Genomic DNA, 115,343 nt, shown 5'->3' on the forward strand with positions numbered 1-115,343 from the left:
ATTCAGTGTTTACTCCAAAGCTGAAAAAGTATTTATTGATGGCGCACTTATGTATGACCGTCATGATGAAAAATATCAACCTGTCAGCGACTTCCAGTTAGGTCAGTACGATTTAGAAGTTGATGCACAAGAGGAGGGCGCACTATGAACTCATTACTGATGAAATCTCTAGTTAAGCCCGTTGCTGCAACACTCAGTGTTGTCAGTTTGATGGCAAGTGTATGCAGTGCCGATACCACTCTAATTAAAGACGCCAAAGTTCATACATTATCATCGCAGGGTGTTCTGCAATATGGTGACGTCTTAATTGAAGATGGTGTAATCAAATCAGTTGCTGAAGATATTTCAGTTGATGCGGATACTGTGATTGACGGCAAAGGCAAGGTAGTCACTCCAGGTATTTTTGCCCTGATTAATCAGATTGGTTTAGTTGAGCTTGGATCTCAGGATCAAACGGCCGACGGCCAAACCGAACATGAAGAGCAAGGTGCTTCGTTCAGTATCGATAAGGTTTACAATCATAATTCAACTCTGGTCGCCATTAACCGATCTAATGGAGTGACTCGTACATTAGTCGCACCTCAGATCGGAGCAAATGTTTTTGCTGGGCAAGGCGCGATCATGTCTTTGAAAGACCAGTACCACCCTTTAATTGCTAAAGATGTTGCTATTTTTACAGCTTTTGGGGAATGGCCCGCAGAAATGACTGGCGGTTCTCGTGCCAGCGTCTTGTTCGAACTCAATAAGGCTTTTGATGAAGCAAGAGCATATCAAAAGAACCGTTCTGCCATTGAGCAGGGTGACTTTAGAGAGTTGAGCTACAGCACTAATGATCTTGAAGCGCTACAAGCAGTTCTTGATCGTGACATTCCTTTATTGGTTAATACTGAGCGGGAAAGTGACATTTTAACTATGCTTGATTTTGCAAAAGAGCAAAACATACGTATTGGTTTTATCGGTGCAGCGGAAGCCTGGAAAGTTGCAGAGAAGCTAGCTGAAGCAGAGGCCTCAGTCTTTGTTGATCCAATGGATAATATTCCCGATAGCTTCGAGTCTTTAGGCAAACGTTACGAAAACGCAGCCATTCTCTCGAAAGCCGGCGTTAATGTTATGTTTCTTGGGCAAGGCTTCTTAGCCAGCCATAATGCATATACCGTTCGCCTTTCAGCAGGCAATGCCGTTGCATATGGTATGGATTATGACAAAGCTTTGGCAGCAATGATTTCAACTCCAGCTGAATACTTTGGTGGCAGTGATGCTTATGGTCAAATTGCTGAAGGTTACAAAGCTGAGCTGGTACTTTGGAATGGCGATCCGCTTGAGGTCACAACGCTTCCTCAACAGGTTTGGATAGACGGTGAAGCAGTCAATATGGAAAACCGTTCAACCAAGTTACGTGATCGTTACAAAGCTTTAGACACGGATAAAAATACTGGTTACAGAAAGTAACTTAATAACAGTTCTTAAGTTAGACATATAAGTAGGAATAAACATGGTTGATTCATCGGATAGACAGCCGAGTATGCTACAGGCCCTGGTGCCTGTAGTTTTTTTAATTGTACTGTTGTTTTTCTCAGTAAAGTTATTCGGTAGTGACTCATCATACGGAGCTAATCAAATTGCTCTGATTTTAAGTGCAGCGATTGCTATTTTAATTGGCTTGTTTAATGGACAAACCTGGAAGGAACTAGAAGCAGGTATTGTCGATGGCATTAGCCTTGCGATGGGAGCCATGTTGATCCTTTTGATGGTAGGTTCATTAATCGGTACCTGGATTCTCGCTGGTACAGTGCCGACCATGATTTATTATGGTTTGCAGATTTTGTCTCCTGACTTTTTCTATGTTGCTAGCTGTATTATCTGTGCCATTGTTGCCGTAAGTATTGGTAGTTCCTGGACCACTGCAGGCACCGTTGGTATTGGTCTGATCGGTATTTCTCAGGGGCTTGGTCTAGATCCAGCCATAACTGCCGGCGCCATCATTTCCGGTGCTTATTTTGGTGACAAGATGTCGCCTTTATCGGACACCACTAACCTGGCTCCAGCTGTTACCGGTACCGATTTATTTACTCATATCCGTCATATGGTTTGGACCACCACACCTTCTTTAATTATTGCATTGGTACTGTTTACTTATTTTGGTTTAGCCAGTGATGTTCCAGCGGAAAATCTGGAGCTTGAGTCCACTTTGGCTTTATTGGATGCTAATTTTAATATTACTCTTTGGTCGTTGGTTCCATTGGTGGCAGTTTTTGCCATGGCCATCAAGAAAGTACCAGCAGTAGCAACGATTTTGATTGGTGCTTTATTGGGTGGGCTGTTTGCTATCTTGACTCAGGGCGAGGTCATCACCAAATTTGTAAATAACGGCGAATTGTCAGTGACCATGCAATACGTTACTGCTGTTTGGACTGCTTTGTTTAATGGCTTTTCAATCAGTACCGGCGATGAAATATTTGATGGGCTTTTGAGCCGCGGTGGTATGACTAGCATGCTTAATACTGTCTGGCTCATTATCTGTGCCATGAGTTTCGGTGCAGCAATGGAAAAAACTGGCTTATTGCATAAACTGGTTTACTCAATTATTGGCATGGCCAAGTCCACTGGCTCTCTAATAGGCTCTGTTCTCCTAACCTGTATTGGCATGAATGTTATCGCCGCGGATCAGTATATCGCCATTGTGCTTCCGGGCCGTATGTATCGTGCTGAGTTTAAGCGTCGTGGACTGGATGCGAAGAACCTGTCGAGAACGCTGGAAGATGCTGGAACCATCACCTCACCATTGATCCCATGGAATACCTGCGGTGCTTATATGGCGGCAACGTTAGGCGTTGCTACAGGTGCTTACTGGATATATGCCTTCTTTAATCTGGCAAATCCGATAGTTTCCTTTATTTATGGTCTGTTGAACTTTAAAATAGCCAAGCATGACGAGGCCAACGACGCTATTTAAACGCTATTTTCTATTCTGTGCATTAATACTCGCAGTTGTTGCCCTATTGTGGCTGGGACTGCGAGAGTCCTCTCCCCAATATCGCTGGGACGCCGCCAGCATCAAACCATTCAAGCAGTGGTATCAAATTAACTGGCACAACCAGGCTGTCGGACGAGCCAGTGTTGAGCTTGAAAGAACTCATGACCAAGTTTCTGTTATAGAAAGCGATTACCTTGAAGGTCGAGTCCAGGGCCGTCGTTTCCATTTTCGTTATATACGTGAGCTCAACTTTTCAAATCAGCCGCCATATCAATTAATTAGCGGAAAACTTTACACAGAAGAGCCGAAACTAGAGGTTGAAGCAAAATTTATAAATGATGGGCAGCTACGGCTTGAGGAATGGCGCAATGGCAAACACTATCAAAAATCTCTTGCCGCTGTAGATTACACCCTGAGCGACTACTTTTACGTTTCAAGTTATCTTGAAAGAACTCCACAACCAGCAAAAAGTTTCCAGGCTAAGACCCTCAATACACAGGATTTTCTGGTTGAAACCACTGATTATGAATTGATTGCAGTAAAATCAGATCCGTCCAGCGTTACCTTGCAACAGCACCATCCCAATGAAGAGGTCAGTTGGCATCAAGTATCTGGGGATGGTAGCTTTAAGCTTCATTCTTTCGCCAACGGCATGGAATATGTTGCCAGTTCGCGTCGTGTAACCCTCAATCCCGAAATGCAAGATGATCTGTATCTGAATAGTGGTGTTGTGGTTGATAAACCCTTAGGCGCTGCTAATCAGATTCAATCAATGACATTAAGCCTGCTAAACGGCGAGTTAGACTGGTTCAGACACCATCCATCGGTTTCAGTCAATCGTGAGAATGAGACCATTAAATTATCTACAGGCAGTCAATATAAAGCTTCTGTTGATGAGATAGAGCATATAGCCTCAATAGAAACCAAACTTAATCCCATCGCCAAAACACTGGCTTTGGAAGCTACAGCCAATATGGACAATGATTGGTTGAAGGTGCAGAAGCTGGTTGGCTTCGTTTATGATTACCTCAATTACCAGCCAGTTCCTGCTGGTTTTAATGTCGATGATATTCTGCGTAGCAGGGTCGGTGACTGTACCGAATACAGTCAGCTGTTAATAGAAATGTTGGCTGCCGCAAATATACCGGCCCGAGAGGTTAATGGTTTGGTTTATCTGGGCGATCATGAAAAGCGTTTCGGTGGCCATGTCTGGGTTGAAGCGTTAGTTGACGGCTACTGGGTCGCAGTTGATCCCACCTGGAATCTGGTTGAAGTCACCAGCACTCATATACCCGCAGCAATGAACTTTGACAGTAGAGACAATGAAGGTCATTCACGATTTGCTTTCAAGCTCGAAGAAATTCACTATAAAGATGAAAACAGCAAAGAATCTAAAAGGTTATAAGATGTCAAAACAGTTTTACTCAATTCTAGGTAACTCACAGAAACTGGATGGCGGGGCCATGTTTGGCAACGCTCCTAAGGCTTTATGGCAGCGCTGGGTCGATGTGGATGAACAGAATCGCATTGACCTGGTGTGTCGAGCTCTTTTGGTCAAGGATGGTGACAAAAATATACTTTTCGAAACTGGTATTGGTGCATTCTTTGAACCTAAATTTAAAGACCGCTATGGAGTGCAGGAAGATGAGCACGTGCTCTTAAAGTCACTGAAAGATGCGGGTTTGAGTCATGAAGATATTGATTTATTGGTATTGTCTCATTTGCACTTTGACCACGCTGGTGGTCTGCTTAGTCAGTGGCAGGAAGGAAAGCAGGCTGAGCTGTTGTTCCCTAATGCTGAATTTATTATTGGAAAAGAAGCCTGGGAACGAGCTAAGAATCCACATCCTCGTGACAGGGCTTCCTTTATTCCGGGGCTTACTGACTTAATCGAGCAAACGGGGCGTTTGCATTTGATTGAAGGTGAATCTTGCGACTTGCTTGGTGAAGATTATCATTTCTTCGTCTCAAACGGTCATACGCCTGGCATGTTGCTTACTGAAATAGAAACAGGGCAGGGGCCAGTAGTGTTTGCCGCGGACTTGATTCCTGGGGTTCCATGGGTTCATCTTCCAATTACCATGGGTTATGACCGTTTCCCAGAAAATCTGATTGAAGAGAAGAAGGTTTTGCTTGACCGTTTAATTGAGGAAGAGGGCTATCTGTACTTTACTCATGATCCAGATACTTGCCTTGGTCAGGTTACAAAGGATGAAAAAGGTCGCTTTACGACTAAAGATAATTTAAAGCATCTTGTTAAAAAAATGATGTAACTTATTGTTAAGAAAATATAGTTTACTAAATTAGAATAACTGCATAAAAAATTGTCAATTTGGTTGAACTTTATTCATGACAACTGTTCAAAATATATACGAAAAGCAATGAAGCAGTCTTGGCTAGATGCAAAATTGTGGATTTGTTTTTCTGGTTGTCATTGTCACTTCTCTTTTTATGAGTAATTATTTCCTCATAAGGGCCATGTAAATGGCCCTTTTTTTATGGGCTATGGTATTCTGTGCAACAGATAAATAATGAAGAGTTAATCAAATATGCACGTCAAATTTGATCAGGAATACCACTTCCAGATTCATCATAATAAGGTTGCCGTTCTAGAGTGGGGAGATCCACAAGCTGAGCCCATTCTCTGTTTACATGGCTGGCTCGATAATGCAGCCACTTTCCATTATTTAGCACCATTTCTTGCTGATAAGTATCGCCTTATTGCCATTGAGTTTCCTGGTCATGGTCAATCCGAGCATTTATCAGAAGATGCCGATTATCAGTTTGTTTCAGGTATATCAATTATTGATGGAGCACTTGACGTTCTTAAGATAGAAAAATGCCATATCTTAGGACATTCAATGGGAGCTGCACTTGCCATGATTTATGCTGGTGCTGCCCCACATCGTGTTAAAAGTCTGATTTCAATCGATGCGCTTGGACCTTTTATTTCGACACCGGAGCAGACCATTGAGCAGCTGGCTCAGGCCATTGAACAGCGTAAGGCGAAGCGTAGTCAGAAACGTTATTTCAATTCGATTGAAGATGCAGCGAACGCCAGGGCTCAAGTCAGCGAGCTTAGTGCTGAAACCTTATTGCCACTCATTGAACGAGGCGTTACTTTGTGTGACCGCGGATATCAATGGTCAAGCGATGCCAGGCTAAAGAATGCCTCCTGGATTCGAATGACTGAACCGCAACTTGAGGCCTTGATGAATAATGTAACGGCTGAGGTGTTATTTATTCGCGGTAAGCAGGGTATGTTGCAGGAAAAGGCAGCCATCGAAAAAAGACTATCTTTTTTAAATAGCTCGGAATGGATTGATCTTGATGGTGGCCATCATTTGCACATGCAATACCCAGAAGAAGTGTCACAAGCAATTTTGAAGTTCTGGGCAAAATTTAATCAAGACTGAAACCTAATAATAAAAGTTACAGCTAAAATAACTTAACTGGCCGTTAAAAGTTGCCTTATTCGATACAATCGGTTACTTTTCTTGGCCATAAATTTTATTAATCTTAGCTATAAACAGGAAGCTACATGGAAAAAATCTGGTTAAAGCAATATCCAAAAGCGGTTCAGGAAACCATCAACCCTGATCAGTACTCAAGTCTATTGGCCATGTTCGACGAAAGTGTCGAAAAGTTTGGTGATAGGCCAGCTGTAACCAATTTGGGTGTCACCTTAACCTACCGCGAGCTTGATCAGAAAGCCCGTGATTTTGCTTCCTATTTGCAACATGAACTGGGTTTACAGAAAGGGGATAAGCTGGCACTAATGATGCCAAACCTTCTGCAATATCCTGTTTGTCTCTTTGGTGCATTCCGTGCAGGGCTTGCTGTAGTTAATGTTAATCCACTTTATACACCTCGCGAGCTCGAGCATCAGTTGAATGACAGCGAAGCCAATGCCATTGTCATATTGGCCAATTTTGGTGATACGCTGGAAAAAGTAGCAGATAAAACTAATCTAAAACACATTATCGTTACTCAGGTTGGCGATATGTGCGCACAACCTAAACGCTTTATCGTTAATTTTGTTGTAAAGCATTTTAAGAAGATGGTTCCCAGCTTTAATCTTGAGCAGTCGCACAACTTTGTGGATGCCATGCAAAAAGGTGCTGCCAAGGAACCAAGTCCAGTTGAGCTGACTTCAGACGACACCGCTTTTTTACAGTACACCGGTGGTACTACAGGGGTTTCTAAAGGCGCAGTTCTTACTCATCGCAATATGGTTGCTAACGTGCTGCAAACTCACGCCTGGATGGGGCCGTTTCTAAACGAAGGAAAGGAAACCATCATAACGGCACTTCCTCTGTATCATATTTTTTCATTGTGCGTTAACTGCTTGCTGTTCGCAAAGGCGGGTGGCCATAACATCTATATCACCAATCCACGTGATATGAAGGATTTTTGTAAGACTCTGAAAAAATATCCATTTACTGCCATGACTGGTGTTAATACTTTATTTAATGGCCTGCTCAATACGCCTGCGTTCCGTGAGCTGGATTTCAGTAAGTTGAAACTATCGGTTGGCGGCGGTATGGCAGTGCAAAAGTCTGTTGCTGAAAGGTGGCAGGAGCTAACGAAAACCCCACTTCTTGAAGGTTATGGTCTTACAGAAACATCGCCCGTTGTTAGTATGAATCCGTTAGATCTTGAATCTTACAACGGTACTATTGGTCTTCCGATTCCTTCAACAGATATCGAAATTCGTGACGAAGAGGGTAATCAAGTTGAAATTGGCCAGCCAGGCGAGCTTTGGGTCAAAGGCCCACAGGTCATGAAAGGTTACTTAAACCGCCCAAAAGAAACCGCTGAAGTATTAAAGGATGACGGTTGGTTGGCTACCGGTGATATGGCCACAATTGACGAAAAGGGCTATTTGCGGATAGTTGACCGCAAGAAAGATATGATTCTGGTGTCGGGCTTTAATGTCTACCCTAATGAAATTGAAGATGTTGTTGCATTGCATCCAGGCGTCCTCGAAGTTGCTGCCATTGGTGAACCAGATGATGTTAAAGGTGAGGTTGTTAAAGTTGTTGTGGTTAAAAAAGACAGCACTCTCACTGAAGATGATGTTATCAAACATACCCGTGAGCATTTAACGGGTTACAAAATTCCTAAAGTTGTTGAATTCCGCGAGGAGTTGCCGAAAAGTAATGTTGGCAAAATTCTTCGTAAAGAACTCCGTAAATAATCCTATCCCATGGCGCTCATAGATGAGCGCCAGGAGCACATTAATTGGCACGATTTCATTTAGATCAGCATCAAGATTCAGTTCATGTAGAAACTGTGCTTTCTACTGAGCGTTTAGAAGAACTTTGTCAGACCTGGCGTAAACTTGATGTCCTCTCCGTAGACACTGAGTTTGATCGTACCAATACCTATTTTCATCGACTGGCGCTAATTCAAATTTATGATGGACAGGAAATCTATTTGATTGATCCATTAGCATTTGAAGATATTTCCGCATTAGAAGAAATATTCAAATCAACGTCGATTGTGAAAGCCTTTCATAGTTGCAGTGAAGATTTGGAAGCGCTTTATCATCAATATGGCTTTGAGTTTAATCAAGTCTTTGATACTCAGATCGCAGCTTCAATTGATGGCATTGGGCTTAGCGTTGGTTACGGTAATATCGTAGAACACTTCCTAAGCATTGTGCTGGATAAAGAGCACACTAAAACTGACTGGTTACAACGACCACTCTCTCAAGAACAAAAAGTTTACGCTGCACAGGATGTTCAATATTTATTGCCGGTTTATTATCGATTACGCGATAGTCTGTTGGAGAAAGGCTTGTTTGAGTGCGTGATTGAGGATGTTAACAGTATGTTTGCAGCCATCATTCAAGCCGACGATTATTCAGAAACTTACTTAAAAGTGAAGGGTGCTTTCAGACTTAATCGGTTCCAACTCAACCGTTTGCAAAGGTTGGCTCAATGGCGTGAGACGGTAGCCCGCGACAATAATATCCCTAAAACTTTTGTTTTCAGAGATCACCATTTAATTGAAGTCTGCCAGAAGGAAAAGACTAATATCAGTGATCTACTTTCAATGGGGTGTAACCGGGGAAGTATCAGACGATATGGTGCAGAATTAATACGTCAAATTGAACTCGCGGATCAGATTGATGAATCCAAATGGCCTGAATCGCTGCAGCCGTTCCATAAGATACCCAAGAGTAAAAAAATGTTTGCTGCATTAAAGGCTGAAGTGGAGAACGTCAGTAAAGACCATAATATTCCAACCGAGGCTTTATGTAATCGTCGATTGATCGAGTATTATATCAAGATGACCTTAGGCTATAAGGGCCGGCCCAATCGATTCTGGAATAGCTGGCGTCAGAACCTGCTTGAGAAGCCATTTAAACAGGCAATGCAGGAATTTATTTAAAAAGTAATAGTTTGTGAGAACCCGATTATGATGTGCAGTATTTATAAAAGTGCCAAGAAGCCAGAGACCTACCTTTATATTCCCTATGACAGTAAATTTGAAGACTTACCAGAAGGATTAATCCAGGTCTGGGGGACCCCTGAGCTAGTGATGCACCTAGATTTAGAGAAGCGTCAAACGCTTGCCCTTTGCGACATTAGTGAAGTTAAAGCCAAGCTAGAAGAAGAGGGGTATTTCTTACAAATGCCTCCCAGCGAAGAAGAAATCGCACGGCTTATTGCTGGAAAAAAGTAACTATGACCGATAAATTTTGGCTTACTACATCGTTAAAAGATATGACCCATGAACAATGGGAGTCATTGTGCGATGGTTGTGCCAAATGCTGCTGTGTTCAGTTTATCGATGATGACGATAACCTGCTGATGCAAACTGATGTTTCATGTCGCCTCTTGGACACAGATACTCTTTACTGTAAAGACTATCAAAATAGAACCTCGAAAATACCTGACTGCGTACAGCTGACTCCAGAAACTATTGAAGAGTATTTCTGGTTGCCAGACACCTGTGCTTATCGATTGGTAGCGGAGGGTAAGGATCTTCCCAGCTGGCATTACTTAATCTCTGGTGATAAGGAATTGGTGCATAAAAAAGGGCATAGCATTCAAGGTAAAGTGATTTCTGAAACCAAGTTAACGGCAGAGGAAGTTGAGGATCGAATCATCTCCTGGATCCCGCTATCCGACTGAAATATAACCAATTTGCACAGCATTTAATCGGATTTTTAAAAAGTTAAATATTTTTATAAAAAAGTTGTTGACCTACCCTAAGAACGAAAGTAATATGCGCTCCGTCGACCGATGAGGTCACCAGCGAAACACCTGTTAATACTCTTCAGAGAATTAACAAATACTGCGGAGCGGTAGTTCAGCTGGTTAGAATACCGGCCTGTCACGCCGGGGGTCGCGGGTTCGAGTCCCGTCCGCTCCGCCACTATATCAAAAGCCTGCTTTCGAGCAGGCTTTTTTTTTATCTAAATTTAACAGGGACGAAGAACCCGCGAAGCGTGGTTCGACAAGCTTCATGGATGAAGTGAATGCTTGGAATGCAGGAGCAATTCCAAGTGAAAATTGCAGGAGCGATTTTATGGATTACATCCCTGTAATCCACCTGCAAGCAGGCCGGCTAAAGCCGTTTCAGTTTGTTCCTACAAACTGATGAAGATTGGAACGAAGTGACGACGGCCACGAAGTGGTCAATTACAGGGATGTAATTGATAGTCCCGTCCGCTCCGCCACTATATTAAAAAGCAGCCTTTGGCTGCTTTTTTTATGCCTATTGTATTTGGGCAAGTAAAAAAAGGCGCTAATCAATAGCGCCTTTTTTATTTGCTAACCGAGTAGGTTATTCGCCAACGCACATACAGTGTGCATAGACGTGGTTTGGATCATTGAAGTTGTTGAAGATATTGACGATCTTTTGGGCGCGTCCTAGAACGTGACCAATGATGTCTGTCTCGCCATTGTTTAGCTGAGCAATAACTGCATCAAGCTTACCTTCAGCTTTCGCATTCTCGAGCAAGTTGCGGATAAAGACTTCTTCGGCACTCAACTCACGCTTGATGAATTTTACTGCATAGTCATCACCAATGTTTGCAAGCTTAGCTGCTGATTCAATTGCATCCTCAAGATCACCGAGCTGATCTACTAGACCTAAGCGGTGCGCATCTTCACCTGACCAGACACGGCCCTGTGCGATTTGATCCACTTCTTCTTTGGTCATGTTACGACCCTCTGCAACCAGGCTAAGGAAGCGGTCATAACCACGCTCAATACTGCGTTGTATTAGCTGAGCAAACTCAGGTGAAATTCCATCCATCGGATCGAAGGCTAAAGTCCACTTGGTTGTACCAACGCCATCGCGGTGAACGCCTAGCTTGTTTAATGGTTCTTCAAAGGTTGGAACCATACCGAAGATACCAATTGAGCCAGTAATCGTAGTAGGGTGTGCCCAGATTTCATCGGAAGTAGCTGAAATCCAGTAGCCACCAGATGCTGCGACACCGCCCATTGAAGCAACTACAACTTTGCCTTCATTCTGTGCGCGCTCAAGCTCGCTACGAATCACTTCTGAAGCAAAGGCGCTGCCTCCTGGGCTATCAACACGAAGTACGATAGCTTTTACTTTGTCGTCAAGGCGTGCTTTCTGGATCAAGCGAGCGGTACTGTCACCACCGATAACACCTTCTTTACGACTACCATCAACAATTTCACCTTTAGCAACAATTACCGCAACGGTGTCTTTGTTGCTTGGTAATTCTACTAATGGGCGGACAGCCTTCAGGTAGTTTTTATGACCGATTGCTTTATAAGAGTCTTTTTTCTCATTCAGACCAACCATGTCGATCATATACTGGCGGAATTCACCACGAGTCATTAGCTTATCGATAAAGCCTTCCTGAACCGCTAATTCACCACTATCGCCATTGACTGCTTCAAACTTGACCAGATAGTTCTCTACAAAGTCATCAAACTCTTCTACAGACATGTCGCGTGATGCAGCAAGATCTTGCTTCATATGTGTCCACAAGTCGCCCATCCACTCACGGTTAGCTTCTTTGGCAGCTTCAGACATATCGTCACGGATGAAAGGTTCTACCGCTGATTTAAAGGTGCCGACACGGAACACGTGAACATTAACACCGAGATTGTCTAATGCTGACTTGAAATAGGTATTGTTGCCGCCTAGACCTTCAAACATCAACATACCAAATGGATTCATATAGACTTCATCAGCAGCAGAAGCAAGATAGAACTGACCTTGCATGTAGTAATCACCAACGGCGATAACTTTTTTGCCGCTTTCTTTGAATTCATTAATAGCTTCACGCAAATCCTGATATTTGCTGATGCCAGCATAAACGCCTTGTAAGCTATTTACGTTAATGACCATAACACTGATGCGATCATCATTTTTTGCATACTCAATAGCATCGAGCAGGTCATAGATAGAGGTTTCATTAGGAGCTATACCTTGAGCTTCCTGCATGGCGCGCTCGATAGGGTCAAGATAGGTTTCCTGTTCAACGATAACGCCTTTTGGAGCCAGGATAAGCGCAGCACCGTCGTCAACCCTTGGTAGGTCAGGGCCGCTGGTGCAGCTGCGAACGAACAATATGAAAATGGTTAATGCGATAAGACCAATCATTAGTCGGCCTGCCACATCGATAGTCTTCCATATACGGTAAAAGAATTTACCGATCATTGAGTTTGGTTGTGACACGTGAAAATACCTTTTCTAGTTAAAATAATTTGGAACGAACACATTCTATACAAATAGCCTGTTTTATGACTAGTGCGGAATTTAATTATTTTTCTTAACTCATTGTTTTAGCAAGCTTTCTGGATTCTTTCATTTTGTAATTAAATATGTACTTTACCAAATGCTGCGAGGGATTGCCTTGATCTGGTTATACCAGTAGACTTAAGACCATCTCTAATCACAAAAAAAGACGCTATCGTGAAATACTCAAATCTTCTTGAACCGCTCGATTTAGGATTTACAACACTTAAAAACCGGGTGCTTATGGGTTCCATGCACACCGGCCTTGAGGAAGAAAAAGGTGGCTTTGAGAAGATGGCGGCTTTTTATGCGGAGCGTGCCCGCGGTGGCGTGGCTTTAATGGTTACCGGCGGCATTTCGCCCAATTTTCGTGGACGCCTGGCTCCCCATTCTTCACAGCTCAGTTTTGGCTGGCAGGTCAAGAAACATAAAATTGTTACCGAAGCCGTGCATGAAGCTGGTGGCAAAATTGCACTTCAGATTCTACATGCCGGTCGCTATGCCTATCACCCATTCTCGGTATCAGCCTCCAAGCTAAAAGCCCCAATCACACCATTTACTCCCAAAGCCTTGTCGAAGCGTGGTATTCGAAAAACCATCGAGCAATATGCTAATTGCGCCAAGCTGGCTAAAAAGGCTGGTTATGATGGCGTTGAAATCATGGGCTCGGAAGGATATCTGATTAATCAGTTTATCGTTAAACGTACTAACCATCGAACTGATGAGTGGGGTGGCAGTTATGAAAACCGTATTCGTTTTCCACTAGAAATCATCAAAGCTGTCAAAGAAGCTGTTGGCGATGACTTTATCGTGATTTATCGCCTATCTATGCTGGATCTTGTTGAAGGCGGTAGTTCATGGGATGAAGTTGTGCAACTGGCAAAAGCAGTAGAAAATGCTGGCGCAACCATTATCAACACCGGTATTGGTTGGCATGAAGCTCGAATTCCAACTATTTCTACATCGGTTCCTCGCGCAGCCTTTGCCTGGGTCACGAAAAAATTACGTAACGAAGTATCAGTACCGTTAATTACTTCCAATCGAATCAACATGCCGCACGTTGCTGAAGAGATTATCAGTAGTGGTACTGCAGACATGGTATCCATGGCTCGACCGCTGCTTGCTGATGCTGAGTTTGTCATTAAAGCTGAGCAGGATCGTGCCGATGAAATTAATACCTGCATTGCCTGTAATCAGGCTTGTCTCGATCATGTCTTCAAGAATAAGCGCGCTACCTGCTTGGTTAATCCTCGTGCCTGCTATGAAACAGAGCTGGTTGCTCAGCCTCTCGATAAAAAGAAACGCGTAGCAGTGGTTGGTGCGGGGCCCGCTGGCCTTGCTTTTGCAACCGAAGCCAGTAAGCGTGGCCATGAAATTCATTTATTTGATAAGCGTGAAGAAATTGGTGGTCAGCTAAATATTGCCAAGCAGATCCCAGGTAAGGAAGAGTTTTACGAAACATTACGCTACTTTAAAAAGCAGCTCGAACTAACTGGTGTTCATTTACACCTTGCTACTACCATCAAAACAGAAGACTTGGTTGGGCAATACGATGAAGTGGTATTGGCGAGCGGTGTTTTGCCAAGAACACCTGATATTCCCGGGATTGAAAGTCCGAAAGTGATGAGTTACATCGATGTTTTGTGGCATAAAAAACCAGTCGGGCAGAAAGTTGCTGTAATTGGTGCGGGTGGCATTGGCTTTGATGTTTCAGAGTTCTTGGTTCATGAAGGTGAATCACCTACCTTGAATCTTGATGAATGGTTGAAAGAGTGGGGCATTGATGCACTGTATCAATTGCCGGGCGGTTTACTGAAAGCACCTGAGTTTGATCCTGCTGCAAGAGAAGTCGTCATGTTGCAGCGTAAGTCCACCAAAATGGGCAAGGGACTTGGCAAAACTACAGGTTGGATTCATCGCGCCAGTTTGAAGCATAAAAATGTTCGTATGGTAACCGGTGTTCAATACAAACAAATCAATGATGAAGGGTTGTTAATAGAACATGACAACGGCCAACAAGAATTATTGGCGGTTGATAACGTTATTATTTGTGCCGGCCAGGTTCCCTTGCGAGCTATGTATGATGAGCTTGCCGACAAAGGGGTTCCAGTTCATCTTATCGGTGGAGCAGACGTGGCAGCAGAGCTGGATGCAAAGCGAGCTATTCGTCAGGGCACGGAGCTTGCATTCCAAATATAACCGCATTTCTATGCAAATATGCATTAAAAGTGTACCAAAAATTAAACAGTTAGGTGTTTCAGCTAAATTGACAATGCAAATATGAAGTGGTAGAACTAACCTTAAGAAGGACAAATTTAGGGTTAGTTCATGGCTTGGATTATGGAACTTTTGCCACATTCGATTTTAGCCACTTTTACAGTGGTTACTTTTACCTTTGCATTTTTACGCTCTCAGTTACTTTCCTACAGAAATCAATCAGTCAAAACAATTGCCCGTTCACGCAACACAAATGGACGGTAATCATGCACAAATTATTGAACCGTCAAATCAAAAATTACCTGAATGGTGATAGCGAACAGCTACCCGATGAATTTCTTAATGCCATTGACCAAGCCTATCAGCGAGCGGAAGAGGAGCGTCATTGGTATGAGCAATCATTGTCCTCTAGTAACGGTGAATCGAGAAGTCGGTTTAATCAATTGCAAGGTAAGTTATCGGAGCTCGAACAAGCCAAAGTTGAACTGGAACAAAGTATCCGTAAATTAAGAGCCACAATGGACGCAGGATACGATGGTATTATCCAGATAAACTCACATGGTTTTCCCACAGCATATAATGATACCGCTCTTAAAATGCTGAATATGACATCCACAGAAATCCAATCCCTGAGCTTTGAAAAAATTTGCCGTCGATTTTTAAAAAATATTCAAAATCCACAAATTGCTTTTAATCAGATCCGAAAAGCTATCGTTAACCAGGAAGATAGTAATAGCATTCTGATTGAACACAATGACGGATGCTTTTATGAATGTAAGGCGAAGGCTTTAGAGCTTGATGGGCAAGTTCAGGGCATGGTATGGACCATCAAAGACATTACCGAATTAAAACTCAAAGAAAAAGAAGCAAGATACCTTGCCTATCATGACGAATTAACTAATCTACCAAACCGAACTTTATTTTCCGAGCGCCTTGAGCATGCCCTGGAGTTGGCAAAGCGAAAAGAAGACTTTTTGGCCGTTATATTTCTTGATTTGGATGAGTTTAAAACCGTTAACGATAGCTTTGGTCATGCCCAGGGTGACTTGCTGTTAAAGAAGGTTTCTCAAAGAATATTAGTGGCTTTACGAGAGCATGATACATTCGCCAGGCTTGGAGGAGACGAGTTTGTCATCATGTTAGAGGATGTGGAAGACCGCGAAGCAATAGTGGATGTGTTGGATAGAATTAAACATGCTCTTGATACGCCGATAATGCTGGGAGCTAACCAAATTTATATTACACCTTCGCTTGGAGTGGCCCTCTATCCCGATGATGGCTCTGAAGCAGGTGAGCTACTTAAAAAAGCTGACATGGCCATGTACAACTCCAAAAAGCATGGCAAAAACACCTACAGTTTTTACTCAACTCACTTTGATAGTTACTCAAAGTTTCGATTATCAATGCGCACATCGCTACGTAGGGCGCTACGCAACCAAGAGTTCTATCTCGAATATCAGCCAAAATTTTCTCTTGCTGATAAAAAGATGGTGGGTGTTGAAGCTCTTATTCGTTGGAATAACAATGACCAACCGATGAGTCCAGCAGAGTTTATTGCAGAAGCAGAATCCAATGGCATGATCATACCAATCAGTCAGTGGGTACTAGAGCAGGTATGTCGTGATATTGCACAATGGAAGTGTGATGGTAACTGCTGTTGCCCAGTTAGCATTAATGTGACACCACGGTATTTCCAACATGGTAACCTGGTTGATGATTTACAAAGCCTAATTGATAAATATGGTATTTGTTCAAGCTGCATCGAAATTGAAATAACAGAGCAGGCATTCATATCGGACATTGATAATGCAGTTGCTCGCTTACAGGTCATTAGCGATATGGGAGTTAACATTTCTATTGATGACTTTGGTACCGGTTATTCTTCTTTTAATTACCTAATGAAACTCCCCATTCAAAAACTAAAAATTGATAATAGTTTCATCCGTTCTTTGGAGGAGTCAGAAATTCAACACTCTCTGGTGGCTGAAATTATTAAAATTGCTCATCTATTCGGACTCTCGGTTATTGCCGAAGGGGTAGAGCATGAGCATACTCTAGATCTCCTAACCACTTATGAGTGTGACCAGGCACAGGGTTTCTGGCTCAGCAAACCGGTTCCATCAAATCAATTCTTCCAGCAGTACCTTGCCGCCTGATTCAACCTTTCTCACATTTCAACTAACAAGTGTACGCTGAACTATTGACCTGAAGCTCAATGTCAGCGAAGATGGCGGCATCTGGTCGGATCTGAACAAAGGCAGGCTATGTCAAACCATTTAGAGAACACTGAAGAGCATAATTATGCTCATCTTGATGTCGAATTAACCGAACATACCTACAGTATTGGCGAAGAAGTTGCCAATGCCTTAACCCATGGTATAGGGGCATTGCTAAGCGTTGCCGCCATGACCATGATGATCATGACATCTGTGCAACTAGGTGATGGCTGGAAGCTTGCAAGCTCGATAGTTTATGGCATCAGCCTGGTCATTTTATTTACTTCATCAACGCTTTATCACAGCTTTCAGCCTGAGTCGATTAAAAAGGTTTTCCAAACCTTTGATCATTGTGCCATCTATTTCTTAATTGCCGGTACCTATACGCCATTTGTTCTGGTTAGCTTAAACGGTGTCTGGGGATGGGTGTTATTTGGTATTATCTGGGGGCTGGCATTCTTTGGTGTCATATTTAAGGTTGCTTTCAAGCAGAGATTTCCCAGAGTATCGTTAATCACTTATATCCTTATGGGTTGGGTCATAGTTGTTGCTGCAGAAGAAATGCTGGAGAAGGTTCCAGCTCCGGCATTGTGGTTATTATTTGCCGGAGGTTTGTCCTATACACTAGGCACAATTTTCTATGCAGCTGATAAGAAAATCCCCTTTAACCATGCAATCTGGCATCTATTTGTTCTTGGCGGAGCTGTTTGTCACTTCCTGGCTGTTTATCTTTATGTGATATAACAGCTAAAAATTGTGTAAAAAATATACATTCATAATTGCCTATCCATGCCTGATCAAGTAAATTGAGCGGTGCATGGACGGGGAATTATGCTAATAAGATCATATCTAACTCAAATACATCAAAAGGGTCACAAGGAATTTAGAGTAGGGAAACGCAGTACCAGCCTCTATTCAATTATATTTCTTCTGTTGTCTGCTGTTGCTTATTATGCCAGCGCCCGCTTTGGCATGAGCCTATTTACCTTATTCCCCAGCAATATCAGTCTGCTTTGGTTACCCTCCGGCATCGGTTTTTTAATGTGCCTGCGCTGGGGCTGGAAAGCCGTTCCGTTCATCATTATCGCTGCCTATTACGTAAACTTGCCCGGAATGAGTGTCAGTACGGTAGAGGCCGCAAAGTTACACACACTGATATCTGCAATAGCCGATGGGCTTGAAAGCTATATCGCTATGTTGTTATTTGCAAAATATCTACCACGAGGAGTCATAAACCCCAAAACCCTATCTAAATTCATCTGGTGGGTTTGTATTATTCCCCCGCTAATGACCGCCACCGTAATAACGGCTAATTTATGGGTTGGTGGTTACCTGGTAAGCCATCAACTGGAAGAGTTTTTCGTTAGTCTGCTTCTGGCAAATTCATTGGGGATGTTGATGGTCTATCAGCTGTATAACAGCCTGAAACTTGATCCCATACAATTTAAAAAGCCTTCAATTGGGCTTTGTTTATCAATGGTTTTGATAGGTTTTATTTTTCTTCTTGGCATTTGGCGTTATCCAGCCATCATCTACTTAATTCTTCCGGTACTGGTTATTATGAGCTTTGAGCTGAGATTATTGACCGTTGCCAGTATCAGTACTTTAACCTTTATCAGCTTAATCACTGCAACCCATTTTGATTTGGGGCCTTTTGTTGCCATGACTGACCAAGCTACGGCCTTTGAACTGATGGCTTTCACATTCGCTTGTGCGATTACCGTTTTTGGGCTTTCACTACAGCAATACCAGATGAGGTTAGCAAAAGAATCGGGGGAGCGTTGGAAGCTGGCTGCCGAACATGATGTATTGACCGGCCTTCCAAATAGGCGCGCTTTCATGCCAGCACTGACCAAAGAGCATCATCGCTCGGTGCGACTTGGTCATACTTATTGTGCTGTGATCTGGGATATTGATGATTTTAAAAATATTAACGATACCTACGGCCATGATTTTGGCGATTATGTTCTGGTCAGGCTGGCACAAGTTATGCGGTCGAGCTGTCGAGATATTGATTATTACGCTCGAATCGGAGGCGAGGAGTTTGCGGTTTTATTACCTGAAACCGATATGGAATCGGGTAAGAATGCGATGGAACGTTTCAGAAATGAAGTCGCTGAAGAAGTTTTTACAGCCCCCGATGGAACGAGACACTCAGTGACAATCAGCATAGGCATTGCCTGTCTGGCTAGCCGAGGAATCACCGAAACTGAGTTGTTGGCAGAAGCTGACAAGGCTCTTTATAAATCAAAAGAGCAAGGTAAAAATCGAACCACTGCTTATTGTCATCCGAACAAAAATTGAGACTAATACTTCGCGAATACATGCATAAAAAAAGACGCCCGCAGGCGTCTTTTTTCTTACTGAAGCAAGCTATCGTAATCAGTGCTATTACCAACCACAGTTACGATCTTTATTTTGCTCATCTAACCAGGTTTTCAATGGCGCATAGTACTCAAGTACTGCAGTTGCATCCATTTCACGCTGGCCAGTCATGGCTTCTAACGCATCCTGCCAAGGACGGCTAGCACCCATTTCAAGCATAGCATTCAACTTAGCACCAACTTCTTTGTTGCCGTAGAACGAACAACGGTGAAGTGGACCTTCATTGCCAGCCATCTCACACATATCGCGGAAGAACTGGAATTGCAGGATGTGAGCAAGGAAGTAACGTGAGTAAGGCGTGTTACCTGGGATGTGGTATTTTGCACCCGGATCAAAGTCGGCTTCAGTACGCTCAACAGCAGGCATGATACCTTGGTATTGAGTACGTAGATTCCACCAGCCTTGATTGTATTCAGCAGCAGAAACTTCGCCGTTGAATACCTGCCAACGCCATTTATCAACCATTAAGCCGAATGGAAGGAAAGCAACTTTATCCAATGCTGAGCGCATCAATAGAGCGATATCAGCACTTGCGTCTGGCTCTTCTTCAATCAATCCGATCTGCTTCAAGTAAGCTGGAGTGATAGAAAGCGCAACCGTGTCGCCAATGGCTTCATGGAAACCATCATTGGCGCTACCTTTATAAAGGATTGGTTGATCCTTATAGGCGCGCTGATAGTAGTTATGGCCAAGTTCATGGTGAACGGTCTGGAAGTCTTCTGAATTGATTTCCGTACACATCTTGATACGGATATCTTCCTGATTGTCCAGGTTCCATGCGCTTGCGTGACACTGAACTTCGCGGTCACGAGGTTTTACGAATAATGAACGCTCCCAGAATGTTTCTGGAAGAGGTGCGAAACCTAATGAAGAGAAGAAGTTTTCTGCAGTTTTAACTAACTCTTTAACTGCTTTTTCTTTCTCGTTGTAGGTTACAACTTCGTGATCAACACCATAGTGTTTACGTAAGATAGGATCTAAATCAACGCCTTTGCCAGCGCCTTCTGGAGCAACCAGGTCATAGATGTTACCCCATTGTTGAGCCCACATATTACCTAGCAAATGTGCTGGAATAGGCTGGTCCAATGGAACCACTTCATCGCCATACTCTTCATTCAGCTCAGCGCGAACATGGCAGTGTAAGGCTTCGTATAGTGGCTCGACCTGACCCCATAGACGATCCATTTCATTGGCAAAGTCATCTGCTGGCATGTCGTACTTGGAACGCCACATGGCACCAGTGTCTTTATAACCAAGCTCTTTTGAACCTTCATTGGCAATTTGAACCATCTCTTCGTAAAGAGGACGCATTTCAGGAGAAACGGTGCGCCAACCAAGCCATGCTTCAAGTTGTTCTTGCGGATCGCGAGAAGTTCGTAATACTTCGCTTAACTGGCCTAAACTACGGCCATCAGGACTTTTACCAGTAGCGTAGATGCTATCGAGTTTAGACGTGATTTCAGCAAGCTTTTTAGTTTTTGCTTCATCGGATGGTGCTGGAAGCGTTAAACCAAGCTTGATCATTTCAAGCTTACGATTCAAGTCGTAAGGCAAGTCAAGGTCGTTGAATTTCTTGGCTTCGTTCGCTAATTCAACACCAAGTTTAGTGTATTCTTCACCAACTTTAGCGTTTAACTGAGTAGTATCGTAAGTCACAAAGTTAGCATTAACCCATGCTACTCGGGCCCCATACTCAGAAATTTCTTCAAGACGCTTTTCCGAGTCTGCAACGAACTTTTCCGCATCGGCAACAGTGACCTGTGCTTCAGCCGGTTTAACTTCGGTAGTTTGTTGCTTGTCAGCGCTTTCATCGCCACAAGCCGACAAACCTAGCAGTGCGCTGAAAAGCACGGCACTACTGACGGCAGTTCTAATTTTCATCATAAGCTATACCTTTAACTCCACAGTGTGTTTATTGGTAATCATGGTTCTAATATGACTTTATTTTGAATAAAAAATGTTCTAACAGCGCAACATTATATCGGTTTTCGCTAATTTTAGAAGCAAGCAGTGATTTTGTGACCCGCAATCGGTTACCATTACACACAATATTTAGGCATAACAGCTAACCAGGAACAGATATTCATGAGTATTGGCCCATTGATGCTTGATGTTGAGGGTTTAGAAGTTAACTCTCGCGAGCGCGACTTGTTACAGAACCCTTTGCTCGGTGGCATCATTTTATTCAGCCGCAATTATGCATCACCTCAGCAAGTTGCAGAGCTGTCGCAATCCATCCGAGAAATCGCGAATCGAGATATATTGATCGCGGTCGACCATGAGGGTGGTCGCGTACAACGCTTTCGTGAGGGTTTTACTGCCGTTCCAGCGATGGGCAACATTCTGCTCGAGAACTCAGATCATGAGCAGGCAAAACGCAAAGCCTATCAATGGGGTGCCATGATTGCGATTGAAGTGCAGGCGGTGGGAATCGACTTTAGCTTTGCCCCTGTGTTGGATCTGAATAAAAACATCAGTCAGGTCATTGGTGATCGAGCTTTTTCTGGCAAAGTTGATGAAGTCATTGAGCTTGGCCGTGAGTTTATTCGCGGCATGAATGATTACGGAATGGCCACAACGGCTAAGCATTTCCCGGGCCATGGCTCGGTAGAGGCTGATTCACATATCGATATTCCCGTTGACGAACGTCCACGTGAACAGATTATCAGCGAAGATATGCGTGTATTCGCAGAGCTAGCTCAAGACTACCAGGCGGTCATGCCTGCACACGTCATCTATCCGGCCTTTGACAAGCAGCCAGCTGGATTTTCAAGTATATGGCTACAAGATATACTTCGAAGTCAGCTCGGCTTCGATGGCGTTATTTTTAGTGATGATTTGAGTATGAAAGGTGCTGAGGTGGTTGGCGGCTATTACCAGCGAGCAGAAGCTGCCATTAAAGCGGGTTGCGATATGGTGCTGGTTTGTAATCACCCCAAAGAAGGTCAGGAACTCGCTAAACAGTTTGATTTTGACTGTGACCCTAAATCAGCTGAGCGGCTGTTAACCATGAAAGGCAAAGCTCTGAATTACTCACTGACCAAAGTGCAGGGTAGTGACCAATGGTTAGAGTTGAAAGATAATTTACTGGCGTAATACTTAATTTAAGAGATCATTAAAAGGTTAGACATGAGCGAGTCGGATAAGATTGAACAGTTGAAGAAAGAACAACAAACAGACAGTTTTACTGAGCTGACACCTCGAGAAGAACTGATCATGAAACTCAATGGTGAAACAGCTTTAGTCGCCTGGAAAGAGATAGAGCGCTTCTTTGCTAAAGGGAATTTGTTGCTAATAGAGCAGGGTGTGGATCTGATTAATTGCGCAACAGACTTATCATTGGACAATGCCGAAGCAATAAAACCTCTGATTGATTCTGAAAAAATTCAGCGTATGCCAATAGAATTCGTGAAATCCAACTGCCAGCCGGAAACTGAGTTCTGGTCAGTGGTTGTCGCGCCTTATGTATTGGCGCAGTTGAAGTAATAAAAAAGCCACTCGATGAGTGGCTTTGATATTTTAATGTGCAGGAGTCGTTGTTCAATCGACTATAGAACTGTCCTACTGGTGATGAATAACTGTGTGGATCACACGGTCATATTCAAAATAAACGGTAAAACCTGAATATATCCATTTGGTGATAGGTGGATCACCTACAGGGCCTTGAATTGATTGCGGAGCCCCAAACTTTTGTTCAACGGATGCTTGGGTGACGCCACTTTTAGGGACTTCAATACCAGCATTTTGACCTTGTTCAGAAACTGGAACGCGAACTTCGTCTGCGTTTGCTACCCCAAAAGCCATGGTGACAGCTAATGATACGCTGATGGCTAACCCCTTTAATGCTTTCATCTTACGACTCCTTAATCGTTATTTTCTTTAGAATATCAAAAAAATAGGTTGCTGTGTCAATAATTTAGCGCACTAACTTAATAATTTTAACCGATAACTTGACTCCAAATTGTGATCCATTCAATATGACGCCAACTTTGTTTGACCAGATAAGCTAATGCGACTGCCATTCTCGTTATTTGTAGGGTTGCGCTACACCCGTGCTAAACGCCGTAACCACTTCATTTCTTTCATATCACTCATCTCCATGATCGGGATTGCCCTCGGTGTTATGGTGTTAATAACCGTGATGTCCGTCATGAATGGCTTTGAGCGTGAGCTTAGAGACCGTATTCTTGGTATGGCGCCGCATGTTCTGGTTCAAGGATTGGGTGGGCCGCTGGAAGATTGGCAATCACTGGAAAAGACCGTAAAACAACACCCTGAGGTTGTTGGGGTTTCTCCGTATATTCAGACTGAAACCATGTTCCGCTTCCAGGGACGCGAGCGTTTTGGCATGGTGCAGGGCATTTTGCCAGAGAAGATTGGCGAGGTATCTATCGTCAAAGATAATATGAGCATGGGCTCATTCGACGACATTAAAGCTGGTGAATACAACATTGTTCTGGGGGCGTCAGTTGCTCGAGGATTGGGGATTAATCTTGGAGACAAGGTTTCGTTATTAATTCTCAGTGAAACTCGTATTTCGTTGGCTGGCGTTAGTATGCGCACCAAGCGTTTTACTGTAACCGGTATTTTCGAAACCCGTTCAGAAGCTGATAAAAGTCTTGCCTTTATACATATGGATGATGCAGCTCAGTTGCTACGCCAAGAAGGTGTTACCGCACTACAGTTAAAAACTAACAATGTCATGAATGTTTATGACACTAACTATCAGGTCAGTGAATTACTAGAGCATCAATATTTCGTCACTGACTGGACACGTCAGCACGAAACATTATTCAACGCTATTGATATGGAAAAGAAGATTATGTTCATTCTTCTGACCTTCATCATTGCTGTAGCCGCATTTAATATCGTGACGTCTCTGGTTATGTTGGTTACTGAAAAGCAAGCGGACATTGCTATTTTAAGAACGTTAGGTGCAAGCCCTGGCTCCATTCTGCGAATCTTCATGACCAGCGGCATTATCAATGGCCTTATAGGTACCTTAGCTGGAGTAATTCTTGGCGTTTTATTGGCGTTGAATCTTCCAGATATCGTGAGTTGGGTAGAAACGACTTTTGGTGTTAGCGTATTCCCACAAGATGTTTACTTTGTAAACTTCCTGCCTACAGAATTGATTGTTGATGACGTGGTCAAAATAGGTCTTTCAGCATTTGCCATCAGCGTATTGGCAACCCTATATCCTTCCTGGAAAGCATCGAAAACCCAACCTGCGGAGGCTCTTCGTTATGAATAATGATCGTTTAATTGAAGTAACGAAATTGAGTCGTGTTTATGAGGATGGTGCCAGCAAGGTTACGGTTCTTGAGTCTCTAAATCTATCCGTTGAGAGAGGCGAACAGTTGGCAATCGTTGGAGCTTCCGGTTCTGGTAAAAGTACCTTGTTGCATCTTATTGGCGCACTGGATAAACCCACCGAAGGTACGGTTCTTATCAATGATAAGGATGTACACAAACTCAAGCCGAAAGCACAGGGTGAATTCCGCAATATGAATATCGGCTTTGTGTATCAGTTCCATCATCTATTGCCTGAATTCACGGCGCTGGAAAATGTTGCCATGCCATTAATTATTCGTGGTACAAATCGAGACCAGGCCTACCGCAAAGCAGCAGCTTTGATAGAACGAGTAGGATTGACCGATCGAGGAACTCATAAGCCCTCAGAACTTTCAGGTGGCGAACGTCAGCGAATAGCCTTTGCACGTGCTCTAGCGAACGAGCCAGTGTGCGTACTTGCTGATGAACCAACCGGTAACCTCGACCACGCAACCGCACTAAAAGTCTATGATTTAATGTGTGAAATCAACCAAGAAATGGGCACAACCTTTATCACAGTCACCCACGACCTTGAACTGGCCTCAAAAATGCAGCGCCAGTTGAAGCTTGAAGATGGACACTTGATGGCGATTGAATAAACCTGAATTGCAGAAATACAACCATAACTTGCTAGATTATCAGTAAAATCGCTCGGTTCAGTTGTCTGAAACTTCTAACCACTAGCACCAAATACCCCATTAAAAGTTAGCCTCATTATTCAATAATCATAGTGTAAATTGGGCAGGAAAGCCCAATTTAGCAAATTCGAAACAAGGATGTTTCGTTTTGCGGCACGTTAAGTGATTTTGAATGATGAGGGAAGCGCGCAGCGCCTAACTTTTAGGGCGAGTTTTTTGGTTCGTTTTTTGCTCGTCCAAAAAATGAACATTAGAAACATCGATAATTTTTACAGTCTTATTTGCCCAGTCAAAGCAATTAACTCAAAAGTGTAATTAAACTCTAACCTAATCCGAAATCTCTCAACTCAACCCTAGCTAATCTCGTACAGAGTCTAACCACCCGATTTGTCATAATCCCACTCAATCGTTGCGATGATCGTTATGACTTTCGCGATAGGTTTCGTTTTCGTTTTCGGATCCGGATTCAGACTCATCAGCTTCTTCTACATCTTTTTTATTCAATTGATCGAGATGAAGAGTATGCAGCAATTTTTCTTTCCATCGAGCCTGACGTGCACGCCATGCACGAACCACATGATAACGCCAGAACAGGCTAATGGTGTGGTAGCCGATTAAAGAAAGAACACTGCCGCAGATTAAGCAGCCCAGCAGGAAAGGTTTCCAGATATGAATCAATTCATACTGAAGCCAGTCGAAGCTGAGTTCAAAGGAGAATTCGCTAGGTGGTACACCCAGTATCCAGGCGCCAAGCTTATAGGCAAAGTAGAACATGGGCACCATCGTGATCGGGTTGGTAATCCAACAAAGCACGACAGAAATTGGCAGGTTAACGCGGAAATAAATGGCAAGGCCTGCCGCAATAACCATTTGGAAAGGAATCGGCAAGAAGCCGCAAAACAGGCCCACCGCAAACGCCCCCGACGCACTGTAGCGGTTAAGGTGCCATAAGCCAGGATCGTGAATCAAGTTACCGAAAACCTTCATGTAACGGTTTTCTTTAATTTTCTTATGATCAGGCAAATATTTTTTAAACAGTTTGCGGGGCATTAATAATCACTTAACACTTTAAAACAATCAGGATAAGGACTATCCATCATGTTTGCATGGACGCTGGCATTTCTGGCAGGCTGTTGCTCGATACTGTTCATTCCAAGTTTGTCGTTTGATGTCATCATCTTTTCAACGCTAATTGTGGTGCTGGCAGTTCTAGGGTTATCAATAACTGTATTCAGCATCCTATCAGACCGACCATCCGCATTTAAAACAAAGCTGTTAACGCTTGGTGGTCTTTGCCTTGGAATTGTATGGACTAGCAGCAACGCATATTGGCAATTACAGCGCCAAATACCGGAGCCCTTAAACAATCAGGCGCACATTATAGATGCCGAGGTTGTTGGATTACCAGCGATTTATCCCGAGTATTGTCAGTTTACGGCCCAAATCCAGCAGGCCAATGAAGTTACTTTGTTAGGCAGGGTTCTTCGCCTAAAGTTCTATCAATCTGAATGTCCTTTCGAATTAGGTGAAGTATGGCAAATGCAGGTTAAGCTCAAGCCAATACATGGTCCAGTCAACATGGCTGGCTTTGATCTCGAGCGATTTTACTTTGAGCAGGGCATTGATGGGCGCGGTTATGTCCGAGAGGATTTTCTTGAATTAAAGTCACAAGCTTCTAATCCGATCCATCAATTCCGACAAACGACACATGACCGCTTAAGTCACTTAAACAATGCCGGAATCTTTCAAGCATTGCTGATTGGTGAAAAATCATCCATCACACATTCACAACAGGAACTCCTGCAAAAACTTGGCCTGAGCCATCTTATCGCTATTTCCGGTCTTCATATCTCAATTATCGCTGGCGTCAGTTTCTGGCTCATAAATTTACTATGGGGCAGGGTAAGTATTTTGCATCTTGCTATAAAGTGGCCTCCATTTCAGGTTAGTCTCATCGGTAGCTGCCTGGTTGCATTGCTTTACTGTGCCATGGCCGACTTTGCGATTCCCACCGTCCGCGCTTTAATCATGTGGTGCGCAGTCGTATTTGCCTTGCTAATGCAAAGACGCGGTGCATTTTATGATGGTCTTATCTGGTCACTAGCTTTAACCCTACTGTTATTTCCATTAAGCGTCTTATCCGCTAGCTTCTGGATGACCTTTATCGCAATAGTTGTTATCAGCTTATTATTGATGGGTCGGAGCCAGCAGGCAAACAACTGGCGACACAAATTGCAGTTACTGTTCAAGCTACAAGTGGCCATCACTTTAACACTCGCCATTCCATCGCTAATCTATTTTCAGCAGGCCAGTTTTCTGGGTATGGCTGTTAATATCATCATGATTCCGCTGTTCAGTATTATCTTGCTTCCAGCAATATTCCTGAGTTTTATTCTTAGTTTAATTGGAGCAGCTTGGCCACTTGAGCAATTGGATACACTAATCAGTTTATTCTTTACCCACGCTGAGCAGCTAATGAACGCCAGTTATTTTGATGCTTCATTTGCAATAGTTAATGCAACCATACCAAAACTCACAGCCATCGTTCTGTTTGCTGCATTGCTAATATGCTGGTTACCACTTTCCAGTATCAAAAGGCCTTTGGTAATTTCTGCGTTAGTATTAAGTTCCATAATGATGTTAGGGCAGAAACTAGACCAGCATTTATCAGATAACCGATGGTCTATCGAAATCTTTGATGTGGGACATGGTTTATCAGTGCTGTTGCACAATAACCAGCAAGCGATTTTGTACGACACAGGTTACGCCAGCCCAGGTTCGAGCGCCGTATCCAGCTATATTCTTCCAAGCCTCAAAGCATTGGGGATTACAGAAATAAACACCTTGGTACTCAGCCACAAAGATAATGACCATGCAGGTGGCGTTAACGAATTGCTAGACAATATTCCAATCAATAAAATCATCGCTGATTCTTGGTATGACAATCCCAGTCAGCCATGCAAAGTTTGGCAGGTGATAGAGCTGGAGGGTGCCACGCTTGAATTCTTTTATGGCGAAGATAATGCCGTATCCGACAAACCCAACAATCAATCCTGCGTCGTAAAAATAACCATCGATGATTTCAGTATCCTAATCCCTGGTGACATCGAAAAAGACGCAGAATACCTGCTAGCAAGTAGCGAAGACTATGAAAAACTTAAAGCGGATATATTGATAGCCCCACATCATGGTAGCAAAACCTCATCAATCTATCCCTTTATCAAACGAGTCGATCCCGACATCGTCATCTACACCAGCGAACTCTACAGCCGCTATCCCATCCCACATCCCAGCGTCTACAAACGCTATCAAGAATTCAACATTAAAGCCGAACACTCAGGCTGCGCAGGCCAGATCACCATTAATCCCTATGAGAGAATTATAAAACGCTGGAGGGAAGAGCAGAGGGTTTGGAGGAAAGAGGTTTGTGAGGTTTGATAAAGGCTGGACTGAAGAAAATGAAAAATGTACTCTGACCCCATTAATTATATGATGTTATATTGATTTAATCAGTAAAGAGTACTTTTCAATATGTTTGAATTTTGTCCGAAAGTTTCTAAAGATCTTAAGAAGCCTAATTTTCGGGAATATATGATTGAAACTGCGTGGGATTACTATGAAGTTGCACATCATGGTGTTTCAAACAAAGGTTACATACAAGCGAGCTTAAGCTGTCTCGCAATTGAAATTATCTTGAAGAGTTTTAACTCAGAAGTTTCAAATAACGAAGGAAAAATTAACGAAAATTACAAACCTAACAAGCACATAAGAAGCTTAGGCGGAAAAAAATCACATGATTTAATAGAGCTTCTAAACCTTGTAGATTCTGAGTACATAGAGTATTTGTTCAGCGTAAGTGATATCCAAACGCTAGAAAAAAACAGGAATTTCTTTGTATCTACGAGGTATGGGTATGAAAAAGATGTACCTTCAGTTTTCTATGACTCGATTTCCAAATTAGCAGCTGCAACCATCTGCAAGATGGTTTACTTATATAAGAAAATGGGAAGTGACGACCCTTTCATTAATAATTTTGATGTAAATGAAGTATATTTTAACAACGTGCAAAAGGTGTTTTTGTATAGTGGGTAAACAATATAACAACTAAGGGCAGCCGACGCCAAACAGCACGCGCGGCTGCTTTGAGCGTTAGGCTGATATATGCCACTTGACGATATCTACAATAATTTCAGGGCTGAGTTTCCCGAAATAACAAGATTAACTGATCTCGAGCATATGCAGGAGTGGGATTCAGTCGATCCTGAAATGGCATTTAGTTGGTTCGAAAGTTTAGCGAGAGTTATAAACCGAGAAATGAGCAAGGGGGCCTCTGTAAAGCCGTACATTCCGGTTTTCGAGTTCTTCCGCAGAGGCTTTATGCTTGGGAATGACGAAGAGATGTATTGATGCTTCTTTTGTCGAGAACCTATTCTGGGGGATTGATAAAGGGAAGGCTGCTAGTTACTGGCGGGCTTTTCCTGATGTACTAAAGAAGCTGTATGTTTCTTTTCACGGTAGAGAGCCAGCCTAAGTTATGGGCTCAGAAGTAATTTATAACCAGTTTTGGCAAGTGGTACTTTTCAACGACTGTATTTACCCTGCCAAGAAGTCGGGTTAATTTAGCTGAAATGGAGTTTTTGTGGACATCGATATTTATCAATTAATGGCAATAGTTTTAATTATTTTGGTAGTTGCTGCTCCTTGTGTATTACCTTTCACTAAAAGTGTAAGTTTTGAACACAAAGTAGCATGGTTTTTTGCATCTTTTATACTAAGCTGGGTAGGCTATTTCATTTATTTATCTGTTGTAAAAAAAGAACTAAAAGATAATGGAGGCTTGATGGAATCAGATTAAATTAAAACCACTTTATACTTTATCCGGTTAAACCGAGAACGGCATAAAATTAATACTATTCAATATTAGTAACATATCGGTGTTACTCGTTTATTAAATAAGGATATCAATTGAAAACTAAAAATTTATCAATAATATTCACAATTGTTTTTATTTTAATGGGTTGTGATAACAACAAAGAGACAGACGCAGATAAAGAAATCGAAGCTATACAGAGAGAATTGAGTCAAATTGAATCTGAACTCAAGGAGCTAGAAGAAATGAATCCAGATAAAATTGATCGCAATGGTGATGGTCAGGCGGACTTATTCATAGAGTTTGAGGGTGAATTTGTATACGAGCTAATTGATAGAGATTTTGATGGTCAGGTTGATGAAAGTTGGAAGTATGACTCTAATGCTAACTTGGTTTCTGGGAAAGTTGATGAGAACCTGGATGGAATCTTAGAAACACAATATATATCTAAGGATCACTCGATAGATAAAATTTTCTCAGATTCAGATGGTAATGGGGTGTTTGATGTCTATACAAAGCTTGATCGTGGCGTGTTGGTTTTTTCCGAAAGGTATTATAGCTCGGAGCAGCAAGCTAAAATTGGTAAAGTAGAATATGAATATGGTTACCCAAAAGGACCAGAAATACTTACAAGTACACCCATCTCTGAAGAAGAATTTCAAGAAAAAAGAAAATAATGTATTTTCTTACAAAATTAAAGGATCAGAGTAATTTATAAGCCGTATATTAATCCTCACCATAAAGCCATTATAAGAAAAACCGGTGCGTCACGACGCACCCTACCTAAAATGCTAGCCTTTTATTCCCCCTAACCACGTCACAGTTGGGCTTAATTAGCTCTTGCTCTTACTGGGCGTCTACTGCAAAATGGTTCGGTTCCTAATTTTAGAATTGTTTGTTTTTCAAACAATTAGGCCAGTTGGCCAAAGTAAACTATAAGCTGGCAATAAGATGATGATAAGCCATTGATTTATCAGTCTTTTTCGAATATAGAGGGGAAATATGCCTTTATTTGCTACCTCAAGCGGCATGTTGTTTGATCTGCTTAAAACGGGTGGTTGGACGATGGTGCCAATCATGCTGTGTTCCTTGATTGCTATGGGTATTATCGTTGAGCGCTTCTGGAGCTTGCAACGTAACCGTATTTTGCCAAAACACCTGGTTGCTCAGGTATGGACCTGGATTAAGAATGGTCAGTTTGATAAGACCAAGATGCGCGATCTGAAAAATAGCTCGGCGTTGGGTGAGGTTTTGACAGCGGGTCTTTTGAACCATCAGCACGGTCGTGCGGCGATGAAAGCCAGTATTAATGAAGCGGGGCGCGCGGTTGTGGTGCGTCTGGAGCGTTTCCTGAATACTTTGGGTTCGATTGCGCTGGTTACTCCTTTATTAGGTCTTTTAGGGACTGTTATCGGTATGATCCGTGTATTTACCGTGATTCGTGTGCAGGGCGTGGGTAATGCTGACGCTTTGGCGGGCGGCATCTCGGAAGCTTTGATTACGACTGCTGCCGGCATGGCAGTGGCGATTCCTACCTTGGTCATGCACCGTCATTTTTCGCGTCGCGTTGAAGAACTGGTCAGCGAAATGGAGCAGGAAGCTTTGAAGATGGTTGATGTGCTGCATGGCGAACGTGAAATTTTCACGGGTAACTAATCCTTTTTTACGGATAACAGGCCTTAATCGAATATGTGGCAAAACAAGAAAAAAGAAGAGTTACAGCTTAATCTGACACCACTGATTGATGTGGTGTTTTTGCTGCTGATTTTCTTCATGGTTTCGACCAGTTTCAAGAAAGAAAGCAAAATCAGTCTGGATTTGCCGGAAGCCAGCGGCGAAATTGCCGAGAAGCTGCCGGAAGTGATAGAAATTAGTATTAACAAGGATGGCGAGGTGTTTGTTAATGGCGAAGGCTTGATTAATCGTCAACTAGAGACTATAAAGGACGCCATTAAGCAGGTAGCTAACGATCCTGCTACGCCGCTAGTCATAAACGCAGACGCCCAGGCGCCTTATCAGTCGGTGATTAGCGTGATGGACGCAGCGGGTCAAGTAGGTTTTAATAACCTGACACTAGCTACGCAACAACCTAAATCGGATACTCAAGACTAGTCGACTCATGACTGAACCAAAAAACTATACAGGCTGGGAAATCTATAAGCGCCTGTTAGGCTTCACCAAAAAATACAAATCGGTATTTATCGTTGGTGTGGTCGCGAACATTCTCTTTGCGCTGGTAGAAACCTATTTCGTTAACTCAATTAAGTACCTGATTGATGATGGTATCAAGGCGCGAGATAGCTATTTCCTTCTAGTCAAAACGCCGCTCTTTATCATGGGCGCAATTATGCTGCGCGGGGTTTTCAACTTCGTGTCGGTTTACTGTATGGGTTGGGTTGGCCGAAAAGTCGTACAAACCCTGCGTGAACAGCTTTATGAGCATTTTGTTCGTCAGCCGACTGAATTTTTCTCCAAGCGCGCACCGGGTAATCTTTTATCGACTCTTACCTTTAATACCGAACAGGTAGCTGTGGCAAGTTCCGATGCGATCACATCAGCATTACGTGCTGGTGGCACTATCATCTTTATTATCACTTTTATGGCGCTCACCAGTTGGCGTCTAACCTTGTTCCTCTTCATTCTGGTTCCTGTCGTTGGTTGGGTCATCAAAGTCAGTGCACGCCGCTTAAAGAAAGTCAGTAGCAGTATCCAAAATGTTGTTGGTGATGTAACTCGCGCTGCGGAAGAATCCATTAAAGCCAATCAGGTTATCAAAATCTTTGGTGGCACCGAGCGCGAAATTAAGAACTTCAATAAGCAGGCTAATCGTAACCGTCAGCAGGATATGAAGCTGATTGCGACTAAAGGTCTGGCATCTCCTGTGATTCAATTTATCGCGGGTATTGGTTTTGCCGCCATTATGTACTTCGGTAGCCAGGAAATGCTTAATGATCGTATTTCTGAAGGTGAGTTGATTTCCTTTATTACTCTAATGGCTATGATTCTGCGTCCATTAAAAGAAGTCAGTAACGTTAATACCCACCTGCAACGCGGTATTGCGGGCGCGCAAAGTGTGTTTGATATTCTTGATCTGCCTAATGAGCCGGACGAAGGTACCAATGTCATTGATAAGGCTGAGGGTTCCATTGAATTTAAACACGTCAGTTTTGGTTATAAGCCCGACGAAAAAGTGCTCAATGATATTTCCTTCAATGTTCCGGCAGGCCAATCGATTGCATTAGTAGGTAAGTCGGGCAGCGGTAAAAGTACAATCGCCAGTCTGTTACAGCGTCTGTACAACATTAATCAAGGCGACTTATTAATTGATGGAATACCGATTCAGGATCTGACCCTCGATTCATTGCGTAAACAGATTGCTACCGTGTCGCAAAGCGTGGTGCTGTTTAACGATACCATTCGTCACAATATCGCTTATGGACGCATGGATGAGGTTTCAGACGAAGACATTATCAGCGCCGCGAAGAACGCTCATGCATGGGAATTCATTGAGAAGCTTCCGCAAGGCCTCGATACCATCGTTGGTGACAATGGGGTGATGTTGTCAGGTGGTCAAAGACAGCGTATTGCGATTGCGCGAGCAATGTTGAAAGATGCGCCAATTTTGATTCTGGACGAAGCAACTTCAGCACTGGATACTGAATCTGAGCGTCATATTCAGGAAGCTCTCGAAGAGTTGATGAAAGATCGCACGACCGTTGTTGTCGCTCACCGTTTATCAACTATCGAAAATGCCGATAGAATCTTAGTGCTAAAAGATGGTGTGATTATCGAATCAGGAAGCCATCAGGAACTGCTTGATAAAAATGGTGAGTATACTCGTCTCTATCAAATGCAGTTTAGCGAATAAGCAAACCGGCAATTAACCAGCAGGATAGGGCATGGCCATTTCCAGAAGCCAACAGTTTTTTGAGTCATTGTGGTACCGCAAAACTGTCTGGTGGCTTTGGTTGTTATGGCCTTTGCATCTGATACTTAAACTACTGGTTTTTCTTCGTCGAACTTTTTACCGCGTAGGCCTTTTCAAATCAACTAAACTCAATGTGCCTGTCATTGTCATTGGCAATATCACCGTTGGTGGTACCGGAAAAACGCCTTTAGCCATTTATCTCATCGAACTACTCAAAAGCCAGGGGTTTAAACCCGGCCTTATCAGCCGTGGTTATGGCGGCCAGTCTGAGCATTATCCATTAACGGTTACCGAATCTACCTCAGTTGCTGAATCAGGTGATGAGCCATTCTTGATCCGACGCAGAACTCAGGTGCCGGTTGTGGTTGATCCGATTCGTGCGCGTGGTGCTAAAGAACTTGAGAGTCTAGGTTGTGACATCATCATTTGTGACGATGGGTTACAACATTATGCCTTACAGCGCGATATTGAGATTGTAGTAATTGACGGTAAGCGAAAGTTGGGCAATGGTTGGCTGATGCCTTTCGGGCCTTTGCGTGAACCAAAATCACGCCTAAAACAAGCAGACCATATTGTGGTCAATGGTAAAGATATGGTGCTTGAGCCAGAAGCTATTCAAGCCATCAATGGCCAAAATAGCGAGTTCACAGTACCTTTCACGGCGGTTGCTGCGATTGGTAATCCAGAACGTTTTTACAGAACGCTTGAGGAATTAGGTTATCAATTTAAGAGCCAGCCGTTCCCGGATCATTATCAATTTAAAAAGCAGGACTTTGAATCATTTCAATCCAATATTGTCATGACTGAAAAGGATGCTGTGAAATGCCTGTCTTTTGCCGACGAGCGTTTTTATTTTTTACCCGTTAGCGCTAAACTGTCCAAACAGTTTCTACAGTCGTTAATGGAACAGATTAAGGCTATAACGCATGAATCATAAACTTTTAGATGTTCTGGTATGTCCCATTTGCAAGGGCGACCTGGTGTATAAAAAAGATAGCGATGAGCTGGTTTGTCGCTTTGATAAATTGGCATATCCCATTCGAGACGATATTCCAGTGATGCTGGAAAATGAAGCGAGAAATGTCTCAAGCGAGGAATTGGATGCACTTTAAGGATTTTATTGTCGTCATTCCTGCTCGATATGCATCGAGCCGACTACCCGGCAAGCCGCTGGCCATGATTGGTGGCAAGCCCATGATTCAACATGTGTACGAAAGAGCCATGATGGCGGATGCTAAACAGGTGGTAGTGGCGACTGATGATAAGCGTATTGAAGAGGCCGTTAAACTGTTTGGTGGCGATGTTTGTATGACCCGCGAAGATCATGTTTCTGGCAGTGACCGTCTGGCTGAAGTCTGCGAAACATTATTGTTGAAAGACGATACTATCGTGGTCAATGTGCAGGGAGATGAGCCATTCATTTCTCCAGAGAATATTCGTCAGGTTGCCGAAAATCTTCATCAACATACAGCATTTCCGATGGCAACCTTGTCTACGCCTATCACTGATGCCGAAGAAGTGTTTAATTCTAATGTGGTTAAAGTTGTGGCTGATGGGCATGGCAAAGCACTGTATTTTTCCCGTGCACCAATCCCATGGCAGCGTGGTGCTTTTGAAGAGCAACGCGTTCAGGAAATCGAACACTGCCAACGTCACATTGGTATCTATGCCTATCGAGCTGGTTTTCTGGCCGACTACGTAAAGATGGCTCCTGCCATGATTGAACGTATGGAATCTCTGGAGCAGCTTCGTGTATTAGCGCACGGTTATTCGATTCATGTCGAGCAGGCCAGCGAAGCGCCTGGTCTGGGTGTGGACACTCAAGAAGATCTCGAAGCTGCGGAACAATTCTACCGCATGCACCGTCTGTAATTTATATTTATTAAGGAAAGAGTCTTAGCCATGCCAAGATTTTCAGTGTTATTTGTGTGCCTGGGTAATATCTGCCGTTCACCCACTGCAGAAGGTATTTTCAAGCATAAGCTCGACCAAACTGAATTAAGCGACTTAGTGTTCGTTGATTCTGCAGGAACCAGTGCTCATCACGTTGGTGAATCCCCCGATCCAAGGGCGCAGGAAGAAGCCAAGAGAGCAGGGTATGACTTATCATTTATCCGCTCAAGACAGGTGCGAGATGTGGACTTTCATGAGTTTGATCTGATTGTAGCGATGGATGACTCTAATTATTACAACTTGCAAGACCTGGCTCCTGAGCCAGACTATCATGAAAAAATTAAGCTGTTCCTCGCTGATTTTGCGCCACAGTTGCCGAAACGAGAAGTTCCAGACCCATATTACGGTGGCAAGCAAGGCTTCGTCGAGGTTATTGAACTGATTGAAGCAGCCAGCGATGGCTTGATTGAGCATTTACGGAAATTGCATCAATAATTCCCTCAAGCCGTGGCATGCAAAGCTCAAGCAGGTATAATAGCGCCAATTTTTCGCATTCTTTTTTCAACGTTCTGGATCTGTAACCGACATGCTTGTATCAATCGAACAACAACTCAGCCAATTATTTGCCGATGCATTTGAAAGCCTTGAATTGCCACGTAACCTTGGTGACGTTCAGCGCTCAAATCGCCCTGATTTGGGGCATTATCAATGTAATGGTGCCATGGCTGCAGCTAAGCTTGGTGCGGGCAACCCTTTTGTAACTGCTGAAAAGGTCGTTGCAGCACTATCCGAAAATACTCTGATTGAGAAAGTAGATGTTGTACGCCCAGGCTTTATTAACGTTTTTGTGAATGCCGAATCGTTAGCCAAAACTTTGGAAAGATTTGGTTCAGATCAAACCTTCGGCTGTCACGAAGACAAATCTGATTCTAAAGTGATGATCGACTTTGGTGGGCCAAATGTTGCCAAATCCATGCACGTTGGCCATTTGCGCACAGCGATCATTGGTGATTCCTTACAGCGTATCTTCCGCTTCAAAGGCTATAACGTCGTTTCCGATGCGCATTTAGGCGATTGGGGCACGCAAATGGGTATGCTGATCGAGGGTCTAAAAAAGCGTCAACCAGACTTAGTATATTTTGATGCAGATTTTACTGGCCCTTATCCAGAAGAGTCACCAGTAACCATTCAAGATTTAGAAGAAATTTATCCGCAGGAATCTGGCTTGTGTAAGTCTGATGAAGCAGCGGCAGAAAAAGCACGTCAGGCGACACTTGAGTTGCAAAACGGTCGTGCTGGCTATAGAGCATTGTGGCAGCACTTCGTGAATGTCTCTGTGGCAACTTTAAAGCGTGATTACGGCGAACTGGGTGTTAGCTTTGATTTGTGGAAAGGCGAAAGTGATGCCGATCCTTTCATTCCTAAAGTGATTCAGGAATTGGAGGATAAAGGTCTAGCAGTTCGCGACCAGGGCGCATTAATTGTTCCATTTAAGGATGAGCAAGGCGAAGCAGTGATGCCTCCGCTGATCTTGCGTAAGTCTGATGGCGCTGTCATGTACGGTACAACAGATTTAGCAACGCTATATGAGCGTGTTTATGACGATCATGCCAATCTTGTTCTTTATGTGGTTGACGGTCGTCAGCAGCAGCATTTCAAACAGGTCTTTGCTGCAGCAGATCTGATGGGCATGAATGCCAATACCCAATACGAACATACTTATTTTGGTACGGTAAACGGTAAGGACGGAAAGCCCTTCAAAACACGTTCTGGCGGTGTCATGAAATTGCATGACCTGATTCAGATGGCAAAAGATGAAGCGCGTAAAAAGCTAGCCGAAAGTAACTTTGGTGCCGATTTTGATGAAGACGAAAAAGAAGAGATTGCGCATAAGGTTGCCATTTCGACTTTGAAGTTTGCTGACTTGAGAAACTACCGAATCAAAGACTATATTTTTGATTTGGAAAAGTTCAGTGAGTTTGAAGGTAAGACCGGTCCTTACCTTCTTATGCAGGTGGCGCGTATTAAGTCCATCTTGCGTAAGGCTGAAGAGGCGGGCGCAAAGCCAGGTGAGCTACAACCAACGACGGAAAACGAATTCGATTTAACCTTCGGACTGCTGGATTTCCCTTCAGCGCTAGATAAAACGGTCGACAAGCGTGCGCCACATTATCTGTGCGAGCACCTGTATAATTTGGCACAACAGTTCAGTTCTTTCTATCAGAAGCAACACATTATGAATGAGCCGGACAAACTCCGTCAGGCCAGCCTATTGCGCTTAAGCCAGATTTGTCTGGCGCAGCTTGAAATGGGACTGGCTTTATTGGGCATTGAAACCCTAGAACGTATGTAATGGTATTCAAATTAATTGCATAAACCTCGAACTCTTCACGCTGTTATGCAGTGTCACTTTGATTAATCAATCAGCTTCGCTAAGATGGCTCCATATGGAGCCATTTTTTTAGGAGTTTTATGAACGAATCATTAGTTAAATCCAGAGCCTTTATTAATGGAGAGTGGGTTACAACCGATAAACGTTTTCGTGTTGATGATCCTTTTTCTCAAGAGCTGATTGTCGAAGTTTCTGATTGTGGCGAAAAGGAAGTAAATCAAGCGATTGATGCTGCCCACAATGCTTTTCAAACATGGAGTAAAACAACTGCGCAGGAACGCTCCGATAAGCTCTTAGCCTGGTATGATTTAATTATTGATAATATTGATGACCTTGCTGAATTATTGACGACGGAGCAGGGCAAGCCTCTCAAAGAAGCAAAAGGCGAAATTCAGTATGGTGCTAACTACATTAAGTGGTTTGCCGAAGAAGCCTTGCGTATTGATGGCGATATTATTCCTTCCCCCGATGGGCAAAAGCAAATTCATGTCATAAAGCAGCCGGTTGGCGTTGTCGGCATTATCACGCCCTGGAACTTTCCACAGGCAATGATTGCGCGCAAAGTTGCACCTGCTCTTGCTGCAGGTTGTACCGTTGTGATTAAACCTGCTGCCGAAACACCTTTATCAGCATTGGCTATGGCAGAACTGGCGCAACAGGCTGGCATTCCAGATGGTGTAATCAATCTGGTTCCCACTAGTGAGGCGAGCGTAATAGGCGAGGCTTTAACTTCCAGCTCTAAGGTTCGCAAGATTTCTTTCACTGGCTCAACCAAAGTTGGCAAGATTCTGATGAGTCAGGCTGCTGAGAATGTACAGCATGTGACCATGGAGCTTGGTGGAAATGCGCCATTTATTGTATTTGACGATGCTGATATTGACGATGCAGTTGAAGGCATTATGGCCAGCAAGTTTAGAAACTCAGGGCAAACCTGCGTCTGTGCGAATCGAGTTTTTATCCATGAAAACATCTACCAAAACATTGTCGAAAAGCTGACTGAAAAAGTAGCGTCGCTGAAAACTGGTTCAGGTCTTGAGGATGATGTTGCCATAACGCCACTGATTAACCAGGCCGGAATTGACAAGGTTAAACGTCTGGTTCAGTCAGCCAAAGATAGCGGTGCAAAAGTTATAGTCGGTGGTAACGTTTCTGATAAGCACAACCAAATTTACGAGCCGACTCTATTAACTGAGGTCAGTTTCGATATGGATATCGCATGCGAAGAAATATTTGGCCCCGTACTGACATTAATTCCATTCAGTAATGAAGAGTCGGTTGTTGAGCAGGCGAATGCCACCAAAGCTGGTTTGGCTGCCTATGTCTACACTGATGATCGCCATCGAATCAAGCGTCTCAGTGAGCAAATAGAGTCAGGCATGATTGGGTTTAATGAAGGTATTATTTCCAATCATATGGCGCCATTTGGCGGCGTTAAGGAGTCCGGAATGGGCAGGGAAGGCTCAAAATACGGTATCAGTGATTATTTAGACATCAAGTATTTGTGCATAAAATAATCAAAAACTGGGTGAAGTACACTAGCTAACTTATTGAAAATGTAGTACAAAGAGGTATGGGTATTGCATCCATACCTCATTTTTAAATAAGGAGTCAGCTATGAATTTTCAAGAAGTTGAATCCGTAAAACAATCTCTAGAGTTAACCAGTCACAGACTGATTGACTTCCTACCATTTCTCTATCAGGACTTTAAAGAGTTGGGTAGCAATACTGGCTACATGATAGAGCTCATTGATGAATTACAAAAAACGACGCCTGATAAACGTGTTCTCGACCTCTGCTGTGGCAAAGGTGTAACCCTTATAACGCTCGCTAAGCATTTTAATTGGCGTGGTACTGGTGTGGATGTGGTCAGTGATTTTGTGCAGCAGGCAACCATGGATGCCTTTAGTCAAAGGCTCAGAGGGCAAGTGGAGTTTGTGCGAGAGGATATTGCAAAATTCCTAGATCGTAATACAGAGCTGTTCGATGTAATCGTTTTTCCAGCCTGTACTGATGTTCTAGGTGATAGAGTGGAGTCACTCGATATTCTCGCCCAACATATTAAGGATGATGGTTTTGTATTAGTTGAGAGCGACTATAAAAGTCACAGCTTTAATATTGGTAGTGGCCTAGAGTTAACCAAAAACATGGATGATGTTATAGCTGAATCAAAATTAACTACTGCTCGTAAGATTATCTGGGATCAACGAGTTCTGATCGACATATATCAGCGAGATACCATACGCTTAAACACTCGGGTGAATGAACTTAAAGCCAGACAGCCCGAAATCAAAAGAGAACTCGAGCAGTTTATTGAGCATCGCAATCAGCACCTGAAAAATTACCAGGACAATGAAGTTGCTCGAGCTAGCTGGTTGCTAGTTAAACAGAAATTAATCTAGCTAGGAATCTAAACCCTAATGACTTCACCATGCTTGGCGATAGTGATTTCGCTATCTACATTTTGAGTCATGAAATCATGGAACTCCTGAATGGTAGTTTGAGCTCCATGCACAAGCACCAAACGAGGAGAGTTCTCAAACTTCTGATACCATTTCAGCAGATCTTTCTGACCCGCATGAGCTGAGAATCCACCGATGGTGTGCACTTTGGCGGCAACCTTAACCGTCTCACCCCATAATTTAATATATTTCGCACCTTCAACAATTCGATTACCCAGCGTTCCTTCAGGTTGGAATCCAGCAACAATCAGAGAGCATTGAGGACGCCAGATATTGTGCTTTAAATGTTGCTTTATACGACCACCATTCATCATGCCGCTACCGGCAATGATAATAGCTCCTTGGTGGACACTATTCAGCTCAATAGACTGCTCAGTATCGGGTGTAAATTTTAAGTTGGGTAGCTTTTGATGCAGGGTCTCGCCTGACCAGAGATATTGGCTTTCTTTTTTATAAAGTTGCCAATACTTTCCATAAGTATTAGTTACTTTGATTGCCATTGGTGAGTCGAGGTAAATATCCCAGTCTCTCAGATGCCACTCGTTGTAATATTTAGCAAAATAGTAAAGCAGGACCTGAGTTCGACCAACGGCAAAGGAGGGTATCAAAACGTTACCACCGTGCTGGCGGGCTTCATCAAGCGCAGTTTTTAATTCTACAATTGAAGTATCCCAACTTTGGTGGTTCCGGTTTCCGTAGGTTGACTCCATGATGACTAAATCAGCTTTGCCGTATATATTCGAGTCTTCCTGAATAGGCGAGCCTGGATTGCCAATATCACCACTTAGAATGATTCGTTTGGTATGGCTGCTCTCCTTGATCAAAAGTTCGACATGCGCAGAGCCCAAGATATGTCCTGCATTATGCAGAACCATAGTTATATCTTCTGTAATCTCGATGGGTTGCTTATAAGGGTGAAGGTTCAACAAAGACAGAACCGGCGGTACATCATCTTGCGTATAAAGTGGCTCAAGTAATTTAAGGCCTTTGCGACTACGTTTGGTATTGGCCCATTCCGCTTCTTTTTCCTGAAGGAATGCACTATCCATCAAAAGAATATCCAGCAAATCAGCATTGGCTTCATGGGTATGAATGGGACCTTGATAACCCTGGCCGACCAGTACTGGTAGTCGGCCACTATGATCAATGTGAGCATGCGTCAGGATAACAGCATCAAGCTCACGTAGTGAAAAAGGGAAGGGGGCACGATTACGTTCTTCTTTTTTAGGAGCGCCCTGAATAAGGCCGCAATCAACGATGATGTTACTGTGTTCAGTGGTAATCTGTATGCAGGAACCGGTGACTTCTTCCGCTGCACCATGGACTTTAATTTTCATGGTTGGTTTCCTTTATGGTTTTATCAATTGATTCTAAAGCCTGCATATAATATTTGCAGGATTTATACAGTGATTTGTTTAAATTCAACAATGTAGAAATAATATCGACAGAAATATTCTGGCTAATTTGTGAGGACAAGAGATTCGCTTCACTGGTTTTGAATTCGTGATAAAGCTTTTCGTACCAATTCTTAGTGAAGTCTTTGAAGCTTAAATCAACTTTTTGATCGAAAAGATGTCTGGAGTCTTCGTAGAATGCCTTTGATTGATTAAAAATAGGGAACATTGATTTGTCATGATACGACTCGGATAAATCGGGTTGCTCCAGATCCGCTAGAAGATCTTTCAGAAGTTTTGCCGAATAGATACCGTCCCTAATCGCTGCCAGCAGATTATAGAGTGCCTGCGTTTGTTCTTGGGTAAGTGGTCGTTCTGACAACTGACGAGAAAACTTAATAAATAAGCCTTCCATTTTTTTTAGCTCGAAATAGTGCTCAGGATTAACATAGTCAGTTGAGAGACATTTTTGATTGAACTGACTCACTTTATTAATAAAAGAGACAGTTTCTGAACGAAAGCGCTCAATGGCAACCGGAGGCATATTAACCGGGATCAACGACAGTCTACTCTCAATAGGACTGAGGCTGTCTGAAAAACGCAATGATAGGAAGCTTACAAAGTAATTAAATAGTGTCAGGTAAACTAGAATTCCAATCAGATTGATGATGCTGTGGAAAGCAACAATGCTAATCAAAACATCTGTTATATTCAAAAACTCAAAAATAGTTTTGATGAAAGGCAATATTAAAAATACAGCAACAGTTGCATTGGTCAGATTAAAGACAACATGGGCCAATGCCAGTTGTTTTTTGATTTTTGCACCTTTGATACTTCCGAGAATTGCTGTGCTCGTTGTTCCAATATCGGCACCAACTACAATCGCAAATGCATGTTCTACGCTGATTAAGCCTGCGTGAGCAGCGCTTAAATTCATCATCATGACGGCGGAACTGGATTGAACCAGTGTCGCTAGCAGAATACCAACAGCTACGAAGATAAATGGTGATTGGCTTTGAAGATTGGTGATATCAAAGTTATGACTTAACGCAATCGTCCCCGATTTAATTAAATCTAAACTGAAAAGAATCAGCCCAATACTGATGAACAATGTGTAAAAAGCAACTTGATTAGTATTCTTGGCAAAGAACACTCTCAATAGCGCTGCGAAGCCAATAAAATAAATGGCAAAGTCACCCAGGCTGAATTTAAAACCAAGATAGGTCACCAGCCAACCGGTAGCCGTCGTTCCTAGATTAGCACCGAATATAACACCAACCGCCTGCTTTAGATTTAGCAGTTTAGAGCTGGCAAGTGCTAATACAATGATGGTGACCAGTGAGCTACTTTGCACAACGGCAGTACATACAGCGCCAGTTGCTACTGCAGAGATTGAGGTTTTAGTCCAAGAGGTCAGGTAATAGTTAAGCTTGCCGGAAGCGAGTTTGGCCAGGCTCGATTCAATCAGGGACATTCCCCATAGGAAGATCCCTACACCTGCTAAAAAATTAAGCCATTCCAAGCTCATCTATGAGTTCTCATCACTTAACCAATTTATAACTTTCAGCAATACTACCTGATACATCTATAGCATTACTGACGTGAGGAATAGTATTGCAGGTAACAATTTGGCTGATGTGGGATTGAGCAAGCATTCCATAAGCATTTTCGTTAAATATGGCATGGCTTGCTATACAGGTAATGTTATTCATACCTGCATCTTCTAGATGCTTGGTTATTTCAAGAATAGTGTGTCCCGTTGAAATGATGTCATCAACGAGCACAATTGTCTTATCTGTATGCTCTTCGATGCCTTTAATGGAAATCTCAACATCTTTATCGCCATGACGGACTTTATTGGCTACTAAAAAAGGAACTTGTATCTCACTGGCGATTGCTTCAACCCATTGCCGACTTTCGCTGTCAGGTCCAATAATAAGGGGGTTACTGATATGTGCTTTAATCCACTGCGCAATTGGACCGCTTGTGTGAGCCAGGTACGTTCGAATGGGATACACCTGATCCAAACTGAAAAAACGATGGAGATGAGGATCGACCGTAATCAAAGCATCAATGTTTTCAGAGAGTATTTCTGCAAAGTGTCGCGCAAGAATCGATTCCCCTTCATGGAAAACTGCATCCTGACGCATGTAAGGTAGATAGGGTGAAATGAGTACCACTTTTTCTGGCTCATGCTCTCTAATCATACGAAGTACAAATAATAAAGGGAGAATTTTGGCGTTTGGATGGGATAGGTCGGCTAATACAACGATTGTTTTCCCTTTGCAGGGACTATGCAGCTGAATGTTAACTTCACCATCAGGAAAATAGTGCATTGATAATTTACCCATGGTTGCCCCGATTTTTTCGCAAACGGGCGCTGAAAGATTCAGGTTGTCCGACAAATCAAAAAGCAGGGTACTCATAATCCTTCCTCAATAATAATCATTTCTTTGTGGGTGTTGTAGAAATCCAAGGCGTACTCCAGCTCTCCAGGCGCTTCTGAGTGAATAGTCAGCAGAGTAGAGCCCTCGGTAAGGTAATGACCTACTTTTGCCTCCATGTAGACACCTGATGCATGATCGGCCGGAGCACCGGCAAGCTTGGCTAAACGTGATAAGAGGCGATTATTGACTCGACGAATATAACCGCTTTTTTCTGCAGGAACAGCCATTTTGCAACAGGCAACAGGAGGGTACTTAAAGCCGCCTTGTGCTTCACAAATCTGCATAAAGGTTTTCCAGGCTTCTCCAGACTCAACCACTCTTAACGCCTCGTCCTTGCCATCACCATTATTCACAACGCCAGCATGTTCTAATAGCTCGCCAGCAAGTAACACAGAACGCTCTCTTAAATCAGCCGGGGCTGAACTGGAGTTTTTTAATACCCCAATAACATCCCAGGCCTCAAGCGCTGGACCAATGCCGAAGCCTACAGGCTGGGAGCCATCAGTTAATACCACTTTTACCTTAAGTCCCATTTTTTCACCAACGGTCGTAAGTTGCTCGGCTAGAGCTTGAGCACTTTCTTCACTTCTGAGTTTAGCGGTAGGTCCCACAGGAATATCAATCAAGACATATTTCGAACCCGCGGCAATTTTTTTCGAAAGGATTGAAGCAATAAGCTGGCCTTCAAAATCAATATCCAATGCTTTTTCGACACTGATCAAGATATCGTCAGCGGGACTTAGACTTACAGAACCTCCCCATGCAAGACAACCATGGTTTTTCTCGACGACTTCTTTTAACTGATTAAAAGATAAATCCACTTTGGTCATGGTTTCCATGACATCTGCAGTACCGGCGGGTGAGGTTATGGCGCGAGAAGATGTTTTAGGAATGGTAAGCCCCTTTGACGCGAGAATTGACACGACTATTGGAGACGTTCTATTACCTGGCAGCCCACCAACACAATGCTTATCGACGATTTTTTCTCCTGGCCACGTCAAAGTTTCACCGGCACTTACCATTCCTTGCGTTAAATACAGAATTTCATCCTGGGTCATATTGTTATTGGCACAGGCAGTAATAAATGCAGCCAGGTGTACATCCATATAATGCCCATCCACGATATCGCGCATGATTTCCTGTAACTGATGTTTATTTAATTCATGGCCAAATGCTTTGGCGCGAATATAGGCAAGAGAATCAACTTGCGGAGCATGAGATAGTTTAATGCGCTGACCTTTTTTGAGTTTTAGGCGTTTCCAGGCAGTTTCCGAAAGTCCTGCAAAACCGGACTGAATTAGATCGCTATATACAATGAGCAGGGTGGCAATAATGGATTTGCTGTTTACTTCGACAAGCACACGAGACATGCTTTCAAAGCCTTCTGAGCGAGCTACTGGCGAATCAGAACGCAAAAAAATCAAAGGCTCATGGCGTGAGTTGATCCCAAGCCTTATAGCAACTGGTAGTATTGATTCGGTTTTATCCATCTGGATTATTACTCTGTTATTTATATTTTAAACTCGGTAATAACCGGCTTATGATCACTGGCTACTTTCGATAGTTTTTTTCGACACAGGAAAACATTTTCGAGTTTTAAACTACCTTGATAAAAGACTCGGTCCAATCCACCTCTAGGAGAAAATGATGGGTAGGTCTTTAATGCTGATACTTTGTTCCTGTAGCGTCTGTCCGTCGCACATTTAAAGCCTGCACCTTCTGTCATCGGCTTTCTTAATAAAGAGCGCCAATCATTGAAGTCACCAATGACTATTTTATTAGCGTTATCATCAAGGTTTCTTATTTCAGCGGAATTTAATAGTTTTCTAATTTGCTTATCCCGCTCTTTAGCCGAGAGTCCCAGATGCAGATTAAACACATCGAGATGCACTGTTTTCGAAGGGCTTGAAGGAATGTCGATAGTTGTATGCTGACATCCTCGTCGTTTTTTATTATCAATTGTAAGATCAATATTTCGCTCGCGCACGATTGGAAAGCGACTGAGGGTTGCGTTGCCGTAATGACCTTTTTTGAGGCTGACATTTTTACCAAGGACGTAGTAGGGGAAATCAAGCGCTTCAGCAAGTTCTTGAGCAAGATTTAATTCTCGCGAGCGCGGCACTCCATCGTCAACTTCCTGGAGAGCTATGATATCTGCATCATAGCTTTCCAGAATCTCAACAATTCGTTCAGGACGAAACCGACGATCAACGCCAATTGCGCGATGAATGTTATAGGTGATGACCTTAAGATTCATCCTTTGATGTCCAACTCAGTAAGTAGGAATTAATCTGTAAGGTCGCTGGAGCGAAATGCCTGTTTAATATCCTTGTATGCTTCCTGAAGTTGATGACCCAAAAGAACAAAGCCCTTACCAACATCCTCAGAAGCTTTATGAGCACCTTTACCAATAGTTTTGGCCTTTGCCTCAAAGCGCTCCCAGTCATGCTCGGTTTCTTGCCATTTATCGCGTAATTCGGCTTTCGCTAAATGAGCTTGTACTTTTAGCTCATCGCGCTGGGTTTTAAGCTTTTCGTATAGCTTTTTAGCTTCCGCTTTCAATTCTTCTTCATTCATGATGCAAACTCCTTAATTCCATGTGTTTAAGAGTGTAAAGCACATGTATAGATATATCATATTAATAGTTTAACTGCTTGATTTTTGTCAAGGAATGAGGAGGAAAATGGACTGGTTTATGGAAAAGCATTCCAGTAGTAGGTTTATCTTGTTTGTATGTGGAAGAGGTAGCTCAAGCGTATTATCGGGAAAGGAAGGTGTCCGTACAACTTATGGAGAGCTAAAAGCAGATCCTGAACTTGATTCAGGATCTGCTCTTATTAAGTTAAATTAATAGCATTGAATAGATTTGCAGAGTTGCTTAAAAGAAAGGCCTAGTTAGTGGTTGTATAGGGGCAACTCACTAGCTACCCCTATAGTCATAATTATCCCTTAAACCAATGCCGAGTTCGATTGGCAAAAGCAACAAGTGACAACATCACCGGGACTTCAACCAGAACGCCGACAACAGTGGCTAGTGCGGCACCTGAGTGCAGTCCAAACAATGAAATAGCGACCGCTACAGCAAGCTCGAAGAAATTCGAGGTGCCGATCATACAGGCTGGCGCTGCAACATTATGAGGAAGCCTCATAAATTTAGCAGCAGCATAGGCTATGATGAAAATACCATAGGTCTGAATTAACAATGGAATGGCTATCAGGCCAATATCCAGTGGCTTAGCAAGAATTTTTTCGGCCTGAAAAGCGAATAGTAAAATGATTGTCAGAAGCAGCCCTAAAATCGACCAGGGTTTCGATTTGACCAGAAACATATGCAATCTATGATGGTCGTCTTTTTTATCTAATGCATTGCGCGTTATTGCACCAGCAATCAGCGGTAATAGCACATAAAGGACTACCGACAAAAGTAATGTTTCCCACGGCACAGCGATATCAGTTACTCCCAATAAAAATGCAGCTAGAGGGGCAAAGGCAAAAACCATGATGACATCATTAATCGAGACCTGAACCAGGGTATAGTTGGCATCGCCTTTGGTTAGATGACTCCATACGAACACCATCGCGGTACAAGGTGCAACGCCAAGTAAAATCATACCTGCGATGTATTCATTAGCCGTTTGAGGGTCGACCATGTCAGCGAAAAAATATTTGAAGAAGAGTACACCAAGTGCTGCCATGGTGAAGGGTTTGATTAACCAGTTAACCACTAACGTTAAAATCAAACCTTTAGGCTTCTTACCCACATCCTTGATCGACTTGAAATCAACCTGAACCATCATTGGGAATATCATCAGCCAGATGAGTACTGCAACTAGCAGGTTCACGTGGGCATACTCTAACTTAGCGATATAATTAAAGAGCTCTGGCAAAACGTTGCCAAGAACAACGCCAACGACTATACATAAGGCAACCCATAGTGATAAAAATCGTTCAAAAACACCCATTAAAATAACTCCCCAAGTTGTTGCAGTTCAGTTTTAAATTGGTCAGCATCCATCTCTTCGAAATCTTTCTCCAGAAGCGTTTTTATGCGCTTTTCTATGACGTTAATGACATGTGCAAACGCCTCAGCTTCCTGCTCTTCAGAATCATGCTCTCCAGAGCTATGACCTTTAGAAGGATCCGGCAAACCCCAGTGTACTTTTAGGGTATTTCCCATCCACACAGGACATGCTTCACCTGCAGCACTATCACACACCGTTATCACCACGTCTGGATCAAAATTACTCAGCTCATCCCAGCTTTGGCTGGTTAAGCCTTCGGTACTGTAGCCATGCTTGCTAAGATATTTCAGGGTAAGAGGGTGAACCACGCCGCGCGGAGCGCTGCCCGCACTGGCTGTCTCAAGGCGACCTTTGCCCAATGTTCGTGCAATCACTTCACTAAGTATGCTGCGGCAAGCATTATGAGTACAAATAAACAGTATTTTCATGTTCTAACTCGTTAATAAATAGAATTGAAATGGTTCGCTAACCATCTGTAAATATATGCAATTTAGCAACATAGCGATCGTTCTGGTCGGTTTGCCATGTTTTTCAGGCGCTTCAGGTTACTTGCTATAAATTGCTGATTACTTTGTGCAGTTTCAGCTAACACTTTTGTAGTCCAATTGGGTAGCTCTGGGTTTAAGCGATAGTAGACCCACTTACCATCACGCCTATCGAGCAGCAGTCCACATTGGCGTAACTGCGCTAAATGGCGTGATACCTTTGGCTGACTCTCGTCTAAAGCTTCCATAAGCTCACAGACACAGAGCTCAGATACTTGTTGTATTAACAGCAGGCTTCGCAATCGAGTCTCATCGGCCAGACATTTAAAAAATTCAGTCGGTTCCATATAGTTGTCTCAACAAACATATATGGATGGCAATATATATGAAAAATCATATGTGTCAATTATCATTCAAAACTATGGCTTAAGCTAATTCACTAAACCCCAAAATCTTATGGTTATTATTTTAAATAACTAGTGATACAGTAATAAGTATCAACACAGTAATAGCATTACCGCAAAAGTTAAGGTTTAGCTGCATGAGTGATCATTCTTCCCATTCAAAAACCGTAGAGCTCAATATCGAAGGAGCAGGCTGCGCCAGTTGTGTCGGTAAAATTGAAGGTGCTTTAAAAGGCGTTTCCGGTGTTGAAAGTGCCGAGATGAACTTTGCAGACCGCACTGTCACCGTTAAAGGTACTGCCAATACCGACATCATGATTGAAGCCGTTGAGAATGCGGGCTATCAGGCATCGTTAATTGAAAACGAATCAGAAAGTGAAGCCCTGGAAGAAAAAGAACAGGCCAATCAAGCTTACTACAAACGTCTCATGACCAAGATGTGGATTGCGCTTGGGGTGGGGGTGCCTTTAATGGCTTATGGTTTATTAGGCGGAGCCATGACCGTAACCACCACAAATGAACGCATTGCCTGGTTAATTGTCGGCCTTGTTACACTGGCCATCATGTATTTCTCAGGAAAACACTTTTTCACAGGCGCGTGGAAGTCCTTTAAAAATCACTCTGCAAACATGGACACCCTGATCGCTCTGGGTACTGGTACGGCCTGGGTCTATTCGATGGTTGTGGTGTTTTTCCCCAACTCGTTACCCGAAATGGCTCGCCATGTTTATTTCGAGGCGACAGCCATGATTATTGGTCTTATTAATTTGGGTTTGGCATTAGAAGTCAGAGCTCGTGGCAGGACCTCAGAAGCCATTAAAAGGCTTATTGGTTTACAGGCTAAAACTGCACGAGTGATTCGTGACGGTGATGAGAAAGACATTCCCATTGAGGATGTGCAAAAAGATGACCTGGTACGTGTTCGTCCCGGCGAAAAGATACCTGTTGATGGGGTTGTTACCGAAGGCAACTCTACGCTGGATGAGTCAATGTTAACTGGCGAACCGATGCCAGTTGAAAAAGGCGAGGGCGACGAAGTTTCTGCCGGCACGATTAATAAAAGCGGCAGTATCATTTTCAAAGCAACGCGCGTCGGAAAAGATACGGCTTTAGCGCAAATCATTAAAATGGTTAAGCAAGCGCAAAATTCCAAGCCACCCATTGGCAGGTTAGCGGACGTTATCGCCGCGTACTTTGTTCCAACGGTGATGATTATTGCGGTTATTAGCGCGCTGATTTGGCTGAATTTTGGAGCACAGGATGCCATTGCCTTTGCCGTGGTTTCTGCGACCACCGTTCTGATCATTGCCTGTCCTTGTGCTCTGGGTTTAGCAACGCCCATGTCGGTGATGGTTGGTGTGGGCAAAGCAGCTGAAGCAGGCGTACTGATCCGCAACGGTGAGTCGTTGCAGACTGCCTCAAAAATTACTGCCATGGTGCTTGATAAAACCGGTACCATTACCGAAGGCTCGCCTAAAGTTACCGATATTGTTGGCTTTAACGATGTCTCTCAAAATGCTGCGTTACAACTTGCCGCGAGTCTCGAAACAGGCTCGGAACATCCTCTTGCTCAAGCCATTGTTGAATCGGCGAAAGAAAAAGACATTGAGCTGAAAAAGAGTTCAGACTTTAACTCTATTGCCGGGCATGGTGTCGAAGGAAATGTCGATGGGAAGCATCTATATTTCGGTAATGAAAAGCTGATGCGCGACCAAGGGATTGATATTGATCATGCTGTTGATAGAGCTCAGGAACTTGCTGGTGAGGCGAAAACACCGATGTATTTCGCAATAGATAAAAAACTCGCTGCGATTATTGCCGTAGCTGATCCGATCAAAGAAGACTCCATCGAAGCCATTAAGCGATTACAGAAAGCCAATATTCGTGTGGTCATGTTAACCGGTGATAATAAAGCCACCGCTAAAGCAGTTGCCAGTAAAGTGGGTATTGATGAATTCTTTGCTGAAGTGTTACCCGAGGATAAAGTTAACAAAGTTAAAGAGCTGCAAAAGGAAGGTGAGCTTGTAGGTATGGCCGGTGATGGTATCAATGATGCACCAGCGCTGGCGCAGGCCGATGTTGGCTTTGCCATTGGTACTGGAACTGACGTTGCTATTGAAAGTGCTGATATAACCTTGATGCGCGGTTCACTACATGGTCTTGCAGATGCAGTGGCAACCAGTAAAGCGACATTGCGAAACATCAAACAGAACCTTTTTGGAGCCTTTATTTACAATGTTGCGGGCATACCTATTGCCGCAGGTTTGTTGTATCCGTTCTTCGGTATTTTATTGAGCCCTGTCATAGCAGGCGCAGCGATGGCATTCTCATCAGTGACTGTGGTGACTAATGCCAACCGCCTACGTTTTTTCAAACCTAAAGAGCATTAAGCCAAAAGGACATCATATGAACTTACTGGTAATCAACATCATTGGCTTAGCACTGATAGCACTTATTATTTATTGGTTCTGGATTTATAAACCTAAGAACGTCCGGGCAAAAGATCAGGATATTATTAAAATTATCGTTGAAGACGGTGTTTATCAGCCAGCGCATATCAGTGTTCCAGCGGAAACTGAAATAACTTTAGAGTTCGAACGTAAAGACGAAACCCCGTGTGCTGAAATGGTTATCTTTCCAGACCTTGATATCAGCGAAAGCTTACCCATCAATAAAACCAAAACCATTAAGTTAAAGAAACTGGAAAAAGGCAATTATCAATTTCACTGCCAGATGCAGATGTACAAAGGGGAGTTGCATGTGGAGTGAAAATTACCACAGTCTTGAATGTGTTTTTTAACACGGTAGGGGCACATCTATGTGTGTGTCCATCCCAAATGCGCTTCCGCTCTCTGTAAGGACAGCAGGCTCTTGTTCCTACATCCCGCAGCTCAAAGAAGCGCATAAGCCAAACTAATCCATTACCATACAACAAATACTCCAAAACATTGATTTAGATCTATGACATCTGGCTCTAGATACCTATAATTGCGCCACCTTAAAAAAGATAGCCATGGTCATCACCATGAAAAAGCACTCATATTTTCTATTTCTAGCTTTACTACTCTTTCCTTTTCAATTGCTTGCAGCAGATACCTCAACCAGTACTTTACTTGATTTAACCGGCCATTGGGTTGGCTTTTTAGCCATAGCCATCTTTGTTCTGGCTTATTCACTGGTTATATTTGAAGAAAAAATCCACCTGAGAAAATCTAAACCTATTCTTGTGGCTGCTGGTTTAATCTGGCTGGTCATTGGAATTGTGTACCACCAACATGGCATGTCGCAGCTAGCTGAAGAAGCGGTGCGCCATAATTTCCTGGAATACGCAGAGCTATTTTTCTTCCTGCTTGTCGCCATGACCTATATCAATGCCATGATTGAACGTGATGTCTTTGATGCATTGCGCGACTGGTTGGTTAATAAAGGATTTAGTTACAAGCAGCTGTTCTGGATGACTGGTATTCTGGCTTTCTTTATTTCACCAATTGCCGATAACCTGACCACTGCATTGATCATGTGTTCGGTCGTATTAGCGGTTGGAAACGGTCATGCTAAATTCATTGGTTTGAGTTGCATTAACATTGTGGTTGCGGCTAACGCTGGCGGTGCTTTCAGCCCATTTGGTGATATAACAACACTAATGGTCTGGCAAAAAGGCATGGTTGAATTCTCAGAATTCTTTGCGCTATTTATTCCTTCTTTAGTCAATTTCCTGGTACCAGCAATCATCATGCAGTTTGCCATAATGAACGGCAAGCCGAAGCCAATAGAAGAGGGTAGTCATGCGCAGATAAAGCAGGGTGGCTTAATTATCGTCGGCCTATTCTTGTTAACAATTATTACAGCGGTTTCTTTCCATAACTTCCTTCATTTGCCTCCAGCTATCGGTATGATGCTTGGCCTTGGATTCTTGAAGTTCTATGGATTTTTCCTTCGCAAACAGCACAAAAAAGAAACAGAAGAGAACCCGACAAGTGTTTCTACGAAAAGACCTTATGACATTTTTGATCGAATTGCACAGGCCGAGTGGGATACTTTGTTCTTCTTCTACGGTGTAATCCTTGCGGTTGGTGGCTTGGGATTTCTTGGCTATCTTGGTATGGCATCCAGCTACATGTACGGAGAACTTGGCGCAACTCCAGCGAACATATTAGTCGGCATCCTGTCTTCCATTGTAGATAACATCCCAGTCATGTTTGCAGTACTTACCATGCAACCCGACATGTCACATGCCCAGTGGTTATTAGTCACATTAACCGCAGGCGTAGGCGGCAGTTTACTGTCCGTCGGCTCAGCAGCAGGAATTGCATTGATGGGGCAGGCACGTGGCCATTATACATTCATGACCCACCTGAAATGGACGCCTGTGATTGCCTTAGGTTATGCTGCAAGTATCTGGGTGCATACACTTATTAATGGTTTCTAGTTCCTAAGGCTTAATAAAAAAAGCCCCGTCATGGGGCTTTTTATTTACTTTTTCTCACGATAGTTAAGATTGTAAGCGGCTCTGAGTCCGATAAATAAACTGACACACATCAGCAGTAACACGATAGAGAAGGGGAGTCCTACCGTAATAGCAGCAGCTTGTAATGCCCCTAGCGCTTGCTTACCTCCTGCTGCCAGTAACACCGCAGCAATAACGCCTTCCATAACCGCCCAATACACACGCTGAGTGACGGGAGCATCGACCTTACCGCCCGCCGTAATGCTGTCAATCACCAGCGATCCAGAATCAGAAGAAGTAATGAAAAAGACCAGCACCAGAATAATGGCTATAAAAGATGTTATAGCACCGAAGGGCAAGTTCTCGAGCATTTGAAATAATGCTAGTGATTTATCTGTAATACCATTAGCAAGAGCACCAACTTCATTCTGAACCTGTTCAAGCCCCATGCTACCAAATGTGGTCATCCAAACAGCACTCAATAGAGTTGGAATAACTAGGACTGCGGCAATAAACTGTCTCACTGTACGTCCCTTAGATACTCGCGCAATAAACATACCGACAAATGGAGACCATGAAATCCACCAGGCCCAATAGAATATTGTCCAGCCTGTATAAAAGGTCTTATCTTCTCTACCCACCCAATTGCTCAGTGGGATAATATTTTCAAAATAAGTCCATAACGTTTTGCCGACACCATTAAGAATTAAAGTCGTAGACCCAGCAATAATGACAAATATCATTAATAGGGCAGCTAAAGACATATTAATGTTACTCAGCACTTTAACGCCACCTTCTAATCCTCGAATTACTGAGAATATTGCTATAACGGTTACACCAAAGATGATCGCCATCTGAGTAGTAATATTGTTGGGGATTTCATTAAACAAATAATGGAGGCCACCAGCAGCTTGCTGTGCACCAAAACCCAATGAAGTCGCTAATCCAAAAATTGTTGCTAATACAGCAATGGTATCAATGACGTTGCCGACAGTTCCCCAAACTCGCTCACCAAATAATGGATAAAAACTGGAACGAATGGTTAGAGGCATGTTGCAGTTATAAGCAAAAAAGGCGAGGGAGAGGGCGACAACCGCATAAATTCCCCAGGGATGCAGTCCCCAGTGGAACATGGTAGCCCCCATAGCAAGTTCTCTGGCTTCCGGTGTATTTGGAGGAACGTTGAACGGCGTTCCGGCCCAGTTGGTGAAGTAGCCTACAGGTTCAGCTACACTCCAGAACATTAAACCAATGCCCATACCTGCAGCAAACAGCATTGCAAACCAGGATATGACACTAAAATCCGGTTTAGCTTTCTTACCGCCGATACGAATTTTGCCGTAGGGTGACAACAACAAAACAATACAGAAAATTACAAAGACGTTACCACTGATCATAAACAACCAATCGAAATTTTCGATCGACCAGGACTTTGCAGCTTCGTAATAATTGCCAGATCGTTCCGGGAAAAGTAGGGTTAAAATAACAAAGAAGATGACAAAAAATGATGATGCGAAAAATACCGGGTTATGCAGATCCATCCCCATTATTTCGACATTGTTCTCGCCTATTTCATGATCAGTATCAAACTTTTCATGCAGCGGATTGATCGGAGTATTATGGTCGTTTTGTTCACTCATGAATTCTCCCTAGAAGTAGTAACCAATGTTAATATTTAAGCGTGAATGCCACTTTTCAGGCCCATCGTAGACACCAATACCGGGGCCGCCAGCAAACCACATATTCTTACCAGCGATCCAGTCAATATAAGTATAAAGACCACCTTTTATGAGGGTGCAACCAGTGACGTTTTGAATAGAATCTGTTAGTTGAAATTCATTGGGTGTAGCGGTGTAGGTAAAGTCGTTATAGCAGATAACTTTATCTACAAACTCATTACCTACCGAAAACGTTTTTGCCACATTAAAACTGGTAACATTAGCTTCGGTGGCAATTTCGAATGGGAAATCAAATGCAGACATGGCAATTCGACCATCTGCTGTCTGTAACTCAGGCGCCTGTTCGAAATCGTAATAAATATGCTGTAATTGAAGATTCCAGCTGCCAAAGTGCCCGTCGAAATGAACAGCGCCTGCGTAATGGTTTCCTAAAGAGTTAGTTGTGTTATTTCTGATTTTTCCTGCTTGAAGGGAAGCGCCAATAGTATGATCGCCCAGAGCGTACTGTGCCCTGAAATTAGCTTGGCCATCCTCTTTATTATCCCGGCCATCAATGCTGGCAATATCAAATGAGTAGCGGCCATAGCGACTTGAGTCATCATATTCACTATTAAAGAAATAGGCCGTATCAAATGTCCAGTTATCCACGGTGCGCGTCCATTTGATACCAGTATCGTAATCATCCTCAAAACCGAGATAATACGTACCACCGAACCAGAAACCATGCGAGGCATAGGGACTAATACCAAAAGGAACCTGGCTGACACCCGCGACTACTGTATCCTCATCGCTGAAGCGATAACCGATTTCTGCATGATGTACAGCATCGAACGTCTGGTAAAAGCGAAACTGAGCATCAACAAACCAGTTACCGCGAGTCACATCCACATCAACGGCAAACAATTCAAAATCAAAAGCACCATCATCATCGTCACCATAATCTTTCCAGTTATAGTTAAGACGAACAGCGCCACCAATATTAACATCAGTTTCTTCTTCAGCGGACACAGCGGTAGGTTGAAAAGCCAGAAGGCTTAAGGAAAGGACAGTTAGAGCAGATAAACAATGTGACATGCGATCTCCCTGAACAGCAAATATCTCATAACCACTATACAAGGTGAGTGATATATATCAAATGTGCATCCCGGCTAACCCCAACCATATATTCGCATAACTTATATTATGTTAAATTATTAATGTGGCGGAAATTCACAGATGACAACTACCCCTCGTGAACATATAGGTTTGTAATTTTATGACATAAACCTTTGTAAAATGACACAAACCTTTGTAAAAAAAGTATACATAAAAATCAAAAAGTTATAATACTGGATATGCTGATTAGCTTTTATAAGCGAATAGACCAATCATCCCCTTTTTATCTCGACAAAAATCACCATGGATTTGATCTAGCGATAATTGAATATTGGTGGCCTCGTTAATCTGCTCGATTGATGGCTCCAGGAGCCTTCTGCATATATCAGTAAATCTATTCTGATATTTAGATTGGTTGCTTTGAGCTAGATAGCTCAGAATTTCATCCATATGAAATGAGTAAACCCCCAGCTTTTTTTCGCTACACTCTAAGATATGATTGATGAGTAGATACAATCTTGTTGCATAAAGGGTTTTTAGTCCCAGAATATTTCTTAGTATTGATTTATTATCTAGCGATATTTCAGAGTATAGGTTGGAATATGAGTTAACAAGAATGGTTTTTCTCCTCCCCCTCTCTTTTTTTACGTCAAAATCTATATAAAAACTTTCAGTGCTACAAATGTAAGCTTTTATTTCGTCGATACCAACGTTAACCCTGCTGGAAATATTATTTAGGTCATTTTTGTAATATTCAGTATTAAAATCCATTGGTGCTATAGTTATGGGGAAATTATCATTAGAACTCTCAGCAATTCGTAAAATTACATACGCAGCCAGTCTATAACTGTAATTACTTAATCCGTTGTTTAGCCAAAGCCTTAGAACTGGACTTAATTGACTTGTGACATTATCAATATTGATTGCGTACTTTTCCATGACTAAAATTTATCTTGCAATACTTTGACAAGCGGTAGGTTGAAAGAAGCCTTGTTCCGCATATATAAAAAGGTGTGTAATACACCTATACAAAATCAATAAACTAACATTTATTATGAATAATGACTTATTTCTCCAAATAATTGAAGGTCAATCACCCAAATTAACTCTTGCATATAACAACGATGATAATTGCTGGGGCTGGTATGGTCACGATGGCATGCGAAGATATGTGTTTCATGAAATGAAGAACCAGGAAGTCCTAAGCTCAGCTGAATATTACTTTGAACAGAATTTACTTCGAAAAATCAAGGATGTCTACGCTGTAGAAAATGGCTCGCCCTCCTCAGTCAGAAAAATCCGTTAAAATATCATTATTACGGATTTTTATGTGCCCTACTTGATAAATCTGGAACATGACATTTCCGCTCTGATTGCGTGGTGTGAGAGGTTCCAGTCAGTAATGATAAAGTTATACCCTTAATTCTTCAACATCTAGCATTGGCAGCTCTAAATATCTTTTAAGTAAACCACTTTCGTCAAAAAGATCATAATACCAAGTACCTAGAAATGAATTATCATCGGTCTGAAAAAGCCCATGCACACCCTCGGCTTTATTTGATTTTGGGTAGCATAACCATGCTTTATTACTACCCCAGAGGCGATTATATGCAAACATTTGCTTAATATCATTGTCAGATGGAAGCATCTCTGGGGTTTTCCACTTTGCATCTAACACAATTAATTCACCTTTATGCTCAACTAAAATATCAGTTTCTAATTGTTTTGTGTGATTGGTATTTGTGCTTTTCCAGAATGACTTAACTTTTTTACCCAGTACTTTGGTATCAGTGCTTCCTTTATACTTGTTTTTTAATGCAAAAAGTAACCAGGTTTCCCACAACTCATTCATGTCAAAGAATAATGATATAACTTCAGCTTGGCCAGTTGAGCTAGATGGATTCGAGGTACGGCCACGATTCGTGATAAATCGACCAAAAAATAGTTTAACCATATGAAATATATTGAATATCTCAACGAACTAACAGCAGACTTTGCGCTATTGATACACTGTTTGTTATATTCGTACTTTCAACTTAGAATTTTACTACCCACTTCAGTACCGACAATACGGTTAAATTATGTATGTAATTGGTCAACTTGCCAAATTGGCAAGCGTAAACGTTGAGACCGTTAGATATTATGAACGGTGCGGCCTAATTGAACAGCCCCAAAAACCCGTTAAAGGTTATCGTCGTTATCCTGAGACGACTTTGAATCGCATTCGGTTTATCAAACGTGCTCAAGAGTTAGGGTTTTCCTTGGATGAGATCGCTAACTTGCTGATGCTGGAAGAGACTTCTTGCCAAGAAGTACAAAGTATAGCAAACCACAAACTTGCCAGTGTTCGTGCAAAAATGGCTGATCTACGCCGCTTAGAAACCAGTCTTAATGATTTACTGAAACAATGTGCAAGCAACACTGAACAGGCACATTGCCCGATTATTACTTCCCTTCTCCCAGAAAACAACTAATAACAATCGCTAAACCCCTTGACTCCGTACTTGGATACGGAGTTTATACTGTTTTCTATCAGAACATTTGAAGTGGAGTAAGCCATGGCAAAAAACGATACCAGTTTACCGCTAGTTGGTGGTATTGCTGCTGCTATTGGTGCTGGGCTTTGTTGTGCTGGGCCCTTAGTCTTGTTACTACTAGGCGTTAGTGGTTCTTGGATTGGCAATCTGACCGTATTGGAGCCATACCGCCCTATTTTTATCTTGCTGGTACTGGTTTTATTTAGTTTTGCCGGTTGGAAAGTTTATCGACCTATAGAAGAGTGTGAGCCTGGAACCGCTTGTGCAATGCCACAAGTACGTAAGCGCCGGCAGATCATTTTCTGGGTAACCGCCTTCATTGCATTAATATTAGTCACTAGCAATTACTGGATTATCTGGTTTGCTTAATTATATCGTTGAGAAATAACCCTTGGAGAAGAAGATGAAAAAAATTGCACTATTATCCCTACTATCAATACTTAGCTTGGGTGCGTTTGCCAAGCAGCAAACAGTCATGCTTGAAGTTCCCACGATGACCTGCGTAATTTGTCCGATTACGGTGGAAAAAGCATTGCAACAGGTTGAGGGAGTTACCAAAGCTGAAGTGACCTTCGAAGATAAGTTAGCCGTGGTCACTTTTGATGATGAAAAAACTACGGTGGAAAAGCTGACCGAGGCCACAAAAAATGCCGGCTATCCATCTGTGGTAAAGCAATAAAGGACGAATACTAATGAAGAACCTGCTGAGTCTTTTTACCCGCATTGGCGACAAAGCCAGCTCATTAGGTGCCGTGGTGTCTGCCATGGGTTGTGCCATGTGCTTTCCGGCCATCGCCAGCTTGGGGGCAGCCATCGGGCAGGGTTCCTCAGTCAGTGGTAGTGGTTCTTTATCAATACACTCTTGCCTATATTGGCTTGGGTTAGCCTAATAGTTAACGGACTTGGCTGGATTGGTCACAAGCAGTGGCATCGTAACCTGCTTGGTATGCTAGGGCCTATTCTGTTGTTGCTATCACTTTATCCGTTCTTTCAATATGCCTGGAGCACTTATGTGACGTACTCAGCCTTGGCACTGATGGTAGCGGTATCAATCTGGGATATTTTTTCGCCAGCGAATAAACGCTGTGACAATGAAAGTTGTGTGCTTCCTGCCGACAACACTCACTCAAATCCATAAGGAGGTCTTTATGCGTAAATTCTCCATCTCTGGAATGACTTGTGAAAGATGCCCTCAGCAGATCGAAGATGCCTTGATCGTCATGCCTGGCGTCAGAAATGCCACCGTTTTTTATACGAAATCCAGTGCAGTCGTCGAAGCAGAATCTGATGTCAATGAACAGACGCTAATCAATACCATCAAAGCTCTTGGCTACACGGCTCAACCTGTCGCGTTAGATGGCTGCGATAGTGAAGATGTGACTGACAAAAAGTCGCTGCATGTCGCTATCATCGGTACTGGCTCGGCTGCTTTTGCTTGTGCTATCAAGGCAGTGGAAAATGGAGCACAAGTCACACTCGTTGAAGCTGGAGATGTGATCGGAGGTTGTTGTGTTAATGTCGGTTGTGTACCTTCGAAAATTCTGCTCCGGGCTGCCCAGCTGGCTGAACAGCAGCGTAACAATCCTTTCGACGGTCTAGAAAATCATGAACCTTCTTTGGATCGTAGCTTGTTAGCGAAACAACAAACTGCACGCGTGGAAGAGTTACGTGCCGCCAAATATCAGCATATTCTGGATACCAATCCAGCATTGTCATTGGTACAAGGTTATGCATCTTTTAAAGATACTCATACCTTAACTATTCGCAACAAAGATGGTTACGAGCAAGAGCTGGTTGCAGATCGCTTTTTGATTGCCAGCGGCAGTCAGCCATCTATTCCTCCTATTCCAGGCCTGGTTGATACCCCTTATTGGACTTCGACGGAAGCTTTATTCGAAACTGAGCTACCTGAGCACTTGTTAGTGATAGGCTCTTCAGTTGTGGCTGTCGAACTTGCTCAAGCTTATCGTCGGCTGGGTGCAGAGGTCACTATCTTGGCTCGCAGTACTTTATTGCTCCGTGAAGACCCACTGTTGGGAGAAGGCTTAACCGTAGCTTTTGAACAGGAAGGCATTCGCGTACTGGAACATACCCAAGCCAGTCAGGTGTCTTATGAAGATAATAAGTTTATCCTTGATACCGAGCAAGGAGAAATTCGTGGCGATAAATTGCTGGTCGCCACCGGCCGTGCACCCAATACAGCTAACCTTAATCTAGGCGTTGCTGGTGTCGAAACAGAAGCCAATGGAGCGGTCGCTGTGGACAATCAGATGCGCACATCACAGCCACATGTTTATGCTGCTGGTGACTGTAGCAACATGCCGCAATTAGTTTACGTTGCAGCTGCTGCTGGGAGCCGTGCTGGGATCAATATGACTGGCGGTGAAGCACAATTGGACCTGTCCACCATGCCTGCCGTGATTTTTACCGAACCGCAGGTAGCAACGGTAGGGTTGTCAGAACAAGAAGCTCATGCACAGAATATTGAGACCGAAAGTCGAGTATTGCCACTGGAAAACGTGCCTCGAGCACTGGCTAACTTCGACTCTCAGGGTTTCATCAAACTGGTGGTTGAAGCTGGCTCCCAACGCCTGATCGGAGCCCAAGTATTAGCTCATGATGGCGGCGAGATTATCCAGAGCGCGGCACTGGCGATTCACAACCACATGACAGTGGATGACTTAGCGGATCAATTGTTTCCTTATTTAACTATGGTGGAAGGCCTGAAGCTTTGTGCACAAACTTTCAGTAAAGATATTAAAGAACTGTCTTGCTGTGCTGGGTAAGCTTTATCTTTCGTCAGAAAAGATATTTATGAGTCTGCTTTTGGTTTCCAGTGATACGGTACTACCAATTTACTGCATATTTCTTCGTGGAAAGTTTCTTCAGTAACTGTTTGAGAGCTAGCCTCAAGCAAGATATTTGGCCACAATAGGAGATGTGATCATCTGAATTACTGCAAAGAATGTGGCTGGTATTACTATTTCTGATGGCAACCGGGATGCAGCCACAAAAGCCGCTGCAATGCTAAATTCTTTTTTGCTGACAGTAAATAGGTATGCGATGACTTCCGGTCGGTCTGTCGTTATAAACCGTGAAGCCATTCCAATTAAGTAGCCACAAAGATTTAGACTTAAAGCTGCTCCAGCAATTACAAAAGCATACTATCCATAACCAATGATGGTTTCTGCATTGGAAGCCACTACCGCAAGTAATATTACAAGATAGAAGACTGACCCAATTCCTGCGTAAGTCGAATCATGCTTTGAAATAATCGTCGGAAAGTTGGTGCGTAAGGTTACACCGAGAATTGTAGGCACTAAAACAACTAGAGCTAACTCCAGGATGATGGAAACGAGAGGGACTTCTAGCTGTATCCCTGTCAGCCATAGAAAAAGGAGCGGAACTACGAAAGGAGAAAAGGCTGTATTGACCGCATTGAAAAAGGCGACCAGTCAAGAAGCCTGCAATTGAATCGGGCCATAGACGAGCCCCATTGCCAAAAACTGTCTTGACGGTTTGCGAAAGACTATTCGTACGGCATGTGCATCAAATGTAAGGCTGATCACAAACATCAGAATCACAAGTAAAGGGGCTATTGAGGAGTCGAGGTACTTCCCGGATTCGGGCAATATCAGGCCAACTCCAGCTACAATAATCACAAACCAAACAAGATTTGATTCAACGAAATAAATTAATCGACGCATAAGTCAAGGGTACCAGTTACTGTGCGGCCACAATATAAATTATAGCTGTACTCTCCCAATTACAAAGCTTCAGAAGCATCGCGGCATTGCTCGTCAGTCATTTCAAGCTCAATAGTCGTATGCTCTAAATTAAATTTACTCAATCGTTCTGCTATAGATTTTTTTAACTCCAGCTGTTGCTGCATAGATAGTGCATCCTGTAGAGCTAGATGAGCAGTAAGTACGTGATGCTCTCCATCCAATGACCACAAGTGCAGGTGATGGATACTGTCCACTTCTTCAAGTTCTATTAAGGTTTTGTATACTGATTTTGACAGTTCTTTGTCAGGGATTGCCTGTAAAAATAACCTTATAGTGTGCCAAAGGTTTTTAGCAACATTAATTAAAATATAGAGAGTGAAAAGAAACGACAAAGCTGGGTCAAGAATGGGCCAGTCAACAAAAAGAAGTACGATGGAAACGATTAAAACTGCAACCCAACCAAGTACATCTTCCAGTAAATGCCAGTTGAGTATACGCTCATTAAGAGTTTTACCTTTACTTAATTTATAAGCCGCAAAACCATTAACTAGCACCCCAAACACGGCTAACGCGATCATGCCCTCAACCATAGGCATTTCTGGTTGCAGGAGTTTAGGGATAGCTTCTGTCAGAACCCATGCAGAACCAATAATCAGGACTAGGCCATTAATAAGAGCTCCAAGCAGTGATAATCGGCGATAACCATAGGTGAACTCTGAATTTGAACCTTTCTCACTAACTTTACTAAGGAACCAAGCAAATCCAATGGATAAACTGTCGCCAAGATCATGGACTGCATCGGCCATGATGGCGGTACTATTGGTTAAGATACCTCCTATAAACTCGATAATGGTAAAGGTGACATTCAGAAAAAATGCCCAACCTATACGAGTATTTGAACCATGTGAGTGCGAATGATCATGCATTTAAGATTACCTCTTGTGGAGCTTTATTCTTACTTTAGGATTTGATCTTCAATATGCGAAAACCACCAGTTAAAACAATTGAGCCAATGATAAAGCCAATGATTAAGTCTGGGTATTGCGACCCCGTCCATGCTACCAACCCCCCAGCAATAATAACACCAAGGTTGGCGATGACATCGTTAGCAGAAAAAATCCAACTTGCTCTCATGTGAGCGCCGCCATTTCGCTTTTTGGCAATTAAGATTAAGCACCAGACATTTGCTACCAAGGCAATTAAGCCAAACACCATCATAAGGTTTGACTCAGGCTCACTCCCTTGAACCAGTCTCCTCACAACTTCTGTTAATACACCCAGAGCTAATATAATCTGTAACCATCCTGATATATGCGCTGCACGGAGTTTTTTTCGGACGCCATGCCCAACGGCGTATAGTGCCACCCCATACACTGCTGCATCGGCAAACATATCCAATGAATCAGCTATCAATCCGGTCGATTGTGCCCACCAGCCGATAACAAGTTCTGTAATAAACATCACTGCATTAATAGCTAATAGCATTTTAAGTATCCCAGCTTCCTCTGCTTCTTCATTTTGTGCCGTCAACCTTGCTTTATGGATAATCTCGCTGTCCACAGCGTTAGTTGATTCCAATCTAGCCCCAAGCCCAAGAGACGTTATCCGGTCTTCTACCATGTCCCTGAGTTCAAGGTGATGAAACACTCTAACTATGCGTTTATGTGTATCAAACTCGAGGATTACACTTGGCTCAAGACTGTCCAGTGCCATTCGGATCATGCCTTCCTCTGATGGGCAGTCCATTTTAGGAACGTGGTATTCGCTTACATGTGCCCCTTCAAATAACTTGTCGTCGTTAGTAATATCTTGTGTTTCATCTGTAGCATCTGCTTTGCAGTCACGGTTACATTTCTGGCTCATAGGTATACCTTGCATTTTTTGATATTGGCTTTCCCCCTCCCCGATCACTATAGTCTAAAGCGGAGAGTCCTCGATACGAAAATGGGCGAGCTTTCAGCATTAATGGGGTGTTGGTTCAAACCATCTTGCTATTATAAAGTATTGCCGACTCCAAAATAGAGCCGGCAGATTGCTAGTTAGTGTTTCTCCTTCAACTTACCTTTTGAAAACCAGGCAAACAGAACGGGCAACACAAACAGTGTTAAAAATGTGGCTGTTATCAGCCCGCCTACGATAACACTGGCAAGCGGTTTTTGTATCTCTGCGCCAACGCCATTTGATAGCAACATCGGTATTAAACCTAACGCAGATGTCACTGCTGTCATCAATACCGGTCTAAGCCTGGATACGGCACCATCAAAAGCGGCTTCACTGACAGGTAGGCCATCCTTGATACGCTGATTGATACTTTCAACCATCACTACACCGTTAAGTACCGCGACGCCAAACAGGGTAATAAATCCGACCGAGCTGGGCACTGATAAATACTGCCCTGACAGCCAGAGTGAGAACACCCCACCAATAACGGCTAGAGGTACATTTACCAGGATCAGCATAGCCTGACCAACCGAAGCAAAGGCAAAGTAAAGCAACAAGGCAATAAGCGCCAGCGATAATGGCACGACCAGCGACAGACGCTTTTGTGCTCGCTGTTGATTTTCGAATTGTCCACCTATATCCACGGAGTAACCCGTTGGCAAATCAACTTGTTCAGCAATCGCTGCGCGAATATCTGCTACCACACTGCCCATATCACGCCCTTGCACATTGGCCTGAACGACTACTCTGCGCTGAACATCATCTCGGCGAACCTGCGGCGGGCCGGAAGCAATATTTACAGAGGCTACATCACCAAGGCGAACCCAGGCTCCTGAAGGTGCCTGCAAACGAAGGTCAGCAATAGTTTCGCGATCTTGGCGAAAACGTTCATCCAACCGAACATAGATATCATAACGTTCGTTACCATTGATGATTTGTCCAGCGCTGGCACCGCCAAGCCCATTTCGAACCACTTCCATGACATCCGCTACGTCGAGTCCATAACGAGACAATGCGCGGCGATTGGGCTTTACGACCAATTGAGCTTCACCGACAATTTGCTCCATGGCAACATCACGCGTACCGTCGATCTTTTTGACCACTGCCTCAATTGCCTGCCCTTTTTCAGCCAGCACATCAAGATCTTTACCAAAGAGTTTTATCGCTAGTTGCGCTTTAACCCCCGATAACAGCTCATCCACACGGGTGGCAATTGGTTGTGAAAAATTGAACAGCAATCCGGGATGTTGTTCCAGCTTTTGCTCCATCAGGGATTGAAGTTCATAACGATTATCGGCGCTGGTCCATTCTGGCACTGGCTTAAGACCAATATAGATCTCAATGTTATTCACTGGCTCTGGATCACCGCCAATTTCGGCACGTCCAATGCGTGATAACGCATAGGTGACTTCCGGGAATTCCATCAGCATTGCTTCGAGTTTTGGAGCGACTTCAAGCGCAGTATCCAGGCTGGAGGACGGAGCGAGAGTTACCCGGAGGTTGACCGTTCCTTCTTCGAGTTCAGGCACAAACTCGGTACCCAGACGCGGTATTACTAAAGCTGCCGCAACCACGAGCGTTACAGCAATACCAACGACGACCTTACTGTGGCTCATAGCCCACGACAAACCCTTGCGGTAGAGTTTATCAAGTGGTTTCAAGACGAAACTCTCCCGCGGGCGTATCCCTTTGCGAAACAGGTAGGTGGCTAATGCTGGGACTATGATTAAAGCTACAACCAGCGCGGACAGCATAGACAGCATGATACTGATAGCCATCGGCTGGAACAGTTTGGCTTCGACCCCTTCGAAACTGAATAGCGGCATGAAGACAACTAAAATAATTGCTGTCGCAAAAAATATAGGTCTTGCTACCTCTCTGCCAGCTTCTTGCAAGCGTAAAGCAATCCCATGGCTATCATGAGCTGCATCAACAGGATCTGGATCATCCTGAACCATTGTCTGTCTATCTTTGTCATGGGTGGCATCGGGATGGGTCAAATGTTTGAACATGTTTTCGACCATCACTACAGAGCCATCCACGAGCATGCCAATGGCCACGGCAATACCGCCTAGAGACATTAAGTTTGCCGAAAGACCAAACCACGCCATCACCATCAAAGCAATACCGATGGAAATTGGAATTGAGATCAGTACCAGTAAGGTAGCACGCAAATTCATTAGGAACAGCGCCAAAATGACCACAATGAAGACAAACGCCAGTAACAGAGCATTGACAACGGTATCAACCGCTTGCGTCACCAGATCGGCCTGATCATAGTAAGCCTCGAACTTAACTCCTTCCGGTAACGCCTGATTAATACGCTCGATACGGGCATTAACCCCATCAATGGTGCTTTTGGTATTGGCGCCTAAACGTTTTAATACAATGCCTGAGACGACTTCGCCTAGTGTCTCAACTTTCCCATCCGAAGTTCGGCGTGTCATGGTCACTGCGCCCTGGCGGATTTCGCTACCCAGATTCACTTTGGCTACATCCGATACGGTGATAGTGGTGCCATCCACCGTTTTCAGGGGAACTTGACGGATCTGCTCCAGCCCTTGCTTGCCATGATCGAGCCAGCCGGTACCTCGGATCACCAATTGCTCCTGACCACGGTTCATATACCAGCCGCCAACATTGGTGTTGTTACGCTCCAGAGCCGCCATGATATCGTCCTGGGTCAGATCGTAAGATAACAGCTTTGACGGATTCAGATCGACCTGATACTGACGCACCTCACCGCCGAAAGACAGCACATCAGTCACGCCTTCGGCCGGGATAAGCAACAACTTGACCACCCAGTCATTTAAGCTGCGTAGCTCCATGGCATCGAAACCCGAACCGGGTTCGGCAACCAGTAAATACTGATAGACTTGCCCCAGCCCAGAAGTGTTTGGCCCCATTTCGGGTGTACCAACGCCCTCTGGAATCAGCTCTTTGGCAGCCTGAAGTCGCTCGAATACCAGTTGCCGGGCAAAGTAAATATCAGTGCCTTCCTTAAACACAACAGTAACGCCAGACAAGCCAGTCTTTGAAATAGACCTTACTTCTTCTACATCAGGCAGAGCGTACATGACAGCTTCAATCGGATAGGTTATCAGCTGCTCGACTTCCTCAGCAGCCAAGCCAGGAGCTTCAGTATTGACCGAGACCTGAACGTTGGTAACATCCGGAAATGCATCAAGATTCAGCCTTGGAATAATAAAAAAGGCGCTGACCGTTAGTGTAATGAGCGCAATCGCCACCAGCAAACGGTTAGTGACCGCCCAATCGACAATTCGATTAAACATAGAGTCTCCTTAATGCTTAGTGGTTATGCGGATCAAAACCGCCTTTGGCGATTTGTGAAGCAACAAAAAAGGCACCGTCGGTAACAATACGTGTTCCGGGAACAATGCCGTTAATTTCACGCAACGAACCTAGTGCTCGCTTTAGTTCAACTTCTTGAGAGCGAAACTGCCCTGGACTCTCTTCTACAAAAATTGCCCAGTCTCCATCGGGATTTCGCATCAGTGCTGACTCTGGCACAGCCAATACCGGCTCTTCTGTACGAAAACGGAAGAAGACCTCTGCAAACTGTCCCGGATGCAGCCTATGCTCCAGGTTGTCCACCAATAAGCGCACTGTTCGGGTTCGTGTAACGGGGTTTATGGTATGTGCTTCTTGGGATACCTTGCCTTGAATTCGGATATCACCAGCCACAATGTCAGCCAATGTACCGAGCGGAAGTGATATAGACTGATCTGCTGGAAGGTGTGCTTCGACCCAGAGCTGCTTCTCATTGGCCAGCTTGATCAGAGGAGAACCAGCTTCGACGCGCTGCCCCTGCTCGAAGTCGTCAGATAACACAGAACCATCGGTTTCGGCACGTAGGGTATATTCGCCCAATGCCTTAATATCTTGCGATGCCAGAGACTGCAAATCTGACTCAGCTAACCCATAGGCCTGCAACGTTGCCCGAGCAGCCTCCCAGCTGGTTTTGGCCTGGATATAACGCTGCTCTCCAACGGTTTTGCGACCGAGCTTGCGGACTCTTTCCCATTCAGGCCAAGCGGTGCGATAGTCTGCCTGGGCCTGCGCCACATCCTCACTGAACAGGGTTACCAGTGGCTGACCTTGTTCGACATGAGCGCCCAATGCTACGTGACGACGTAATACAACGGAAGCTACTCGCGGTGACACTATGTAGCTAGTGTATCCATTAGAAAGAACTTCCCCTGGTGCGTAGAACTCATAATCAACGCGCTCGGCAGTGAGAGGAGCAACCTGGATATCAGCAATCGTCATTTGAGTAGCATTTAGTGCCGTAGTGGCAGAAGCTTCTTCTTGATGCCCATGTCCATCTTCTTCAGTATTACTTTCGCTGTGTCCCGCATCATCATGACTTTCATTGTGGGAACTATCGCTAGTCCCATGTTTTGTATCACCATGACGCTCATGTTCATCCGTGGCTTTCGATGAGTGTTCTTCGTGAGACGCATCATCCTTATGCTCAATAACCTCTTGAGCAGGCTTGCTCTTATCATGTTCGTGCGCCTCACCACTCATCGTTTCTGCAAGCCCTATGCTTGGTGCAGTCATTGCGGCGCTTAGCATCGCTATCAATAATCTATTCATGTTCATTATCCTATCTTTAATTCAGTGGCTTAGTCGCAGTTGGTGCAACAGCTCTGAGCTGGCCGGAGTGCAGCAACACTTCGGTTAACGCAAGTTGTGTGTGCTTTTCGAGTGAGATTCCTGCCAGCAGGCTCTCCGAACGCTGGTTGAGAGCGAGCAGGTAGTCAGTTGTTGATAGATCACCGCTTCGCCACTGGCGTTCCAACAAGTCAGCACTATTTTCAACTCTGCCACGAGCCAGCTCGAGCCAGCGTCGGTATTGCTCGTCATAACGTTTCCAGGCAGCTTGTGCAGCCTGCCAGTCAAACCGTAGATTGCGATAAACGGCCAAGAATCGGGCCTCTGCTTCTAGTGCTGCACGATTAGCCACACGAGTTTCGGCACTGTAGTCATTACGTACATTCAAAGGAATCGAGAAGGTCAGGCCGACAGTATTTTCTCCACCGTCGCGACCAGCATTGACTCCAAAGGTCGGCTCTGCTTTGGCTGCGCGGCGGGTTGCTTCGGCCTCTTCCTTGATGGACTTCCAGCGAGCCTGAGCGCTGGCAACATAGGGATGTTGTAACAACTCCTGGTCAGTAATGGACACTGGCTCCGAAGGCCAGAAATCTTCGGGAATGCCTCCTTTTTCAGGAGTCCACTGTGGCAAAAGTTCGCGCACTCTGCTTTCGGCTTTTTGCAAAGCGACTTCAAGCTCAGCGACCTGTGCCAGCTGTTTTGATAAAGATAGAAAGGTGAGCTCAGCATCAATAGTGCCTATATCCCCTGCTTTTTGGCGCTTTTCAGCCACTTGCAATAATGCATTAAGCTGCTCTTTTTGTGCCTGAGCAATAATGGCGGCTTGATTACTGGCACGCCACTCAACCAATGCTGATAGAGCCTCAGCAGTCTTACTCATAACCTGTTGCTGATACTGGGCTTTGGCTGCTTGTCGGATAAAAGCCGCCTGCTGCTGTTTAGCACCTCGTCTATCCCACCAGTCAACCGTTTGAGAAACACCTACACGGTAGTTATTTTCTTCACCAACCTGTTCCAGCTCAGAAGATAACTCCGGGTTGTAAAGTGGCTGTTCCGCTGCGTCCGCAGTAGCTTCCGAGCCTTGCAGTTGCTCGCGGGCCGCGATGATGTCTGGGTGCTGCTTTATCTGTGATGCCAGCCAGCGCTCCCAATCAACGGGTTGCGCTTGCGCCGAAGCCGACAGCAAATAAATAACGGCACACATCGCATAAGAAACGGATAGTTTCTTCATGAAATTTCCTCACAATTAAAATCAAAGTACATCAGGTACAGCTGGGTTGGCATTTGCACAACGCTATACCTCAGAATAAAAGTTTATTTGTACTGTATTTAACTGATCGGAGGGGGATTATCAGGGAAGGCTATATGGGAACGGTAATGGGAAGGGTTGCCTAAAATAGCACCCTTTTGATAAAGAGAAGCAGAGATATCTTGGCGACCCAGAAAGAAAGGGTGTGATGAGCCATGACAGTGACAACAATGGTGGCAATCAAGCTGGTAGCTTTTGCTCTTTTCTGATTCTAACCAACGCTTGTCATCATCTGGTATTGGAGAAGAGTGAGCTTTTTGATGCTCGTGATCAAAAGTAAGATGCTCAGAACCGGATTGATGAAACTGATGAACGTCCGCCACAGCAACTACCGATTGCAGGGCAATCAATATGGCTAGAGCGAAAGTTAAAAGTTGACGGTTCACGGTAAAAAAGAGTCTCTACTCGTTCTCATAAATGCAGGGCAGTAGACTAGCAGATTATCAGTTAGTTCACAAAAGATAAGTGGATACTAACCAACTATTACACAGCTTTGTGCTTAAAGGCTAGCTTTTAGACTTGGCTACTTCCTGTTTTTTTGCGAGTTTCTCGGGCGATTTCAATTCCTCAACCTCATGCTCTAGCTGAACAACGGAAGTGTTTAGCTCATTGTTTTCTTTGGTTATAGCATCAAGTTGCGCTAGTAGCTCCTCTCTGTCAGTACTGGCTGACTGCACCTGTTCAGTTAACGCTTTTAATGAGTTTTGAAGTTCGCGCTGTGACTTGGCCAACAACCGCTTTTCGGTGATTAGCTCAGCGTTCTGACGGTTCAACTGCGTGAGTTCTGACTGTTGAGAGGCAATGGTTTGCCCCAGCTTTCGCTGCTCTGCTCGCAATCCCGACACTTCTTCAGCGTGCTTGCGCTCTTGTTGATCACGCTGTTCTTTAGCGGATTCGCGGAAGTGGCTCAAGTTGTCATAACTGTGTTGCAGACTCTTCTCCAGATCGATAATTCGTTCATCTTTTTGTCCACAAACGGCTGTAAGTTCTTTCAAGTCACTTTGAATACCTTGCAACTCAGTGTTCAGTTGCTCACTCTCACGGCTAGCAGTATTGAGCTTCGCCTGTAGTGAGTGAATGTTATCACTTAGAGCTTTATTTTGCTCTGTGGCTTGGCTTAACGACTCCTCAAGTCCTGACTTTTCTTGATTCCAAGACTTACGCTCTTTATCAAAGGCTTGCTCCATGTCTTCAATGGTTTTATTCGCTTCAGCGTTGAGCCTGGCAGCAAGCTGGCTTACCAGGTGCCCAATGGCGTCGGAGACTTTGACCTCGGTGAGTGTACCGTTAGTACGGGTCTTTTTAATGTCTTTGAGGTATTTTGAGATGGTGGTTTTGGAGCCAGTGTTACCCAGCTCAGCTCGTATTGCATCAATTGATGGGTTATTTACACCCTGTGAAGTCAATGATTTATATGCTTTTTCAACGTCAAATTGAGAGATGCCTGTGCGCGCCATTTTTTAAGTCTCTGATTATTTTGTAATGTAATACATAATATGTATATACATATTATTACTGTGTCATCTACGTGTCTATAGCTTTCGAAAATTCATTTTAGATAATAGTAGATTATCTATTGTGATGTGCGTTTTTGGGCGATATGATGAGGCAAAGCCGTACATAACACGCAATCATGCCCGATTCTAAAAATACTGATTTAGTCAGCTTTTACGTCAACGCCGCCACTCGAGAACACACGGTACGCAGTTACCGTGCCGCCGTTGAGCACTATGAGCGTCACTGGGGCGGCCTGTTACCTGCAACACCTGATGCGATTGCGCAGTACCTCAGTCACTATGCCGATAAGTTGTCGTCCAGTACCTTAGCACATCGTTTGGCCGTACTCGCTAAATGGCACAATGAGTACGGTTTTCCCGATCCCACGAAAGCTCCCCTGGTTAAACAGGTGATGAAAGGCATACGTCAAACGCATCCGTACCAACCTAAGCAGGCTCGACCGCTTCAGTTAGAAGAGCTCGACACCATTATTCAGTCGTTGGATTCATTGATTACAGAAAGTAAAGATTACTGGCAGCGCTTAAGGCATATCCGAAACAAAGCCATTCTGCTGCTCGGGTTCTGGCGAGCCTTTCGTGCAGATGAACTCACCAACATCTACATTGAGCACGTAATCGTGATCCCCAATAAAGGAATGTCATTGTATTTGCCAAACTCCAAAGGCGATAGAAACAATAAAGGTACGACCTATAAAGTACCGGCTCTGCAAAAACTCTGCCCAGTCACCGCCTATCAGGACTGGATAACAGCTGCTGAATTAACCGAGGGCCCACTGTTTATCGGGATCGATCGCTGGGGGCATTTCAACCAACACAATATGACGCCGAATACCATCATCAATATCGTGCGCGATTGCGCCAGGGATGCAGGGCTTGAGCATCCTGAGAGCTTTAGCAGTCATTCTTTACGCCGAGGATTTGCTTCATGGGCAGACAGTAATGATTGGAGTCTCAAAGATTTAATGGAGTACGTTGGTTGGAAAGATCCCAAAACGGCTCTACGCTACATAGATTCATATAATCGAATTCAGCAACGCTTTATTGAGCCACTCAAGTAGTGCAATACAATAAAACTGGAATGAAGACTACAATGTTCCACAGGCCTCATGAAATATGAATGTTAAGCATTAATTCAATATAGAGTGAACTTGAGCACGAAATGTCTAGGGCGGGTTCATTAAACTGCGCAACATTAAATATTACTATAGGTAAGGTGCAAGGTGTAGCGACTGAGCTAAACAGCTGAACCTTTAAAAGGTAACCAAATGATCAAGCCACCTAATTGGCCATGATATCCGTGGACGTTATTTTATATCTCTATGACAACAATCAATGAAACCGCTTACCCGCGCATTAAACCCAACATGAGTCAGTCTGAATTAGAGTCTGTATATACACCGACACCAGAGGACATGGCCTATATTCGCCAGCATCGCCGGCGCAAATTAGATCAGCTTGCCCTGTTAGTTCATATTAAATTAACTCAGCGCTTAGGGTATTTTCTCAAATCTTCTGACATCCCAAACAAGATTGTTACTCATATTTCTGAGCTGATGAAAATGGGCGACACTCCCAAAAAGTACTTAGCACGCTTTGACAGGGGTGGGAGTCGAACCCGTTTAAAGATTTTAGTGAGGCGGTATCTAAACATTAAGCTTATTGAGAATAATAATACAGCAACATTATTGCTTCATAAGCTTTCATCCGAAGCATCAGAAAAAAAGCATGAGCTCGCTGATGTTATCAATGTAGTTATCGAGGAGCTGGTTAAACAGCGCTATGAATTACCAGGCTTCTCAACTCTGGTTAAACATGCCAAATCAGCTAAAAAGCAGGTCAACGATACCTATTTCAAGCAAACACATAAAAAGCTGAATCATGAGATGACAATTGAGTTGGATAAAATGCTCAATAGCTCTGGAAGAAAAACGCGCTGGGACTCGATTAAACGGGAGGTCAAAAAGCCTACAAATAAAGAAGTCAAAAGCTACCTTCAACATTTGAAATGGCTACAAGACTTGGTCGAACGATTGCCAAATATGGAATTCTTACCGTTAACGAAAAAACACCATTACACTTTAGAAGCTCGTTCACTGGATGCTTTTCACTTAAAAGAAATGAAGCAAGCTAAACGTTACACACTGATGGTGCTATTGATCCAGTCAAAATTAAGTCAATCGTTAGACGATGTGGCGGGTATCTTTAAGCGTAAACTGAATAAGTTGCACCAGTCTGCGGAGACTCGGCTGATGGAATACCACCAGGAGCATACTCAGCGAACGGAAAAGCTCATCAACCAATTTCGTAATGTCTTAAAAACTTATGGTGATAATGAAGCTGACATACAGCCGTCACTGGAAGATATCCGAAACGCCATGAGCGAAGAGCCATCAGTACTATTGGCAGAGTGTGAAGAGCACTTAGCCTATGCCGGAAATAATTATTATCCCTTCATGCTTAAATTGTATAAGCCGCAACGAGCCCAGCTTCTAAACTGTTTGGAGCTTTTAGAGCTAGGCTCATCATCTGAAGATAATTCGATCCTAAGGGCGCTAGAAATCATCTTGGAGTATCGAAATACCCACAAGCAGGAGCTCGGCCACTATGATGACTTTGTCGCACAGCCTTGGATGAACGATAAATGGAAGAAGCTGATATTCAACGCAGACACGAAAACGATTAACCGCAAATACTTCGAGTTATGCGTGTTGTCTCGGATCAAGAACGAACTCAGTTCAGGTGATTTATTCATTCGTTACAGCCAGGAGCATTCAGATTATCGTAAAGAACTAATCAGTTGGGATGAGTACGAACAAGGCCTGCCTGAATACACCAATATGCTAGGGTTTTCAGAGGATAGCAAAACCTTTGTGACTGAACTAAAAGAAACGCTTAGCGAGTTATCAGCTCAGGTGGACGAGCAATTTCAATCCAATGAGTTTCTAGACTTCAATAACGATCAGCTTGTGATCAGAAGACATCAGAATACTCCAGAGCCCAAACAGCTCAAGCAGCTGGATGAAGCCTTACGAGACTCTCTTGAGGAAAAGAGCATTGTCGATATTCTAGTGGAATCAGAGCAATGGCTGGACGCCCACAAGCTATTTAAACCCATATCAGGCTTTGAGAGTAAACTTGATAATCCGCGCAAGCGCTTTATTTCAACGCTTTTTTGTTATGGCTGTAATCTTGGCCCAACTCAAACGGCACGCTCCATCAAAAACTTAACCCGCAAGCAAGTTGCTTGGCTGAATCTAAAGCATGTCACTGAGGAGAAGCTTGAAAAAGCTATTGTGAAAACCGTGAATGCTTATAATAAATTTGAGATGCCATCTTACTGGGGTACAGGCAAATCGGCCTCTGCTGACGGAACCAAGTGGAACGTATATGAGCAAAACCTGTTGTCAGAATATCATATCCGTTACGGCGGCTATGGTGGTATTGGCTATTACCATGTCTCGGATACTTACATCGCGTTATTCAGTCATTTCATTCCTTGCGGCGTCTACGAGGCTATCTATATTCTTGATGGTCTCATTAAAAATGAATCGGACATTCAACCTGATGTGATTCATGGTGACACTCAGGCTCAAAGCACGACTGTCTTTGGCCTAGCTTACTTACTCGGTATTGATTTGATGCCCCGAATACGGAACATCAAGAAGCTGGTATTCTATAAAGCGGATGGTCGCGTTAAATATAAACACATTAACCGATTGTTTAGAGGTAATATTAACTGGTCACTAATAGAGCGACATCTGCCTGATATGTTGCGTGTGGCGCTGTCTATCCAAGCCGGCAAAATAGCGCCATCGACCATACTCAAACGCTTAGGCACTTACAGTCGGAAGAATCGACTGTATTTTGCGTTTCGGGAGTTAGGACGAGTGATCCGAACAGCATTCTTACTGAAGTACATCGGTGATGTGGAGCTCAGGCGTACCATTCATGCAGCCACCAACAAAAGTGAAGAGTTCAATAACTTCACCAAGTGGTTGTTTTTTGGCGGTGACGGCATTATTGCTGAGAATGTCCGGCACGAACAGCGTAAGGTCATTAAGTACAATCAACTTGTAGCTAATCTGGTTATTTTGCATAACGTTCAATCCATGTCAGAAGTTCTATCGCAATTGAAGCACCGTCAAATCCCAGTTTCAGAAGAGGTGCTGAAGTTTCTTTCACCGTATCGAACCGAGCATATTAATCGCTTCGGTGATTACCATCTAGATTTAAGCAAAAAAAGTAAAACTCTTAATTACAAACTGGATATCACAAAGAGCCAAGTTCCGTAGTAGTGGGTGAGTCGAGTTTGCATGATATTGAATACACCCTTGGTAATTACAAGGAGATACGGTATAGGTGTTAGAAGTGAAAGCTTCCGATAGACATATCTGATAACTGTGTGCAGATCAAAATATGCAACCAAGATTTTTGAAAGATTACTTATAATTCATGAGGTTAAGTATATTTTTGGTCGATTTGTAACGAATCGTGGCCGTACCTCGATTCAGATTTAAGAGTATGAGTTTTGCTAGCTCGAAAGAGTACTTATAATGACTGGTTTTTCTATCAAGGGTGATTCTTTCTAAAGCTCTTTGGTTAAATGTCTTTTTCTCGATTTCATCAAAAAGTATTAATAGGTTTCCTGCTTTTGCTTTAATTATCCCGCCCGAAACATTTGAAATAATAATTCTTAAAGCTGCTGCTATTACTTGGTTAAGCTTGTGATTTTCATCGTAATTATCAGCTCTTGTAAAAAACCTTTCCTTATGTATTAAATTTAATGAAATGTTTTTATTGAATAATAGTTTACCTTTTAGACAGTTACGGTTCTGCTCTTTTTTACTGTATCTCTTGTTCAGTCCATTCCTTACTACAGTTTCTACCTCTTTGATAAATTCTAAATAGTAAATATCTATTATAGAAAAGTTCGTCAGGCTTAATGATGCAAAGGTATGGGTGTTTCTAAATTTAATCCAGCCTGTGTGCCCAAGCATTTCTACAAAAGCCCTTTTCCATTTGAGCATATGCTCTTCCCTTTCTCCATCGTCAGAAATGAAAGGGGCATTACCAAGCTTCGGTAGTATTTCGATTGTTAGGTTGCCGACTTGTAAAACCCCTAACCAGTTGGTCAGCTTTATAAAGTCAGGGCCAATTTCAAAGTAGGTTTTATCCTGGTTTATATGCCATTGCACAACTTTCTTGTAATGGCTTTTCAAAAAACCTTTTTCACCAACTTTAAGTTTTGACCATTCAAATGCCTGGATTTGCACTGTTATGCCTTAATCTGATAAATAGATTGAAAGTCACCGATGGTCCAAATTTCGTTAATGACAAGACTTTGGTAATCTTCAAATAAATTGTCACTATCAAATCCAGCCGGCCAACTTAATTGTTCTGTATCTTCTTTTACAAATCTATTACCTAAGACCATGCCTATTTTCGACCAATCACCATAAAAATATTCTTTAAGCTGGGGGATGACCTGATTTTTGAATACTCTTTTTAACTTTGATAGGGAGTTTATTCCCATAAAGAATGAATGGCCAATTGTATGATCTCTATCTAAGAGGTAGGTAAGTCTTTTGTTAATCGTTAATAACAGTTTATCGAGTTGAATTGGATCAAAATCGATTCCCTGATTATTAAAATAATCTGTTGCAAGCCTTTGATAATCTGGGTCTTTCCTATAATCCATTAGTTTCTCATCAGCAGAGAAGTCTTTTCTAAATTTGTCAAAATCAAGAATTTCCTTATTATCGCCTGTAAAATTCAACCAATGAATTAAATCCTCCCATTGCTCTTTAACTCTCTTGTTATTTAGATCATCATTTTTGTGAGCTAATATAAAGCTAGATATTTCCAAATATGGATCATTTTTTACCAAACTATAATCCGTCATTAATTCATTAAATATAAACCTTCTTCTTAGTGCGGTATCTAATGCCTCAACAGACCTATCAGCAGTATTCATTGTGCCGATGATATGCAGATTTGGCGGAACACTAAATCTTTCTTTTGAATATGGTAGAACCAAACTCAATGATTCGTCGCTACCATAGCGTTTATCGGGCTCAATTAAAGTTATAAGCTCTCCAAAAATAGATGCAACATTACCTCTGTTAATCTCATCTATAATAATTACATACTGCTTTAGCTCTTCGTTCTTATTGTTCTCAATATTTGGGTTAAATGACTCTTTTTCGTAAGCTTTAAGGAGCTGTAATGCTTTGATGAAGTATGATGCATGTTGATTGCCTAAACCACTAATATCCTTTAAACGCTTTACTTCTTGTCTTGTTTCAACTCCACTTCTGTACATGTATTCCAACTCGGAGAAGCTGATTTTATTACCCTTTTGTCCTCCCCATGTATCTCCACGGTATCTTAACGACTCATCGTCAATATCTGTAACTGAAACTTTTTCTGTTAATGGTATTGGTCCAGACTCTAATTTGCTTTCAATATGCTGAGTAAAACTATCAATAAGCTTTTTAATATGAAGATCTTTTGAGGCAATTCCCTTTGTGTTTGATGCTATGTAATTTTCTCTGGCTTGATTGGCAAGTGATTTAAAAAGTCCATTCTTAACTTTGTAGATCATTTGATCTGTTTCAGGATCTATTACCGGCTTTATACCTTCTACAAAGTCTTCATAACTCATTGATTGATGGAATGTAGTAAATACGACTTGTCCCGACTCAATATAATCTTCGAAGAGTTGATTGACCTCCTCTCTTGTTAGGTCTGTTTCTGGTTGACCTTCAATAATTTTTAAGGTTTCAAACTTAGTGCTATAAGTTTTACCGGTACCGGGTGGGCCATAAAGTATTATATTCGCAGTTTGTTGCTTAGTACTGGTATCAACAATCTCCCCATATACTTCACTTTGTGAATCCTGTGTAATCTCTGAAGAATCATTAGAAAGCTCTTTTAATCCTCGCTTTTTAATATCTTCAATTTTTTTTAATCGGCTTTGTAGCGTGGACTCTGGAACAATGAAGTCATCTTCCAAGTCAAACTCAGATATTATATTCCTTATACTGGCTACGTCTCTTTCTAAAAACTCAATTAGGCCTGCCTTCCAATCACCAACGATTTGTTTTTGGTATTTATATCTTCCCTCTTCATATTTAATACTAAGGTATTCTAAAACCTTTTTATAAAAATCAATTATTTCCAGGTTTAAATGATGGCCAAATACTACTTCGATATATGCTCCAGCAACCTGTCCATTATCAAGCTTTAATACATAACCGATGGTTTTGGTCATATTATGGTTATCGCCTCGGTTAAAGGGAGCAGAGAACAGGTAGTTTTCGTTGCCCTGAAACCAATATCCAGCATACAGTCTTTCGCCCTTTACCCTTGGTGAGAAGGTAAACTCTGGATTCTTATCTTTATGTTCCAGGTAGATCTTTAAAACTTGCTCATGTATTTCTTGTGTTTTCATACATACTCCCTACTCACCCTATTCTTCTTAAAGTTCTCGGCTTGTTCAAATATTTCTTTATAGACTTCGTCTCTATCCACTGGAGGATATTTGTGTTTAGCCAGTAATACTATTAGATCTGCTTTCAACTCGGCTTTGATATCAGCTCGTTGTGACCAATCTGTGTATTTAGCTTTATCATCAACGACTCTTTTAACTTCTTTTGCTAACTCAATCAGTTTATCTTCTGGATATGCGAAGTCGTATTTAACCGCTAACGACTTCAAGATGTCGTAAAATGATTTTTCTTCAAAGTCGATACCTAAGTCTTCGTGACTACCCATTTCCTTTCTAATTTTATGGAATAAATCGATAATTTCATCGGAGAAGTCATCCAGTACATCGCTCACCAGAACACTGTCTTCTTTACGTTCATTATATTTATCAACTAAGGCTTTAAACTTCTCAGAGAAGTCGATTCCTTTTGTGCGATTGGTCTTTTTGAACTCAGCAATGGCTTTAGCAAGGAGTTGCTGAAGTAGTTTTATCTTAGTGTTTGGAAGTTTAATTTTCTCTATCTTAGAGAGATAGTCATCATCAAACAGGTCAACCTCACCTTGTTTATCGCCCATCTTGAATATTTCTTCGACGCCGTCACTTTGCAGGGCATCTTTTATCATTTCCCTGACTTTATTGTTCATTTGTGCTGTGTCGGGAGCATCTCCCTTAGTCAATTTAAATACAATGGAACGCACAGCAAGGTAGAACTGGATTTTATCGCGCTCGGCATCTGTCAGTAATTCACTGCCGCAACAGATGTCATAAGCAGCTTTGAGGCGTTTAACCAGGTGCATGAAACGTTTTTCGACTTCCTGGGTGACTTGAACGAACTCAGAAGCATTGTTCAGGCAATTTAACTGCTCAACAGGCTTACCCGTAAAGTAAGGTGTTGCTTCGAATTTATGGAACAATTTTGAAAGTAAATCTAAATGATCTTTTACGACTACAGCAGATTGTTCAACTTCTTCGATGTTCTGACTGTCGGCTTTATTGTAGTGGGCCAGCGCCAGATTCATTTGCTTCTTAATTCCAATATAGTCAACGACAAGGCCTTTTTCTTTTCCCTCGAACTTACGATTGACGCGCGAAATAGTCTGAATCAGGTTATGCCGTTGGATGGGCTTATCAATGTAGATGGTATCCAGGAATGGAACGTCAAAGCCTGTAAGCCACATATCAACAACGATAGCTATTTTGAAGTTAGATTTTGCGTTCTTGAACTGGCGGTCTAACTCTTTTCGGTCATCTTTTGTGCCTAACATATCCCAAAGTTCCTTAGGATCATCCTTGCCTCGGGTCATGACCATTTTAATGCGCTCAATAGGCTTTATTTTCTTGCGTTCTTTTTCAGTAAGCTCCGCGCCCTCTTCACACTCTTTGATCTCGCTCCACTCAGGCCTCAGCGTAATAACTTCCTTATAAAAGTCATAAGCAATCTGTCTATTAGCACAGACAAACATAGCTTTGCCTTTAATGGTCGCGCCCTCTTGTATGCGTTCTTCATAATGTTCAACAAAGTCTTTGGCCAACGCTCGTAATCTATCGGGGTCGCCAAGAATAACGCCCATATTTGCGGCTGCTTTCTTGCTCTCTTCAATGGCATACTCGGTTGCTCCATCGTCAGAACAGGCCTGGTAGTAGTCCTCTATCTCCTGTAATTTGGTGTTATCAAGCAATACCTTTGCGGCTCTTCCCTCATAAACAATTTTGACGGTAATCTCGTCTTTTACCGATTCCGTCATGGTATAGCTATCAACCACTTCACCAAACACATCGAGTGTTGCGTCTACTGGCGTTCCGGTAAAGCCAACATAGGTTGCGTTGGGTAAGGAATCATGGAGATACTTGGCAAACCCATAGGTTTTCTTAACACCGTGCTCAGTTACTCTAACCTTCTGGTCAAGATTAGTCTGGCTGCGGTGCGCTTCATCAGAGATACAGATGATATTAGTTCGCTCACTGAGCAACTGCGTATCCTCGGTAAACTTATGGATAGTTGTCAGGAAAACACCGCCGCTCTTACGCCCCTGTAATATTTCACGAAGTTCTGCCCTACTTTCAACACTTTTGATATTCTCGTCACCAATGTATTTTTTGGCATTTTCAAACTGTTTACTAAGTTGATCATCAAGGTCTGTTCGGTCCGTGATAAGAACAATAGTGGGACTGTTGAAGTCGACGCTCTTCATCAGCAATCGAGTCAGGAACTGCATGGTAAAACTCTTACCGCAACCGGTCGCACCAAAATAGGTGCCGCCCTTGCCGTCACCTTCCGGCCTTAAGTGGTGTTGGATATTATTAAATAATTTGGTTGCAGCATAATACTGCGGATATCGGCATATAATCTTAGTTTCCAGGTGGGTTTTGTCAGGGAAGTAAATAAAGTGACGTATGACTTCCAGTAAGCGCTTTTTCTCAAATAACCCTTTTATCATGGTATGTAATGAGCTGATACCATCGTGCTCAATGGTTTCGTCGCCCGTTACCTTACGCCAGGTATAGTAAAACTCATAATCACTAAATAAAGTGCCCATGCGGTTATTAGCACCGTCACTAATGACACAAAAAGCGTTATAGAGAAACAGTTGGGGAATGGCTCTTCGGTAACGAGTAGCTAACTGAACGTAGGCATCATGAATCGTAGCATCTTCTCGAATAGCACTTTTGAACTCGAATACAACCAAAGGCAGGCCATTGATATAGAGAATGCCATCAGGGATTCTAATCTCCCCGCCAGGCCCTTCTATCTCTAATTGATTCACGATCTTGCAAATATTTGAAGATTTATAGGTTGGGGCAACTTCATCAATATCACCAGCAATCAGATCCATCTCAGAATCAGAGGGTTTTCGCATAGCAGCAAGGCCACTATAGTCCATCAGCTGGATATACAAATCCTTTTTATTCGGGTCTTCGCGCTTTAACAGGAATCCATCGCTAAGCCATTTGCAGAACTTTTTGTTGGACCCATACAGATCAGAATGTGACATCAGCTCTAGCTGGCGAACAATTGAATTAATTTCGGCGTCAGTAATGGCCTTAGATTGATAGCGCTTTTTGAGGTAATTGATCAAATCCTCTTTAATCAGAACATCCGAAGCAGAGCGAGCAATAGACTCGCCCGAAACATAAGTATAGCCCTGCTCTCCCAGTAACTGGATAATGGCTTGCTCAAGTTTAGCTTCGGTGAATTTAATCATCGTTTGGTTGTATGTTTATTTGTATTTTTATACATGGGTATCCAACCTTTAACTCTACATCCATCCAGTATTGTAAAGATAGGGTGCCAATGTTTTTGTTATCATTTTCACCCTCTATATACTCAAGCTTAAAAATTTGCTTTGGTGAAATTTCGCTAAATTCAATAGTTTCAAAAACGTCTTCGCTAGTCAATAAGCTATAGTCAATCCTTGGTAAGTTAATTTTATAAACTATAACCCTCCCAAGGTGGCAGATATAACTCCCTCCATAGCCATCATAAAAAGTAACTCCCAACTGTTCAGCTAACTCTTGATTATATCTAGCTTCAAATAGAATTCTAAAAAGATTGTCGTCGGCTGTAAAAAGCACTGGGTTATCAAGCCCCCTAATCATCTCATGAAGCTCAATCACAAAACTTTCTACGTCAGAATAAATTTTCGAGTCTGTGACTTCATAGCCAAATAAAGCCTTTAATATATTTTCTTTAACTGTTTTTTGTGAAGCCTCTTTCAACCACTCATCCTCGTTTATAGCTCTGTTTGCTTCAACCCCTTTTGATATATACACTTTTTTATAATTACTTATATTCAATGTCTTTAGGTTCTCACTTTTTTGTTCTCCCTCTTGACTTACTTTTCTGAATAAACTCAAAGGGAAAATATTAAAATTATCAAGCTTATAAATGAATGTTGAACAACTTACTCCAAAATCAGTTAATCGCTCTTCATCTATATCTGAATTGGAAATAATTTCATCCTGTCTTTTATTAATATTTTCAATAATCCATTCAATGGATTTTTTAAAGAACGGTAAATTATTATCATATTCATTTTTACTAACTAGACTTGGATCTTCTATATTATCAGAAGTTGTTAGCCAATCATTTAGATCTCTAATAATTGACTCGCGGTCCATGTGTCTAAACATGTCTGAAAAGATTAAATCTAACCATCTGCTCGAGAGTTTCCACTCACTTTTTGATAACGACACTGCTATTTCAACATAAGCAGGATTCATACTTTTGGGATCATTACGCCCCCAACCTGAATAGATTCTACCGGACACTCTTCTCTTCTCATTCACTCGATTAAACGAGTCAAGAACCTTGGCAAGCCAAGTACTATAGCTTTGACTTCCATCATTAGGGTAGTCTCTGTGTCTAATGTAAGTGCCCAAAAGCTCACCAGCATTCGTTATGGACTTTCTACGGCCAAGGAAAGCACCCGTCGGGTGGATTGGAACACCGTTAAGTAATGCCCTCACATAATCAATAAGTGTCTTATTATCCCTAATGTTTGGCTTTAATAAAATGTAACACGCAGTTAGGACTCTGAGATCAAATGCAGCATTATTAAGTGATATTATGTATGCAGCTTTAAAATTATATTCAGTACCATTTAAGACTTCTAACCAAGAACGAGAGTTAGGTTCATATAACATTATGTTGTGTGTAATAAGCTCGGATTTCCAGGTAAATTCTGCTAAACCGTTATCGTCTTCTCCTGCCAATAGCTTTTCAATCCAATTATTAAGCATGTCAACTCCCCAGCCAGCAGCCTCAATATTGTTAAACCTTAGTGCTGTTATTGAAGTTTGCGCTGTATGCTCAAGGTGAGTTAATAATAGAGGTAATAATGAAGAAAGGTTTGTAGAGGGTGAATATTTTTGTTTAATATAGTCTAGCCATGTTTCCCATGAGCCTACAAAATCATAAAGTACGTCTTCATATTTGTTGGCTATGCGAATATCTGGTGATGTAGAACTATAAGAACGCCATTCTATCAATAAATACCACGTATGATAGCTTCCCTGAATCAAAGATAACCCTTCGCTACTTACCAAATCATCACGTCTTGCAAATAATCGTTTATGTAGATAGATAGCTTCGTCAAAGAATTCAATATTTTCGGGAATTAACTCTACCGCAGCTTTAGATATCCGATAATATTCAGATAAAAATTGATCATAATAGGTTCTACTAAAGAAGTTAGCGGTTGGTAATAATAACCAATTATCTTCCTCGCCATTATCATTTATAAAACTTAATGCAGAGGCAATTTCTGTATGCCATTTTACAATATTATCTAGAGCATACTTAAACTCTGGAATATCTTTTTCTCGGATGGCATCATTAACTGTTCCTGTAAATCCAGTAAGCATTGAGGAAAGGCTTTTGTCAGAAGATTCTTGTGCTTTTCCAATTTTAAAGCTTATTTTAAAAAATAATTTAGATAACCAGCCAATGTTAAAGTCTTTATATCTGACAACAACTAATCTTTCTCGTGTTCTGATAGCTTGTACAATGATTTCTGGCTTAGTTTTTATGTCTATATTAAGCCATCTAAAAACCTTTAGAGATACTAGGGACTGATACGTTGAATTTCTCTTTAAAAATCTTAGAAACTTAAGTTGATATACTTGAAAACGAATTAAGGTATTAATAATTGCAAAATACACATTCGAAACTATCACTTCCTTTTTAGTTTTTATGTTTTTATCGATATTTTTGTATTTATTATCTGAAAGTTTATAGCTGCTAACTTTTAAGACACTAGGGTCCGGATTTGCGAGAAGGTTATGCTGCAATGAATTTTGCAGCAACAAATCACTTATACGTTTTCTAATATCATTTTCACATAACTCGTGGATGGTGAAACGAATAAGAAGTCTATCGCGCCTGACTTCATCCAACATTAAGAAGGTTGCAGTAAAAAACCAAATTGTTAACAACGTATTGAAGATCAACCATAATGCAGTTGTTATACAAATAGCAAGATAAGTTGACTCTTCCATACTGCCGCTTATGAAGTATCCAATAACGACAAAGATAGCCAAAAACAACCCACTTAAACCTGCATACATAAAACCCGAATACATTTGATAAAGAGGGAACAATGTTTTTTTAGCTGTTTTATTCTGAAATAGCAGGCCAATCAAACCAATAACAAGCGGGTAAACAACTCCAACGATTGTCAATTGAGCACTCAAAAAAGCCCCCTGCCAATCTATTAGCATATTCCAGTAGGGAAAATATGGTGCGAACAGAAGCGACAACTCTTGCTGCCATAACAATAAGTTAATAACAAAGAGTACTGCTAGAATAACTGTAAGAAATATGTAATAGGTATATCTTTGCGACCACTTTAGTATGTTGTACTCTATAGCACTCCATTTACTAGATAAAAATGTTTTATTCTTATACAAAGTATCATTAATATCTTTATCAACTTTGTATTTAAGGGAGTTAAGTAGCTTTTCAAATATGGCAAACACTTTATGTAACTCCCTCACTCACTTTCTCTTCTCTTCTCTTAAATCAATTTTTCCACCAATCAGCTTTGGCAACAATCTTTCTTTTATTGATTCTAGTGATTTATTTTGCTGTATGAGAATTGCTCCCATATTTTTGTAACTAAAGATCATCTTATCAAATCTAGAAAGTAGCTGCTCTTTTGGTATTAAACATGAAAGGCTAAGTGCATTTTCTCTGTTAAGTCCAGGAACAGCAGCATCAGTATTCATTGTATCTAGGCCTAAGCCTTTTAAGAGATAGTAACAGAACTGTAAAGGAATGTTTTTGCGTGGAACAACATAGAACGTTGTATCAATAGGGAAAAAACTCTTGCTCTCCCAAAATACAGTACCTACCGTTCCTTTGCGTCCAACGATCACCCCGGGGCCTTCTACCAAATAACTATTATGATAGCCATTTATACCACCCGAGCCATACACTGGATAATGACCTTCTATTCGTTCAGATTTTTTAAGTCCTTTTCCGTACTTTAACTCTAGTAGATCGCGAACTTTCTTGTCCTGCCATTCATCAGGTATCCAGCCCATGTCTTCGTGGTGTTGGAAGTCGTTGGGAAATTCTTTTTTGATGTGGTCTGGTAGTGGTTTGTAGTTGCTGGTTTGCTGGATTGTGTGTCGTTTTTGTAGTTTTGGGATGAGGTCTAGGGCGCCTTTTGCGGTTAGGTATGCTGATGCTTTTTCCAGGTTGTTATTGTGTTTTTCGAGAAGGTTGTCAAATATTGGATCGAAGTCCACAAACCATGACTTAAACATAGCTTGCGCCATTTGCTCCAAGGTTTGATTGATTTTTTTGTTGAGAATTATTGTCTCGTCTAAGCTTGTCAGGATCTCGGATACTTTTTTACTTGCTTGATAACCTATACGAGGACAGGGAACTCTTTCGATCGTTTTGGCACTGATATTTGCCTGATTTGCACTTCCAGAAGAGTTGGATACTAAAAATTCTTGGCTGGATTGTTGTGTAAGTAAATAATATACAAAATCAGGGTGTATATTATTCTGCTCTTTAAACAGGACCCTTCCAACCCTTTGATTTATCCAAGCTTTCGGTTCATCTTTCCATACCCTAGCAACTCTGCCAACTAATGATTGGGGTGCGTTTGGCCCTGAACCAGTCATGGATATTAGAATGTCACCTTCTCTAGTAGACCAGCTGCTGGTTTCTAGAGCTAAATCATCGGATATATATGCCGTTTCTGAATAATCAACGGCCCCAAACCTAACATTTTTAATTTTCAAAACCTTGTTTGGTGAGCTTTCTAGAAAATCCTGGCTTTTATATGCAAAACCACCTTGAACTTTTATATACTCACCCAAAGTGGTCCAATCACTCCCCATAACCCAACCCCTCTAGATTTTTGCGAATTATTTTATCTAGGTCTTCGGCTTCTTTCATTTGTTGGTATAGGGTTTGGCTGAGTTCCTTCATCTTGACTTCGAAGGGTATGCCGTCGTCTTCGACTTCGGCTGCGCCGACGTAGCGACCTGGGGTTAGTACGTAATCGTTTTTAGCTATTTCTTCGAGAGTGGCTGATTTACAGAAGCCTGCTTCGTCTTTGTATGCGCCATCTTTCTTTTCGCCACGCCAAGCATGATAAGTTCTAGCGATTTTTGCTAAATCATCTGATGTTAATTCTTTATGCACACGGCTGATCATGGTTCCCATGTTTCTGGCATCAATGAATAGAGTTTCGCCTTGGCGGTTTCTAAAGGGTTCGCGAGCATCTTTAAAATGCTGTTCAGTTTTGTTTTTAGTTAGGAACCATAAACAGACAGGTATCTGAGTTGTGTAGAAGAGTTGCCCGGGCAAGGCAATCATACAGTCCACTAGATCGTTTTCGATGATTTTCTTGCGGATTTCCCCCTCTCCGCTGGTGTTAGAACTCATTGAGCCATTGGCCAATACAAAGCCTGCTGTGCCGTTTTCACTGAGCTTGCTGATCATGTGCATGATCCAGGCGTAGTTGGCGTTGTTTACAGGAGGGACATCATAACCTGCCCAGCGTGGGTCATCGGTTAGCTCATTGGGTGCGCGCCATTGTTTCTGGTTAAAAGGCGGATTGGCCATGATGAAGTCTGCTTTTAAGTCAGGATGCTGATCTTTAAAGAAGGTGTCTGCAGCCACATCACCAAGGTTAGAGGCAATACCACGAATCGCCAGGTTCATTTTGGCCAGTTTGAAGGTAGCGCTGGTGTATTCCTGCCCATAGATTGAAATATTTTTCTGGCTGCCTTTATGACTTTTAACAAACTTGATGGACTGGACGAACATACCGCCCGAGCCACAACATGGGTCGTAGATTTTACCTTTATAAGGTTCAATCATTTCTGAGATTAGGGAAACTACGGATTTCGGGGTATAGAACTCTCCCCCACCCTTACCTTCATTAGCCGCAAACTTTCCTAGGAAATACTCATAAACACGACCTACCACGTCTTCTTCAGACATATCACAGTCATTAGCAATGGTATCGATATTGTTGATGGTATCCACTAGAGCAGCCAGTTTGCTAACATCAAGGTTGAGGCGAGAGAAATAGTTGTCTGGCAGCGCCCCTTTAAGCGAAGCATTACTCTTTTCACAAGCACTCAAGGCAGTATCAATTCTGAGAGCGATATCGTCCTGTTTGGCGTATTTAAGGATTTCCGTCCAACGCGCCTCTTCCGGAAGGTAAAAGACATTGTCCTTGGTGTAAAACTCTACCCTTTCAATAAAGTCCGTCAAGCCATCATCAATCAGCTTCTGCTTATGCGCCTCGAACTTGTCACTGATGAACTTCAGGAAGATGAGACTTAGTACAATATGCTTATATTCGGAGCTTTCAACACTACCACGAAGCTTGTTAGCACTGTCCCACAGTGCTTCCTCGAACCCTTTAGATTGAGATTTTTTAGTCTTTTTCGCTGCTTGTTTAGCCATTGTAATTGTTTGATTCCCAGTAGAATTATTATGGATTATTTCTTATTAGAATTTAGACATAGCCATCTCATACAGACAGCTTATGTATCAATTTGTAACCCGACATAGAATAGTAGCTTTTAATGTGACCGCGTTCAACTTTTGCAGCAATGCAGATTTGCATTGTTTCCAGTATAAACTTTAGAGCACATCCCTATACTTTTCAAAGTCTTCTCTATAACTTTCCTCATAACCTAAGTCCATGTAGCCCTGCTCTTCCAGCTTCAAATAATAGCTAATGGCCTGATGAATACCGAAGTTATTATCTTCTGGATCTATCCCTTTAAGATAGGCCTTTGGAGCAGTGACCATATCTTCAACATACCAGCGATGTCCTTTGGGGAGATATCCTTGATTTGTATAGGGTATGAATTGACTGCCATCTGCAAGGCTGTTGACTTCTTTTGAAGGAAGGTAGTATCCGCATGGTGGTATTTCATTTTTGTAGCATAACCCAACGCACGCGGTTAAATAGGCCCTGGTTTTCCAATAACAGGCACTATCAAATCTAACAAAATCATAGCGGTATATGTACTTAGTACCAATTGATTTGATCAAGCTTTCAAAAACCAGCAGAACACTGTCATTCCAGCAGGGATTTTCAGGGGATAGGACATACACCCTTTCTACGTCAGTCGGCCTTTGTTTAATACTTTTAATTTGCTTCTCAAATTCCGGGATATTCTTATAAAACCCCTTAACCTCATAGATAGTCTCTGAATCACCATCCAGCCACTCTCTTTTAACCCCAAACATAGTGCATGCCTTTTCCAGCACATCTTCTGTCAGTTTTTCGAGTAACCGTTCATTAGAGTGTAAGTCGGGCAGCTCAATGCCACCCTCAAAAAAACGCGGGATCTGGTTTTGGTGAACACCATGGTTTTCAAATAATGCCAGGAATCGCTTAATAATAATCGGTTGAGTGTTTGATTCATTCTTGCTAAAGAATTTTTTGACTCTATCAAAGATAGAAAGCCCTGCTGAGATTTCGCCAAGCATGTATATTATTTGCTCAATTAATAGTCATGACTTGAATATATAACAAGGTCGACGATCTTGTAATAGCCAGGGAACGATTTTTGTATATTTTCTATTGATTATACTTAACAGAAAAAAATCGAAATCAATCGACTTGAATTGTCATTAGTTTATCTTCCGAAATACTGTCTGATCGACATTTTGGGCAGCGAGGACGTGCTTTAAGTGAATAGTTGCCACCACAAGAACATAACCCAGTAACCGCTGTTATAAGACTAGGCTCCTTTTCACTCAGGTCAGATCCCCACTCAAAATCGAAACTATGGTAGCCCCATAATTCCAATGGTAACTCATCAGGACGGATTAACTTTTCTTTCCCACAGTCTAGACAATGGGCTATATGTCCCCTCATGACAGGCCCTTCGGTAAACTGAAATTCATGCTCACAGTCATTGCATTGATAGTGATGAAGCTTACCCATTAAACTTTCCTTTAAATTCTTTAGGACTTTGGCTTTCTCGTAAGTTCTAACCAGTCTGCTTCACCATTAGCCTTTAAATAGCCCTCACCGAAGTGCTCGACGTAGGTGAATATTTGATATTTCCCTGATTGTCTACCCCAAACAGTAACTTCCCACTTATGCTCGACAAATATATCAAAAGCGACCTTTCTTCTTGAAGGCACAGTGTATCTCAAGCTGAGTGGCATTCCAGCTTCATGCAATGATTGTTCAATATCATTTTTTAGTGAATCTGATGGATTCAAATATCGATTGGGTGCTGGATATAAATAAATGGTTAAGGCTATCCCGATAAAGCAAAAGACGGGCATTGAGAAAAAATACTTTCTTTTCTTCCTGAAAAGTAAAAGTAAAACAGGGACCAAAATCATCAAACTGATACAAATGGCGATTCCTGCATACGTCAGCTCTTGATAAAAAGCTCCTAATCCCCAGCTGTGAGGCGCTGCTATATAAAACACACCGGCTCCAACGAGTAGTGCAAGGCATGCCTGAATGACGAAGTCCTTAATCAAGATAAGCCCTAATTGTTCTTGTGTCACCATAAGTACTGGAACTGGTCATTAATGATAACCACCTCTTACTTGCATAAAGTAACACCATCGATTGCTATTCGCTGAACAACGACCTGACAGCTGGCTGATCATAATTCACATGCTGCTAAAAGTCTCAATGCATAACTATTTGCAGCATCACGAACCCAAGATTCATTGACAATGAATAACCACCAAAACAACATGAGCATTGAAAATACACTTGCAGCATACTCTAAAGTATGTCTTTCTATATCAATATATTCATTACTCGAATAAAGATTGAAGAATAAAAGTAAAATTGAGAGCAATGAAAACAAAACTCCAGCCCATTTCATACCAAAACAGTTTCTTCTAAATCCGTATGATATGTTTTCTTTAAATAATAACCGGTAAGTTTCTGAGTCTCTAGTTTTTTCGAGCAACCACTTTATAGCCGAATCATAATTTTCATTTGCCTTCACTGGGTTTTCTATTTCACCAGCCTTTGTAGGTGATTGCCAATCGATGATATTTTCAGATAAATACTTGTGATATCTATCTTTTGTGTGTCGGTCCAAAGTGCTATCACTATGTCGCAAAATGATAGTCGTTGGCTTACCTCCCCACTTTTGGTAAAGCATTTTTTCAATTTCTCTGCCTTTATGCCTTGAATAATGTGCCAACACAGTTATAAAGCCACATGCTACTATTGTACTCAGCAACGTAGCCACAAGGTCATAGAGAGGAGGAATTACTATGTATGAAGTTACAACAATGGGCAGTAATACAAGAAGGGATGGCTTAACTCGTGCCCCCAAGCTATATTCATCGAAAAGATTAGACAACATTCGAGTTTCTTCCATATTTATTAAAACTATATGATTGCATATTGAAACCAGTTTTTCATATGTAAATCAATGCAAGTTAATTTAATTGAAGTCTATTTCAGCCCCGTCCCCATCAATATAATAAGCAAAAGATGTATCAGAAATAATAAGCATTAATGCTGGCAATCCATCTTCTTTTAAAGCTGTTGTCACGAAATCAAGTTGATGAATGTCGGCTTGACTTTGTTGAGGCAAGCAACCTTTGGGGTGAGAATGCCATTCGCCAACATAGGTAACGATGCCTCCTGTGCGTTCAAGGCAATTAGTCAATAATTGCTTTGACTTATATTCACCCCTTTCAAAACTGGTAGGTGTTGATATACTTTCTTCAGGAGCATTACACGCTTTTACTAATGTAATAGTTTTGTCCTTTTGGTCCACTATACCTAATAAAACTCCACCGGTCTCATTTGGAAGTGATTCGTCTCGAAATCTATTTGCTTCCATTATAAATCCATCATCCCAACAAACCTTCCATCCAGAAATAACTTTAGATTTTGCTGGAAAAACAACTATGTCATGAGGTGTAATTCCGCCGCTATCTTCTTGATAATCCCAAACACATATTTTGGCCGTGCCTTTGGAGAAGTTTTTCCTTATTTGTCTAGATAAAATTGCTGCGTGAAGGTGAATTAACTCATCTGATATTGTCACAGTCGCCTCACGACATCCAGCGCCAAGCCAAAGTTTGCCTAAATGACCTGATAAGTGGCTCTCACCCCATTCGTTACTTAAAATTGCTCTATAGTACTGAGCTTCGAGGCTATTACATCGAATAGTCCTTTCGTTATCTTCCAATAAAAGTACAGCGGACATTCCGGAAGGGGTAATAAAAACATTTGCTGTTCTAGGATAATTATTTTTTTTAGAGATTTCTCTTGGAACATTCAAAGTTGTCGTTGCGTCAACGAGGAGTTCAGATCGTCTTATAAGGTTTACAACATCAGGGGCATCTGAAATTACGCTACCCTCAACATGCTGTATTAGATTATCATTATCGAAATCATGAATATTAGCGACCATAGTACCAACAGTGGTCGATTTAGGAAGACCAACGTAGCTATGTGATGCAATATGTCGGGTGATATTATGTGGCTTAAGGATGTCGTCGTCTATGTAAGCCCACTCGCCCCAGCATTCACGCCCCCAGATTTTTGCGAGCATCCCACCTAAAGCCCCAACTCCTGCTATTATACCATTAGGCCCTTCATCTTCTCTAGAAATCCCTGAATATTGTCTAATTTCCTTTCGGGATGGATAAGAACTCACACTTACTGGACAAATAGAAATACTTTTCCATTGTTCACTCTCTAAAACATGCTGATTGCTCTCTATAAGCTTAACTTCTTTATACCAAGTTTTTTGACCTGGAGCTTGGCATAATACACCGAGCTGCTCTCCAAGCTTTGCGAGTTGTAGCTCAATCAAAAAACCATGGTAATCAACCCGTTCTACATTACCGTTACGAATTCTTGGTGTAGCAACCAACAATATAACGGGCTTGTTCTCTTCTATGCCAATCCCTTTCTCTGTTACTTGAGAAGACACGGCTGCCTTTAAGAGTTCTACTATCCCAGATTTTTTTTGTTCGAGTTGTATTTGTAGTTGACCTAAAGTATGAGGGTATTCTTCAACGGGAACATTTTCGATGGGATCCAAAACTACAGGCACTGTAATGAATGATGGTCCAGAGGAATCTGAACGACTGCTCTTATAACTACCGATCAAAGTAGTTACATTGCGATTGTTTTGAACTATATCAATCGTAAGCTCATTTACTTCGGATCCTTGTTCCTTCAAGTAATTACTGGGCAGCACTAGTTGGTAACGGCTAGTAAAAAAAAGTTGCTCTATAGGTTGCTCGTTATCATGAATTGTTCCGTTTGCCGTTTCCCTCAACCACCAGAAAATACGTTTTACAAATAACTCAGGTGTCCAAGCTCTTTCAACAGAAGACCAAGGTTCCACATATAAACATAAAGAACGGGGCTCATTTGCCAATACATGATTTTGATGAACTGTTACTGGAAAATCTTTTCTGAGCGCCCTAACTTCCCATACAAACTCTTTATCTAGACTATATGTTATAGACAATCGCTCTTTGCGGTGTATACCAGTTGGATTGCCTGCATCAAAAGTACCGTCAGCAAAATCTGCAACAATTGACTGAGTATTGTTATCTGAGTTAGCTCTTAATTCGATTACTTCAACTGATGAATTGTCCAAACAAGCCTGATAGACACTCTGCAGATTAGGAGCTAATATCTCAGCAGCTACGAGCTGACCGCCCCAATCAAAGTAAACTACTTCCATGTGCCAGCTCTTGGAGGTGAACAAGATAAAACTGATGCTGCTGAGGAGGTTACAACAGCTATTTTAAAGCCACTGGTAGTTGTCTCAATGTCTAGTGGTTTAGGTTTTAATTTGTTCGGTTCTTCCCCTGTGCACTTAAAGATTCCGGATGTTCCTAGTATTTCACGATATTCACGCTTTGCACGGATACAGGGAGGATCATTCTTATCATCAAGAATTGGTTTACTGCTTGAAACAATAAATGCACCGTAGTTAGCATTTTCAAGCGCTTTTTTTGCTTTTGGAGAAACTGTTGCATCCTCACCTTTATCAGACCAACTCTCATGTGAAAGACTTCGCCATGAGCAATGGTGTGGAGCTAATAGCAGGTCGTAAGCCAAATCAGAAGGGGCATACTCATCAGCCACCCTTTCCCAAATTGTTACATCAGCATCTCCACCGCAAAGGAATGTACTGATTCCCTGACTATGAATATTGCTCTTAATCTTAAAGCTGATTATGACGCTTGAGTTGTTTTTAGATAGTATAGCTTCGGATTCATCGTCTTGCTTGCTAATAGGGGCAATTAAAGTCGAGGAAAGGTATTCTATGGCGGTTTTATTAATTCCTTTAAACTCAGTTCCATTTCGTATTAAAATTGGTTGTAGCTTATCCGTTTTGCCATTTTCGTCTTCACCCAGAATCAAAACTCTATCACCATCTGCAACGTTAAAACCAGATTCCTTGTTTACTTTAACTCTGCGTTTTACTTCTGAGTTAAAAGCTTTGGCATCATCGCATAGAACATGTTTTTTTGAAGCACGTCTAAACACCATCGGAGATGACCACAACTCATGAATGATAATACGCTTTTCATTCTGTGGTTTAAAATCATCAGGATAATCATCAATTGACCCTAACCAGAAATGGGTGCGCAAGCCTAAACAATGATCTTCATCCGGATGCGTCAATAGCATTGCGTCTACGTAGGGTCTATTCATTTCATCGATATTAATTCTATCTCTAAGATGCTTACCAACATCAGGCGTGTTATCCTTCGAATCATCGGCGGCTGTTCTGATTTTGCAGTCAATTAAGAGGCTTGTTCCTTTTTTGTCGGCAAGCTTAATTAATGTCATATCCCCATTGTCTACAGGGAAAAATGTGATTTTTGCTGTCATAGTCTAATAACCTCCAGCTCTAAAAAATAAGTATCTTATGCAATAAGGTTGTGATTGAACCTTAATAGACAGCATAAAATGGTGTGCGGGAACTAACTAACTTACTGAAAGAATAAATATAACTGGAGATGTGAGATACGTTATCTCGAGCTTACTTCATACAAAGCTTCAGATTCTGTAGAACTAACCGCTTCTTATGACTTCCCCGTAACAACTAAATACTATTAGTGATTACTGGTTATCATTAATCTTCAATATACCTAATCAAAATGATTATGTCAATATTTTATATCTAGTGTATATTTAGTAGCTACATGCAGCGGTATTCATTTGAAAAGTAGGAGTACATGTGTTTTTACCCGCATCCAATATTGATTTAAAAGAATACACGGTTAATCAACTAGAGAGACTAGCTTTTATTGAGTATTCGGCATATTTTCTTGGTGAAGTTGGTAGGAAAGCCCTTCAGGACAGGTTTGGTATAAAGGAAGCCGCAGCATCAAGGGATCTAACACTTTATAATGATATCGCTCCAGGTAACATTACATACAATCCTAGATTACGTTTTTATGAACCAAGCCCCAGTTTTAAATGCGTTTTTAAGTTTTCGACCGATCGATTACTTTCAACTATGACTGAAGGCTATGGTGATGGTGTTAAAAATGATAATAGCTCCCCCATCACATGTGAAGCTCCGAGGCTTAGTCAACCCGATCAGAGGGTATTGTCATTTGTTACCAGAAGTTTAAATTTACAAAAACCATTAGAAATTACTTACCGTTCACTATCAAGTGGAGAAACGCGACGTGAGATTATCCCTCATGCTTTAGTAGATAACGCTCTTAGATGGCACGTTAGAGCGTATGATCGAAGAAGGAAGCGCTTTACGGATTTTGTTATTAATAGAATTTCAGAGCCAAGTTTTTGCCAAGTAACAGATATTGAAGAGCATGAAACACAAAAATTTGATAAGCAATGGAATACTGAAGTCACTTTGGAGCTCGTACCGCATCCTAGAGTAAGCCATAAAGAGACAATTGAAAAAGATTATTGCATGAAACAAGGGGTATTAAAAAAGCGAGTCCGAGCTGCATTAGCTGGTTATGTGCTACGACGTTGGAATGTAGATTGCTCCCCAAATCATGAGTTAGAAGGCGAAGAATATCATTTGTATTGTCAAAATATAGAAGCACTAAAAAAACTTAGTGAGCTGGATATATCTACCTTAACCCTCGCTCCGGGTTTTAAGAAAGCTTGACGTTGCTCCTAATAGTGATAAAACTTGCCCATTGAATGCTCTAGGCCTCTAGAGCTATTCAAGCTTTCTCGTAACTTTTGACCAGTCTATTTCATCGGGAATGATCAGTTTCCCCTGGCCAAAACGCTCAATATAGGCAAAGGTTCTGCGCTTCAGTGGGTTTTTGCTTGAAACACTGACAGTCCATTCGTGTTCTACGAATAGATCAAATGGTCGTTTAGTCCTATAGTCAAAGCTTACCTTTAAAGCTGATGGTATGTCTGTTTCATGCAAAGAGCCCATTATATCTTCTTGTATTGAATATGACGGTAATGTGAATCTTGAGCTTGAGGGATAAAGAAATACCACCAATACGATACCTATAGAGCTGAAGAAGAACATTGTAAAAAAATACTTTTGCTTTTTTTTAAATAAGAATAACGCTGCGGGGATCAGAATAGCCTGGCTAATAACAAGAGATATTCCAGCATAGATTGGTTCTGATATGAAAATACCGATACCCCAGCTGTGAGGCGCTGCGATATAGAACACGCCGGCTCCAACGAGCAGTGCAAGACAGGCTTGCATAACAAAGTCCTTAGTCATAACTTTCCCTTTATCACAGCAGCCTCACAATACTCGTTGAAACTCGCGGTTAATGAAATGCCACCCCTTCCATAAAATGACTGCCATCAACCGTCAGCACGTTGGTGTAGATCTCGGTGCTTTTCACGGAGCTGTGCCCTAACATCTGGCTGATCACCTTCAAGGGTCGTCCATGCAATACTAAATGAATCGCAAAGCTGTGTCTAAAAGTATGACAGCTGATCGGAAACGGTGCCCCACCCGCTTTAGCCACCGCGGCTTTGATATGACGATTCACCGATTGACGGGTCATAGTAAAAATCCGCTCACCCTTTTTGAACTTGTTCATATACAGATAGGTGGAGATCCGGTTGATCAGATCCGGCTCACAAATGGGAACGAATCGCTTGGGCGAACGCTGCAGCGCCTTACGCTTGGGCCTACCCTGCTTCTTTAAGGTATCGAGGATCACCATGTGATCATAGCGATCAAAGGCAAAGCGCTCAGGGGTCAGTGCCAGGATCTCCGAGATACGGGCGCCGGTCGACCACATCAGATCCAGGATCAGGCGATAAGTTGGATCCGATTCCATATCCAGTAACCGCAAGATTTCCGGCTTCAGCAGATAGGCGGGCATCGCTTCTGAGGACAGCAGCACCTGCCCTCGTTTGGCCATCAACCGATCCCAGTTAATGTGAACTGACTGGATCGGGAAGTCCACCGATCGGTTGGCTCGGGGTTGAAACAGCTCGTTTGAGGCGTGTTCTGCTAATAAAAAAGCATCACGATTTTGGACATTTTGCACCATTTGCCCCCTTATAAATGGAACATTTTAGATATATTTATACTACTTAAATGCTCAAATAAAACAACAAAAACCCTAAAATAATAGATTAAAACCTACATGTTCCAAAATAGTATTAAATGGTGCATAAGTAGTAGTATTTACAAAAGTCACTTTTGGATAGCTTCTAAGCAGAATCAGCACGATGAATGTCATTGGTAAAGTTTGCGGCGCCAATGGTCAAGACGGATTGAAGAACATGGTAACGGAAGTAAACAGGGGCTGAACAATTAATAGATCGGACTGAAGTGCTCGCGAAAGCGTTGCCATAAGGGATCCAGGTTCACTAAGAGAGTAACGCTACTGGTTTGGACACTGTGATGAATCGATGGATCGTCGGCTGGAAAAATATGCACGGTCTTACTATCGTATTTCAGGGCCCACATAAAATTGTAGCAGCCAGCGGACGGAGATAATTCGACCATCCGTACCAGCGAATCACGCACCGCTTGTGCGGGCAAGTTAGCAGGATTGACTTTGACCACATTGAGCAGGTGCACAACCACCGAAAAGGCAAAGGTCTGTTGCACGGTCAGTGCCCGGCGATCAAAGTCGCTCGGCGTAAACAGCGGGAACCAATATTCAAATTGCCCCACCCTGATATCCAGTAGCTTACACACTTGGCTGCGCTTAAACAGCAACATTTTGGCTTTACTCATGCTACCCCAAACTTTTTGTTCGTCCAACAAACAAAACCGTATGCTGAACATACAATTCAGTCAGATCACGATACCGGTTTTGATTTCACTTGAAGGATGAGGTCTGTTACAACCAACTAATGGTTGCAGCTTCAGACGGATGGGCAGAGTTCCTGCAGTTGTTCAAGGCCATTTACATGACAATGAATAAGCTCCTAAAGATCACCACAGACAAGTCGGTAGACTTTCTGACTTATCCCACTTGTCATCATACACCTTTACGTTTTCGACGCCAAACCAACTACTATGAGCAGATCATGCTCAAGCACCCTCTTCCCTCTCCGTTTCACTCCTTAGCAGAATATCTGCATGCCGGTCTACTTGAGGCAGATCCTGCCGTGCAAAGCTACGTCCCACAACCGTATCAGTTTAACATTAATGGTAAACGGTACGTCCCCGATATCTTTGTCGTTCGAGGCAATCAAAAGATAGTCATGGAGCTAAAACCTGAGTCGAAACTCCCGTTTCACTACGAGCAATATTTGGTGCCGTTCTTGCAGAAATACCACATACGATTTGAAGTGATCACCAATGAGTCTGTATTGGCGCAGGAGCAAAAAGCCTTGAACTGGCTGAAAATCGTTCGTGTACTGGTCGCGGCTCAACAAAACCGAATCAGAACCAGCCAACTTCAAGATGAGATCATATCGATGCTGGCTAGCTCAGATGAGGGGATGGAATTAGGTGATTTGATCGATAGTGGAGATCGCCAACGAACCTATACCATGGAAATCGCTGTCTTTCGATTAGCCTATGCCGGACTCATCAGCCTGACTCTGGATCGGGCTCCCTTGGACTTTGATACGGTAATAACCTTATGAATGGTTTTCGCTCCACTTTGATTAATTACCCCGAGTTAAATGATCTTAACAATTGGCCAATGCACGTCGATACAGCGAATATGTCGTCTCAGAACCGTGCTAAGTTCCTCAGAAATGTGGAAATTATTAAAAGCTATCAGCAAGGGATGAGCGTAAGAATAACGGCCAAGAATCATAATGTTTCACCAAGTATGGTCTATTACCTGCTCAATCGAGCCCTGGGAACCCGAGATAGTGAATACCCAGCATTGTATAAAGGGTTGATCCCTAATCTTATCCAACAGGAAAAAACACGCCAGTCACCAACGCCTACACTGGCTAATAGGCGCGGTACGGTCTACGCCTTTAAAGCCCTGTTAAAAGAGTACCCTGAGATCAACGTTGAAATGCAGGCTAAAATTAAAGCCAGCTACCGAGGAGCCGCTACCAGTGAGAACCTGAACCCTAAAATCCTACATGATTTCTTTTTATCGTTATTAAAACAAATGGGGGTTCCCAAAGATCATTATCCCTATACCACCAAATCACTAGCGTACCAGAGTGTTCGACGCTATTTTCATGATTACCAATCCGAACTGAGATCCCCAAAAAGTAGTCACTGGCGCGACAGTATCAGTCAGCGTTCGGACATGGCTTTCGAGAAAATCCAAATAGACGAGCAGTATCTCGATTGTGAGACATCAATAGAGTTCGAAATTTTTGGCAATCGAGTGCTGGTTAGAATAAAACGGTTCTGGCTTGTCATGGCCACGGACTGTTCAACTGGCTGTATACTAGGATTTCATGTGAGCATTAACCGTCGCTGCAGCCAATGGGATATCATTAATGTATTAAAGCAAATTCATTATCCCAAACCGCAACTGGTTCTCCAAACGCCATACCTTTCTTACCCCCAAGGCCCCAACCTCTACGAATTAAAAACATGGCTGCCCAGAGTTCAGATAGGCCAGATCAGTCTTGATAATGACATGTCGCATTTCGGAAACAATTGCATCCAATATGCCCATGATCAACAGGCATGCTTACATTATGGTCATCCAGCAACTCCTAATGTCAGAGACCAAATCGAGCGACTCTTCAACATGATCAACGCGGTAAGTCACAGATCTCGTTCAACAACGGGTTCTAATTCTCATGATCCCATAAAAGAAAGTAAAAGGCTTAAGAAAAAACCTCCCACGCTCAATGTTATTACGTTACAGGAAATGCTGAGCATTCAGATTGCGAATTACAATCTAACGCCACAGGCAAGACTAGGGGGAGTCTCCCCCGTTGAAAAGCTGAAAGAACTCATCCAGCACTACTATTGCATGAGACCACCGCAAGCACCGCATAGCCCACTGATAAAAGATCCGAAACTACGAAAGCTTCACTTCAGCACAACTAAAAAGCAGCATCCTTGGGTTAACTTCTATGGCGTAAGGTACACAGTGATGGACTGGTCTCAACCCGTTCATTCGACCACTGATGTTTCGATTGAGTTTGATCCCGAGGATATCCGAAAGATCAAAGCTTACTTGCCAAGCGGTGACTTTATAGCAGAGCTGATCGTTCCACGAATGTGGAGACGCTATGCGCACGGTATCATTACACGTAATCGGATCATAAAAAAGACCAAGAATTTGGTGACCGCATCAGGCGATCCTTTTACTAAGTACTTTACTGTTTTACAAAAAAACATTCATAAACCTAGCATCCAGCTGGAGATGGTAAGACTTGGCTACGAAAATACGCAAAACAGAGAGTTAGAGTTGGGCATGGTAAACAAGGATGAGCCAAGTGAGGTGAGTATGAGTTCTAATTCATATCAGCAGTCAGCAAACCATCTAAGCACCCAAATAAGACTACCCTGGGAGCAGGTGAAAATCTCCTGATATACATCACATGAGTAGGCATTGAGTAATGGCTGGAGTACTTTAGAAGGAGAACCTATGACTAACGACGCATCCATAACCGAGCATCCGTTGAAACATCCTGAGTTATTGCAGATCCACACGTTAGAAATCGAGGCATTACTGCAATTTTGCTCTAGCATCATCGGTTTAAGCTTGCCGGGAGCACTCATAGCCGGCTACTGTCGAAGTGGAAAATCAACAGGAACAAAAAAGATAACGCCCTACCTCAAAGATAATGAAGGTAAAAGTATACCCTCCGAGATTATATACATCCCTTCCAGGGATCGTAAAACCAATAGAGGTGCTTGGCGTCAGCTAGCCTATAATTATGACTTCCCGTTAAAACGTAGTGCAACGAGTGACGATATTTCCCGTCATTATATTACCTATTTGCTCGATAGATGTTACGAAGCGAAAAGTACACGGATAGTTTTGATGGTTGATGAAGCACAACGACTTTCCATCAATCAGTTTGCCATTTACGCTGAAATATTTGATCGATTAAAAGATTCTTTTGGTATTAGTTGTCATGTTTTTTTTGTGGCCAACCTTGATAATTTCAAAGACACGTATCGATTATTACAGCAACGGGAAGATATGCATATCTACGAACGATTTTTTAAGAGAGTCTTTTTTTATAAACCTATTACCAGCCATGATTCAGTCAGACATATCTTGCGTCAGTATGATTTTCTGACATATCCCCCATCATCAAATATTAGTTACGCACAATACTTTTTATCGGAACAAAATAAAGATTATGAGTCACTTCGGCTAGAAGACTATTCAACATTGATATGGCAAGTATTTTTTGAAAAGTTTAAGACTCCTTATAAGCTGAAGTATTGGTCTACAGAAAGTTTTTTCTGCTTTGTTAACCTACTCATCAGTCAGTATATACCACAAATAGGCATTGATGATATCAGTGATGAATTAATTGAGCACTGTATCCATCAAAGTGGACTGGTAGTTGAAGAAGTAAATCTGGAGGGACTTTGACATGAATTTTGGTTTTGATTTTATTTGCCCTTTTGAATCAGATTTATCATTACGATATCATCTGATAAATTGCAACCCCTTATACAGCCGCCGTCAACTGAATGTGCTCACCGACGACGAGCAGTTATATCATCACAAGGGACAAGTTAAAGTAATCGCTAAGTATTTACACCGTTACAGCAATTCAAAAAGCAAAGGGGTACTAAGACCCGAAGAATATAGGCACTTCCCTACCCAACTGAAACCTAAAAGTTGCCCTGATTGTGCCAAAATTGGCTTCTATAGCCATTTCTACAGTTATCCATGGATGAATCGTTGTCCAATTCATAATAAGCAACTAACAAAATACTGTCTATCATGTAGAAATAGCTGGCTAGAGTCTCTCAGTAAAAACAATAATTGCAAAGGGTGTCAAATTGATGAGCGATACTATGATTATTTGAAAGCTAGAAAAATCGCTAAAAATGCCTTAAACGAAACACTGGTGCCATTATATGAGCTTATAGAGCAGTTGAAAGAAAAAAATCAAAAGCGATTAGTGTATTCGGATGAGCTGGATAGTGAATTATCTCACTTTATAGACATCACACAGAGCAAGCTATTCCCTTCATATCTGGTCAAGGAACGTCTAACTTCCAGCAAATCAATATCGACAGTAGCATTAAGAACCTTCGCATTGCATCAACAGTCGTTCAAGCATGATAATAATGTAATACTATCCGAATCTACAGCGTACGATGACTTAAGAAAAAAACCGAAACTCAAATATGCACTAATAAAAGCTACAATTAGAGCCAACAAAGTAATCACACAATCACTCGAATCTCTTGACTCATCACTTACACTACTGCCATTTATAACGCACGCAAAAGTGAGGTTTTGTTGCCCCTATTGCATGGCTTATTCTTGTTGGATGCATTTAATAGAATCAAGCATAAAACAAATTGACAAGAGCGTTATTATTCACAGCATTGCCGCTTATGTGTTTTCTGAACAAAAATTTAAGAACCCATTTGCAATCGCGACCCACATAAAAGCAACTGATAAAAATGCTAAGTTAATTGAAGAATTAACATATGTTAGCCTTATATATGCTTACATTAAAATTCACTGTATGTTCTTGTCGGCATTCGATCTGTACTATAGCAAAAAACAAGATTTGATTTTTATCTATGAGATTGATGAGTGCATCCGTAATTCTATGTACAAGCCATCCTTTCCTCTTGAGTTTATACTAGATGCCAAAAATAAAACTGTTGCACTAATATATCCAAAACAGCTCTGTAGTAAGTTATCTCTTCCAAAATGGAAGCGCAAAGTGTCATGTGAAGACCATTTTGAAATGCTAAAAGTTAATTGTCGATTTAAGAAAGACAAAAAAATTATGCGCAAAGGATTTGAGGAAGAACTCAAGATTTTAAAAGATTTTTTTTGTTAAGTGTTATCTTGAGAAACCCGTAGCTTTAAGCTTAGTGAAGATTAAAATTGATAACTTTTCGATTGGACTGTGAGCAAGAAAGTGCCTTACGTCTTCGTTATTGTGAAAGAGATTCTGAAATTTCGAGAAATCTATTTCAGTCGACTAATTTGAGCATACCACTAGCAAATAATTCACCAAATTGTATGGAAAAGCAAAAGGTATCTGCACATAATAGAATAAAGCACGGAAAAGATACAATGAGCAAAGTGCCCGGCTGACACGGGCACTTTTAGATATATATTTAGAACACTATTTACCGAAGGTGGTTCGAATATAGTTAATAACGGCTTTGAGGTCGGCGTCAGTCAAACTGGCGTTGCCGCCACGAGGTGGCATTGCCATCGGCGAACCAGGACTTTGAAATCCATTGATAATGTTACTTAACAGTTCTTCATCATTTTTGCTCAATGGGCCCTTGGCGTTGGTGAAATCCGGTGTACCAGGCAGAGCACCCTTACCGTCACTACCATGGCATGCAACACAAGAACTTGTGTAAACATCTCCACCAGATAGTTTTGATTTAAACTGATTTATTGATACGGACTTTTCTATTTCCTTTTCGGATGGCGTGTTAGATGCTTGCAGGAAAGCAAGAATATCTCGTGCGTCCTGCCCAGTTAAACCGGCTCGAATACGCATGTGATTGACAGTGGTTTCCCAATATTCATCAGACAACTCCTTCGGATCACGCATATTATGGCAACGAGCACAATTATCTGCCCATTTTTGAGCCCCTTTTACTGCATCGCTATTTGCTTTAGCATGCACCGGCGTAATGATGCATACAGCCAGGAACAAAGCCGCAATACTGGCAGCAAAAAGATTACATTTCATACTTTTACTAATATTCATTTCACTTCTCTCCTAAAAACCGTAAGCCAATTGTAATTTCACAGTGTCCTGCTCGCCTGCGATTAATGAGTCATAGTCTTTCATTTCATAATTGAACTTGGCGATAACATGGGGTGCAAACAGGTAATTTAATCCCACTGTCTGTTGAGAGTAATTTTCTCCAAAATGAGGTGTCTGCAATTCACTGGTCCGAATAACGACTTCAAAACTTGTCGATGGAATTTTGTAGGCTGCTTGAAGATACCAAGCCTTCCATTGACCAGTTTCAACATCGTCAAACTCTGAAGGGCCTAAATAATCCTCAGGCAGATCATCGCTGTGGAATGTAACACCAGCACTACCCTTTCCAATCTCGGTTTTGATGTATTCACCTCGTAACTCTAGATTCTTCCAACCGTAGCGAAAATCAGCCCCTATAGCGTCATAATCAAACTCACCCGAGGATTCTATATCAAGCTCGGGCCCGTCATGTCCACCCGCAAAAGCATCCGTGACAGTAGCTTTACCTTTAGCAGCAGAAATCCCAATTTCCAGACCGGAAAATGGCAAGAAACCAAGCCGGCCTCCGAATGATTTCTTCCCATCAGGGTCATCGGTACGGCCTTCGGTTTCTACTTCCTCTATAGCGAGTTCGTAATCTCCCTCATGCGGCTCTACTCCTGCGGCGAGAGTGGGTCCATTGCCAATATAGAAAGCATAGTTGGTACGCATTTCACCTATAGGAAAACCGCCACGTAATTGCAGACCAGTCTCACTTAGTGGAGCGGCTCCACCATGCCCAAAACCGGCAGGAGCCGATATTGCCTTATTGATCCAGCTAGGGTGCAAATTTTGGCGAAATTGTCCTATTGGGCTTAAAAATTTACCTGCCACAAGCGCAACGGAGTCGTTCAGAAACAGGTCAACAGAAGCATATTCCAATGCCAACTCAGTTCCACCATCTGAGGTGTTTGACATCTCGAATTCTGTCTCGAACATCAACCAGTCCTTGTAAGTGTAATGTATGATAGGCGCTACCATAACTTTATTAAAAGCACCGACTTCTGAATCCGAGTCCGCGTACTCGACCGCTCCATAACCTGCCATGTGAAAAGACGAATCTGTGTTCCTTGTGGCCGCCACGTTTTCCAATCGTTCAACTTGCTTTTGAAGTGCGTCGACCTGCTCCTTGAGATTGTCGTCTTCTTTGTCAGCATAAGCAGCAACTGGCAGTATTACAGCCGTTAGTGCCATAAGATGCACTTTTAGTTTTGCTTTCTTCATGGGTTTTCCCCTTGGTTGATTATCAATATCCACAATAGTGATTCGGATCACTTCTGCAGTCTTTAACAATTGGCAGAATTATTTGTGTTCTTATCTGCGCTCAGACCGAACTGTCTCTTTAAGTTTATTATAATGAGGTTAAGATGACGCAAGGATTACACCAAGATTGCAGGCTTGTAATATTCATGCATTTAGACTGATTTAGATCAATTCATTTGCCAAAACTGATTAAACTCTTTTTTCTTACTTCAGATTCGTGTCCGGTAAACCTTTAAGGAAAAGATAGCCCCTAAACTGCTCTCTTAAGTACTTCTAAAACGAGTAATACCTACAATAATTTACTTAGTGTTTAAATAACGACTTTTCATCATTTAGATTGATTTAAAGCAGGCATCTTAAATGTCCAATATAATTCTTAGAAAATTGGGAATGGTTGCGATCCCCAATTACGTAGAGCCTATGCGACTCTGCTCATCATAACCATAGGTACACATCCCGTGGTCAGTTATGATAGTGAATAACCTAAAATTCACCTCATACTCCCCTGCTTCGTTGATGTCATGAAATCGGTGTAGTTTTGTTATCGCTAGAAGATGAATTTCCGAGCTAACAGCATAGTCCACTTATGAGTGTTGCACCCTTAGTTATAGGGCCACCAAAACTACCACTAAGCTCTTGGCCTCAAAGGGTTCATCAATCAACTGAAGGAGATCTAATCAATACGAATGTAAGAGTATTTGCTTTATTGTGTAGAAGTTGCTTTATGACAAACTAAGAATTAATGCATCGCCTATAAAGGCTATAATATGAACGACGCTTTCGTATTAACATTTCGTTAAAACAAATATTTCTTGTTTAAATTGAGTAGCCTCTATCATTGTCTAATGTACAACTAGTTTCTATTAGCACTTTGTTTTGTTGAAGAGCCGGGTTAGTTTCTTAAAAGACTAACCTTTGCTAAATGTTTAAGTCGTCACCTCTGGTAACTGCGGTTAGTGGAAACTTGATTGTAAAAGCTGTTTCACCGTTTGAAGATACCACATCTATCCTACCTCCGTGTGCTTCAACTATTGACTTAACAATCGCTAAACCTAATCCAGCCCCTTCGCTCTGACGCTGACGTGAGGGATCTACTCTGTAGAATCTGTCGAATATTCTAAGCTTGTGCTCATCGGGGATCCCGGGTCCTGAATTCCTCACGCTGATTGTGGGCTCTCCCTTGTTCGAAATGCTGAGATATACGATTACACGTGCACCTACTGGAGAATGACGCAGCGCGTTGGATAATAGATTCGACAGCGCGCGTTGAAACATAACCCGATCAACCTTTAACAAGGGCATCTGACCATCAAGTTTTAATTGGATTTGTTTCTCTTCTGCTAGTGCCTCAAAAAAATCAAATAAGTCACATACTTCCTGGTTTATGTCTAATGGCTCTCTCACTGGTTTAAGCAGCCCGTGTTCACTTTTAGCAAGCCAAAGGGTATCGTTAACCATTTTAGATAGGCGATACAGTTCTTCTAAGTTCGAATAGTGCAACTCACGATATTCAACCATACTTCTGGACTTGCCCAGGATGACCTGGGTCTGGGTGATAATATTGGTCAGAGGGGTACGTAATTCGTGGGCGATATCTGCTGAGAAATGAGATAATCTTTCAAAGCTCTCCTCTAAGCGACCAATCATGTCGTTGAAAGATGTGACTAGCCCAAGCAACTCTCTAGGTACATCGTCGGGCTTAAGCCTTACATGTAAGCGGTCAGCTTGTATCTCACGCATAGTTGCACTCAACCCTCTAAGAGGCGCATGTCCCTGATGCACACCAAACCAAGCTGCCAACAATGTGACCGTTCCTGCCAGAATCATTATCAGCCATAAGCTGCGATGAAAACTCTTGAGAAACTGTATATGTGCGTCCATGTCTATTGCTGTAACTATCGTGTATTTGAAAGAGCCAATCTGCGTTTGAGTAATTACTCCGCGGTAGGTTTTCCCTTCTGCTTGCCACTGATAAAGATTCCCGGCTTTAATGCGGGACACGGGATTGTACGTATAAAGAGGACTTTCATAATCGTTTGTTGATGGTCCATAGAGCAGTTGTTTATCATCGTTCCATACTTGAAAATAGACACCGTGATGACCTGAGACCGCCTTCGATAACGTTTCCTCGATGTCTAGAGTTATATCATCCGCTTGGCGCAACGTACGATCCACAGCATTTGTCATAACCCTTAGCTCTTCGGCATCTTGTTCAGCGAAATGATGTTTGACCGCATTGTTTACCAAGTAACCTATGCCCAAAAGACTAACGCCAATGGATAGAGCCACAAAGGTCATAACCCTTGTTGTAAGCGATATTTGGCGTTTCACGAAGCTATTCTTCATACTCGTCATCAAGGTCCAGCTTGTACCCCATTCCTCTAACTGTGTGAATTAATTTGGTCTCAAAATCATCATCAATTTTTGCTCGAAGACGACGGATAGCCACATCGATTACATTGGTGTCTGAGTCAAAGTTCATATCCCAAACTTGTGAAGCGATTAGCGTACGGGGTAAAACCTCGCCCTGACGGCGAACTAATAGCTCAAGTAGACAAAACTCTTTGTGACTAAGGTTGATTTTACGACCTGCACGCATCGCTCTATGACGTGGTAAATCAAGAATAAGGTCTGCAATACGAATTTGGTCAGTCATAAGTTGGGTAGTACTACGACGCAATAAAGTTCGAACACGGGCTAAGAGCTCGGCAAATGCAAAAGGTTTAACCATGTAATCATCGGCTCCCAACTCAAGACCTTTGACCCGGTCATCAACACTGTCTCGGGCGGTAAGAAAGAGAACTGGTGTTTGACATCCGGCTTCACGAATTGATTGAACGATTCGCCAGCCATCCACATCTGGCAGCATGACATCTAGCACCATTAGATCAAAAGTTTCGGTAATCGCAAGGTGATGTCCATCCAAACCATTTCTAGTCAACGTGACCATAAAGCCAGCCTCTGTCAGTCCCTGCTTTAAATAATCGCCAGTCTTGACTTCATCTTCTACCAATAAAAGCCGCATCGTTGCATTCTCCAGTCAACATATAAAAAACATTTTCATTAGTATATATCGACTTATTACTCACAAAGATGACTCAAAGATTACAATATTGTCATCTTGAAGTCATGCTACTGACAGAACATATAGATTAATCTTTTTTGAAATAGCTTTTGAGCTAGATCAAAGTTTAACCAATTCAAACAGGATATACAGTTCGATGAAAAGAAGTACCGATTTATCACTGCCAAATGTAAGCCGCCGCCAATTTGTCCAAGGCTTGGCTTTTGGAGGTGTAATAGCCGCCATCCCCCCTTGGCTACAGGCTGGGACTTCAACCATCAAAGGTCTAGATTCATCACCTGTGCTTTCTGGTAAACACATCGACCTTGTAGTAGACCAAACACCCGTAAATTTTACGGGTGTTACACGAATAGCGACAACCATTAATGGCTCAATACCAGCACCAACATTACGGCTTCGTGAAGGTGATGAAGTAACTATTAGCGTAACCAATCGTCTGCCCGTGCCCACATCAATCCATTGGCACGGTATATTACTACCATTTCAGATGGACGGTGTACCAGGTATTAGTTTCAAAGGCATTGCACCAGGGGAAACCTTCATTTACCGATTCAAGCTGCGTCAAAGCGGCACTTATTGGTATCACAGCCATTCAGGTTTCCAAGAAATGACTGGAATGTACGGTGCCCTTATTATCGAACCCAGATTGGGAGAAAGACACAGCGCTGATCAGGATCATGTGGTCCAGCTTTCGGATTGGACAGACGAAGACCCGATGCATGTATTTAGCAAGCTAAAGGTGCAAAGTGATATCTACAACTTTAGCCAGCCTACATTTTTTGATTTTGCACGTGATGTATCCAAAATGGGAATGCAGGGTGCATTGGAAAAACGTCAAATGTGGAACAGTATGCGTATGAACCCCACAGATCTTGCAGATCTTTCAGCAGCTACAATGACATATTTGATGAATGGAACAAACCCAGCCGGCAATTGGACTGGCTTATTCCGTAAAGGAGAGCGCATACGACTTCGCTTTATCAATGCCGCCAGCAATAGCTTCTATGACGTTCGTATTCCAGGCTTGAAATTGACAGTTATACAGGCCGATGGTCAGGATGTGGAGCCTGTAACAGTTGATGAGTTCCGCTTCGGTCCTGGTGAAACTTACGATGTGTTAGTGCAACCACAGGATGACGCTTATACCATCTTTGCACAAAGTATGGATCGCAGTGGCTATGCTAGGGGCACACTGGCGACCCGCCAAGGCTTGTCTGCACCTACACCAAAACTTGATCCCGTCGAGTGGCTAACCATGGCCGATATGATGGGCAGAATGAATCATGAAGGAATGAACCACAAAGGGATGGATAAAAGCGCGACGGAAAGTATGAAACATCCCGGAATGCATAGCGGAATGACTAATAGTCAGCACAGTAACCATAAAATGCAGGGTAAAAAACACGCTGCACAGAATCCGCTTTCCAAACCCTCACCCAATGTGCGCCACGCAAGTAGCGAATATGGGCCTTCTGTAGACATGCGTGTCGATATGCCGAGCACCAGACTGGATGATCCTGGCATAGGCCTGCGTAATTTAAGTCAGAGGGGCTTACGCCCGCAAGGACACCGTGTGCTCACTCTGGCGGATTTAAAATCCATTGATGGCGTGATGGATGACCTTCGTCCACCTTTAAAAGAGTTAGAGCTCCACCTCACAGGAAATATGGAACGATACAGCTGGTCATTCGACGGTTTAGAGTTTGGCAAAAGCACTCCCGTATCCCTGCGACATAACGAACGAGTCAGAATCATATTGCAAAACGATACGATGATGACTCACCCAATGCATCTGCACGGCATGTGGAGTGAAATTGAAACTGACCAAGGAGAGCTTCGAGTACGTCGACATACTATTCCAGTGCAACCAGCTCAACGTATTAGTTACCTGACTACACCACATGACTTAGGTCGTTGGGCCTGGCATTGCCACCTACTATTCCATATGGATGCAGGGATGTTCCGAGAAGTGGTGGTGTCATGAGGCTCAAAGCAATTAAAAAGTTAATGATACTCTCGCTTAAGACAGTGCTACTGTCATCAATTACCATGCAGTTTAACTATGCATTGGCACAGGCAGACGGCATGGGCCAAATGCAAGCACAAGGCGGTAGCGCGCCAGCTGACGCAAGAGATCCTCATGCATACTCTGACGGCTACACCCTCACCGAAGGCCCCTACTCACAGCCCGGACCGCGGCAACTAATACTAGCAGATGAATATACTTTTTGGGCGGTGCTTGTCGACCGCTTGGAATACCAGAATGACAGTGAAGCAACTGTTTATGATTTTCAAGCTTGGTACGGCACAACTTACGATAGGTTAGTCATCAAGACCGAAGGCGATATAGCTGAAGGTAGACAAGAGGAAAGCTCTACCGATCTACTCTGGGGCCATGCGCTGAACGCTTATTTTGATACCCAACTCGGTGTTCGGATTGATCAATATTACGAAGGTAAAGATCGTCAGTGGCTTGCATTAGGCGTGCAGGGACTAGCACCTTACTGGTTTGAGTTAGATGTCACCGCTTATGTCGGTGACAACGGACGGACTGCGCTTGCTGCCGAAGCCGAATACGAGTTACTACTGACCCAAAGATTGATTCTACAACCCCGTGCTGAGTTGAATCTTTACGGGAAAGACGATCCGGAAAATAGCCTTGGCTCAGGCCTGTCAGATTTATCATTGGGCCTTCGTCTACGTTATGAGTTCAATCGTCAGTTCGCCCCTTACATTGGTATGGAATGGACAAGGGCCTTTGGCGATACGGCGGACTATTGGCTTGCAGCAGGCAAGGAACGGACGGAAACACAAATTGTCGCTGGATTTAGATTTTGGTTTTAATCATTGTCACTTAGTGACATACATAAATATTTTTTTAAGAGGAAACGACTATGAAAATTATAAACTTATCACTTGCTGTGCTACTTATATCTTTGAATATTGTCTTTTCAGCCCAAGCTCACGATCCAAAAGAATATATGAGAGAGGCTAAAAAACCCGACTGTACTGCGATGAAAAATATGGATCATAGCAAGATGGATGTCAAAGGTCCTGTCATGCAAGCCATGATGAAACAGTGTATGAATGAGGTGCATCAAAATGATGGAAGCCACAAGGGAAAAAGTCATGGTACTGATGATGAAAAAAAACAACAACATAGTACGGATGCAGACGACCAGCACATGACTATGGAAAGCAAAGAATCAAAGACCGTACATGCCCTAATGTCTGGTCTCAAAACAGAACCCGCAAAGGTGGTAAAGGAATTCCACGATGCTATTCGCAACGGAGATGGCCGATTAGCTCGCAGCTTACTCACAGATCAAGTTACTATTTTTGAAGCTGGGCGCGTAGAACGTAGTGCTGATGAATATGCAAAACATCACATGCTATCGGACATTAAGTTTTTAAAGAAAATGAACATCGAGCTCTTGGAACATCAAGTGCAAGTAATAGGAAATGCAGCTATTTCAATTTCTCGTAGTCGTATAATAGGTAAATATGATGGTAAAGATAAAAATAATGAAGGAATGGAAACCATGGTTTTAGAAAAACAAGGCAGTGATTGGAAAATTAAACATATCCATTGGTCCCGTTAAACAGAGGAATCGCCCATGCCACCACTTTTGCTTTTCTTCAAGAGCCTTCTGATTGCGGCTGTAGTTGGCCTGCTAGCTTTTGGCCTATTTGTTTATTCCGGTTTATATCCAGTTGGGGCGGACGTACCGCATACCAAAGCAACGTACTGGCTGCTAGAAACTGCACGTGAGCGTTCCATTGCTCGAGCCGCCAGTGATATTAATATTCCAGATAATATAAATAATCCTAGCCGTTTGTTGACAGGTGGTGCAGATTATAATGATATGTGTGCAGGTTGCCATCTAAAACCAGGCAAAAAAGAAAGTGACTTAACAATCGGTCTTTACCCCTCTCCTCCTGATCTAACAGAAATTACAGATATTTTTGAACAGCAGAAACTCAACAAAGCATACGTATCGGAGAATATGACAGAAGAAGCAATTCAACGCCAATTTTGGATAATAAAGCATGGCATCAAAGGTTCGGGGATGCCTGCTTGGGGCCCGACTCACAGTGACGAACGCATCTGGAATATGGTCGCTTTTTTGCAGCAGTTACCTTCTTTATCTGAGGAAGAATATCAGATATTGACGGCCCGGGGCGACGCGACTGAAATGCATGACCACTAGATAGCGTTTTAAAAACGCACTTTTATTAACCACTAAACCAACAGCTACTGCTAGTTTTTAATAGGATCATAAAAATGTCTCAATCTCCATACCTTGGCACGTTTGCTTTCATCAGCTCGCTACTGTTTTCTTGAATAGTATTCGCCCATTCTGCCCATGACCCAATAAAGGACATTAAGAAATATGACCGACTCGTGACAGAAAGACAAACCCAGTTCCAAACAACCAACAACGCCGAAGAAAGCCCTCAAAACCTTCAGGAACAAATCGAAACGATGCAAAAAAATTGCTTACCATGAAGAACTTAATGGGCAGTGACTACCCGCACCTCAAGGATAAAATGAGCAAGTATAAATATGATTACATGGGCAGCATTGACGAATCGATTGTCCAGCTTAAAAACGATGCTTAAGCAAGCCAATACATTACTGATCGATGACTTGTAAGAGAACAAATTAAAATACCGACTTTGGTACAAAAAAATTGTGAAAATGCGGATAAAAGCAAACCATTCAAAAACATTCGTGATACTTGGTTCCATACAAACCATGCTGCTTTGGGCAATTTGTTATCCACTAATTTCCCTCAGCCTACCCTATGCCCCGATTATGCTAACGGCTTTCCTCAGAGCAGTGATTGCAGGTAGCCTGTTGATTTTTATTGCCATTCTTCTGAAACGGCCCGTACCTAAAACATTGGACACCTACGCTTATCTTCTAACTATTGGAATTACCGCAACTAGTATCGGATTCTGGGGGATGTTTTATGCGGGCAGCCTAATCACGCCGGGACTGGCAACCGTGCTCGCCAACACACAACCACTGATTGCCGGCCTTCTGGGCTGGTATATTCTGAACGAACGCTTAGGGAAGCGGGCACTGCTGGGTACTCTACTCGGTTTTTCAGGAATTGTGGTCATCAGTGCAGAAAGTCTTTTCGCCACAGATGTTCAGTCATTGAGCGGTATGGCCTATGTTGTTATTGCCGCTGCAGGTTTAGCAATCAGCAATATCTTGCTGAAGAAGTCTGCTAATCATATCGATGTGCTATATGCCATGGGGTTCCAGCTCTTACTGGGGGCTATCCCCCTGTCACTACTGGCTCTTTTTAACACCACCCCGCAGCCTCTGACCTGGAGCTGGGATTATGTGTGGATCTTACTGACACTGGCGTTGCCCGGCACTGCCCTGCCAGTTATTCTGTGGTTTTGGCTGATGAATAAGTCACCACTTTATAAACTCAATGTCTACAGTTTTCTAACGCCTGTATTCGGACTGTATTTAGGTTATACCTATTTTTCTGAATCACT

The 115,343-nt window shown here is 42.5% G+C and carries 96 protein-coding genes, 1 tRNA gene and 2 pseudogenes (2 of these 99 only partly in view); 55 read left to right on the forward strand and 44 right to left on the reverse strand.

Translation table 11 applies throughout. The annotated features are described in order from the left end of the window. The 11 genes from B158_RS0107845 to B158_RS0107895 form a co-directional block, all read left to right on the forward strand. Positions 1–148: the 3' end of an amidohydrolase gene (locus B158_RS0107845; RefSeq protein WP_018624817.1), read on the forward strand. It extends 1,280 nt beyond the left edge of the window; 148 of the gene's 1,428 nt are visible here — the last part of the coding sequence; its start codon lies off the left edge, out of view; its stop codon occupies positions 146–148. After that, on the forward strand, positions 145–1,449 hold the full coding sequence (locus B158_RS0107850; protein ID WP_018624818.1) for an amidohydrolase family protein: 1,305 nt from the start codon (positions 145–147) through the stop codon (positions 1,447–1,449). The genes B158_RS0107845 and B158_RS0107850 overlap by 4 nt, the downstream gene beginning before the upstream one ends. Before the next feature lie 43 nt (positions 1,450–1,492). Further along, positions 1,493–2,953, forward strand: a complete 1,461-nt coding sequence (gene nhaC, locus B158_RS0107855) for a Na+/H+ antiporter NhaC (RefSeq protein WP_018624819.1) — start codon at positions 1,493–1,495, stop codon at positions 2,951–2,953. Then, positions 2,928–4,379, forward strand: coding sequence for a transglutaminase-like domain-containing protein (locus B158_RS0107860; protein ID WP_018624820.1), 1,452 nt, complete (start codon positions 2,928–2,930; stop codon positions 4,377–4,379). The genes nhaC and B158_RS0107860 overlap by 26 nt, the downstream gene beginning before the upstream one ends. 1 nt (position 4,380) lies before the next feature. Next, positions 4,381–5,247: an MBL fold metallo-hydrolase gene (locus tag B158_RS0107865; RefSeq protein ID WP_026309309.1), complete on the forward strand. Its 867-nt coding sequence runs from the start codon at positions 4,381–4,383 to the stop codon at positions 5,245–5,247. Positions 5,248–5,523: 276 nt separating this feature from the next. Continuing rightward, positions 5,524–6,390, forward strand: coding sequence for an alpha/beta fold hydrolase (locus B158_RS0107870; protein WP_018624822.1), 867 nt, complete (start codon positions 5,524–5,526; stop codon positions 6,388–6,390). 125 nt (positions 6,391–6,515) lie between these two features. Beyond that, the gene (gene fadD / locus B158_RS0107875; protein ID WP_018624823.1) at positions 6,516–8,174 is read left to right on the forward strand and encodes a long-chain-fatty-acid--CoA ligase FadD; all 1,659 of its coding nucleotides are present in this window, start codon (positions 6,516–6,518) and stop codon (positions 8,172–8,174) included. 44 nt (positions 8,175–8,218) lie between these two features. Then, on the forward strand, positions 8,219–9,373 hold the full coding sequence (rnd, locus tag B158_RS0107880) for a ribonuclease D (protein ID WP_018624824.1): 1,155 nt from the start codon (positions 8,219–8,221) through the stop codon (positions 9,371–9,373). Between the two features lie 27 nt (positions 9,374–9,400). Next, on the forward strand, positions 9,401–9,667 hold the full coding sequence (locus B158_RS0107885; protein WP_018624825.1) for a YcgL domain-containing protein: 267 nt from the start codon (positions 9,401–9,403) through the stop codon (positions 9,665–9,667). A 2-nt stretch (positions 9,668–9,669) separates the two neighbouring features. Beyond that, positions 9,670–10,119, forward strand: a complete 450-nt coding sequence (locus B158_RS0107890; protein ID WP_018624826.1) for a YcgN family cysteine cluster protein — start codon at positions 9,670–9,672, stop codon at positions 10,117–10,119. Positions 10,120–10,286: 167 nt separating this feature from the next. Further along, positions 10,287–10,363: transfer RNA gene (locus tag B158_RS0107895), tRNA-Asp, on the forward strand. A gap of 411 nt (positions 10,364–10,774) precedes the next feature. Here B158_RS0107895 and sppA read toward each other — a convergent pair. After that, positions 10,775–12,652, reverse strand: a complete 1,878-nt coding sequence (gene sppA / locus B158_RS0107900) for a signal peptide peptidase SppA (protein WP_228127079.1) — start codon at positions 12,650–12,652, stop codon at positions 10,775–10,777. Positions 12,653–12,886: 234 nt separating this feature from the next. Here sppA and B158_RS0107905 point away from each other — a divergent pair, with 234 nt between their 5' ends. The 4 genes from B158_RS0107905 (at position 12,887) to B158_RS0107920 (ending at position 19,449) form a co-directional block, all read left to right on the forward strand. Next, the gene (locus B158_RS0107905) at positions 12,887–14,911 is read left to right on the forward strand and encodes an oxidoreductase (protein ID WP_026309310.1); all 2,025 of its coding nucleotides are present in this window, start codon (positions 12,887–12,889) and stop codon (positions 14,909–14,911) included. Between the two features lie 284 nt (positions 14,912–15,195). Further along, the gene (locus tag B158_RS0107910; protein WP_018624829.1) at positions 15,196–17,085 is read left to right on the forward strand and encodes a sensor domain-containing protein; all 1,890 of its coding nucleotides are present in this window, start codon (positions 15,196–15,198) and stop codon (positions 17,083–17,085) included. A 108-nt stretch (positions 17,086–17,193) separates the two neighbouring features. Further along, complete coding sequence (gene trhA / locus B158_RS0107915; protein WP_018624830.1) at positions 17,194–17,889, forward strand: PAQR family membrane homeostasis protein TrhA; 696 nt, start codon at positions 17,194–17,196, stop codon at positions 17,887–17,889. A gap of 87 nt (positions 17,890–17,976) precedes the next feature. Continuing rightward, positions 17,977–19,449: a sensor domain-containing diguanylate cyclase gene (locus B158_RS0107920; RefSeq protein WP_026309312.1), complete on the forward strand. Its 1,473-nt coding sequence runs from the start codon at positions 17,977–17,979 to the stop codon at positions 19,447–19,449. A gap of 87 nt (positions 19,450–19,536) precedes the next feature. Here B158_RS0107920 and B158_RS0107925 read toward each other — a convergent pair whose 3' ends face one another. After that, positions 19,537–21,414, reverse strand: coding sequence for a M2 family metallopeptidase (locus B158_RS0107925; RefSeq protein ID WP_018624832.1), 1,878 nt, complete (start codon positions 21,412–21,414; stop codon positions 19,537–19,539). 207 nt (positions 21,415–21,621) lie between these two features. On the opposite strand from B158_RS0107925, the gene nagZ reads away from it, so the two are divergent. Beyond that, positions 21,622–22,626 (forward strand): beta-N-acetylhexosaminidase, encoded by a 1,005-nt coding sequence (nagZ, locus tag B158_RS0107930; RefSeq protein ID WP_407635764.1) that lies wholly within the window; start codon positions 21,622–21,624, stop codon positions 22,624–22,626. 33 nt (positions 22,627–22,659) lie between these two features. Continuing rightward, positions 22,660–23,016 carry a DUF2288 family protein gene (locus B158_RS0107935; RefSeq protein WP_018624834.1) on the forward strand — a complete coding sequence of 119 codons (357 nt, stop codon included), beginning with the start codon at positions 22,660–22,662 and terminating at the stop codon, positions 23,014–23,016. Positions 23,017–23,091: 75 nt separating this feature from the next. On the opposite strand, the gene B158_RS0107940 is transcribed toward B158_RS0107935, so the two are convergent. Beyond that, positions 23,092–23,382, reverse strand: a complete 291-nt coding sequence (locus B158_RS0107940; RefSeq protein WP_018624835.1) for a hypothetical protein — start codon at positions 23,380–23,382, stop codon at positions 23,092–23,094. A gap of 157 nt (positions 23,383–23,539) precedes the next feature. On the opposite strand from B158_RS0107940, the gene B158_RS0107945 reads away from it, so the two are divergent. Continuing rightward, positions 23,540–24,784, forward strand: a complete 1,245-nt coding sequence (locus B158_RS0107945; RefSeq protein WP_026309313.1) for a lipoprotein-releasing ABC transporter permease subunit — start codon at positions 23,540–23,542, stop codon at positions 24,782–24,784. Then, the gene (gene lolD / locus B158_RS0107950) at positions 24,777–25,463 is read left to right on the forward strand and encodes a lipoprotein-releasing ABC transporter ATP-binding protein LolD (protein WP_018624837.1); all 687 of its coding nucleotides are present in this window, start codon (positions 24,777–24,779) and stop codon (positions 25,461–25,463) included. Before B158_RS0107945 ends, lolD begins: the two co-directional genes overlap by 8 nt. Before the next feature lie 582 nt (positions 25,464–26,045). Here lolD and B158_RS0107955 read toward each other — a convergent pair. Beyond that, positions 26,046–26,552: pseudogene (locus tag B158_RS0107955) on the reverse strand (DUF2062 domain-containing protein); the annotation flags it as partial. Between the two features lie 48 nt (positions 26,553–26,600). Between B158_RS0107955 and B158_RS0107960 the strand changes: the two are divergent. The 15 genes from B158_RS0107960 (at position 26,601) to B158_RS0108030 (ending at position 40,985) form a co-directional block, all read left to right on the forward strand. Continuing rightward, on the forward strand, positions 26,601–28,940 hold the full coding sequence (locus tag B158_RS0107960; RefSeq protein ID WP_018624839.1) for a DNA internalization-related competence protein ComEC/Rec2: 2,340 nt from the start codon (positions 26,601–26,603) through the stop codon (positions 28,938–28,940). Between the two features lie 153 nt (positions 28,941–29,093). Further along, the gene (locus B158_RS0107965; protein WP_156823058.1) at positions 29,094–29,594 is read left to right on the forward strand and encodes a hypothetical protein; all 501 of its coding nucleotides are present in this window, start codon (positions 29,094–29,096) and stop codon (positions 29,592–29,594) included. Positions 29,595–29,663: 69 nt separating this feature from the next. Beyond that, entirely contained in the window at positions 29,664–29,909 is a 246-nt protein-coding gene (locus B158_RS0107970) for a DUF7674 family protein (protein ID WP_018624841.1), read from the forward strand. 232 nt (positions 29,910–30,141) lie between these two features. Next, positions 30,142–30,357: a hypothetical protein gene (locus B158_RS0107975; RefSeq protein ID WP_018624842.1), complete on the forward strand. Its 216-nt coding sequence runs from the start codon at positions 30,142–30,144 to the stop codon at positions 30,355–30,357. A 110-nt stretch (positions 30,358–30,467) separates the two neighbouring features. Then, positions 30,468–31,049, forward strand: coding sequence for a hypothetical protein (locus tag B158_RS0107980; protein WP_018624843.1), 582 nt, complete (start codon positions 30,468–30,470; stop codon positions 31,047–31,049). A 325-nt stretch (positions 31,050–31,374) separates the two neighbouring features. After that, positions 31,375–32,028, forward strand: coding sequence for a MotA/TolQ/ExbB proton channel family protein (locus tag B158_RS0107985; RefSeq protein ID WP_018624844.1), 654 nt, complete (start codon positions 31,375–31,377; stop codon positions 32,026–32,028). A 33-nt stretch (positions 32,029–32,061) separates the two neighbouring features. Next, positions 32,062–32,484: an ExbD/TolR family protein gene (locus tag B158_RS0107990; RefSeq protein WP_018624845.1), complete on the forward strand. Its 423-nt coding sequence runs from the start codon at positions 32,062–32,064 to the stop codon at positions 32,482–32,484. Between the two features lie 7 nt (positions 32,485–32,491). Beyond that, the gene (msbA, locus tag B158_RS0107995; RefSeq protein WP_018624846.1) at positions 32,492–34,240 is read left to right on the forward strand and encodes a lipid A export permease/ATP-binding protein MsbA; all 1,749 of its coding nucleotides are present in this window, start codon (positions 32,492–32,494) and stop codon (positions 34,238–34,240) included. Positions 34,241–34,271: 31 nt separating this feature from the next. Next, positions 34,272–35,237 carry a tetraacyldisaccharide 4'-kinase gene (lpxK, locus tag B158_RS0108000; RefSeq protein WP_018624847.1) on the forward strand — a complete coding sequence of 322 codons (966 nt, stop codon included), beginning with the start codon at positions 34,272–34,274 and terminating at the stop codon, positions 35,235–35,237. After that, on the forward strand, positions 35,227–35,412 hold the full coding sequence (locus B158_RS0108005; RefSeq protein WP_018624848.1) for a Trm112 family protein: 186 nt from the start codon (positions 35,227–35,229) through the stop codon (positions 35,410–35,412). Before lpxK ends, B158_RS0108005 begins: the two co-directional genes overlap by 11 nt. Beyond that, a complete protein-coding gene (gene kdsB, locus B158_RS0108010) occupies positions 35,402–36,172 on the forward strand; it encodes a 3-deoxy-manno-octulosonate cytidylyltransferase (RefSeq protein WP_018624849.1) in 771 nt (256 codons plus the stop codon). The genes B158_RS0108005 and kdsB overlap by 11 nt, the downstream gene beginning before the upstream one ends. 30 nt (positions 36,173–36,202) lie before the next feature. Then, a complete protein-coding gene (locus B158_RS0108015; protein WP_018624850.1) occupies positions 36,203–36,688 on the forward strand; it encodes a low molecular weight protein-tyrosine-phosphatase in 486 nt (161 codons plus the stop codon). A gap of 91 nt (positions 36,689–36,779) precedes the next feature. After that, positions 36,780–38,546, forward strand: coding sequence for an arginine--tRNA ligase (gene argS / locus B158_RS0108020; protein WP_018624851.1), 1,767 nt, complete (start codon positions 36,780–36,782; stop codon positions 38,544–38,546). A gap of 119 nt (positions 38,547–38,665) precedes the next feature. Continuing rightward, entirely contained in the window at positions 38,666–40,099 is a 1,434-nt protein-coding gene (locus B158_RS0108025; protein WP_018624852.1) for an NAD-dependent succinate-semialdehyde dehydrogenase, read from the forward strand. 100 nt (positions 40,100–40,199) lie between these two features. Next, positions 40,200–40,985: a class I SAM-dependent methyltransferase gene (locus tag B158_RS0108030; protein WP_018624853.1), complete on the forward strand. Its 786-nt coding sequence runs from the start codon at positions 40,200–40,202 to the stop codon at positions 40,983–40,985. An 8-nt stretch (positions 40,986–40,993) separates the two neighbouring features. Here the strand turns inward: B158_RS0108030 and B158_RS0108035 are convergent, their stop codons facing one another. From B158_RS0108035 to B158_RS0108080, 9 genes are all read right to left on the reverse strand, one after another. Further along, complete coding sequence (locus B158_RS0108035) at positions 40,994–42,382, reverse strand: MBL fold metallo-hydrolase RNA specificity domain-containing protein (RefSeq protein WP_018624854.1); 1,389 nt, start codon at positions 42,380–42,382, stop codon at positions 40,994–40,996. Next, the gene (locus B158_RS0108040) at positions 42,372–43,967 is read right to left on the reverse strand and encodes a Na/Pi cotransporter family protein (protein WP_033413876.1); all 1,596 of its coding nucleotides are present in this window, start codon (positions 43,965–43,967) and stop codon (positions 42,372–42,374) included. Before B158_RS0108040 ends, B158_RS0108035 begins: the two co-directional genes overlap by 11 nt. 13 nt (positions 43,968–43,980) lie before the next feature. Further along, a complete protein-coding gene (locus B158_RS0108045) occupies positions 43,981–44,865 on the reverse strand; it encodes a ribose-phosphate diphosphokinase (RefSeq protein WP_018624856.1) in 885 nt (294 codons plus the stop codon). Continuing rightward, positions 44,862–46,376 carry a thymidine phosphorylase family protein gene (locus B158_RS0108050; protein WP_026309315.1) on the reverse strand — a complete coding sequence of 505 codons (1,515 nt, stop codon included), beginning with the start codon at positions 46,374–46,376 and terminating at the stop codon, positions 44,862–44,864. The genes B158_RS0108045 and B158_RS0108050 overlap by 4 nt, the downstream gene beginning before the upstream one ends. 20 nt (positions 46,377–46,396) lie before the next feature. Continuing rightward, positions 46,397–47,143 (reverse strand): endonuclease/exonuclease/phosphatase family protein, encoded by a 747-nt coding sequence (locus B158_RS0108055; protein ID WP_018624859.1) that lies wholly within the window; start codon positions 47,141–47,143, stop codon positions 46,397–46,399. Between the two features lie 29 nt (positions 47,144–47,172). Then, positions 47,173–47,463 carry a hypothetical protein gene (locus B158_RS0108060; RefSeq protein WP_018624860.1) on the reverse strand — a complete coding sequence of 97 codons (291 nt, stop codon included), beginning with the start codon at positions 47,461–47,463 and terminating at the stop codon, positions 47,173–47,175. A 365-nt stretch (positions 47,464–47,828) separates the two neighbouring features. Continuing rightward, positions 47,829–48,848 carry an ACR3 family arsenite efflux transporter gene (arsB, locus tag B158_RS0108070; protein WP_018624862.1) on the reverse strand — a complete coding sequence of 340 codons (1,020 nt, stop codon included), beginning with the start codon at positions 48,846–48,848 and terminating at the stop codon, positions 47,829–47,831. Further along, positions 48,848–49,336 (reverse strand): arsenate reductase ArsC, encoded by a 489-nt coding sequence (locus B158_RS0108075; protein ID WP_018624863.1) that lies wholly within the window; start codon positions 49,334–49,336, stop codon positions 48,848–48,850. Before B158_RS0108075 ends, arsB begins: the two co-directional genes overlap by 1 nt. A gap of 62 nt (positions 49,337–49,398) precedes the next feature. Further along, positions 49,399–49,740, reverse strand: a complete 342-nt coding sequence (locus tag B158_RS0108080; protein WP_018624864.1) for a metalloregulator ArsR/SmtB family transcription factor — start codon at positions 49,738–49,740, stop codon at positions 49,399–49,401. Between the two features lie 194 nt (positions 49,741–49,934). On the opposite strand from B158_RS0108080, the gene B158_RS0108085 reads away from it, so the two are divergent. The 3 genes from B158_RS0108085 (at position 49,935) to nhaD (ending at position 54,226) form a co-directional block, all read left to right on the forward strand. Beyond that, positions 49,935–52,187: a heavy metal translocating P-type ATPase gene (locus tag B158_RS0108085; RefSeq protein WP_018624865.1), complete on the forward strand. Its 2,253-nt coding sequence runs from the start codon at positions 49,935–49,937 to the stop codon at positions 52,185–52,187. A 16-nt stretch (positions 52,188–52,203) separates the two neighbouring features. After that, complete coding sequence (locus tag B158_RS0108090) at positions 52,204–52,566, forward strand: cupredoxin domain-containing protein (protein WP_018624866.1); 363 nt, start codon at positions 52,204–52,206, stop codon at positions 52,564–52,566. A 256-nt stretch (positions 52,567–52,822) separates the two neighbouring features. Further along, positions 52,823–54,226 carry a sodium:proton antiporter NhaD gene (nhaD, locus tag B158_RS0108095; RefSeq protein WP_026309316.1) on the forward strand — a complete coding sequence of 468 codons (1,404 nt, stop codon included), beginning with the start codon at positions 52,823–52,825 and terminating at the stop codon, positions 54,224–54,226. Positions 54,227–54,270: 44 nt separating this feature from the next. On the opposite strand, the gene B158_RS0108100 is transcribed toward nhaD, so the two are convergent. The 3 genes from B158_RS0108100 to B158_RS0108110 all read right to left on the reverse strand — a co-directional run bounded on the left by B158_RS0108100 (position 54,271) and on the right by B158_RS0108110 (position 57,957). After that, positions 54,271–55,884, reverse strand: a complete 1,614-nt coding sequence (locus tag B158_RS0108100) for a BCCT family transporter (RefSeq protein WP_018624868.1) — start codon at positions 55,882–55,884, stop codon at positions 54,271–54,273. A 9-nt stretch (positions 55,885–55,893) separates the two neighbouring features. After that, positions 55,894–56,997: a hypothetical protein gene (locus B158_RS0108105; RefSeq protein ID WP_018624869.1), complete on the reverse strand. Its 1,104-nt coding sequence runs from the start codon at positions 56,995–56,997 to the stop codon at positions 55,894–55,896. A 267-nt stretch (positions 56,998–57,264) separates the two neighbouring features. Further along, on the reverse strand, positions 57,265–57,957 hold the full coding sequence (locus tag B158_RS0108110; RefSeq protein ID WP_018624870.1) for a replication initiation protein: 693 nt from the start codon (positions 57,955–57,957) through the stop codon (positions 57,265–57,267). A 115-nt stretch (positions 57,958–58,072) separates the two neighbouring features. On the opposite strand from B158_RS0108110, the gene B158_RS0108115 reads away from it, so the two are divergent. Continuing rightward, entirely contained in the window at positions 58,073–58,324 is a 252-nt protein-coding gene (locus tag B158_RS0108115) for a hypothetical protein (RefSeq protein ID WP_018624871.1), read from the forward strand. 105 nt (positions 58,325–58,429) lie between these two features. On the opposite strand, the gene B158_RS0108120 is transcribed toward B158_RS0108115, so the two are convergent. Then, on the reverse strand, positions 58,430–58,972 hold the full coding sequence (locus B158_RS0108120; RefSeq protein ID WP_018624872.1) for a 5-methylcytosine restriction system specificity protein McrC: 543 nt from the start codon (positions 58,970–58,972) through the stop codon (positions 58,430–58,432). Positions 58,973–59,099: 127 nt separating this feature from the next. Here B158_RS0108120 and merR point away from each other — a divergent pair, with 127 nt between their 5' ends. The 5 genes and pseudogenes from merR to merA all read left to right on the forward strand — a co-directional run bounded on the left by merR (position 59,100) and on the right by merA (position 62,341). Beyond that, the gene (gene merR, locus B158_RS0108125; protein ID WP_012801204.1) at positions 59,100–59,492 is read left to right on the forward strand and encodes an Hg(II)-responsive transcriptional regulator; all 393 of its coding nucleotides are present in this window, start codon (positions 59,100–59,102) and stop codon (positions 59,490–59,492) included. Between the two features lie 84 nt (positions 59,493–59,576). After that, on the forward strand, positions 59,577–59,924 hold the full coding sequence (locus tag B158_RS0108130) for a mercuric transporter MerT family protein (protein WP_012801203.1): 348 nt from the start codon (positions 59,577–59,579) through the stop codon (positions 59,922–59,924). Between the two features lie 34 nt (positions 59,925–59,958). Then, positions 59,959–60,234 carry a mercury resistance system periplasmic binding protein MerP gene (merP, locus tag B158_RS0108135; protein ID WP_018624873.1) on the forward strand — a complete coding sequence of 92 codons (276 nt, stop codon included), beginning with the start codon at positions 59,959–59,961 and terminating at the stop codon, positions 60,232–60,234. 13 nt (positions 60,235–60,247) lie between these two features. After that, a pseudogene (merC, locus tag B158_RS13180) lies at positions 60,248–60,693 on the forward strand (organomercurial transporter MerC). 10 nt (positions 60,694–60,703) lie between these two features. After that, positions 60,704–62,341, forward strand: a complete 1,638-nt coding sequence (merA, locus tag B158_RS0108145) for a mercury(II) reductase (protein WP_018624874.1) — start codon at positions 60,704–60,706, stop codon at positions 62,339–62,341. A gap of 378 nt (positions 62,342–62,719) precedes the next feature. Here merA and B158_RS13690 read toward each other — a convergent pair whose 3' ends face one another. The 8 genes from B158_RS13690 to B158_RS0108180 form a co-directional block, all read right to left on the reverse strand. After that, positions 62,720–63,010 (reverse strand): bile acid:sodium symporter, encoded by a 291-nt coding sequence (locus B158_RS13690; protein WP_197047990.1) that lies wholly within the window; start codon positions 63,008–63,010, stop codon positions 62,720–62,722. 311 nt (positions 63,011–63,321) lie between these two features. Beyond that, positions 63,322–64,209 carry a cation diffusion facilitator family transporter gene (locus B158_RS0108150; RefSeq protein ID WP_018624875.1) on the reverse strand — a complete coding sequence of 296 codons (888 nt, stop codon included), beginning with the start codon at positions 64,207–64,209 and terminating at the stop codon, positions 63,322–63,324. A gap of 34 nt (positions 64,210–64,243) precedes the next feature. Further along, positions 64,244–65,146, reverse strand: a complete 903-nt coding sequence (locus B158_RS0108155) for a cation transporter (protein WP_026309318.1) — start codon at positions 65,144–65,146, stop codon at positions 64,244–64,246. Positions 65,147–65,322: 176 nt separating this feature from the next. Next, a complete protein-coding gene (locus B158_RS0108160; protein WP_018624877.1) occupies positions 65,323–68,517 on the reverse strand; it encodes an efflux RND transporter permease subunit in 3,195 nt (1,064 codons plus the stop codon). A gap of 16 nt (positions 68,518–68,533) precedes the next feature. Continuing rightward, on the reverse strand, positions 68,534–69,844 hold the full coding sequence (locus tag B158_RS0108165) for an efflux RND transporter periplasmic adaptor subunit (RefSeq protein WP_018624878.1): 1,311 nt from the start codon (positions 69,842–69,844) through the stop codon (positions 68,534–68,536). A gap of 16 nt (positions 69,845–69,860) precedes the next feature. Further along, positions 69,861–71,093, reverse strand: a complete 1,233-nt coding sequence (locus B158_RS0108170) for a TolC family protein (protein WP_018624879.1) — start codon at positions 71,091–71,093, stop codon at positions 69,861–69,863. 98 nt (positions 71,094–71,191) lie between these two features. Next, a complete protein-coding gene (locus B158_RS13395) occupies positions 71,192–71,557 on the reverse strand; it encodes a hypothetical protein (protein ID WP_106646697.1) in 366 nt (121 codons plus the stop codon). Positions 71,558–71,677: 120 nt separating this feature from the next. Then, positions 71,678–72,628 carry a DNA-binding protein gene (locus B158_RS0108180; RefSeq protein ID WP_018624881.1) on the reverse strand — a complete coding sequence of 317 codons (951 nt, stop codon included), beginning with the start codon at positions 72,626–72,628 and terminating at the stop codon, positions 71,678–71,680. A gap of 176 nt (positions 72,629–72,804) precedes the next feature. Between B158_RS0108180 and B158_RS0108185 the strand changes: the two genes are divergently transcribed. After that, the gene (locus B158_RS0108185; protein WP_018624882.1) at positions 72,805–73,746 is read left to right on the forward strand and encodes a site-specific integrase; all 942 of its coding nucleotides are present in this window, start codon (positions 72,805–72,807) and stop codon (positions 73,744–73,746) included. A gap of 261 nt (positions 73,747–74,007) precedes the next feature. Further along, complete coding sequence (locus tag B158_RS0108190) at positions 74,008–76,980, forward strand: Tn3 family transposase (RefSeq protein WP_018624883.1); 2,973 nt, start codon at positions 74,008–74,010, stop codon at positions 76,978–76,980. Positions 76,981–77,127: 147 nt separating this feature from the next. Here B158_RS0108190 and B158_RS0108195 read toward each other — a convergent pair whose 3' ends face one another. From B158_RS0108195 to B158_RS0108250, 12 genes are all read right to left on the reverse strand, one after another. After that, positions 77,128–77,961 carry a 5-methylcytosine restriction system specificity protein McrC gene (locus tag B158_RS0108195; RefSeq protein WP_018624884.1) on the reverse strand — a complete coding sequence of 278 codons (834 nt, stop codon included), beginning with the start codon at positions 77,959–77,961 and terminating at the stop codon, positions 77,128–77,130. Positions 77,962–77,963: 2 nt separating this feature from the next. Beyond that, a complete protein-coding gene (locus B158_RS13510; protein ID WP_018624885.1) occupies positions 77,964–80,141 on the reverse strand; it encodes an McrB family protein in 2,178 nt (725 codons plus the stop codon). Beyond that, entirely contained in the window at positions 80,138–83,380 is a 3,243-nt protein-coding gene (locus tag B158_RS0108205; RefSeq protein ID WP_018624886.1) for a type I restriction endonuclease subunit R, read from the reverse strand. Before B158_RS0108205 ends, B158_RS13510 begins: the two co-directional genes overlap by 4 nt. Next, positions 83,373–86,654 carry a hypothetical protein gene (locus B158_RS0108210; RefSeq protein ID WP_033414027.1) on the reverse strand — a complete coding sequence of 1,094 codons (3,282 nt, stop codon included), beginning with the start codon at positions 86,652–86,654 and terminating at the stop codon, positions 83,373–83,375. The genes B158_RS0108205 and B158_RS0108210 overlap by 8 nt, the downstream gene beginning before the upstream one ends. 18 nt (positions 86,655–86,672) lie before the next feature. Further along, complete coding sequence (locus B158_RS0108215) at positions 86,673–88,031, reverse strand: restriction endonuclease subunit S (RefSeq protein ID WP_018624888.1); 1,359 nt, start codon at positions 88,029–88,031, stop codon at positions 86,673–86,675. Then, complete coding sequence (locus B158_RS0108220) at positions 88,021–89,613, reverse strand: class I SAM-dependent DNA methyltransferase (RefSeq protein ID WP_018624889.1); 1,593 nt, start codon at positions 89,611–89,613, stop codon at positions 88,021–88,023. Before B158_RS0108220 ends, B158_RS0108215 begins: the two co-directional genes overlap by 11 nt. 180 nt (positions 89,614–89,793) lie before the next feature. Next, positions 89,794–90,651, reverse strand: coding sequence for a hypothetical protein (locus B158_RS0108225; protein WP_018624890.1), 858 nt, complete (start codon positions 90,649–90,651; stop codon positions 89,794–89,796). Between the two features lie 124 nt (positions 90,652–90,775). After that, positions 90,776–91,111, reverse strand: coding sequence for a hypothetical protein (locus B158_RS0108230; RefSeq protein WP_018624891.1), 336 nt, complete (start codon positions 91,109–91,111; stop codon positions 90,776–90,778). A gap of 20 nt (positions 91,112–91,131) precedes the next feature. Further along, a complete protein-coding gene (locus tag B158_RS0108235) occupies positions 91,132–91,695 on the reverse strand; it encodes a hypothetical protein (protein WP_018624892.1) in 564 nt (187 codons plus the stop codon). Positions 91,696–91,793: 98 nt separating this feature from the next. Further along, on the reverse strand, positions 91,794–92,513 hold the full coding sequence (locus tag B158_RS0108240) for a hypothetical protein (protein ID WP_018624894.1): 720 nt from the start codon (positions 92,511–92,513) through the stop codon (positions 91,794–91,796). Between the two features lie 81 nt (positions 92,514–92,594). After that, positions 92,595–94,865, reverse strand: a complete 2,271-nt coding sequence (locus tag B158_RS0108245) for a Mov34/MPN/PAD-1 family protein (protein ID WP_018624895.1) — start codon at positions 94,863–94,865, stop codon at positions 92,595–92,597. Beyond that, the gene (locus B158_RS0108250) at positions 94,856–96,025 is read right to left on the reverse strand and encodes a ComEC/Rec2 family competence protein (RefSeq protein ID WP_018624896.1); all 1,170 of its coding nucleotides are present in this window, start codon (positions 96,023–96,025) and stop codon (positions 94,856–94,858) included. Before B158_RS0108250 ends, B158_RS0108245 begins: the two co-directional genes overlap by 10 nt. A 349-nt stretch (positions 96,026–96,374) precedes the next feature. Here B158_RS0108250 and B158_RS0108255 point away from each other — a divergent pair, with 349 nt between their 5' ends. After that, on the forward strand, positions 96,375–97,283 hold the full coding sequence (locus tag B158_RS0108255; RefSeq protein WP_018624897.1) for a WYL domain-containing protein: 909 nt from the start codon (positions 96,375–96,377) through the stop codon (positions 97,281–97,283). A 54-nt stretch (positions 97,284–97,337) separates the two neighbouring features. On the opposite strand, the gene B158_RS0108260 is transcribed toward B158_RS0108255, so the two are convergent. The 3 genes from B158_RS0108260 to B158_RS0108270 form a co-directional block, all read right to left on the reverse strand. After that, entirely contained in the window at positions 97,338–97,868 is a 531-nt protein-coding gene (locus B158_RS0108260) for a hypothetical protein (RefSeq protein WP_018624898.1), read from the reverse strand. Between the two features lie 49 nt (positions 97,869–97,917). Then, positions 97,918–98,655 (reverse strand): tyrosine-type recombinase/integrase, encoded by a 738-nt coding sequence (locus B158_RS0108265; RefSeq protein ID WP_018624899.1) that lies wholly within the window; start codon positions 98,653–98,655, stop codon positions 97,918–97,920. 266 nt (positions 98,656–98,921) lie between these two features. Beyond that, positions 98,922–99,350, reverse strand: a complete 429-nt coding sequence (locus B158_RS0108270) for a hypothetical protein (protein WP_018624900.1) — start codon at positions 99,348–99,350, stop codon at positions 98,922–98,924. Between the two features lie 176 nt (positions 99,351–99,526). On the opposite strand from B158_RS0108270, the gene B158_RS0108275 reads away from it, so the two are divergent. Genes B158_RS0108275 through B158_RS0108290 form a run of 4 tightly spaced genes read left to right on the forward strand, consistent with a single transcriptional unit; the run spans position 99,527 to position 104,542 of the window. Further along, entirely contained in the window at positions 99,527–100,210 is a 684-nt protein-coding gene (locus B158_RS0108275) for a hypothetical protein (RefSeq protein ID WP_033414031.1), read from the forward strand. Beyond that, a complete protein-coding gene (locus B158_RS0108280; protein WP_018624902.1) occupies positions 100,207–102,084 on the forward strand; it encodes a helix-turn-helix domain containing protein in 1,878 nt (625 codons plus the stop codon). The genes B158_RS0108275 and B158_RS0108280 overlap by 4 nt, the downstream gene beginning before the upstream one ends. Positions 102,085–102,141: 57 nt before the next feature. Beyond that, on the forward strand, positions 102,142–103,104 hold the full coding sequence (locus B158_RS0108285) for an ATP-binding protein (protein ID WP_018624903.1): 963 nt from the start codon (positions 102,142–102,144) through the stop codon (positions 103,102–103,104). A gap of 1 nt (position 103,105) precedes the next feature. Continuing rightward, positions 103,106–104,542 carry a hypothetical protein gene (locus B158_RS0108290; protein WP_018624904.1) on the forward strand — a complete coding sequence of 479 codons (1,437 nt, stop codon included), beginning with the start codon at positions 103,106–103,108 and terminating at the stop codon, positions 104,540–104,542. Positions 104,543–104,833: 291 nt separating this feature from the next. On the opposite strand, the gene B158_RS13515 is transcribed toward B158_RS0108290, so the two are convergent. From B158_RS13515 to B158_RS0108310, 4 genes are all read right to left on the reverse strand, one after another. Next, positions 104,834–105,436 carry a cytochrome c5 family protein gene (locus tag B158_RS13515; protein ID WP_018624905.1) on the reverse strand — a complete coding sequence of 201 codons (603 nt, stop codon included), beginning with the start codon at positions 105,434–105,436 and terminating at the stop codon, positions 104,834–104,836. Between the two features lie 12 nt (positions 105,437–105,448). Then, positions 105,449–106,669 carry a hypothetical protein gene (locus B158_RS0108300; protein ID WP_026309320.1) on the reverse strand — a complete coding sequence of 407 codons (1,221 nt, stop codon included), beginning with the start codon at positions 106,667–106,669 and terminating at the stop codon, positions 105,449–105,451. Positions 106,670–107,656: 987 nt separating this feature from the next. Then, positions 107,657–109,084 carry a heavy metal sensor histidine kinase gene (locus B158_RS0108305; RefSeq protein WP_018624907.1) on the reverse strand — a complete coding sequence of 476 codons (1,428 nt, stop codon included), beginning with the start codon at positions 109,082–109,084 and terminating at the stop codon, positions 107,657–107,659. Next, positions 109,074–109,763: a heavy metal response regulator transcription factor gene (locus B158_RS0108310; RefSeq protein WP_018624908.1), complete on the reverse strand. Its 690-nt coding sequence runs from the start codon at positions 109,761–109,763 to the stop codon at positions 109,074–109,076. Before B158_RS0108310 ends, B158_RS0108305 begins: the two co-directional genes overlap by 11 nt. Before the next feature lie 196 nt (positions 109,764–109,959). Between B158_RS0108310 and B158_RS0108315 the strand changes: the two genes are divergently transcribed. The 5 genes from B158_RS0108315 to B158_RS0108340 all read left to right on the forward strand — a co-directional run. Beyond that, on the forward strand, positions 109,960–111,807 hold the full coding sequence (locus tag B158_RS0108315; RefSeq protein ID WP_018624909.1) for a copper resistance system multicopper oxidase: 1,848 nt from the start codon (positions 109,960–109,962) through the stop codon (positions 111,805–111,807). Continuing rightward, positions 111,804–112,667, forward strand: coding sequence for a copper resistance protein B (locus B158_RS0108320; RefSeq protein WP_018624910.1), 864 nt, complete (start codon positions 111,804–111,806; stop codon positions 112,665–112,667). Before B158_RS0108315 ends, B158_RS0108320 begins: the two co-directional genes overlap by 4 nt. A 50-nt stretch (positions 112,668–112,717) precedes the next feature. Continuing rightward, positions 112,718–113,425, forward strand: a complete 708-nt coding sequence (locus B158_RS13565; protein ID WP_018624911.1) for a YybH family protein — start codon at positions 112,718–112,720, stop codon at positions 113,423–113,425. Positions 113,426–113,440: 15 nt separating this feature from the next. Further along, complete coding sequence (locus B158_RS0108330) at positions 113,441–114,034, forward strand: c-type cytochrome (protein ID WP_018624912.1); 594 nt, start codon at positions 113,441–113,443, stop codon at positions 114,032–114,034. A gap of 491 nt (positions 114,035–114,525) precedes the next feature. Further along, on the forward strand, positions 114,526–115,343 hold the 5' portion of the coding sequence (locus B158_RS0108340) for a DMT family transporter (protein WP_026309321.1). Its footprint extends 82 nt past the window's final position; 818 of the gene's 900 nt are visible here — the first part of the coding sequence; it begins with the start codon at positions 114,526–114,528; its stop codon lies beyond the right edge, outside the window.

It is taken from the genome of Kangiella aquimarina DSM 16071 (genome assembly GCF_000374105.1).
In the GTDB taxonomy this organism is placed as follows: domain Bacteria; phylum Pseudomonadota; class Gammaproteobacteria; order Enterobacterales; family Kangiellaceae; genus Kangiella; species Kangiella aquimarina.

Coding starts and splice junctions, on each gene's coding strand:
- lpxK (WP_018624847.1), top strand. CDS start 34,272: ATGGCCATTTCCAGAAGCCAACAGTTTTTTGAGTCATTGTGGTACCGC.
- B158_RS0107860 (WP_018624820.1), top strand. CDS start 2,928: ATGACGAGGCCAACGACGCTATTTAAACGCTATTTTCTATTCTGTGCA.
- merA (WP_018624874.1), top strand. CDS start 60,704: ATGCGTAAATTCTCCATCTCTGGAATGACTTGTGAAAGATGCCCTCAG.
- B158_RS0108100 (WP_018624868.1), bottom strand. CDS start 55,884: ATGAGTGAACAAAACGACCATAATACTCCGATCAATCCGCTGCATGAA.
- B158_RS0107960 (WP_018624839.1), top strand. CDS start 26,601: ATGTTTGCATGGACGCTGGCATTTCTGGCAGGCTGTTGCTCGATACTG.
- kdsB (WP_018624849.1), top strand. CDS start 35,402: ATGCACTTTAAGGATTTTATTGTCGTCATTCCTGCTCGATATGCATCG.
- B158_RS0108030 (WP_018624853.1), top strand. CDS start 40,200: ATGAATTTTCAAGAAGTTGAATCCGTAAAACAATCTCTAGAGTTAACC.
- nhaC (WP_018624819.1), top strand. CDS start 1,493: ATGGTTGATTCATCGGATAGACAGCCGAGTATGCTACAGGCCCTGGTG.
- B158_RS0108005 (WP_018624848.1), top strand. CDS start 35,227: ATGAATCATAAACTTTTAGATGTTCTGGTATGTCCCATTTGCAAGGGC.
- B158_RS0108315 (WP_018624909.1), top strand. CDS start 109,960: ATGAAAAGAAGTACCGATTTATCACTGCCAAATGTAAGCCGCCGCCAA.
- B158_RS0108235 (WP_018624892.1), bottom strand. CDS start 91,695: ATGGTGACACAAGAACAATTAGGGCTTATCTTGATTAAGGACTTCGTC.
- B158_RS0108105 (WP_018624869.1), bottom strand. CDS start 56,997: ATGTCACATTGTTTATCTGCTCTAACTGTCCTTTCCTTAAGCCTTCTG.
- merP (WP_018624873.1), top strand. CDS start 59,959: ATGAAAAAAATTGCACTATTATCCCTACTATCAATACTTAGCTTGGGT.
- B158_RS0107935 (WP_018624834.1), top strand. CDS start 22,660: ATGAGCGAGTCGGATAAGATTGAACAGTTGAAGAAAGAACAACAAACA.
- B158_RS0108040 (WP_033413876.1), bottom strand. CDS start 43,967: ATGAGCTTGGAATGGCTTAATTTTTTAGCAGGTGTAGGGATCTTCCTA.
- B158_RS0108025 (WP_018624852.1), top strand. CDS start 38,666: ATGAACGAATCATTAGTTAAATCCAGAGCCTTTATTAATGGAGAGTGG.
- B158_RS0108245 (WP_018624895.1), bottom strand. CDS start 94,865: ATGGAAGTAGTTTACTTTGATTGGGGCGGTCAGCTCGTAGCTGCTGAG.
- B158_RS0108305 (WP_018624907.1), bottom strand. CDS start 109,084: ATGAAGAATAGCTTCGTGAAACGCCAAATATCGCTTACAACAAGGGTT.
- B158_RS0108090 (WP_018624866.1), top strand. CDS start 52,204: ATGAACTTACTGGTAATCAACATCATTGGCTTAGCACTGATAGCACTT.
- merR (WP_012801204.1), top strand. CDS start 59,100: ATGTATGTAATTGGTCAACTTGCCAAATTGGCAAGCGTAAACGTTGAG.
- fadD (WP_018624823.1), top strand. CDS start 6,516: ATGGAAAAAATCTGGTTAAAGCAATATCCAAAAGCGGTTCAGGAAACC.
- B158_RS0108155 (WP_026309318.1), bottom strand. CDS start 65,146: ATGAGCCAGAAATGTAACCGTGACTGCAAAGCAGATGCTACAGATGAA.
- B158_RS0108045 (WP_018624856.1), bottom strand. CDS start 44,865: ATGAGTACCCTGCTTTTTGATTTGTCGGACAACCTGAATCTTTCAGCG.
- B158_RS0108290 (WP_018624904.1), top strand. CDS start 103,106: ATGAATTTTGGTTTTGATTTTATTTGCCCTTTTGAATCAGATTTATCA.
- lolD (WP_018624837.1), top strand. CDS start 24,777: ATGAATAATGATCGTTTAATTGAAGTAACGAAATTGAGTCGTGTTTAT.
- B158_RS0108170 (WP_018624879.1), bottom strand. CDS start 71,093: ATGAAGAAACTATCCGTTTCTTATGCGATGTGTGCCGTTATTTATTTG.
- B158_RS0108035 (WP_018624854.1), bottom strand. CDS start 42,382: ATGAAAATTAAAGTCCATGGTGCAGCGGAAGAAGTCACCGGTTCCTGC.
- B158_RS0107990 (WP_018624845.1), top strand. CDS start 32,062: ATGTGGCAAAACAAGAAAAAAGAAGAGTTACAGCTTAATCTGACACCA.
- B158_RS0108165 (WP_018624878.1), bottom strand. CDS start 69,844: ATGAATAGATTATTGATAGCGATGCTAAGCGCCGCAATGACTGCACCA.
- B158_RS0108270 (WP_018624900.1), bottom strand. CDS start 99,350: ATGAGTAAAGCCAAAATGTTGCTGTTTAAGCGCAGCCAAGTGTGTAAG.
- B158_RS0108160 (WP_018624877.1), bottom strand. CDS start 68,517: ATGTTTAATCGAATTGTCGATTGGGCGGTCACTAACCGTTTGCTGGTG.
- B158_RS0107925 (WP_018624832.1), bottom strand. CDS start 21,414: ATGATGAAAATTAGAACTGCCGTCAGTAGTGCCGTGCTTTTCAGCGCA.
- B158_RS13510 (WP_018624885.1), bottom strand. CDS start 80,141: ATGAAAACACAAGAAATACATGAGCAAGTTTTAAAGATCTACCTGGAA.
- argS (WP_018624851.1), top strand. CDS start 36,780: ATGCTTGTATCAATCGAACAACAACTCAGCCAATTATTTGCCGATGCA.
- B158_RS0108240 (WP_018624894.1), bottom strand. CDS start 92,513: ATGTTGTCTAATCTTTTCGATGAATATAGCTTGGGGGCACGAGTTAAG.
- B158_RS0107920 (WP_026309312.1), top strand. CDS start 17,977: ATGCTAATAAGATCATATCTAACTCAAATACATCAAAAGGGTCACAAG.
- B158_RS0108060 (WP_018624860.1), bottom strand. CDS start 47,463: ATGAATGAAGAAGAATTGAAAGCGGAAGCTAAAAAGCTATACGAAAAG.
- B158_RS0108130 (WP_012801203.1), top strand. CDS start 59,577: ATGGCAAAAAACGATACCAGTTTACCGCTAGTTGGTGGTATTGCTGCT.
- nhaD (WP_026309316.1), top strand. CDS start 52,823: ATGAAAAAGCACTCATATTTTCTATTTCTAGCTTTACTACTCTTTCCT.
- msbA (WP_018624846.1), top strand. CDS start 32,492: ATGACTGAACCAAAAAACTATACAGGCTGGGAAATCTATAAGCGCCTG.
- B158_RS0108320 (WP_018624910.1), top strand. CDS start 111,804: ATGAGGCTCAAAGCAATTAAAAAGTTAATGATACTCTCGCTTAAGACA.
- B158_RS0108190 (WP_018624883.1), top strand. CDS start 74,008: ATGACAACAATCAATGAAACCGCTTACCCGCGCATTAAACCCAACATG.
- B158_RS0108285 (WP_018624903.1), top strand. CDS start 102,142: ATGACTAACGACGCATCCATAACCGAGCATCCGTTGAAACATCCTGAG.
- B158_RS0107865 (WP_026309309.1), top strand. CDS start 4,381: ATGTCAAAACAGTTTTACTCAATTCTAGGTAACTCACAGAAACTGGAT.
- B158_RS0108055 (WP_018624859.1), bottom strand. CDS start 47,143: ATGAATCTTAAGGTCATCACCTATAACATTCATCGCGCAATTGGCGTT.
- B158_RS0108280 (WP_018624902.1), top strand. CDS start 100,207: ATGAATGGTTTTCGCTCCACTTTGATTAATTACCCCGAGTTAAATGAT.
- trhA (WP_018624830.1), top strand. CDS start 17,194: ATGTCAAACCATTTAGAGAACACTGAAGAGCATAATTATGCTCATCTT.
- B158_RS0108230 (WP_018624891.1), bottom strand. CDS start 91,111: ATGGGTAAGCTTCATCACTATCAATGCAATGACTGTGAGCATGAATTT.
- B158_RS0108050 (WP_026309315.1), bottom strand. CDS start 46,376: ATGGATAAAACCGAATCAATACTACCAGTTGCTATAAGGCTTGGGATC.
- B158_RS0107965 (WP_156823058.1), top strand. CDS start 29,094: ATGATTGAAACTGCGTGGGATTACTATGAAGTTGCACATCATGGTGTT.
- B158_RS0108215 (WP_018624888.1), bottom strand. CDS start 88,031: ATGGGGAGTGATTGGACCACTTTGGGTGAGTATATAAAAGTTCAAGGT.
- B158_RS0107985 (WP_018624844.1), top strand. CDS start 31,375: ATGCCTTTATTTGCTACCTCAAGCGGCATGTTGTTTGATCTGCTTAAA.
- B158_RS0108205 (WP_018624886.1), bottom strand. CDS start 83,380: ATGATTAAATTCACCGAAGCTAAACTTGAGCAAGCCATTATCCAGTTA.
- B158_RS0108110 (WP_018624870.1), bottom strand. CDS start 57,957: ATGGAAAAGTACGCAATCAATATTGATAATGTCACAAGTCAATTAAGT.
- arsB (WP_018624862.1), bottom strand. CDS start 48,848: ATGGGTGTTTTTGAACGATTTTTATCACTATGGGTTGCCTTATGTATA.
- B158_RS0108180 (WP_018624881.1), bottom strand. CDS start 72,628: ATGGCGCGCACAGGCATCTCTCAATTTGACGTTGAAAAAGCATATAAA.
- B158_RS0108225 (WP_018624890.1), bottom strand. CDS start 90,651: ATGCTTGGCGAAATCTCAGCAGGGCTTTCTATCTTTGATAGAGTCAAA.
- B158_RS0108275 (WP_033414031.1), top strand. CDS start 99,527: ATGACAATGAATAAGCTCCTAAAGATCACCACAGACAAGTCGGTAGAC.
- B158_RS0108115 (WP_018624871.1), top strand. CDS start 58,073: ATGAATAATGACTTATTTCTCCAAATAATTGAAGGTCAATCACCCAAA.
- B158_RS0108250 (WP_018624896.1), bottom strand. CDS start 96,025: ATGACAGCAAAAATCACATTTTTCCCTGTAGACAATGGGGATATGACA.
- B158_RS0108300 (WP_026309320.1), bottom strand. CDS start 106,669: ATGGCACTAACGGCTGTAATACTGCCAGTTGCTGCTTATGCTGACAAA.
- B158_RS0108120 (WP_018624872.1), bottom strand. CDS start 58,972: ATGGTTAAACTATTTTTTGGTCGATTTATCACGAATCGTGGCCGTACC.
- B158_RS0107945 (WP_026309313.1), top strand. CDS start 23,540: ATGCGACTGCCATTCTCGTTATTTGTAGGGTTGCGCTACACCCGTGCT.
- B158_RS0108085 (WP_018624865.1), top strand. CDS start 49,935: ATGAGTGATCATTCTTCCCATTCAAAAACCGTAGAGCTCAATATCGAA.
- B158_RS0107870 (WP_018624822.1), top strand. CDS start 5,524: ATGCACGTCAAATTTGATCAGGAATACCACTTCCAGATTCATCATAAT.
- B158_RS13565 (WP_018624911.1), top strand. CDS start 112,718: ATGAAAATTATAAACTTATCACTTGCTGTGCTACTTATATCTTTGAAT.
- B158_RS0108185 (WP_018624882.1), top strand. CDS start 72,805: ATGCCCGATTCTAAAAATACTGATTTAGTCAGCTTTTACGTCAACGCC.
- B158_RS0108220 (WP_018624889.1), bottom strand. CDS start 89,613: ATGGCTAAACAAGCAGCGAAAAAGACTAAAAAATCTCAATCTAAAGGG.
- B158_RS0108260 (WP_018624898.1), bottom strand. CDS start 97,868: ATGACTAAGGACTTTGTTATGCAAGCCTGTCTTGCACTGCTCGTTGGA.
- B158_RS0108150 (WP_018624875.1), bottom strand. CDS start 64,209: ATGCATGATCATTCGCACTCACATGGTTCAAATACTCGTATAGGTTGG.
- B158_RS0108015 (WP_018624850.1), top strand. CDS start 36,203: ATGCCAAGATTTTCAGTGTTATTTGTGTGCCTGGGTAATATCTGCCGT.
- B158_RS0108265 (WP_018624899.1), bottom strand. CDS start 98,655: ATGGTGCAAAATGTCCAAAATCGTGATGCTTTTTTATTAGCAGAACAC.
- B158_RS13515 (WP_018624905.1), bottom strand. CDS start 105,436: ATGAATATTAGTAAAAGTATGAAATGTAATCTTTTTGCTGCCAGTATT.
- B158_RS0107910 (WP_018624829.1), top strand. CDS start 15,196: ATGCACAAATTATTGAACCGTCAAATCAAAAATTACCTGAATGGTGAT.
- B158_RS0107940 (WP_018624835.1), bottom strand. CDS start 23,382: ATGAAAGCATTAAAGGGGTTAGCCATCAGCGTATCATTAGCTGTCACC.
- B158_RS0108330 (WP_018624912.1), top strand. CDS start 113,441: ATGCCACCACTTTTGCTTTTCTTCAAGAGCCTTCTGATTGCGGCTGTA.
- B158_RS0107850 (WP_018624818.1), top strand. CDS start 145: ATGAACTCATTACTGATGAAATCTCTAGTTAAGCCCGTTGCTGCAACA.
- B158_RS0108080 (WP_018624864.1), bottom strand. CDS start 49,740: ATGGAACCGACTGAATTTTTTAAATGTCTGGCCGATGAGACTCGATTG.
- B158_RS0107885 (WP_018624825.1), top strand. CDS start 9,401: ATGATGTGCAGTATTTATAAAAGTGCCAAGAAGCCAGAGACCTACCTT.
- B158_RS0107890 (WP_018624826.1), top strand. CDS start 9,670: ATGACCGATAAATTTTGGCTTACTACATCGTTAAAAGATATGACCCAT.
- B158_RS0108075 (WP_018624863.1), bottom strand. CDS start 49,336: ATGAAAATACTGTTTATTTGTACTCATAATGCTTGCCGCAGCATACTT.
- B158_RS0107970 (WP_018624841.1), top strand. CDS start 29,664: ATGCCACTTGACGATATCTACAATAATTTCAGGGCTGAGTTTCCCGAA.
- B158_RS0108310 (WP_018624908.1), bottom strand. CDS start 109,763: ATGCGGCTTTTATTGGTAGAAGATGAAGTCAAGACTGGCGATTATTTA.